We start from the raw sequence: 115,343 nt of genomic DNA on the forward strand, positions 1-115,343 counted from the left end.
CCGCCACCGCCACCAGGAACGCCGCCACCACCGCCGCCGCTGCCACCACCCGGTAATCCCTTCGCGAACGCCGCGGGAGCGTGTGAGCCAACGGACGAAGAGGGCGAGGTCGATGAATCGGCGCACGCAGCGAGCGTCGCAAGCAGCGTAGCCGTGGCGACGACGCGCAGCCGGCCGTTACCGGAAGTGAACGCGAGAAACACGATATGATCTCCAAGAACGGGTGAGTCGCGGGTAGGGTGACGCACGCCGCAATCGCATGTCGAGCGCCATTCCATCAGCATTCGAAGCGCGCGAGCTATGATGCGGCAGCGTCCCGATTTACGCGCTGCCTCACGCGAGCGCGGCAAATACGCGCGTACCGCGAATCACGACAACACTGTCTCGATTCAAAGCCGCGCGCGAAAAGTTCCTTACGACGCCGCCCGCCACGTAGCCGCACTCCGCGTCGTCCTGTACTTTGCGCGCCATGCATTTCCCGCCGACGCTCATCTGGGGCGTCTTCCTCCGACTCCTCGGCCTCGTCTATCTCCTCGCGTTCGCGTCGCTCTCCCTTGACGCCCCCGCGTCGATCGGCGCGCGCGGCGTGTTGCCAATCGCGCCGCTCCTGTCTCGCATCCGCCAGGATTTCCCGAGCTGGCGGCGCTTCGTCTGGTTTCCGACACTCCTCTGGCTCGGCGCCAGCGACCGGCGGCAACGTCTCCTCCTCGGCGCCGGTGTGCTGGCATCGCTCGCCGTGATGGCCGGCATCGAGTCGCGTGCCGCGCTCGTGGCGTGCTGGTTGGTGCTCTTGTCGTTCGACACCGCATACGACATGGCCTTTCCGTGGGAGTGCGCGCTCTTCGAAGCGGGCTTCCTCGCGCTGATGCTGCCCGCGCTCACACCGTTGCCGTCGTTAGAGATTGCACATGCGCCGCTTCCGGTCGTCGCGTGGGCGTGTCGCTTCCTCGTGGCGCGCATTCTCTTCGGCTTCGGCAAAACAAAATTCACTCGCGAGGCCTCGCGCGATCCGGTGTATCTCAAGAGCTACATGCTCGCGCAACCACTCCCGACGCCGGCCGGGTATTTCGCGTTCCACTTGCCGGCGTGGGTGCATCGCGCGGCGCTGGCGTACATGGCGCTGGGCGAGCTCGTGGCGCCCTTCCTCATCTTCGCGGGGCCACTGCCGCGATTGGCCGCCGCGGGGATCATCGCGAGCCTGATGGTGGGCATTCAGCTGACCGGCAATTACGGCTACTTCAACGTTCTCATAATCGTGCTCTGCGTGCCGCTGCTCGACGCGCACGCGTCGCTGTTCGATCGTCCGCTGCTCGATGTGCACCATCCGGCGGCAACGGGCGCGACGATCATCATCGCGTTCCTCGCCGTCGGTTGGGTGCTGTCACTCCTCGTCAACAACTGGGTCACGCGCAACTGGCTGAACTGGCCGGGCTGGCATGCCATTCCGTCGCGAGCGATCCGCTGGGTCGCGGCGTTCTATCGCGCGCTGTCGCCGTTCCGCGTCGTGCACGGCTACGGCATCTTTCCACCACGCATCGGGCCGCCGCTCCGCTGGCTGCCGGTGATCGAAGGCAGCGACGACGGCGAACAATGGGTGGTGCTCCGCACGCCCTACCAGCAGTGCGACGAATTGTCGCGGCCGAGGTTCTTCGCGCCACGCTTTCCGCGCATGGATCACGGCATCTTTTACGAGGGCGGCGGTCTCTCGCACAGCGGCTTCGTCGGACCGTTGATCTCGTCGGGTCATCGCTATCGATTCGATCGCGTGACGACGCTCGAGCGTCTGGCCACGCGACTGCTCGAGCCCAATTCGCCGGTCGCAACACGATTCGCCGAGCCGTCGCAATTGTCGGCGTTCGCCGGCGGCGCGCCTCGGTTCGTTCGCATTCGCGTTCGCAGCTTTACCGCGGCGGCGCCTGAAGATCGCGCGCGGGGACGTTGGTGGCAGTGCGAGGATGCGGGTGTGCTCGTTCCACCGATGAGCCTCGCGTCGCGTTCCGACACCTCGTATCCCACGCCGGAATTTTTCGCGTGGGACGAGATCTATTGGCGGCGCCGCGCGCCGGTGCTCGACGCGGCGCACGCGGGTATAGCGCCGGCGGATGACGGCGTCGACAAGTTCTGGAGCAATTTTTTTCCCGAGGTTCTGCCCGCGAGAGACGACTGGTCGTATCTCGCGACGACCGTGAAGCGGGTGCGCGCACGCTTCACCGCCGCCGAGCGCAACGCGCACGAGCGAACCTTCCGGTTGCTCATCGCCGCACTCGGCGCCCGGCTCGAGCCGCACTTTCTGGGAACGCGCGAACCACGATTGATCGTGCCCACGTGGTTCGACGTGGGGATGCTTGCGTCGGCGATCGTGGCGCACGGTCGCGACTCGTATGAAGAGGCCATGCGCGATCCCGCGTCGGTCGTTGTACGCGCGAACGACATGACGTTCGTGACTTTCGCGACGTTCGAGCAGGGAATGTTATTCGAGGGCATTTTCCGCTATGAGACGCTCGCCTGGCACGTTCGCGCCGCTCGCCGCAACAGGCGTGCATGGGGCGATGAGCCGTTGGCCGCGCCGACGGGCGGCGTACCTGGCAGCGTGTTGATGCTCACGCCTCTGGTCGAGCGGTTTCCGCTCGACGAGCCCGAGGCTGCGTACGCGCCGGTGAGGTTCGAGCAACGAGCGGATGGGGTGTGGGCGGAATACGCGGGGGAGATGAGTTTAGCGGCTTCGATAGTTTAGTTTTTCGCGCCAGACCCTTGGCGGCGGCCGGGTGAACGGCTTCTGTGGAAGCGTCGGCGATCGTCGACTGGTGCCGCGCTCTTCACTGAGAAGCGCTTTCACCCGGGCAACGTGTACGTCGGCTCCGTCGGCTCGCCGACGCTCGCGTCTCGCTCCCATCCTTCATTCTGTAGCACCGCCACCTCGATCACGACGGCATTGCCGACACCGTCGAGCTCCGGCATGCTCCTGAACTCCGACGGCCAGCACCGATGAACGATGTATCCGACAACGGGTTGACCAGCCTCGTTGTAAACCGTGATGCCGATTTCCTTCACGAAGCTGCCGGCCGGCGAGTCGCGCGTCGAATTGGAGTTCGAGTAATCCCACACCTTATTCAGCCACTGAATAAATGCCACGTCGTATGAAACGCCCCGTTCGAGCGTGACGGACGGTGCCGGCGCGTTTTTCTCGTCCGAAGAATTCGTCAGCCCGCTGACCCTGCTCACGCCGGCGACGGCACGGCCCTCGACGAACACGATGAACCGATAGTTCCGATAGGGAGCGAGGCGATCTGGAGTCATGCGCCGTATCGTAATGGGTCCGAGACGAGGCGCGTCAAACTCCCGTGAAGCCGGTTACTCGTCCCGGTTAGGCCGCCATGAGATGACGAGCCGCGCGCGCCGTGACTCCGAACGCGCCGCGTTGGACCTTGGTCCAAGGCTCTTGTCCAGCATCGGTTCCGGAACCTATTGTTTCCTCCCCGTCCAAGCGCCGCGAGCGCCGAGACGCGCGCCACACCGCTGCCGGTGCGCACTTCTCACTTCGACCGAGCGGTTGTTCCAGTACTAGTATTCAAGATGTCAAATGCATGTCCGACATCGCTGGAACAGCGCGGAGACGTTCCATGACATCCCCTTATCCAGTCTCGTCCCGCCCGTGGCGGCTCGGCATCGTCGATGACGACGACGCGGTCCTGCGCTCACTCTCGCGCATGCTCGTCGCCTGCGGATACGACGTCTCGACGTTCGAGTCCGCCGACGAGTTTCTCGCCGCGGTGAAGACCGACGTCCCCGACGCACTCCTCCTCGATCTCTGCATGCCGGGCACCGACGGGCTCTCGCTGATCGACCAACTGCACGATCGCGGCTACATGCTGCCGATGGTGTTTCTCTCGGGACACGCCGACGTGCCGACGTCCGTGCGCGCCATTCGCGCCGGCGCGGTCGATTTCCTCGAGAAGCCGTGCGACGAGGCCACGCTCCTCGCTTCACTCGAGCGGGCGCTCGACCTCGCGCGGAATCAGGCGAATGGAAGCGACCAGGTGGTGCAAACGCGCTGGCTGTCGCTCACGCCGCGCGAGCGGGAAGTCGTGCGCCACGTCGTGCAGGGTCAGCTCAACAAGCAGATCGCCGCCGCGCTCGGAACGACGGAGAAGACCGTCAAGGTGCATCGCGGGCGCGCCATGGCGAAGATGGCCGCCAAGTCGGTCGCCGAGCTGGTTCGCTTGGTCGACCGGCTCGATGGTCAGCCCGCGGAGCGATCGACCGCGCGCGCCTGGACATAACGGCGCACCACGCGTACGAGCGAGCGCGGATGCACCGGCTTCACGAGCATCTCGTCGCATCCTGCCGCCAGCGACATCTCGTGATCGGCGAGGCCTGACAACGCCGTCACGGCGATGATCGCGGGGCGCGGCGTCGTGTGGTCGGCGCGAATCGCCCGTGCGACTTCCCAGCCGGTGAGCTCGGGCATCACGATGTCGAGCATGATCGCGTCGGGCCGCTCGACTTGCGCGATGACGAGCGCCTCGCGCCCGGTGCGCGCCTCGACGACGCGAAAGCCCGCGTTCTCGAGGACGATGCGCGCGATGTAGCGGCTGTCGGCGTGATCGTCGGCCACGAGGATCAACGGCGCCTCGGGCGAAAGCGTCGCGATCTCGGTATCGATGCGATATGGGGCAAGCGGCATGGTGAGTTCCAGTGTCATGGACCAGTTCCGGTCGGCGTTGGGCACCAAGAAGCGGCGTCAGCCGGGCGGGGCCTAGTGGATCAAAGTCCTACAACATCGGTGAGCCGTTTCCGTCGGTCGACACGTGGCTCGTGTGCGTCGGCCGTCTCGTGGGCGCTTCGCGTCGGTCGGTCAGCCGGATGTGGCGCGGCAAGCGAAGCGTGAACACCGAGCCGCGCGCGACGTCGCTGGTCGCCGAGAGCTCGCCCTTCATCGCCGTGGCGAACTCGCGGCTGATGGTCAGGCCAAGGCCCGATCCGCCATAGGCATCGATCACGGGCGCGCCGACCTGCACGTAGGGCTCGAAGATCTTCTGCAGCTTTTCGCGTTCGATCCCGGGCCCCGTGTCCGTGACGTCGAAGCGCACGACGTCGCCTTCGGTGCAACAGCTCAGCGTCACTTTACCGGGCGGCTTCGTGAACTTGATCGCGTTGGCGGCGAGGTTCACGAGGATCTGTTTCAGCTTGTCCGCGTCGGCGCTCGCGAGCAACCCGGGCGCGTGTGGCTCGATGTGAACGGTGATGCCGTGCTGGGTCCCGAGCGGCTCGACCACGATCTGCACCGCGCGCAGGGCCTCGAGCGCGCTCACCGGCCCGATGTTGTACGCCACGCGGCCCGCCTCGAGGCGCGAGATGGTGATCACATCGTCGATGATGCGAACGAGGATGTGCTCACTCTCGGTGATACGCTCGAGCATGTGGCGCTGCTCCGGCGTGAGCGGATGCGACGTCTCGGCCCGCAACAGCTCGACGTAGCCCGTGATGGACTGGAGCGGTGTCCGCAGCTCATGGCTCATCTTCGCGAGAAATTGAATCTTCGCGTCGGTCGCCTGCGCCATGCGATCGCGCAGTCGCTCGGCACGTGTTTGTTCGGCCGCGTGCATGACGGCGACTCCGACGACGTCGGCGCAGAACCGCTCGAGCTCCATCATGCGCTGCCGCGACCGGACACGTTTCCGAAACAACAGTCCGAACGCGCCGAGCAAGCCGCCGTCGAGCCGGAAGAAGGGCAGCACGCCGATGGCGTTGAAGCCGAGCGAACGGGCCGCGTCGTTCAACGACTCGCCCTCGTCCCACGGGTGGCGCAGGCGAACGAACTGATGCTCGGCCAGTGCGCGGCCGAACGCGCCGACCCCCGGGCGCGGTGAGCCGAAGAGCTGGCACTTGGTGTCGTCGAGACCATGGCTGAGCACCGGGAAAAGCGCACCGACCGTGTCATCGTGTAGCATGAGAAAACCCATATCGGCTCGTGCAATGGCCAGCGCGAGCTCGAGGGCAGGCTTGAGCTCCGTCACGTCGATCGGCCAATCATGCTTCGTCGCAAGCATTCGGGCTGCCTCCTGTAGGGTGGCTGCGTGCATCCTACCGGAGAGCGCGAGTCGGCCAGCATTGCCCGATGGTCTATCGCAGGAGAGTCGTACGCTGTTCTACCAACGGCGGCTTCGAGTCCACCGGCGTGAACCCCGTGCCGATCGTGTTGGCGACGTTCGTTCCGTTCATCCCATTCGTCCCGTTCGTCGTGCGCGCGCGCTTGAGAACGCTCAGGATGATGTCGACGCTCGGAGGCCGAGTGCGCTCCGTACCGTCGAGCCGAATCATCGTCGTGGCTTCGTCCGCGAGCAGGCGATCCACCATGCGTACGAGCTCGGCCAGCGATCCAGCCGCGAGCTTGGACATGACGCGGCTGCGATGCACTTTCACGGTTTTTTCCGTCGTGCCGATGCGCGCCGCGACCATCTTGTTCGGCGAGCCGCACGCCACGAGGGCGCATACCTCCGCCTCGCGCCGCGTGAGTCGTCCCGCGCGCCGCCACAGGTCGATCAGCGCGCGATGTTCGTCGTCGGTGCGATGCGCGAGCTCGATCGCGCGAGTGACGGCGGCGAGCAGCGCCTCGGCCGTGAACGGCTTGGGAAGCAGGTCGGCCGCGTGCTGCTTCATCGCGCGCACGACGGTTTCGACGTCGCCCGTCGCCGTCATGAAGATGATCGGCGCGGTCACGCCGTGCGCGCGCATCTCCTGCGCCAACGTGATGCCATCGAGCTCCGGCATTCGAATGTCGGCGACGATGCATGCGGGCTCGATCTCCTCGGCGTCGTCGAGCGCGTCGGCGGGATTCTCGTACGTCTGTACGCGATAGCCGCTGGCGACGAGCAGTCGCGACAACGCGCGGCACACGCCGGCATCGTCGTCGATGACGACGATCAGCGACGGGTTCGATTCGAGTGTGAAGGACGAAGGAGACACCGGAGTAGGATCTAGTCGCCAGTATCGCTGGGGATCACGTCGAGGGGCCAGACGATGGTGGCCGTGACGCCGGCGAGCGGTGAGCCGCCGAGGGCGATCGATGTGCCGTGCGCATCGGTGACAGCGTGGGCCAACGCGAGCGCCCAGTCCGTGCCGGACGCGGACTGCCGCCACCCGCCAAAGTGCATGACGGTGAGCTCCACGCCGCGCGTGCCGGCCGTGCTCGCGGATACAGTGATCGGACCGTTGGGTCGATCGCCGGCCGTGGTGCACTCGATCGCGTTGATGAGCAGATTGAGCAGCGCCTGTCGAACGAGTGTTTCGTCGGCGCGGATCGGCGGCAGGTTCGGCGGCGCGACGACGTCGATGGCGATGTGACGCGCCGAGGCCTCGCTGGCGACCAGGCGCAGAACGTCGTGAACGAGCGGCACGAGATTGACGGACCCGAACGCCGGCTCGCGATGGCGCGCCAGATCCTCGAGCACCTGAAGAGCCGCGCGCATGCGGCCTTGTTCGGCGAGCGCGTCGCGCAATGCATCGACGATCTCGCCCGCGACGGCCGACGCGGCGACGCCGTCCGCCGCGATCAATCGCAGCGCGGCTGAGACATTCATCTCCATCGCCGTGAGCGGTTGCCGCAAATCGTGCGCGACGGCAGCGACGAGCTCACCGGCGACGATGAGTCGCGCGACGCGCTCGAGCTCCTGCTCGCCTTCCTCGGAGGTAAACGCATTCGGGCTTTGCACACTGGAGATCGTGCATCCGCACGAGTGGTCGCACGCATTGGCTCTTGGCCCAATGGTGGGTGTGCGCCGGCGCGGGCCATGATGACCAACGCGCCCGAATTCGGCGCTCCCACCACGGTCGAGGTCTCTGATGCGAGTCATCGAATACGGCCATGAGCGCAAGCGCTCGATCCCATTGACAGTCATCGACGGACGACCGGGCGCGGGAAAGAGCGCCGTCGTTCGCCATGCAATGCTGACCGCAAGCGGGCAGCGAGTCGTCGCCATCACGCGCGACTTGGGCGCGTTGCTCCCAGGCGCGTCCGACGTTCGCCGCGATGGACCGGTCGCCATGTGGCCGAACGGCTCGATGGCGATCGCGACGGACGATCCCACGGCAACGCTGGCGATGCTCGCGCGGCGCGAGGCGCCGCCCGATCACGTCATCGTCGAGGCGGCCGATTCCAATCCGCGCAAGCTGGGCGGGTACGGATACATGCCCGGCTATCGGCCCGACGGACTCGTCACCGTCGTCGACGCGAGCGCGGCGGCGAGCATCGACGGCGACCGCGCGGCGTCGGAGACCTGGACGACGAGTCTTCGCCTGGCGGATCTCGTCGTGCTCAACAAAACGGATCTGGCCGGAAAGGAAACGACGACGGGTGCGCAACGCATGATCGCGTCCTTCGCGCCGCAAGCGCGATTCGTCTGGGCCGCGGAAGGAAAAGTCGCGTTGCCGCTGCTGCTCGACGTCGCGGGAAGTACCGCGCTCGACGATCGCGCCGTCGTAGCCGAGTGGCATGCGGCGTACGTGCCGACGCGGAGTCGCGGAGGCCTGAGCCTGGTCGGCGAACATTGCCGCTGCTGGTACCTCCTTGGCGAACAGCCGGTCGACTCGAAGGAGTTTCGCCGCTGGGTCAACCGCATGCCGTCATTCGTGCTGCGGGCCGCCGGCGAAGTGTACCTGGAACAGGTCCCGGATTATCGCCATGAGTTTTCTCTAATTGGTATGCGGTGGCTGCTCAAACGCGGCGCGCCGTGGGGCCGCGATCTTCCGGCGACACGCGTGACGCTGGTCGGCATCGACGGCACACGCGGCGCCGCCGCGGAGTCGCCGCGGCGTACGCTGGTGCGCCGTCAGGCCGCCGTGCCCGGAGCAACCTTATGACGGCCCCCGCGATGAACGCGGCCGGGATCCGCGTGCTCATCGCGGAGGATCACGTCGATTCCGCGACGAGCATCGGCCGGCTGCTGCGCTTGTTCGGCTACGAGGTCGCGATTGCGACGAACGGTGAAGACGCCGTCCGCGTGGCCGGCTGGTTCGCGCCCGCCGCGGCGCTGATCGACCTGACGCTGCCGGTGCTCGACGGGTTCGGCGTCGCGAGAGCATTGCGCGAGAACGTCGCCACGCGCGACTGCCGTCTCGTCGCCATGACCGGCTGGACGGCGGACGAGTACGCCGCCCGCACGCGCGACGCCGGTTTTGATTCACATCTTGTAAAACCGATCGCGGTCGAGGCGCTGATCAACGCGCTGTCGCCGGCGGTGCCGTCGACGTCCGCCAATGGACCCGCACCCGCCCCGCGTTCGATCGCCGCGCAGCGCGCGCGTCGGACGAACCACGCCGAAGTTCGCTGACGTCCGCGCGCCTCGTTCGCTCTTGGGCCAATACAGCCGAATCGCGCGGACGGCGAGGTTGAGAGTGGCTTCCGCAGCAGGTGGAAAATGGGTAGAGGTTGGGGTGGGAGAATGGCCGCCATGCTCGTGGCGGCCGCATCATCACATGTTGCCGCGCAGACGACACAGGTGACACGGGCGGCGAAGTTCACCGAACTGCCGTGCACGGAGACGTACGGCAAGTTCGACGAGTCCACGCGAGCGATCGCGCGCTGTGGGACCGTCACGGTGCCGCAGGACCGCGCGGCACCAAACAACACGGCGTTGCAGGCGGTCGTATTGCCCGTCGTCGTGTACGCGTCGCCGACGGCGCACGGCACACCGCTCATCTTCCTGGCGGGCGGACCGGGCGAATCGGCGATCGACGCGGCGCAGCAGGCGTTGCTCGACACACCGCTGGGTCAAATGCTGCTCCGCGAACGACCGATCGTGGCGTTCGATCGCCGCGGCGTGACGACCGACAGTCATCGCGCCTCGCCCGATTTGAGCAGCGTCGAGTACCAGGCACGGTATCCGCGAAAGGAGGCGGTTGCCCCGCTGCGCGATACGGTCACGCGTCTCACCACGTTCCTCCGCAAGCGCGGCGTCGTCGCCAACAACTTCACGACGTTGGCGGCGATCGAGGACATCACTGACGTGATTCACGCGCTCGGCTACTCGCGCGTCGTGCTGCTCGGTGCGTCGTACGGAACGCGCGAGGCGCTGCACTTCGTGCGCCGACACCGCGACATGGTGGAGTCGATCGTGCTCGACGGCGTGGCGCCGCCGAACGCCGTGTCGCTCCTGGATTCGGCGACCATCGTCAACGCGGGGCGCGACGTGGTGTCACGACTCGTCGAAGACTGCAAGCAGGATGAATCTTGCGCCGCCGACTTCGCCGATTTGCCGAAGGCCGTCGCCTGGTTGGGCGCGGACACTCTTGGCGCGCTGCGGCGCACGGCGAACTTTCCGGACAACGGCGGCTGGCATACGCTTGGCGCGCGCGGCGCCGCGATACTCAGCGTGATTGGTATGGCGTCGACGTGGGAGGCGATCCGCGCGCAAGCGCCGGCCGTGCTCGTGGAGTTTGCCCGCTACGATACGCTGCGCTCGCCGCTCGCGGCGCGTGTGCTCGTCGCCGCGGCCGCGGATCCGACGCTCACCGGAGGTCATGGCGAGCGAGTTCCGCTCGTGCGGTACATCGCTTTCTGCGGCGACCGCCCGCAGGGCGAACCGTTCGTCGGCGATCGCACGGTCTGCGATGCGCTCGGCGTTCCCTTCTCGGGTCCCGAGGCGATTGCACGCGTCACGAGTGACGTGCCCGCGCTGCTCATCTCGTCGGGGTACGATGCGCAGACGCCGGTCCGCTTCGCCGATGATGCGGCGCGTTCGCTGGCGCACAGCTTTCAAGTGTTGTTTCCGATGGTCGGCCACGTGGCGATCGGCCGACCGATCGCGATGGCGTGCGCGGCGGTGGTGATCGAGTCGTTCCTGGGACAGCCCGATCGCGCGCCGGCGTCGACGTGCGTCTCGAGCATCCTCCCGGCGTTCGCGCCGAATCGGATCAGTAAGGAGCCGTGACGACGGAGGACGCGCACGATGGCGAGCAGAGGGCGGTCGCCCCGCTCGCCATCAAGCCGTCCTTGCGCAGGCGGTCGCGAATGTGGCGAATGACCGATGCGGTGAGGGCGCCGGCCGAGCTGGGATTCGTCGTCTCGCTGCGCGCGGCGAAGATCAGGCGGTCGTCGGCCAGTGAATAGATCTGCGTCTCGATCGTCACCACGCGATCGGCGACCACGTAGCCGGGATCGTACGGCGTCGCCCAGGCGTAATTCCAGTAGCCGCCAAACCCGTACGGCCGATCGTACCAGTACGTGCCGTCGACGTACGAGGGACGCACGCTGACGTCGGCGACGCGCATCATGATGGCGCCGTCGAAGCCGGCCGCGCGGAGCCGTGCCGCCGCTTCGTCGCGACCGATCGTGCTGTCGGCCGCCGGCATCACGGTGTACGACGGCACGACGTTGGCGAAGGACGCGGCGATCTTGTCTTCGACGGTGCGCCGCAGCGCTTCGTCGCGCGTCACGAAGACCGCGACGCCCCGACGGAAGCTCACTTGCGTGGCATGCGGGTCATGCCAGGTGGCGGCGAGCTCAGTCGAGTGGAAGCAGGCGGTGGACCCAAGCGCGGTCGCGGCGAGCGCGAGCGCGACGGCGGAAGTCGAACGCATACGCCATCCTCGATGATTAAAATTTGGATATTACAAAATGCGAATACCTGCTATGGCAGGCGGCCCATCGTCAGGGCGACGAAGAGCGTGTTTCCCTGCGTGGCCGAGTGCGACCCCGCTTCGACCAGATAGCGCAGCGTGACGGAGTTCGCATCGCTCAGGGCCGGGAAGGGGATCGTGATCTCGGGCCCCACGCCGAACATGCGATTCTTGCCGGCGAAGAGCGGCGACACGTTGAAGTTCTGGTCGTTCGTGAGCTTCCACATCGCGTAGTAGGCGACGCCCAGCTGGCCGAAGTGCCGGATGAGCGTATGGCCCGCGCCGCCCTCGACCGTGAGCACCTGTCCCGCGCGCTTGTCGGTGTCTTCGACGTGCGACTGCACCTGGTACGCGACCAACGCCGAGGCGCTGGATTGATGCGAGGAACCGAGGTAGACCGTGCTGCCGGCGGACATCTCGTACGACCACATGCCGAAGCCGGTGTTGTTGTTCGCGCCGTCGTGAAAGCGGCCGGTGGGCATGTAGACGCCGAAGCCGGCGACGACGTCCGCCGACGGAAACGTCCAGCCCAGCTTCATCGGCTGTATATAGATGTCGCTGAAACCCCAGCTGCGCACCGGCTTGGCGTCGGGCGTCGGGATCGTGAGGTCCGCCCACGGGATGATGATCGAGAAGCCGTACTGGCCGGCGGCCCACACGGCGGGCACGGTGAAGCCGAGTTGCAGCGAGAAGACGTTGACGGGCGGCTGCAGATGCGAGAACGCCGTTTCGTTGGCGGCGATCGTATTCTCGGGCTCGTAGCTCGAGTAGAGTGCGCTGGAATAGAATCCCGGTTTCGGCAGCGTACCGGACAGGATGCCGAAATCACCGCGGAACTGTGGAATGTTGGCTTGGGCGCGGGCGGCGCCGGCGGCCGCCAGGGTCGCGGCGACGAGACTCGCGCACCGGACCGCGCGTCGAACGTGAGGCATACGACACTCGAGGAATGGAGGCAATGAGAAATCTCTCAATAGAGATCTCTCATTGCCGTGTGACCGTGACGGGGCGCTACCGCTAGGCGCTACCGCTAGGCGCTACCGCTGGGCGCGGTTGACGAGCACCTTGACCAGGGCCCGGCGGTTCTGGGCGCGGCCTTCGGGCGTCTCGTTCGATGCCGCGGGATCGTCCTCGCCGAACCCGGTCGGATTCAACAGGCGGCGGAGCGGAATCCCCCGTTCCTTCACGAGATAGTGGACCACCGCTTCGGCGCGGCGTTCGCTCAACTCCAGGTTGCTCGAGGCGCGTCCGACGGCGTCGGCATAGCCCGTCACCTCGATCAGGTAGCCGTCCTGGGTCATCGCCTTCGCGGCGACCGCGTCGAGCGCCTGGCGGTCGTCGTCGGTCAGCGTCGAGCTCGCGGTCGCGAACGTCACCATCATACTGTCGCGCACGTCGTACTTGTCGATGTCGTCGAAGCGCACGCTGATCGCGGCGAGACTGTCGCGCGCCCGTGCCTCGAGCGCCGCGAGGCTGTCGGCGATGCGCGCCTTGGTGGCCTCGAGATTGCCGCCGACCTTGTCGATGCTGTCGGCATTGGCGCCGACGCGCATGCTGAGCGCCACCGTGCCTGCCGCGACCTGCTGGGCGACGCGCAGCGCGCTCGAGTGGAAGCTGATCTTGTCGGCCACGAGATTGCCGCGGTCGCCGCCGTTGCCCTTCACCTCGACGATGAGACCGGGCAGCAGGCTTGACACGTCGCGCGGCTGCTTTTCCGTCTTGAACAAACCCGACGGCGACGAGATGCGCGTGCCTTCCGTCAACGTGATCACGTCCACGTGACCGTCCTCGTCGCGAATCACCATATCGTCACCGCGGCGGCTGATGATCAGGCCCTTGACCTTCGCGCCCTGGCCTTCCGTGAAGTTGGCCGGTGCGGTCACCGTTGTTGCGGGCAACGGCTGCGGCGTCTGCGCGCTCAGGTGGGCCGCAAACGCGGCGAACAACACCACGAGCAGCACCGTAAACACGAACATCAGCGACGATCCGCGAAGCCGATCCCTTTTGTCCTCCGTCCACATAAGCTCACCTCGTCCTGCTGCGGGGATGCAGGCGCCGTCCGGCCGCCTGCGAGTTCATAGACAGAATGCCGTGAACGCCGGTTCCCGCGGCATTCGACCATGGTCCGATGGGGCTCGCGTCCGACGCCCGCGTACTCTGTCGCGAGCGGCCAAGCGCCGCTCTGCATCGAAGTGAGGCACCTCAGCAGTTCATCAGCAGTTCATCAACAGACGCAGTTCCTGGAGGACCGCATGATCGGGAAGGTTCACAACGTTCACGGACGGACATGGCGCGCGCTTGCACTCTGCGGCGCGCTGGTCGCACTTGGCGCGTGCGGCGACGATGACAACAACCTCGTCGTCGTCGGACCGGGCGGCACCCCGGACGGCGTCGTCACGACGCTCAAGGATTCCGCGTTTGACTTCACCGTCCTGCACACGTTCGCGATGCCGGACACCATCATGCATCTGGTGCCGGCGACCGGAACGCCGCTCGCCGTAACGGGGCAGTTCGATCGTGCCACGCTCGACAAGGTGCGCGCGTCGTTCCTGGCGCGCGGCTACACGCAGGTGACGCCGTCGTCCACCGTCATTCCGGATTTCATCGTCCTGGTCGGCGCGACCGCCACGACGAACTACAACGCGTGGGTCGGCTATCCGTTCTTCGCGGTGTGGGGATCGTCGCCCGTGTGGGTGTTCAATCCCTCGTTCGACAACTCGTGGACCATCGTGTATCCGTGGGCCGCGGTGGTCGGCGTGACGGCGTTCGATCGCGGCACGCTCCTCATCGATCTCATTCCGACGAAGACGGTGACGCCGGTGACGAAGTCGGTGCGGTCCGCGTGGTCCGGTGTGGCGACAGGAGAGCTCAACGGTTCGTTCGGCCAGGGCACGATCAACGCGGCGGTCGACGAGATGTTCCGGCAGTCGCCGTATCTCGTCTCCGGGCCGACGGTGAATCCGCTCAACCAGCGGTGACCGTTCGCGCAGCCTCGCGGCCGCCCGCTCGCTCTCGCTCCAGCTTCCCTCCAAGACAGCGACCGGTAGAGTGAGCGGCGTCCGCGAATCGCGACGGTATTCCAGTAGTTTTATAGGAGAACAATCATGGCATACAGGCGGATCTGGATGATCGCCGCCGGACTGACCGGCGCCGCGGCGCTGGGCGCCGCCGCGGTCACGGCGCGTGGCGATGCCGCGCGCACGCGCCATGCCGCGGGCACTCTCGCGCCGGGCGATTCCAGCCCGGTCGTCGACCCCGACGCGGTCGCGGCGCTCGACAAGATGGGCAACTACCTGCGCACGCTCAAGGCCGTGCAGATCAAAGCCGTCGTCACGGATGAAGAGGTCTCACTCGACGGCGAGAAGGTGCAGACGACGAACACCGTCGACCTGCTCGCGTCACGGCCGAATCGCATGCGCGTGGAGGTGGCGAGCGAACGTCAGCCGCGCGTGTTCTACTACGACGGCAAGACGTTCACGTTGTGGGCGCCGAAGCTCGACTTCTACGCGAAGACAGACGCGCCCGGCACCATCAACGAGCTGGCCGACCGGCTCTCGGACAAGTACAACATCGACCTGCCGCTCGTCGATCTCTTCCGCTGGGGCACGCCGGAGTCGGGATTCAAGGAGTTGACAGCGGCGACCGACATGGGACCCAGCTCCGTCGACGGCACGACGTGCGAGCAGTACGTGTTTCGGCAAGACGGTCTCGATTGGCAGCTCTGGATTCAGAGCGGCGACTATCCGCTGCCGCGCAAGCTCGTGTTGACGACGACCACGGACGACGCTCGGCCGCAGCATACGTCGGTGTGGACGTGGAATCTCGCGCCGTCGTTCAACGATCAGGAATTTGCCTTCACGCCGCCGGCCGGAGCCCACCGCATCGAGTTCCTCGATGCCGAGAAGCTTCGCGCGCTGGGGGCAACGGGAGGAGCGAAATGAGTTCACTCATTAAGAAACTATGGTGGGCAGCGTCGGTGGCGGCGGTGGTCGGGGTGGCGGTGTATGAGCCGGCGCTTGCCCAGCGGCGAGGTGGTGGCGGCGGCATGCGCGGTGGCGGCGGGATGCGCGGCGGCGGGATGCGCGGCGCATCGCGGCCGAGCGTGACGAGGTCCGGCGGCGGCATGTCGCGCCCGTCGGGCGGCATGTCGCGGCCGTCCGCCGGCAATCGTCCGAGCACGCCGAATATCGGCCGTCCGGGCGGAGTCGGTGGCGTCGGCGGAGTCGGCGGAGTCGGCGGCATCGGTGGCGCCGGAGGAGTCGGCGGTGTCAATCGACCGGGCGGTGTCGGTGGCGCCGGTGGGCGTGTCGGCTCCGCGGCCGGCGACATTGCGCGCGGCGGCAACAACATCGGCAACGGGAACGTGAAGCGCGGTGACATCAGCAACCGCCCGATCGACATCAGCGACGTCGACGTCAACAACAATTGGGGTTGGGGCGACGGCTATCACGGCTGCTGTTATCACCCGATCGCGGCCGGCGCGGCGGTCGTCGCCGGCGCGGCCATCACGGCGGCGGCGATCGGCTCGACCTGGTACGCGCTTCCGTCCGGCTGCGTGACCAGCGTCGTCAACGGCGTCACCTACAACAACTGCTCGGGAACGTGGTACGAACCGTACTTCGACGGTACGACGACGACGTATGTCGTCGTGAGTCCGCCGCAATAGCAATCCAGAGAGACGCGGGCAACGGGGCGACGCATCCCCCGTCAGGTCGACGGATCGATCGTTCGACACTGGCGGGGGATGCGTCTTGCCCTCAGAAGAGCAGCCCGACAACCTGCTTCAGGATCGTGGCCGCCGGCACCACGAGGAAGACGACCGGCAGGAAAGGAATCACGAGGCCGACCGCCAGCGACATCAGATCCCGGCGGCTCACCGGCACGACATGCACCTTGCGTGCATTTAAAGTGATTGAATAAAGATCCGTCATCGCGGAAAAATCCGTGACGCCGAATACCCGATCTTCGATGGGTCGACTCTCGTCGATCAGCCACTTCTGCTCGAACGCCGCCCCCATGCGGCGCGCGAACGAGCCGTACATCACGCTGCCGCGGCGGCCGGTCAGGACGAGCGCCGGCGTGAAGACCAGGAGCGGGGCAACGAAGAGCGCGATGATCACGACTACGTACCCGACGTCGAAATACGTTTGCGACATCGTCAACCGGCCCGCCTCGGCGATGACTTGCGCCGATCGCCCGGCCGCGATCGCGGAGAAGCCCAGTCCGACCGAAACAAACGCGCCGACCGACCGCCCGACGAACGCGATGCCGCCGTTCCCGTCGGGATGGGCCGCGACCAGATGAAGATCGCAGCGCGCGATGCGGCACAGGAGCATGCCCCACGCGGCGATGCGCCACATCCAATGAAACGCCAGCGCGAACAGCACCGGCAGGCTGACGAGGACGTGCCACCAGCCCGCCGGAGAAAACCCGAGCGCGGCTGAAGAGTTGACATGCCAATCGGCGAGACGCTCCATCGGGAAAGCCAATCCAACAGCAGCGCTCGCGATGTATGCAGCGATCACCGCAACGACCTTGCCGAATGTCGAGTCCATCGAGTATCGCGCGCGCGCGGCGGCGCGGTCGAACCGCTCGCGGTCGCCGACGATGCCGCTTCTCGAGAAAATGTCGATGATCCGCCACAACCGGGGCATGCACAGCTCGTTCGCGAGCACGAAGAGCGGCACGCACACGAGGCAGCGCACGGCGGCGGCAATCTGATCGCGCAGCAGCGCTGCTCCGGACGGCTCGCTGGGCGCGGCGATGCTCAGAATGACGATCGGGAGCCACGTCACGATCGCCGCCAGCACCGCGTACCGGGCCGCGCGACGTCTGCCGCGCGTCATGGAACAACCGCCGGTGTTACACGAATCGAACCAACGACGTACTCGCCGTCACCCCCGGACTTGCTCGGCGTGTTGGACTCGAACAGTAACACCGGCGGCATGGGCACACACTACGGCGCACGTGAGGCGCAGGTTATTGGACGTTCGTCCGATCAACGGTTCGCGTACGAAGCGGTATCGTCGGCGCCATGATTCAACGACTGGAACAGCCGGATTCGGCGCGCGTGCTGCGCGACGTCAGCGACGCCCTCCGCGATGCGCTTGTCCCCGAACGTATCGCCGAGCGAGCGGTGCATCAGCTCGAGCGCGGTGTGAGCGAGGGGCTTCGCGACGTGCTGCGCGCGCGGCTGGCGCGCGATCTCCGCGATGCGTTGCGCGACGCCGGGGGGCACGGCGCCAATGCCATCGTCGCGATGAACCTGCTGAACGTGCGTCTGAGCGATGCGATCGAGGATCGCGCACGCGACGTCCTCGGCGAGGGCGTTCCGCTGATTCTGCGCGAGCGGCTGCCCAATGCGCTTCACGCGGCGATCAACGTCGCCGGGCTCCCGAAACCGCTTGACGCAGACGCGATCGACGAGTTGGCCGAACGATTGTATGGCGCCGCCGAGAAAGCGGTGCGCCAGCGGCTGCGCGATGGGCTGCGGCATGTCATTCGCAGTCGCGTTGCCCAAGTCGCGCGTGAGCGGCTCGATGAGGATTTTCAGCTGAAAGCGTCCGAGCATGCGGCGGCAAGTGACGAAGCGGGCGAGCGAACCGCGGCGTTGCTCGGCGAAGCGGTGGAGCAGGCGCTGCACGATCGCGTGCTACGCGGCGTGATGGAGCGCTTTCGCTGCATCGTCGCCAACAGCTTGCACGAGGCGACAGGCGAGCGAAACGGCGATCGGTTGGCTGAATCGTTCCGACGCGCGGTGGAGAACGGCGACGCCGCGCAACCACGTGCGACGGCGCACGGCCGGCTCGGCGTCGCGGCCACGTTGGATCGCCTGGCGCAGACGATCGAGCGGCCGATCGCGGACGCGGTGCGAGAGCAGTTGATGGATGGCTTGCGCGAACGCATCGAGACGACGGTGCGGACCAACCTCGAGGACGTGTTGAGAGAGCGACTGAGCGGCGCCATTCGGGGCGCGATCGCGCATCAGGCGGCGCGCGACGTCATCGATGTCGAGCGGCTCGCCGACAGCATCCACTACGAGTTGGCCGAGATCGTGCGCGCGCGCATTTGCGATGGCATTCGCGCACGGACCGCCGAGGCGGTGCGCACACGACTCGCCGAAGCCATCAAGATGGGCGTCTCTCGGTCGCCCATCGCTTGACGGCCGCGGAGTGAATGGAGCGCCGTCTCAGTAATTCAACCGAAGAGTCAACCCAAGCGCGTTGACGTTGTGCGGCTCACCACGCGAATTGCTTTGTCGCGCCACGTACACGTCCGACGATATCGGGCCACGAACACGCAGCTCGGTGCCGACTCGACCGCCAAGCCGCGCGATCGTGTTGTAGCGAGAGTCGTAATACGCTTCCACGGTGCCGTACGGCGCCCACCACGGCCCCTTGGGCGCGAGCGACCAGCGCTGTACGTGAATGCGTTCGCGCAGGCGATACGAATATGCTCCATTCACGTATCGCAGCTCGATGCGGCTGCGGCTGACGAAGCGCGCGAACGGCGGCGAGTACGCGGCGAACGTCGCCTCGCCGACGACGCGCGACTCGCGGTAGCTCGCGTCGCGCGTGCTGAAGGTGTATCGGAATCCGCCGCGAAAATATCCGTCAGGCAGTCGCAGGTAATCCTGATACAGGCCGACAGTCGCTTCGCGTTTCGGGCCCTCTTGCTCCGTCGATGCGGACAGCTCGAGCATCGTACGCTGATGCACCGCGGGCTGCCAATAGACGTCAACTTCCGGCCAGAGCTCCGACGTCGACGTTTGTGCGCGGACCGCCGGCGTCATCCCGGCGGCCAACGCGAGCACGCCGGTGAGCAGCGCGGTCCGAGCGACGATCAAAGCAGAATGTCCACGCCGAGTGAGAAGATCGTCCCCGTCTGGCCGGCGAGGTAATAGCCGAAGAACGAGCTTGCCGGCGACTTGTTGATGTGCAGCACATGCGCATTCACGCGCCAGCTTCGCGTGCCCGACGGGTAGTAATTGAGACCGCCGCCCAGCTCCCACGGATGCCGCTTGAACTGGTCGAACACATATCCGCTGGTCGTGTACGCGGCCAGCGATTTCGGCAGCACCATGTACGACGCCTCGGCCATGAAGCCGTGGTCGTAGATCGATTTGAGAGGGAGCGGACCCGTCGCGATAAAATGGTCGAGTGTCCGGAAGTAGTACTCGCTCTGAAACGAGAAGCCGTGGAACTTCACGCCGGCGTCGAGCGCCAGCTCGTGGTAGTCGAGCGTCTGCACGGTGACGTCGTCGGCGAGTGCTCCTTCCTCGAATGGATTGACGCCGTCCGAGAGCTTGATCTGCGTTGCGTTGGGGGGCGATCCGAGCGGGGCGTAGCGGCTCTCTCGCGATTGGCACGCCGAGATGCCGAATTGAGTCGCGAAACGCGTATGGTTTTCAAAATCACCGAAGCCGTTGCGCGGACCGAACTCGCCTGTGGTCGGCTGCCAGCGGAGACTGCCACTGTACGCCATGTCGCGCGTGTCGTTCGACTGCGTCACGCCGAGCTGGCTGAGGTTGTTGTTGACGGAGAGCGAGTAGGTGAGCCGCGGCACGATCTCGCCGGTGATGAATGCGCCCGAAGAGAATCCGCCGCGAAAGAACTCCTCCGACATCTGCCGATCGGACCCCGCCCAGTACGGCCACGACCCCTGCATCGATCGCGCGGTCAACGTGGGAAGAATGCCGACACCGATGATGAATGCCTTCGATGCCAGATACTGTACGTTGCCAAAGATCAACGTCTGTTGCGTGGCGCCGAGCGACCAGCTCGTGATGTTGTAACGAAATTTCGGGTCCCAGAAAAAGCCGGTCAGCCAGATCATCGTGCGATGCCAGTTGATGTCGTTGCGTGGATCGACGTCGCGTACGCGACCGAGATGATCGGTGAACGTTTGCCCCGCGGGCATCTGGTTCAGGTATCGGAACAGTCCGTACATCGAGATGTTGAGCGTTCCGCGCGGCGTCTTGACGATGTCGAAGCCGGTGGCCGGCGTGAATTCGCCCGCCGTGGTATTCGGAAAGCGCAGCGACGAGTCGGCCGTCTGCGGGCGTGGGTCGGCATCCTGGGCGCGTGCGGCGGTCGCGGACAGCGCGACACACGCCGCGGCGCAAGCGGTACGACGCGCCGCAGCGCGCAGTGTTCGGACACCAGGCATCGCGAGCTCCAAAGGAGTTAACTGCGTGGAGAAGGTGATCGAGCTCGCATGATTCGTCGGCGTCGGACTTCGGGCCATCCGACTTTCGACCAATACCGCGATTCGCGCGCTCGGCGAGAACTTGGGCGCCGTGTTACTGAACCGTCCGTCTTTCGCCTCGGGCCTGTCCATGCGCTCAGTCGCCGCGTGCGCGTCATTCATGGCAGTCGTGTGCACCGTGCATTCCGCCGGCGCGCAAGCCGCCGCGAACCGTGTCACGTTGAACGACACGCACTTTCACCTGACGAACTACGTCCAGCGTGGTCCGACGCTTCAGCAATTTCTAAAGCTGATGGGCGACACCATCGGGCGGGTGGCGGTGTTCGGCATTCCGCTGCAGCAGGAGTGGATGCACTCGGTCACCGGAGACGACGCACCGACGTACTACCTGCACTCGGACGCACCGCTCTACTACTACTCGTTCGTCGACGCGGTGATCGCATCGGAGTATCTGTCGTTGAGCGCGGCCGATCGCGCGCGGTTCGACCCGATGATCACCGGCTTCAATCCCGGCGACATGTACGGCGTCGATCACATTCGCCGCGTGCTGCGAATGTATCCCGGGGTGTTCTCGGGCATCGGCGAGTTCACGATCCACAAGGAATTCGTTGGGGAGAAGACGCGCCCAGGCCCGGCGAGCCTGATGGATCCGGCGCTCGACAGCATTCTGTCATTCGCGGGTGAGGCCGGCCTCATCGCGCTCGTGCACAACGACATGGACGTGCCGTTTCCCGCGGATACCGCGAAGCCGGCGTATCTCGAGGAGATGAAGGCCGTGGTGCGCCGGCACCCGAACACCACGATCATCTGGGCGCACACGGGCGTGGGTCGCATCGTGCGGCCCGTCAGGAATCACGCCCTGGTGTTGGCCGCGATGCTGTCGGATCCGGCGTTCGAACATCTCTACTTCGACATCTCCTGGGACGTCGTGGCGAAGTATCTCGTCGCGTCCCCTGAAACGATTCGCATCGCGGCGGATCTCATCAATCGTTACCCCGATCGATTTCTCTTCGGCACCGACGCCGTCGCACCCACCGACGCGGCGTCCTACCTCACCACCGACACCCTGTATGGCCCACTGTGGGCGGCGCTGACCCCGGACGCTCGCGCCAAGGTCCGCGTCGGCAACTACGAGCGGCTGTTCGACGCGGCCCGGCGCTCCGTCCGCGCATGGGAAGCCGCGCATCCGTAATGAGGATAGTGATATGAGGAAACAGGAAAGGCGGCGGCTCGTCGTGAGTCGGCTGGCACGGACCGCGATCGTGGCGGGCGCGGTCGTGGCGCAGCTCGCGCTCGCGGCCCACTACGCCGGCTCCCAGACGCCGCCGGACTCGACGCCCAAGGTCACGCTCTACGGCTTCGGCCAGGCCGACTACATCGCCGACTTCAAGCGCAACGACCCGAACTGGTTCGACGTCAACCGGCCGTCCAGGCTGCCGTCCGGTCCGGACGACCTCGGAAGAAACGGCCACTCGTACCTGAGCGCCCGGCAAAGCCGGTTCGGCGCGAAGGCGACCATTCCAACGCGACGCGGCGACGTATTCGTAAACTTTGATTTCGACATGTTCGGGGTCGGCCGCGATGCCGGCCAGACGACCATCCGCCTGCGGCACGCCTACGGCGAGTGGCACGGCATCGGCGGCGGCCAGCTCGAGAGCGCGTTCATGGACCTCGACGTCTTCCCGAACATTCTCGACTACTGGGGGCCGAACGGCATGCTGTTCTTCCGGAACGTGCAGGTGTACTGGAAGCCGATCGACAACGACAAGATGCATCTCCGCATCGCCCTCGAGAATCCGGGCGCGAGCGCCGACGCCGGCAATTTCGCGAATCGCATCGAGCTGCAGAACGTCACACCCCGCTACCCGCTCCCCGATCTCTCGGCGGGCTTCAAGTACGGCGCCAACTGGGGCTACGTCCGCGTTGCCGGCATGCTGCGCGACATTCGTTGGGATCAGGTGCCTGTCGATACGTTCGACCTGAGCGGCCGGGTGACCGGCTGGGGCACCAATCTCAGCTCCAACATCAAGTTCCTGGGCCAGGACGTGATTCGCCTGCAGTTCACGTACGGCGCGGGCATTCAGAACTATTTCAACGACGCACCGTCGGACGTCGGTGCCAAGTTCAATACCGGCAATCTCCGCACGCCGCTCACCGGCGAAGCGCTGCCGATCTTCGGCGCCTCCACGTTCATCGATCACAACTGGAATCCGCGCGTGAGCACCTCGCTCGGGTGGTCGATGGTGAACATCGACAACAGCAACGCGCAGGCGGTGACCGCGTATCACAACGGTCAGTACGCCATCGTGAATCTGCTGTGGACCCCCGTCACCGGCGTCATGATGGGCGGCGAATACCAGTACGGCTGGCGCAAGAACGTCGCGGACGGATGGACGTTCGCCGATCACCGGTTGCAGTTCTCGTTCAAGTACAGTTTCTCGCAGGACCTCGGAGGCAAATGATGAGCAGCATTCGAAACAGCCGCGTGTCGCGCCTGGTGCGCCGCGTCGCCGTCGCCTCGATTCTCACCGGCTTGGGCGGTGTCGTCGTCGCGCCGCCCACGGCCGCGATCGCGCAAAGTACGCGGACGGTCGCGCAACAAGGGACGACGCCGAGCGCAGCGGACATTCAACGCGCGCTCAACGCCGCATACGAGAAGTACAAGACACTGCAGGAAGGAAAGAACGCCGACTATATCCCGGCGCTCGCGAAGGTCGATCCGAACCTGTTCGGCATTGCACTCGTCACGGCCGACGGGCAGGCGTACACCGTTGGCGATCTCAAGACCGAAGTCTCCATTCAGTCGATCTCGAAGGTGTTTACGCTGGCGCGCGTTCTCCAGGATTCGGGCGAAGCCGCGATCGTCAAGAACATCGGGGTCGATGCCACCGGTCAGCCGTTCAATTCGATCGTCGCGATCGAGCAGAAGAAGGGCTTCGAGCAGAACCCGTTCGTGAATCCTGGCGCGATCACCGCCACGAGCATGGTTGGCGGCGCCAACGCGAGCGAGATCTGGAGCCGTATCGCCGACACGTACAACGGTTTCGCCGGGCGGAATCTCCGCGTGCTCGAGGATGTGTACCAGTCTGAGGCCGCAACGAACCAGCGCAATCGCGCGATCGGCGCGTTGATGCTCGCGTACGGCCACATCTCGGCGAATGCCGATCAGGCGACCGACATCTATACGCGTCAGTGCTCGGTCGGCGTGAACGCGCGGGATCTGGCGATCATGGCCGCGACGATCGCGAACAACGGCGTCAATCCGCTCACGAAGATGCGCGTTCTGGACACGCAACACATTCCCGGTCTGCTCGCCGTCATGGCGACGGCCGGTCTGTACGACGACTCCGGCCAGTGGCTCTTCAAGACCGGCTTGCCGGCGAAGAGCGGCGTCGGCGGCGGATTGATCGCGGTCTCACCAGGCAACTGGGGCATCGCGGTGATCTCACCGCCGCTCGATGAGGCGGGGAACAGCGTTCGGGCCCAGCGCGCGATCGCCGACATCTCGGCGGCGCTCGGCGGGAATCCGTACGCGGTGTCGAGGACTGGGGTGGCCGCTGGGCAGCTGGGGCCACCGAAGTGACCACGCGGACGAACGTCCGACGAACGTGGACAGGCACGGAGACGGCGTGAACTGCGGTTGACTGCTGTTGAGTATTTCTTAAGAACACCTTCGGGATGCTTCGCGAATCGGAGGCATCCCGAGGGTGTTCTAAAAAAAGAGTCCCTGAACTTCAAACGCCATTCATCCGCCGTCTCCGTGCCTGTCCGTGAACGTCCGGATGTTGTCCGTGCCAAAAATGACCACGGACAAACGGCGGACAACAGCGGACAGGCACGGAGACGGCGTGAGCCACAGTCAACGGCTATCCAAGAACTATAATAACACCCTCGGGATGCCTCGCGAATCGGAGCATCCTGAAGGTGTTCCAAGAAACGCCCATCGACATCCGTTCACTGCGGTTGACGCCGTCTCCGTGCCGATCCGTGAGCTCAGAAGTGTTCCGTGGTCTGCTCGCTCCGCCCGGTCAGTGGTCAGTGCTCGGACATTCCAATGCTGAACGTCACGAACCCAAACCGCCGCGAACCGCCTCCCAGATAGCTGCCGGCGGCGGTGGCGCCGGTGTACCGCGCGCTGAACACGAGGTCGACGTCGTCGAAGATGGGCGTCGTGACGCCGATGTCCGGAGCGAGAACGAAATGCATGCCATTCCGCGCGAACGACGAATTCACTCCAAGCTGATAGTTCTGCTGCACGTATTCACCGCCGGCGCCAAGGCCAAGCCAACCGCCGCGTCCAAGCAGATGGTGCGGATTCCAGCGGCCGGTGCCCATCACCGTCACGACCAACAACTCGCGATTCTGAAAACCCGTCGCCGCTCCGGAGGGAAAGGTCGTCGTTCCATGCGTCGCATCGAAAAAGTCGTTGACGGTGATCGCCGCGCCGGCCGCCGTATATGGGCGCACGAGCCACTGACCTTCCCACCCGGCGCCGAACCAACTCACGTTCGGCACGAACCGGTGCGTGTCACCGACCGGAAAGGCGATCGCGTACGTGCCGATGCTCGTGAATGACGGACCCTCGGACGATGTCTGGGGATTCTGCGCCGCGGCGCGAGACCCGAGAATCGCGGAAACCGCGGCAGCTATCGCCGGCGCACGCCAGGATGGTTTCATATCACGGAACCCTCAAGTACGGAGATTGTTGAAAGGCCTGGTCGACGCCCCGCACCACGCGGTCCGCGGTGCCGTTGGTCGAGGTGACGATGCCGTCGAGCGTCGCCGCCCAGAGCAGCGGAATGCTCTTCGAGTCGGTGCGTTGCTCGCGCAGGTCGAGCATTGTGATCAGCACCGTCCCCGCCTGGTACGCATAGGGAAGGGCGGCGCCCGGAACGCCCCACACCCACGAGGCGTCGACGGTGGGGCCCCAATACGGCAAGTACCCCCACGCGCCGAACCAGTCGAAGTACGCGACCCCCGTTTCGGTGCGCTGCGACGCGGCGACGAGCACCACCACGTCCGGCCGAGCCCCGGAGTCGTTCGAGACGTCACGCCAGCCGAGCGATACGAAGTGGCGGCGAACGTCGGCGATGACCTGGTGGTCGAACGAATGGTCGATCGCCGTGGAGTTCACCGGCACGTCGACGATCGTGTCCGGCACGGCGAACGTGCGCGCGCTCCCGAGCGCCTGGCCGCTGTCCACGAGCGTGAGCACGACGCCGCCGAGATCCGTGGCCAGCGGGTTGGTCGGCTCGCACGCGGTCGCACCGACTGCGGCCGCCAAGGTTGCCGCGCACGCAATGCACCGCGCGTGGTATAAGCTCCGTAAGCCGCATGAGTTGGCTGGCATGGATCCGCCGAGTTGAGCACACTCGAACGATCTCCATCTGTGTGCCGTATCGAGCAGTAGACGTTGGACGCATGACTAAGACGCGAGCCCGTGGGCGGCCGGAGTCTAGCGATTGTCCGCTCGCGGTTTACACTCAGGTATGCAGCACGATGCCGAAGGCCCCCACGACCTCCGGCGGCCGACTGAGTACGATTCGCCTCAGTCGCGCTCTCGCCGCGTGCAGCGATGGAGCCGCGACTGTTGATCGCGTCGATTCTCGTCGTCGTGCTGGTCCAGGCCCTCGTCATCACCGGCTTGGCTCGCCAGCGCTGGCTCCGCCGACACACCGAGCGTTCAACCGAAGTTCTGCTGGCCGAGCTTCGCGCCAGCTCCGAGCGCATTCATCACCTCGCCGCTCGACTGATCACGGCGCAGGAGACGGAGCGCGCCCGCATTGGCCGCGAACTCCACGACGACATCAATCAGAAGATCGCCGCACTCGCCATCGGCCTGACTCACGTGTGGAACCGAATGCCGCGGGAGTCGCCTGAGCTCGTGCACGAAATCGCGGCGCTCCAGGACCGGGCGGCGAGCCTCGCCCTCGACGTGCGGCAACTGTCCCACCAGTTGCACTCCGGTGTGCTCCAGCACGCCGGACTCGGGGCCGCCATTCGGTCGTTGTGCGGAGATGCCCGACGGAATTACAACCTCGTCATCGAGCTCGAGACGGAAGGCAACTTCGAGTCACTGCCCGGCGACGTTGCGCTCTGCATCTATAGAGTGGCCCAGGAATGCCTGAGGAACACTGCGCGGCACGCACGTGCGACCGAGGTGAACGTCTCCATCGCCCGGCGAGGACCGGCCGTGGAGATGTCGATCGCCGACAATGGCATCGGATTCGACACGAGCACCATCGGGGCCGGCGACGGGCTGGGGCTGCTCAGTCTCGATGAGCGCGTTCGCTTCTTGCGGGGTACCTTTCACGTGGCGTCGCAGCCAAGGGGCGGAACACGGATTGAGGTCAGCGTTCCGTCGTCTCAGCCCAGTTTAACCCCTCCGTTCCCGGCTAATGGCGCGACCGACCGTTCTCCTGGCTGACGATCACCCCATCGTCACCGAAGGTCTGGCGAGCATCCTCAAAGACGACTTTGACGTCCTGGCGGTTGTCGCCGACGGCATGGATCTTCTCGCCGCCGCGCGAACGCTTCGGCCGGATATCATCGTCACCGACCTCAGTATGCCGCGCCTGAGCGGGCTCGAGGCCGCGCGCCAGCTGCGCGCCGAACACATCCCAAGCCAGATCATCGTACTCACGATGCACGATGATCCCGAGATTGCCGCCGAAGCGTTTCGCGCCGGCGTCGCGGGCTACCTACTCAAGAGCTCGGCCGGCGCCGAGTTGATTCTGGCGATTCAACAAATTGTAAAAGGCCAATCATATGTAAGCCCGCTGCTCAGCCGCGACGTGATGACCGAGCTCGCGGCCCCGCGCCGGCGCTCCGACGAGACGCGTTCGCGCGGAGTGACACCGCGGCAGCGCGACGTGTTGCGCCTCATCGCACGCGGCAAGCGCATGAAGGAGATCGCCGTGACGCTCGGCGTCTCCGTTCGCACCGTCGAATCGCACAAGTACGAGATGATGGAGTCCCTCGGCGTTTCCTCGACCGCGGAGCTCATCCAATACGCGTTTCGTACCGGACTCGCGGCGGACACGACACCGGCAAAGCCCGCGATCGACCGCCATCAGTAGTTTTACGGGGAGTTGGACTCCGGTAAGATTCGGTGACGCCGAATCGTACGGTCGCGTATCGTGGCGAATGCGAAGTCATCAGCATCAGCACCAGCATCTCGCCGAACGTCCCCGGAGTCCGGAGTCGCGTGGGTTCTCTCCGCCGCGTACGCCGACGTCGACCTTCGTTCCCGCGACGTATCGATCCCCGGTCGGCGCCCTGCCGATCGCCGATCTGCTCGCGACGATCGCGCACGAGCTCCGAAATCCGCTGACGGTGGTTCGCGGCGAAACCGCCGTCATCCGTCGTCACCGCGACGACCCGAACGACGTCACCGAAGCCTGCGCGGTCATCGATCGGCAGGTGAATCAGATCGCTGTGTTTCTGCGCGATCTCGCGACGTTCGTGGCGCCGCCGCTCGAGCTCCACGATGTGTGGGAAGTCATCGACGCGAGCGACCTGCTGGCGTCCGCGCTGCAAGCGCTCGCCAAGTTCGCCGACACCCGCGCGACCACCTTCACCGTCGAGCCCGTGCGCGACCAGGTACTCGTCGTCGGGAATACGACGGCGCTCACGAGCGCACTTACGAGTATTCTAACGACCGCCGTCAAGTTCAGCGGCACCCACGGCACGGTGGCGGCACGCGTCGTCGCCGACGAGCATTGGGTCGAGCTCCGCGTACGTTTCGACGATAACGAGATGACGCACGACCAGCGCGGAACAGCCTTCGAGCCGTTCGTTCGCGCGCGGCGCGACGGTGTGGATTGGGCGGGCGTGAGCATGGCGCTCGCGCGGCGCACCGTCGAAGCGCACGGCGGCGCCGCCATCATGCACGGCGGCGATACGTCGACCGTCGCCGAATTCAGCGTCTGCCTGCCGCGCTACAGAGGATAGTCTTTGGGCCAATAGGCGACGCGTGCCGCGCGGGGCAACTCTTCCGCATGCTACTCGGCCGATCTCTCCTCATCCTCGCGGCGGTCTCCAGCGTCGCGCTCGCGCAAGATCCGACGCCCGGGACCGATTTACCCACGGACGCCAAGGCAATGTCGCCGACCAAGATGAACGGCGTCTTGTTCATTCCGGTGCTCGGCGCCGGTCCGACGTTCGGGCTCGGCGGCGGTGGAGCGGCGGCGATGGTGTTCCGCATGGACTCGGGCTCGCCGCGCTCGGCGATCGGTGTCGGCGGATTGCTCGCCGAGCGCTCGAGTTGGATGGTGAGTCTCGGCGGCCGCGCGTATTTTCAGCGCGGCGATTGGAACACCTCGTTTGGCATCGCGCAGTACAACGTCGACTACCGGTTTTTTGGCATCGGCAACGACGCGGGCAACCGCGATCATTCGGTGATTCTGCGGCAGGACGGCAACGCCGACGTCATCGAAGGGCTACATCGCGTTGTCGGTCCGCTCTTCGCGGGTCTTCGCTATCGCATCGACGGCGTGGATGCCAGTCTCGCTCCGTCGGATCGCCTGGGTCCATTCAACGCGCTGATGCCCGGCGATTCCACGGTCTGGACGTCCGCTCTCGGCGCGGCGAGCTCGTGGGACACGCGCGACGACGATGTCTCGCCGCGTAGCGGCACATTCGCTCAAGGCGCCCTGATGTACGCGCGCACGTGGCTCGGCGGCGATCGCGCGTTCAATTCGTACGACGTGTGGATCAACCATTACATTCCCGTCAAGAAGCACGACGTGCTCGCGGTTCGGGCCACCGCGTGCGGCGCCGGCGACGCGGCACCGCTCTGGCAACTCTGTCTGTTCGGTGCTCAAAACGACTTGCGTGGCTACGTTGCCGGGCGGTATCGCGATCACGCGATGTTCGCCGTTCAGGCGGAGTATCGCGCGCGATTGATCGGCCGCTGGGGCGGCACCGTATTCGGCGGCACGGGTGAAGTCGCGCCGTCGATCGGAGACGTTGCGGCAGATCATCTGCTCGTGTCAGGCGGCCTCGGACTGCGGTATCTCCTTTCGCAAACACATCGGCTGAACGTCGGAACCGACTATGCGTTCGCGAACAGGACGTCGGGCGCGTTCTACTTCCGATTTGGCGAAGCGTTCTGATCGTGACGAGACGGCGCAGGGCACTACGCCGGCGTCGCACGAGAGCGCAGTGTGTACCGGCCGGTTTTCTTGCCGCCGATCTTTTCGATGATCCCCGCGTCGAGCAGCGGCCGAAGCTGATCCATCGCGCCCTGCTTGGATAGCTCGAGCGCCGCCCAGATCTCGGACGGCGCCATGCTGCCGTGGTCGCGCAGGAGCTCGAGCAGCCGCTCCTGCTTTGGCCGAAGCACCAGGCGCGCCGGTCCCGCCGCGTTGAGCGCCTGCACGCGCAGCCACACGCGCTCGAGCGTGTGCCGGCGCCCCTCGGCCGAATACTCGAGCCACGTCGTGAGGTCGTCGCCTTCGCGGCGGACGGCTTCGAGCGCGGCGTAGTAGCCGGGCCGATTCTCCCAGTAATACTCGTCGACCGAGAAGATGTGATGTGTGTCGAATCCGCGGCGATACAGCTCCCAGAGCGCGAGCGCGCGGCCCGTGCGTCCGTTGCCGTCGGCGAACGGATGGATCGCCTCGAACTGATAGTGCAGGATGGCGGAGCTGAGCACCGGCGACAGGTTTCTGGATGTGATATTCCACCATTCTAAAAGCTCGAACATGAGGCCGGACACCGCCTTGGGCGCGGGCGGCGTGAAGCGGCCGACCCGAACGCCGATCGTGCGATAGCGCCCGGCCTCACCCTGATCCATCACCCCTCTGGCGAGGATGCGATGCAGCCGGAAGACATCCTCGTGCCGAAGGGTCTTCTTGCGCGCGTGCTTCTCGACGTACCGCAGGCCGGCGAAATAGTTCATGACTTCGCGATCGGACCGCGGGTCGGAGGCCGTGAGCTCGCCGCCCGCGTCGAGCGTGCGGACCTGATCGAGCGAGAGCGGGTTGCCTTCGATCGCCGTGGACGCGTGGGCGTTCCGCGTGCGGGTGTCTTTCTGCAGGGCCGGGATCCACGCCAGCTCCACCGCCGCGCCTTGAATGCGGGTCCGCAGCGTGGCGATCGTCTCGACGAGGGACAGGAGCCGCGCAGTGATGGTGAATTGCGGCACATAGCTCATCTTATAAGTAAAGAGTAAGTCAAGACATTAGTCAAGCGGTCAAGATAATAAGTCAGCGATAAGTCCAGTCATGAGTCAAGGCCGTCAGCTCGTGCCCACGGTGCCGTCCGCCTTGACGCGGCGCGCCGCCCGCGGCATCTTCTCCCCGGAGTTACTCCGGGGAGAAGACCGTGGCGAAGGCACCTGACGACCTGCTGCGCGGCACGCTCGATGGACTGATCCTCAAAACGCTGTCGTGGGGTCCGCGTCACGGCTTTGGCATCGCGCGGTGGATCAAGGAGACGTCGTGCGACGCGCTCGCCGTCGAAGACCGCGCGCTGTATCTCGCGCTGCATCGCCTGGAGGACAAAGGCTGGGTCGAGAGCGACTGGGGATTGTCCGAGAACAATCGCCGCGCACGGTTCTATCAGCTCACGGCGCTTGGCCGCAAACACCTTCGCGCCGAATCGTCGCGGCTGGCGCGGTACGCGGAAGGGATGTCGCTGGTGTTGCACGCGACGTCGTGGGGTGAGCGCTGATGTCGAGCGAGCCTCGCATACCGGGCCTGCGTCGCGTGCTGCGCATTCCCGGCGCGCTGCGCCGCGGGCGCGGCACCGGCATCGAGCGCGACATCGATGACGAGATATCGTTCCACGTCGAGAGCCGCATGCGGGAGTTGGTCGAGCGCGGCGAATCGGAAGGCAACGCGCGGAGACACGCCGAGGCCGAATTTGGCGACCTGCGTGCGTCGCGACGCGAGCTCGCGCGGGTCGATCGCCGCCGGCGTCGTCGCGAACGCGCGCGGCAGGTGCTCGCCGCGGTCGCGCAGGATGTTCGCTACGCCATGCGTTCGCTGCGGCGATCGCGCGCGTATACCATCACCGCGGTATCGACACTCGCGATCGGCATCGGCGCCGCGGTCGCCATCTTCGCGCTCGTGAACGGCGTGTTGCTTCGGCCGCTGCCGTTCGGTCATCCGGATCGCTTGGTCGGCGCCTGGCACGATATGCCTGCGTTCGGGTTGTCGCATCAACCACAAACCGGGTCCACCTACTTTCTCTACCAGCGACTCACGCATACCATCGACGGCATTGGCATCTACCGCGAAGCGGACGTGAACGTCGACGAACCCGATGGCACCGGCGAACCGCAGCGACTTCCGAGCGCATCGATTACCGCGACGCTCATGCCGGTGCTTCAGGTCGCGCCGGTCGTCGGTCGCGCGTTCACCGCCGATGACGATCGACCCAGGTCATCGCCGACAGTGATCATCAGCAATGGCATGTGGCACGCGCGCTTCGGCGCGAACCGATCGATCCTCGGCCGCAAACTCGACGTCAACGGTATCGCGCGCGAGATCGTCGGCGTCATGCCGGCGAGTTTTCGCTTTCCGTCGGCGGCGACGCAGTTGTGGATTCCGCTGCAGCTCGACCCGGCGAATTTGCCCGGAACGGCGTTCGCATATCCGGGTGTCGCGCGACTCAAGCCCGGTGTCACCGTCGCGGACGCGCAACGCGATTTCGCGAGCGTCCTGCCGCGCTGGCCCGAGATGTTTCCGAATTTCGTGCCGGGAGTTGCGACGGCCACGATCGTCGCGCAGACGCATCCCTCGCCGACGATCGAGCCCCTCAGGACCGACATCGTCGGTGAAGTCGCGCACACGCTATGGATGGTTGCCGCAGCGGCACTGCTCGTGCTGCTCGTCGCCTGCGCGAACGTCGCGAACCTCACGCTCGTCCGTGCCGAGTCGCATCAGCGCGAGCTTGCGGTGCGACAGGCGCTCGGCGCGGGACGAGCGCGATTGCGGTTGCACTTCGTGACGGAATGCGCCGTGCTCGCGGTCGCGGCGTCGCTCGTCGGACTCGGCGCGGCAACGGTGGTGATCCGGTCGCTGGTCAGCGCGGCGCCGACGGCCATTCCGCGCATTGCCGAAGTGTCGATCGACGCCCGCACCGTGGCATTCACGCTGGCGCTCGCGGTGTTGGTGACACTCGCGTCCAGCGTGCTTCCCTCGTTGCGCATCGGTCGCGAAGCGCTGGCGTTGCGAGAAGGCGGCCGCGGTGGAACGGCGGGGCGCACGCAACAGCGCGTGCGCAGCGGATTGGTCGCGGCGCAGATTGCAATGGCGCTCGTCGTGCTCGCGGGATCGGGATTGTTGTTGCGCACGTTCCAGCGGCTGCACGCGGTGCGGCCCGGCTTCGATGCACGGCGCGTGTCGACATTCTGGATTGCGCTGCCGGTCGGACGGTACAAGGGCGACACCGCGATCGTGCAGTTTTATTCGCGGCTCGTCGATCGAGTGGCCGCGCTTCCCGGCGTGGAGGCGGCCGGCCTCACATCCCGGCTGCCCTTGGTCGCGAAGGGTATCGATCCGAACCCGATCTATCCCGAAGACGATCCATCGTCGACGAAAAAGTTGCCGCCGCTGCAACTGATGACCGCGGTGAACGCCGACTACTTTCGCGCGATGCGCATTCCGTTGATCGCGGGCCGCGGCTTCGAGCGCATGGCCAGCCAACGCGATGATGAAGCGATCGTCTCGCGAAACACCGCGCGATCGTTCTGGCACGATTCGACCGGCGTCGCCGCGTTGGGCAAGCGCTTCAGCCCACTGCCTGGAGCGCGTGAGTATACCGTGATTGGCGTCGTCGACGACATCCGAGACACGTCGCTCGCCGCCGCGCCGTCGCAGGTCGCGTACTTCCCGGAGACGTACGAACCCGGCAACGTGAGCTCACAGACCAAGCGCACGATGGCGCTGGTCGTGCGCATGAAGAACGAGTCGATGTCGATCGCGCCGGACGTGCGGGCCGCGATTCGCGACATCGATCCGACCATTCCGATCTTCGATGCCAGGTCGATGCCCGCGGTCGTCGCCGCGGCAACGGGGCAGCTCACGTTCATCATCCTCATCCTTGGCGCCGCCGCCGTGGTAACGCTGCTGCTCGGCGCGGTCGGACTCTACGGCGTCCTCGCGTATGTCGTCACGCTGCGCACGCGTGAGATCGGCATTCGCATCGCGCTCGGTGCGTCGCCAGGCGGAATGGCCGCGGGAATGATGCGCTATGGAATTGTGTTGAGCCTCTGCGGAACCGTCGCGGGGTTGGCGTTGTTCGCGGTGGTCGCGCGCTATCTTCGCTCGCTGCTCTTCGGCGTCGCGACGATGGACCCGCCGACGCTCGTCGCCTCGGTGCTCGGGCTGCTTGCGATCGCCGCGCTGGCGAGTTGGGTGCCCGCCCGCCGCGCATCGAGCGTCGATCCGGTGACGGCGTTGCGGGCACAGTGAGCGCCTGCTCGGCGGGCGTCGTTCGACAGTTCAACATGTCTCGCCACGCGAGACTCGGGTGATCCTTATCAGCCGGGGGTGAAGCGCTGCCCCTCTCGGGCGCGCGCTTCATAGCGTTGAATCGTGGCAACGTTGCGCCGCTCGATCGGCGTCAGCATCGACAGATCGAACTTCGGATTTGCGTGGTACCACTCCTGGCTCGCGAAGTACGATTGCAGCAGTGGATCCTTGAACGTGCGACCATGGCGCGCGAACACTTCGTTGCGCAAACGCCGTGCGACTTCGGGGAACAAGCCCTGAAGTTGGTTCTCGTCAATCTCCGTGGTCGACAACGCTTCGTGGCGCTTCGCCTCGGCCGCCTGAATCAGCTTGACGTTGTCTTTCTCCGTTTGCGACAGCTCGGCGATCGTGAAATCGGCGCGGGGTTTGTACCAGGGCGCGGCCTTGAAGTATTCCCGCAGCCATGGCGTCTCGAAGCGGCGGCCATGCCGCGCGTAGAACTCGTTTCGCATCAAGCGAAGGTTGTACAGCGGCTGTCCGCGGAGCAGAGAGTCGGTGAGCGGCGTCGTCCGGAACAGATACATCATTCCCGGCGCGACGCCGTATCCGAGGTCGCGTACCATGGCGAGCGTGATCGTATCCAGGTTCGCGCGTTCGACGGCGGAGAGCTGCTTGGCGTCGTAATCGGCGCGGGCGTGATACCAATACCGCTTGTCGAAATATTTCTGCAACGCCGATGGAACGTCGTTGCCTTCTTCGTCGAGCTCGACGCCAAAAGACGCACCGTGCGTCGCGCTGATCTCCGATTGCAGAACTTCCCAGTCAGGCGCCGTGTGGTGCCCGAGCATCTTGACCGTAATGGGCTTGTCGGCGAGATAGCGAACGTCGCCCGTCTCGATCTGCGAATGCTTCGTCATCTCGGCGCGGCGGATGACGTCGATGTTCGCCTTCTCCACGCTCGAGAGGCTCGCGTTCGAAAACTTCGGATTCGGCCGATACCACGCCTGCGTTTTCAAATACGCCTGAACGTCGGGTTCGTCCGTGAACGGCCGGCCATGACGCCCGAAGACGATGCCGCGCACCGACCGCAGTTGAGGCAAGGACAGCTTCGCGAGTTGCGCCGAATCGACGTGTTGGTGCGCGAAGTCGAACTTCTCCCACTTGGCGAGCGCTTGGGCCGACGCGCTCGAAGCGCTCGAGGCGATCGCGCCGGCCACGCCGAGCGCGGTCGCGAGAAAAACGGCTCTCTTCATGGCAATCTTAATACGCCAGGGTACGGCGGAGCGCAATCGAGGCCCTCGCCGCGAGAACACTCAAGTTTCCAAACGCACCTGCCGATAGTCCAATCGATAGTGGTCGGCCGCCGCAGGCCCCCAAACTGCGGCTGTGTCTTGCCGCGACGTTTCCCCGGCCCGACTCGATGCGTAGCCCCGCCTTGCGAACGCGCGGCAACGAATACCACGAAGACTCCGACGAATGGCTCATCGACGCGGCCCGCCGCGCCGGCCATTCGATCCCGAAAGGCGAGCGTCCGCCGCGCGTCAGCGCCTGGCGCATGCTCATCGGCGCCGGCGTCGACGACGATGAAATCCTGCGCCTCGCGTGCGCCGCGTCCGGCAAGGATCCCGCTGATTTCTCGCGCATCTCTCCCGCGCTGAGCGCGCTGCTCGCGCACGAAGTCGCGCACGAGCATCGCGTCGCGCCGGTCGGCGTGTACAAGGGCGTGCTCGCGATCGCGACGTCCAACCCGAGCAGCATTGCGCTCGAGCGCGAGCTCGCGTTCGCCTGCCGGCAACGCGTCGCGCTGCAGGCGGCCAGTCCAAACGCGATTTTGCGCGCCCAGGCGGTCGTGTACGGCGGCGCGAACTATGGACGAACTCTCGATCTGGATTCGCGTCCGATCGCCGGAGTCGCGTCCAGCGCCCCGGCGGTTCAACCGCGGCCACAACCCGTGGCGCGATTGTCCGTCGGCGTTTCGGTGCAGTGCGATTCCGACCACACAGCGCCCGCGCCGCAGCCGAGTTGCGCTGCGCAAAGCGGTGCTGAAAACAAGAACGCGCCGGAAACGCTCATCTCGCGACTGTTGGCCACTGCCGTAACCGAGCATGCCTCCGAGGCGCACCTGCAGCCGACGCCCGACGACGGCCTGGTGATTCGCCTTCGCGTCGACGGAAAGCTCAACGACCGCTTCCGGCTCGCCGCGGTGCACACGAAGGCATTGCTCGCGGCACTCAAGCGCATGGCGTCGCTCGACGACGCCGAAACGAGACGCCCGCAAAATGGCCGCGCGTCGGTGACGTTGGAGCAGGGCCCGGTCGAGCTGCGGATTGCGACCGAGCCGGTCGGCATGTCGCACGAGAAAGTCGTTGTATCGCTGGTCACGCCGCAGTCAGCGCTGTCGGTTGCCGATCTCGGATACACCGCGCACGAGCGGCATCAGCTCGAGCAGCTGCTTGCCGAGCCGTCGGGACTCGTGTTCATCGCGGGGACGCCGGAAACCGGACGCACGACGACGGCCTACGCGCTGATGAGAGAACTTCAATCGCGCGGCCGGCGGATCGCCACGATCGAGGAGCAGGTCGGTCGCCGGTTGGACGGCATCGAACAGATGCAGGTGGCCGACTCGCCGCATCCGACGCTGGCGTCCGCCGTGCGCGGCACGCTCGGACTGCACGCGGACGTCACGCTGATCGAAGCGCTTGCCGACGCCGCGACGATGGAAACGATCGTCGCGGGCGCGAGCGAGGGGCGGCTCGTCGTGACGACGATCGAAGTGCCGGGCATGACGGGCGTTATCGAACGCTTGCACGAATTCGAGATCGATCATGCGCTGATCGCGTCGGTGCTCAAGGGTGTCGTTACACAGCGGCTCGTGCGGCGGCTGTGCACCGCGTGCGCCGCGCCGCAGGAGCTCGGCGAATTGCCGGAGTCGCAGCAGGAACTACTGCTTGGACTTCCGACAAGCCGTCTCCGCCGCGCCGTGGGATGTCCACAATGCCGCGGCACCGGATACTCGGGCCGCATGGCGGTTGCCGAAGTCGTGATCATGACGCCGGCGATGCGTGCGGCGATCGTCCGCGGTGCCGAACCGGCCGAGCTGGCGCACATCGCGCGTGAAGGCGGCATCCGAACGCTGTGGGACTCGGGACTCGCTCAGGTGCTGGACGGCATCACCACACTCGGCGAGCTGCTCGACAACGTGCCGGCCCCGCAACACTCGGCGGGTGCCGACTTGCAACAGCGAGACATCGACGCGCTGCTTTCGCAGTTGCTCGGTTCGCCCATGGAGGCGCCTGCCAAGCCGGCGGAAGCAGCGGAAGCGGCGAAGGCGCCCGCGGCTGTTGCACCGCCATCACCCGTAGCACCCGTAGCACCAAAGCCCGCGGTTACAGCGGCGCCACCATCAGCGGAACCCATTCGCGTGCTGCTCGTGGATGACGACGCGAATCAACGCCGCGCCGTTGCTTCGACGCTGCGCGAGGATGGCCTGAGCGTGATCGAGGCGGCGGACGGCGAGGCGGCATTGTCGTACGCACGTCGTCTCAAGCCGCACGTGATCGTCACCGAGGTCACGTTGCCCAAGCTCGACGCGGTCGGGATGTTGCAGACGCTCGCCGCGGGCGGATCATGCGCCGCGGTGCTCGTCTACTCGGCGCAGAACGACGCGGTGCTGGAGGGATGGCTCAAGGAGTGCGGCGCGCGCGACGTCATTCCGCGAACCGTTCCCGCCGCCGCCGTCGCGCAGCGAATTCGGAGCCTTGCCGCGGCATCATAGATTTGGGGTGAGATCCTTCCGCCCGGAGCTCCGCGATGGACCTGACCCAGACATTCATCGATCGCTCGCGCTACTACCTCGGCACCGAGTACCGCACGAAGCTCCGCGCGGCGGTGGAGTCCCTGCCGCCGGACGCGCTGTGGTGGCGCGCGAACGATCAATCGAACAGCGTCGGCAACCTGCTCATGCATCTCGCCGGGAATGTGCGGCAATGGATCGTTGGCGGAGTCGGCGGCCGGAATGTCGAGCGCGATCGTGCCGGCGAATTCGGCGCGCGTGAAGGCGGCAACGCCGCGTCGCTGCTGAATCGGCTCGACGACGTCCTGGCCGAAGCGGACGCGGTGCTCGCGGGGCTCACGGCGGCGGACCTCGCCGGCACCCGCGTGATTCAGGCCCGCGAGCTCACGGTGATCGAGGTCGTGTACCACGTCGTCGAGCATTTCGCGCTGCACTTGGGCCAGATCATTCTGATCGCCAAGCTGCACACGCCCGGCGCGGTTCATTTCTACGAAGATGCGGGCGGCCTGGCGCGGCCCTTGTGGCCGGAGCTGGTGAGGAAAGTGTCATCCTGAGGGCCGTCAGCCCCTTGTCATCCTTCGCTTCGCTCAGGATGACACTCGCGAACTCTACGGCTTCTTCGAATTCCCGATGTTCGAGATCGTGTCGTAGACGTCTTCGGGCAGCTGCTTCGCGACGGCCGAGGTGACGAGCTGGCCGATCGATGCCGCGCTGAGCACCGGGATCATCGCCGCGCTCGCGATGCTGGCGCCCCAGCCGTGTTCCGTGGGATAGAGCGCGGTTGCCCACGCTCGTTGATAGAGCTCGCCGATCGTCTCGCCGGCTTTGTCGAGATTCTCCACCGCCTCGGCCTTCTTCATGAGCGCTCCGCGTCGGGACCTTCGAAATATGCTGTATTACGGCACCGGCGGAACAGCGGGGGATACGCTTTCCGTACTAGCTGGTCCGCGATCCTGCGGGCAGATTGGCGAACTCGCCCGCCCGATCGACCCCACCTTTCCACCGCAGACATCTCCGATGCGAATGTTGATCGTCGTCGCCTCGCTCGTCGCGGCGTCTTCGCTCGCCGCCCAGAATCCGCCGGCGCAGCCGCCCGCACAACCGCCAGGGCAGCAAGCCCCGGCGACCGGCGCGCCCCCGCAGGGCGGAGCGGGAAATCAAGCGCGCCGGCCGCGTCCCTATGCACAGGTCATCACGGACCGAGCGCACACCGACCGAGGCGGCATCACGGTGCATCGCGTCGACGACCGGTACTACTTCGAGGTGCCCGACTCGCTGCTCAATCGGGACATTCTGTTTCTCACGCGCGTCGCGGCGGTGCCCGCGGGCACGGGCGGCTTCGAGTTCGCCGGCAGCGAAATGGCGGATCGCGTCGTGCGCTGGGAAAAGGTGAATGCGGATCGCCTGCAGCTGCATACGGTCGACTACTCCGTCGTTGCCGACGACACGCTGCCGATCGCGCAGAGCGTTCGCAACAACAATTTCTCGCCGATCATCGCGGCGTTTCCCATCGCCGCGTTCACCCGCGACAGCGCGAGCTACGTCATCGACGTCACGGACTTCTTCACGGGCGACGTGCCCGCGATCAGCGGTTTGAGCGACGCGCAGCGGCGGCAGTATCAAGTGCGCCGGCTCGATCCGGCGCGCACATATGTCAGCAGCGTGAAGGCGTTCCCGATCAACATCGAAGTGCGCCAGGTTCAAACGTTCGACGCCGGGGCCGCTCCGTCCGATCGCTCGGCCGGCACCATCTCCGTCGAAGTGCGGCAGTCGATGCTGCTGCTTCCCAAGGTGCCAATGCGCCCGCGCTACGCCGACGATCGCGTGGGGTACTTCACCGTCGATCGCATCAACTACGGGCTCGACGAGCAGAAGGCGGCGCAGCAGACGTTCATCACGCGGTGGCGTCTCGAGCCGAAGGACCCCGCGGCGTATGCGCGCGGCGAGTTGGTCGAGCCGGTCAAGCCCATCGTGTACTACATCGATCCGGCAACTCCGGCCAAGTGGCGCCCCTACGTCAAGGAAGGCGTCGAGCAGTGGCAACGCGTGTTCGAGAAGGCGGGTTTCAAGAACGCGATCATCGCCAAGCTCCCGCCAACCAAGCAGGAAGACCCGGACTGGGATCCGGACGACGCGCGCTATTCGATGGTGCGCTGGGCGGCGAGTCTCGTGCGCAACGCGATCGGTCCCAGCACGCCCGATCCGCGCAGCGGCGAGATCATCAACAGCGAGATCAACTGGTATCACAACCATATGCGCTCGTACCGCAACCGGCTGATGATCGAAACCGGCGCCGCGAATCCGATGGCCCGCACGCTCGAGATCCCTGAAGAGTTGATGGGAGAGACGATGCGCCAGGTCATCGCCCACGAGATCGGGCACGCCCTGGGCCTCGAGCACAACATGGTGGCGTCGAGCATGTTCCCGGTGGACTCGCTGCGCTCGCCGTCGTTCACGAGCAAGTACGGCGTGAGCGCGACGATCATGGACTACGCGCGGCAGAACTACGTCGCGCAGCCGGGCGATGGTCTCAAGCCCAAGGATTTCATTCGTCGCGTCGGACCGTTCGACGACTTCGCGATCAACTGGGGCTATCGCGTCATCCCCAACTCCTCCGCGGAATCGGAGCGCGCGACGCTCAACGACTGGATCCTGCATCAGAGCGGACCGTTTCCGTATCACTACGTGCCGCAGCAGTACGGCAGCGTCGATCCGCGCGCGCAGACGGAAGACGTCGGGAACGATCCCATGAAGGCGACGAGCTACGCCCTCATGAACATGAAGAAGGTCGTGCCGCAGCTCGTCGCGTGGACCACCCGCCCGGGCGACGACTACGCCGACCTCAACGAATTGTACGGCGAGACGCTGGGCATGTGGTCGCTGTACATGGGCCACGTCGCGACCGAGATCGGCGGCGTGACGGTCGACCTCAAGAGCGGCGACCAGGGCGCCAATGTGTATCGGGTAGTGCCGAAGGCGAAGCAGAAGGAGGCATTGGCATTCTTGAATACCAATGTATTTAACACGCCGGCGTGGCTGGCGCCGGCGGACATCACGTCGCGCATCGGACCGTCGCCGCTCGAGACACGCCAGGCCGCCGTGCTCACGTCGCTCCTCTCGACGCCGCGCCTCGGCCGGCTCGCCGAGTCCGAGCGGATGGACCCGGCGAATGCGTACGCGCTCGCGGACTATCTCGCCGATCTCAAGGCCGACGTCTTCGCGGGCTCGGCGGCCGACGCCAACCGCCGAACGTTACAGCGCGTGTACGTCGAACGACTGGCGGCGATCGTCAACCCGCCCGCACCGCCGACACCTGGCCCGGGTGTCATTCAGCAGGGTGCACCCACACCACCGCCGCCGTTCCTCGGCGCCCCGAATATCCCGCGGAGCGACCTCCCGGCGATGGCTCGCATGCAATTGCGCCAGATCCGCGACGACGCACACGAGCGTGCGTCGAGAACGACGGGCGCCGCCAAGGCACACTGGGAAGACATCGCGGCGCGCACGGACGACGCGCTCGATCCGCGCAAACGCTGAGGGCGGTCTACAAGAACTACGAAACGACGCGGTTGCGCCCCGATCGCTTTGCCACGTACAGCAGCGCATCCGCGTCGGCGATCGCCGCGGATGCGCTGGCCGTATGGTCGCCCGCCGCGATGCCGATGCTGATCGTCACCGCGAGCCCCGGCGCGATCGACGACCAGTCGTGGCTCGCCACGGCTTCGCGAATGTTCTCGCAGACGGTGAGCGCGCCCGACAGCGGTGTTTCGACGAGCAGAATCACGAACTCTTCGCCGCCGTAGCGCGCCGTCACGTCGACCTTGCGTGTATGCTCGCGCACGATCCGCGCGACGGCCTGAAGCACGGCGTCGCCGGTGGCATGCGAGTGGTTGTCGTTGATCGCCTTGAAGTGATCGACGTCGGCCAGCGCCACGGACAACGGGTGCTTGAACCGCCGTGCGCGCTCCCACTCGAGCGGCAGACGCTCGTCGAGATCGCGCCGATTGCGAAGCCCCGTCAGCGCATCCTCGCGGCTCACGCGCTCCAGTTCCGCCGCCTGCGCCTCGAGCTGCGCCAGAAGGCGCGACTTCTCTTCGTTCGCGGCGTCGAGCGTGGCGTTTCGCTCGCGCAGGAAGTTGGTCTCGCGCTCCTTCTCTCGCACTTCCGCCTGCAGCATCACGCTGAGCACGCGACGCTCGGCTTGGGCGCCATGCAACTCTTCGCGCAGCGCATGAAACGTCTTGTAGTGACAAAGCGCCGCTTCGGGCGCGCCGAGATCTTCGTAGACGGACACCAGCGCCCGGTGCGCCTCGGAGAGCAGCTGATGCGCTCCGCACGACGTCGCCCGCGCGAGCGCGAGACTCAACGCGCTCAGCGCCGCTTCATGCTCGCCGAGCCGCGCCAACGATTCGCCGATTCGCAAATGCGCCTCGGCTTCGTGAACCGACGCGCGTTGCGCCTCGCTGATCACGAGCACGCGGCGGAAGATGCCCAGGGCGTTCTCCGCGTCGCCTTTGTCGTAATGCAGGCGCCCCATGTTCTCGAGCACCGAGATCTCGGCTTCGCTATCCGACATGCCGCGCGCGAGATGCAATGCCGCCTCGTAGTGCTCGAGCGCCGAGTCGCGATTGCCGAGCCGTGCGTGCGCCCAGCCGACATTGTTGTGCGCCAGCAGGGCGTTCACCGATTCGCCCGTGCGCAGATAGTGCATCAGCGCCCGCTCGTGATACGCCAGCGACTCGGTGAACTGGCCGAGCGACCCCAGCGCGGAGCCGATGTTCAGCGTCGCAACCGACGCGCCGCTCGCGTCGCCCAGCCCTTCGAAGAGATCGATCGCCGCGCGATACTGCTCGAGCGCGGACGCGATGTCGCCTGCGACCGAATGCACGGTGCCGAGCGAGTTGCGCGTCGCCGCTTCGCCGGCGCGATCGCCGACGGCGCATTGCAGCTCGAGCGCTTCGACGTGATAACGCGCCGCCGCGGGAATGTCGCCGCGCCGAATGTGGACGCCGCCGATCGCCATGAGGGTCGCCGCGTATTCGGTGCGCTCTCCGAGCTCGTTGAAGATCGCCGCGGCGCGCGTCGCGTCCTCGAGCGCGCGGTCGAGCCGGAGCTGGCGCGTCGAATATGTCGTCGCCACGCGCAATGCGCGCGCCTCGCCCAGGCGATATCCCGCCGATCGCGCGAGTGCCAACGCCTCTTCGGCCAGCGCGAGGCCTTCGCCCGCCAGGCGAAATCGCAGCGTGTCGGCGCGCGACGTCAACGCGTCCACACGTTCCACGAGGTCGGGCGCAATCTCGACGGCGGCGATCACAGGCGGGGCTCCATGCGGCGGGAAGGGGCCATTCGGTTCCAGTATCGGCATGGCACGACGGCGCTTGAAGCGATTAGCGTTGAAGTGTGACTACTCCGTCGAGAACCGGCGCCGCGGTGCCCGGTGACCAGCGCGTTCCGGCTCTCGTCCGTCCGGCCGGCTGGCAGAGCACCGCCTTGCCGCGCAAAGCTCCGGTGTGGAAGGCGGCGGTCAACGTCGTGCTCGCGGTCGCGACGATCGTGCTCATCATCGCGGTCCTGTTGCGGGTCATTCCGATGATCGAGCATCGGCCGGCGCGCCATGTGCCCGTGTTGACGATCGTCGCGCAGTTTCTCCTGCTGATGTTGTTGTTCCCGCCCGTCGTGCTCGCGCACGAGTTGGGACACGCGATCGCCGGGACGCTTGCGGGGTGGCGGTTGCAAAGCCTGTTCGTGGGACCGTGGCGATTCATTCGTGAAGGCCGTCGCGCGCGGCTCGTGTTGCATCGATCGTTTTTCTACTACGGCGGTGCGGCCGTGGTGGTGCCGCGCGAGTGGGGAACCGACGAGCGCGTGCGCCGCTCGTTTCGCGGCATGGTCGCCGGCGGGCCGCTCGCGAGCTTCCTGACCGGGATCGCGTGCATCGCGCTCTTACGCGCGCTTTCGCCCGACTCCGGCGTGCCGAAAGGCGGCGCGCGGTTCTACCTGTTCGTTGCCGGCGTCATGTCGTTTGGCATTGGAATCGGCACGCTCCTCCCCATTCGGCAAACCAGAGCGATTCGCAACGACGGCCTGCAACTGTTGTTGACGCGCCCGCGCCGTCCGCTCGATCCAGGCATTCGCCTGGGCGCACTCGTGCTCATGCTCACGGAGCGCCGCCCGCGCGACTGGACGCCCGAAATGCTCGCGGTGCTCGCCGCCAGCGCGCCCGCCCAGCGTGAAGGATTCGAGTATTATCATGCGCTCGACGTGGGCGATGTGTCACGCGCCCGAGCCACGCTCCAGGCGACGCTCGACCGCGTCAGCGGCGTCGACGGCGTGCCCGGTGCGCGCGCCCGGCAGGAGGCCGCGTTGGAGGCGGCGATTTTCGAGACGGCGTGGCGTGGCGACGCGCCAGCCGGTCGCGAGTGGCTATCGATCGGGCGTGACGCACAGGCCTGGGATCCGCATGCCTTCGCGCTGGCACAGGCGGCGATTCACGCCGCGGCCGGCGACGCGACAACTGCCGCGCACATGCTCGCGCGCGGTGAGCGCGAGGCGCTGCAGCGAATCATCGCACGCGTAGACTTGCTGCGCGCTCCGCTCATCGAGCGCATACGCGCGATGAGTGCACCCGCTCTCTCGTGAAACTGATGTAGTAAGATCGTACTCGATCCCGGATCGAGATTTGCATCGGCACTGGCCGATGAACGCTCATGCTTCGGGATACATGATGGCGACACGGCGTCATGCTGTTGATATCGCCGCGCCCTTCAATGCACGGTTCAAGACGCGTTTGGAGCGCGCGGTCACGCAGGCGATCGTCAACCCGTCACGCGCGCTACCCACGCTCCGCCGCGCCGTGATGGCCGCAACACGCGAGCTGCGCGAGCTCGACTACGACGAGTCGCAAATTCACGCGCTGTTTGCCCGCCTCGTCGAAGACGTCGCGCGCGACCGCTCGCTCGACGCCACGTCCATCGTCTCCGGGCGTCCGCGCTGGCAGGAGCTGTCGATCAAGGTCATCGCCTGGACGGACGCGACGGTCGTCGATTAGAAATTTCTAATCATCAGGGTTTTTTCGTGGCCTTCTTCAGGGTGTCTTTGGCGCTGTCCGGCAATGGCGCGACGCCCGCCGTTCCGGTGCTGCCGGTTGTCCCGCCTCCAGCCGCGCCGGCAGCCCCCGCGGCCCCCGCGGCCCCGGCGGCCGAGCTCGGTGCCGCGCCGACGCTCATCCCTGTCGTATCCGCCTTGTTCTTGCCCCCGTTCGTGCACGCGCCAATCGCCACGACCGCGGCAGCCATGACGCCTCCCAAAAAGAGCCTTTTCATCACTGGGTTCCTCGAGTGTTCGCGTAGATGCGCTGCCGCGGCGTGCAAAGAGCATGCTGTTCGATTCTGAAACGATTTGCACCATGTGCGACCTCGACAACGCCGCCTCGCTCCTCACACATTTGTAGTCGATCGTGACGGCACCTCCCAGCACAGCGCCGAACTGGTTGACCGCCATCGGGTTTTTCGCGATGGCGGCGCTGCTGGCATGGTTGGCCGTTTACCTGAGCCGATCGCGACGCGAGGCGCGCCGCGCCGCCAGCTTGTTCGAGTCGCAGATGCGCGACATGGCGGCACAGCAGGCGCAGCTCGAGGTGATGGCGACCGATCTGGAAGAGTCGAACGTCGCGCTGGCCGCCGCGAGCCGCGAGGCCGCCGTGTCGCGCGACGCCGCCGTCGCGAGCGAAGAACGATTGCACTTGCTCGACCAGGCGAGTGCCGCGCTCGCGTCGTCGCTCGACTACGAGACTACCGTCGCCGCCGTAGCGCACCTTGCCGTGCCGCACTTCGCGGATTGGTGCTCGGTCGAGCTGCTCGTCGACGGCACCCTGCGGCAGATCGCGCTCGCCCACGCCGATCCCGAACGCGTCAAATGGGCGAAAGCGCTCGCCAGCAAATACCCCGTCGACGTCGACGCGCCGACGGGCGCACCGCAGGTCATTCGCACCGGCCAGCCGAGCCTCGTTCGCGACGTCACCGAAGAGATGCTCGTGGCCGGCGCGCGCGACGAGGAACACCTCCGCATTCTGCGCGAAGTCGGCCTCTACTCGGTGATGATCGTTCCCATGGCCGCCCGCGGGACCACGCTTGGCGCGATGACGCTGGTCAGCTCCCGGCCCACGCGGCGATTCACCGACCAGGACCTCACCGTCGCACTCGAGTTGGCGCGCCGCGCCGCGATGGCGATCGACAACGCACGACTGTACCGCGCCGCCCTCGTCGCCAACGAAGCGAAGGCCAACTTCCTCGCGACGATGAGCCACGAGCTCCGAACACCGCTCACCGCGATCATCGGCTATCAGGAATTGCTCGCCGAAGGAATTCCTGGAAAGGTGAACGACGTCCAGCGCCAACAGCTTGGACGCATCAAGGTCAGCGCGTCACACCTGCTGTCGCTGATCGACGAAATCCTGCTCTACGCCCGCGTCGAAGCGGGGAAGGAGTCCGTACGCATCGAGCCCGTTGTCGCGAAGGGCGTGATCGACGATGCGATCGCCTTCATAACTCCCACGGCGACCGCACGAGGCCTCACGATCGAAGCCGAGGGTGTCGATCCCGCGCTATTGCTCAGCACCGACGGCGGCAAGCTGCGTCAGATGCTGCTCAATCTCCTCGCGAACGCGGTGAAGTTCACCGTGCGTGGCGGTGTTACGGTGCGCGCCTTCGCGCAGGGGCCGTCCGTTGTCTTCGAGGTGCGCGATACCGGTATCGGTATCAAGCACGAAGACCTGGGTCGCATCTTCGACCCGTTCTGGCAGGTGAATCAGCACACTACGCGAGAAGTGGGCGGCAGTGGACTTGGCTTGAGTGTCACGCAACGACTCGCGCATTTGCTCGGCGGCGCGCTGTCGGTCGACAGCGTGCCGCTTTCGGGAAGCACGTTTCGGATCACGCTGCCGCGCAACGGACAGCCATTGGCCTGAGGCGAGTCGGCGCGGCGAATCAGGATCGTTCGCGCTCGAAGGCTTCCACTTTGCGCAGCCGCCGAACGTGCCGCTCGGCGCCAGAGAACTTCGCGCCCAGGAAGGTCGTGACCAACTCGGCGGCGAGCGAGGGGCCGACGACGCGCGCGCCCAGCGCGAGCACGTTCATCGCATCGTCCTCCACACCCTGATGCGCCGAGAACGTGTCGTGGCACAACGCCGCGCGAATGCCGGTGAACTTGTTCGCCGCGACCGATGCGCCCACGCCGCTGCCGCAGATCAACACGCCGCGTTGCGCCTGCCCTTCGAGAATCGCGCGCGCGACCGCGCCCGCGAAATCGGGATAGTCGTCCGCCGGATCGATCGAGTGCGCGCCGCAATCGACGACCTCGTTGCCGCCGGCGCGAATGGCGTCTATCACGGCTTGCTTGAGCGTGAACCCCGCGTGGTCGGTGCCGATCGCAATCTTCATCGTAGTCCGCTCGCTCCGCGGCTGGAGGACACGTAGCCGTACACCAGCCGCGACACATCGGCGATCAGCGCTCGCGCAACTGTTTGATCGGGGATGTCGCGTGTGAGCACCACGAGCACGTACGGCTTGGCGTTCGGTGGATACACGAGGGCGGCGTCGTGCAGCACGCCGGTGATCCACCCGGTCTTGTGCGCGACTTTCACGCCGCTGGGAAGGCCGGCGGGAATCTCGTCGTTGAATTCCTGCTGCAGGAGAATCGCGCGCATGCTGTCGCAGCTCGCGCGCGATGCGGCGCGTCCCGTCTCGATGGCCTCGAGCAGCACCGCGAGATCGCGCGCCGTCGTCGTGTTGTTGAGTCCAGCACGAAACGCCTTGTCGTCTTCCACGCCGCGCAGAACCTTGATGTTGCGAGCGCCAAGCTGGTGGGCTGTCGCGTTCGCGTTCTTCGCGCCGACCAGCTCGATGAGGGCGTTCGTCGCCAGGTTGCTGGACCGCGTGATCATGCGGTCGATCAACTCGCGCAGAGGGACCTGTTGGCCGACGCGCAGGTACGCCGAGCTGTCGGAGTCGTCCGCCGGGTTGAGCGAGAAAGGTGACGCGTCAACTATCGAGGAAAATTCGTTGGCGAGCGGGACCGGCCGGTCCAGCGACAGCGTTCCGGCATCCACCCGCCGGAACAGCTCGATCATGACCGGGACCTTCATGGTGCTCGCCGCATGGAAGCTGTCGTCGGCGTTCAAATAGAGCGTGTCGCCCGTACCAAGATCACGAAATGCAACACCTACCGTTGCATCCTTAACCTCGGCGATCCGCCGACCGATGCTCCTTTTCAAGGAATCCAGGCGAACGGCAGCCGCCCGGCTGGGTCCTTGAGCCCGGCCGACGGCCAGTGGGGCCATGAATGCCAGAGCGAGAACTACGGATTTTGCGGCCATTTGCGAAATAATGGACCCCGGTGACCCACGTTACAAGCAATTGCTGGTTGCGTTCTTCATAATTCACTCGTTTCTGCAGCGGGGCGATGAAGCTCCTGGTATTGGTCTCGGGTAGAGGCACACCATGTCGCTTTCATTAAAACAGCAGCGCCCCGCGGGCGCACCGACGTTAATCGCGCTCAACGCACGGCGCGAGCGCCTGCGCTTTGCGGACTTCAGCTTCTCGCGCACCCCCTCCGGCCAGTGCTCGGCGGAAGTGTCGCTCGAGTGGGATAGCAACATGTACGTGGGTCGCGCGATCGGGCAATCGAGCCCGCTCGGCGATTTCCGTGTTGCGGCCGAGGCGTGCTTGCGTGCGCTCGAGGACTTCGCCAAGGGCGCCATGCACTTCGAGCTGCTCGGCATCAAGCACGTGCGCGCGTTCGATTCCAACCTGCTCATCGTTTCGGTTTCGCTGCGCGAAGAGCAGCAGCTCACGCGATTGGTCGGCTGCTACCTCGCTGAGACCGATACGCGGCGCGGCGCGGCAATGGCCGTCCTCAACGCGACGAACCGGGTGCTCGGCAACCACATCATGGCGCGGTAGCGATGGCCGACGGGCCCTCATCGAACGCCCGTCGAAGCATCGAGTGCCCTGATACATTCTGACTCGTCAAGCAAGCGCCGCCTCGTTGGCGGCGTTTGTCGTTTCTGGAGGGGAGCACGAGTGACGCGTCGCACACTTTCGATTTCCGCTGCTCTGGTCGCTGCCGCAAGTTGCGCGCGTCCGAGCTCGACCATACAGCCCGCACCCAGCGCACAGCCGGCGAACGCGTCTGTCGTTCAGCAGGCGACGCCAGTCGCGGCTCCGACACCGAGCGTGACCGCGCCCGCGACTGCGCCCGCGCCGGACAGCGTCACGGTGAGCACGACGGATGTCGCGCGCCGAGCGACGGAGGTGTTTGGCGGCGATAGTGTGCCTGCCGCGAGTGCACCCGTCGACTCCGCGATGGGGCCGTCGTGGGACATCTCGGTGCGTGAGTACGAGTCGACCGACCGCGTCGAGCATTACGTGCGCGTGTTCAGTGGCCAGGCCAAGGAGCGCATCGAAGCACGCCTCGAGCGCGGCACGCGTTACGAGCCGATGATTCGCGCCAAGATGCGCGAAGGCGGCTTGCCCGAAGACATGTATTATCTCGCGCTCATCGAGAGCGGTTTCGATCCGAACGCGTACTCGCGCGCCGCGGCGGTGGGGATGTGGCAGTTCATGACGTCCACGGGCCGCGACATGGGTCTGCGCGTGGATTGGTGGATCGACGAGCGCCGCGATCCCGTGAAGTCGACCACGGCCGCGGTGCGGTTCATCAAAGGACTCCGCGATCAATTCGGCTCGTTGTACCTCGCGGCGGCGGCGTACAACGGCGGCCCCGGACGCGTCGCGCGCGGGTTGAGCCGCTACGCGGACGACCTCGAGGGCACGTCGGGCGAAGATCTCTTCTTCGCCTTGGCGGAAAAGGATTATCTGCGCAACGAGACGCGCGAGTACGTGCCGCAGTTGATCGCCGCGGCGTTGATCGCGAAGGAGCCGGCGCGGTACGGCATGAAGTTCGGCACGCTGCCGCCGTTCGCGTACGATTCGACGCGCGTCGGCAGCGGCACGCCGCTCGCGGCGATCGCGCAGGCGTCGAACGCGACCGTCGAAGCGATTCGCGAGCTGAATCCACAGGTATTGCGTGGCGTGACGCCGCCGCGCGACTCGACGTGGATTCGCCTGCCCCAGGGTGCGGCCGACAGCTTCGCCGTTCGCTTCGCCGATCTTCCAAAGAGCACCCGGGTCGGTCTCTTCACGCTCGAGTCCAGGAAGGGCCAGACGCTCGACGTCATCGCCGAGAAGAACGGCGTCTCCGCGCGGGCGTTAGAGCTTTATAATCCGTCGCTCAAGCGGCTGAAGAGCGGACGCCTCGTACCTGGCCAGAGTGTGCTCGTGCCGACCCCCGCGGTCGCGTCGGCGGCGTCCTCGGTGCCCGATCCGTCGATCGAACGTTTCGGCGGCGCAAGCTCGAAGACCATCGCGGTTCACGTCGTGAAGTCGGGCGAGACGCTCAGCGGGATCGCAAAAAAGTACAAGACCACGACCGCGATGTTGATGAAGCGCAACGGGCTGCGGAAGCCGTTGATTTTCCCGGGCCAGTCACTCGTGGTGACCGGCGCGGCGTCGAGAGGTAGAGTGGCCGCGAAGACGAATAAGAAAAGTGTGAAGTCGGCGACCGCCTCCAGGAAAGCCGCCTCGGCGAAGAAAAGCGCACCGGCGAAGAAAGCCGTGGCCGCGACGAAGAAGCGGCACGCGAAGAAGGCAGCCCGCTAGCCGGTCGGCACCAACGACGGAGCACCGGGTATTGGGTGCTCGATGCTCCCGAACAAGTTGCGTGAGTATCTCGGTGATTGGGCCGACCGAAAATCTATTCGCTGAAAGCCGAAGGACCCCTGCATACCAAGGAGAAGATTTCCTCGGCGCGCAGGGGTCCTTCGCTCACTTCGTTCGCTCAGGATGACAGTTATTGAGCTTCGTACGCTCAGAATGACAGGGAGTTACGTTCGCTCCACGCCGACCTGAGTCTAGTTCTGCAACAATCCCTTTCCCTTGTAATCCTTCATCACCCAACGGTCGTACCCGTTCCCGGGATTTACCCCGGCGTGCACGTCACGCGTTACGGCGTCTTCCCCTCGATTGTAGGCCAGCAGGGCGAGACGAACGTTGCCATGGTACAGATCGATCAGGTTTCTCAGATAGCGCATCCCAATCCGGAGATTGGTCTCGCCATGAAAGAGCTGATCGCGGCTGACGTTCTTTTCATACAACTTCGCCGTACTGGGCATGAGCTGCGTCAGACCGACCGCGCCCACCTTGCTGATCGCATGCTCGTTGAATTCGCTCTCCAACCGCACCAGGCGGAAGGCCAGCTCGGGATCGATTCCTTCCCGCAACGACGCATCGAACACCTTTCCTGCCATTCCTGCCGGGATTCCGTACTTGGTCGAGTACTGAATGATCTTGTCGGCCCGCTCAAATTGGGCGCGGACGAGATTCAGCTCTCCCTGAGTCGACTCCAGCTCCGAGCGCAGCTTCCGAGATGTCGTACCCGACCCCAGCGAAAAGAGCCCGCCATGGTCCTCGGCCGCCACGGGTTCGGCGTTCGCCGGAGTGGACTTGCGGCTCGCGATGACAATGGTCGTCACCGTGATCGAACAGGCAAGAAAGAGGGCTTGCTTCAGCCTTCTGATCCGCCTCGCCGCGTCTCCCCGGTGGACGTACGTCCCACGTAGGTCGCGCATAAGTTTTTTGTCGGCAACAGGTTAACTACGTGCTTGGCAGAACAGCCTGCCTAGCACACCTGCACATTAGGGGGCAGGCACCATGCCATCAACTCTTGAATATTCGCCGCCAGTTCCACCTGACTTCTGGGCCAACGATATATCGGCGATCTCCATGCCCTTATCCAACGCCTTCGCCATGTCGTACACAGTCAATAAAGCGACAGACACCGCCGTGAGTGCCTCCATTTCCACGCCTGTCCGACCATTTGTGCGCACCGTCACCTCGGCGCGAACACCAGGGAGCGATTGATCGGGCGTCAGCTGCACCTGAACGTCGGTCAACCCCAGCGGGTGGCAGAGCGGTATCAAATCCGACGTCTTTTTTGCCGCCATCACCCCAGCCACGCGCGCCACACCCAGCACGTCGCCCTTCTTGACCTCGGCCTTCACGATGGCCCCGAGCGTCGCCGCCCGCATGCGAATGAGGCCGGTCGCGCGGGCCACTCGCTGGGTCTCGGGCTTGCCCGAAACGTCGACCATCCGCGCTTCGCCGGAGTCGGCGACGTGAGACAATTTTTTATCTGACATGGCCTCGTTTTGCCTCTGTCGTCCTGAGCGAAGCGGAGGACCTGCTCTGCTTGGATATCATCCCACCAATGGGGCGATCTGCCGCAGCAGCGACGCCGTGATGAGCTGCGGATTCACGTTGCCATAGGCGCGCTCCTTCGCGTGCTCCACCGCGTCCATGGCCTGAGCCGCACCGCTCGCCGCGCGCGTGTCACCGTTCGTCGCGGCCGCGCGTGCGCGATCGTGCAGCAGCACCGTCAGCGCCTCGAGCGTGTCGGTGAACTTGCCGCGCGCTCCGGCACCTCCCTGCGCGAGCGAGACGCGCATCCGCCGCCCCCGGTCGGGCGCCGATGCGGCTTCGAGCAACCGCTCGGCATTGGTGAGTGCCGTCTTCCACGCCCCATAGCCGACCACTCGCCCAGGCGCGCCGCCGGCGAGCCGCACCAGCTCGTCCGTTCGACCGCTGCCCGAATCGATCTGTGACGCCACCGTCGAATCGCCGAGGAATGCTTCGACCTCGCGGTCGCTGAGCGGCGCGACGCGCACGGCGACGACACGCGAGCGAATCGTCGGCAGCAGCGCGCCCGGCTCGCTCGAGGTGAGAATGATCGTGGTGTCCGCCGGCGGCTCCTCGAGCAGCTTGAGAAACGCGTTCGCGGCCTGATCCGATCCTTCCTGCACGACCATGTGCTCCGCGTCTCCGATGACGATGACTTTGCGCTTTGCCATCGCCGGCGACATTGACGCCGTTTGCACCAGCGCGCGGATCGTCGCGACGAAAATGCCCTGATCGCCCGCCGACCGTTCGTACACGCCACCGTTCTGCATTCGCTCGGCGATTCCTTCGGCGATGTCCCCGCGAATGTCGTCGAGATCCGGATCGCTGTTGCCCTTGAGCCGCTCGCGCGGAAAGAACCAGTGGAGGTCGGGATGCTGGAGCTCCGCCGTCATGCGGCACGTCTTGCACTCGCCGCAGGGCGCGTCGGGTCGATTAGAGTTCTCGCACAGAAGCAGCCGGCCGAGCCAGAGGGCGACTTGCTGTTTGCCGACGCCGCGCGCGCCTTGGAGCAAGAGGCTCGACGGCAGCGCGCCGCGGTGGACGGTGTCGCGCAGGCGCGCCTTGAGCGCGGCGTGGCCGTACAGAGGGAGCAGGGGCACGACGTTGAACTTAGTGTCCGGAGGTGGCGGTGCAAAAAAAATCAAAACGACCACGTCTGGCCGGATCTGACGAGATCTGTTTGCTCCGCGAGGCCATCCGAGTCCTTCGGGCGGAGCAACCGATCTTGTCAGATTTGATCAGATCTGGTCGTTCTCCGTTTTGTTGCCGCCGAGGAGGTGCGTGTACAGGGAGAGATTCTCTGCGTCGAACATGCACGCCACGATCCGCGCGAACTCGTCTTCGTGCGCCCGCATCACCCGCACCGCAATCGCCGCGGCCGCAGGCTTTGGATACCCGTACACCCCCGTCGAGATCGCCGGAAACGCGATCGACCGCACATCGCCCGCCTCACGCGCCCGCGCGAACGACGACTCGTACGCCTTCGCGAGCAGCTCCGGTTCGCCGCGGCTCCCACCATGCCACACGGGGCCGACCGCGTGAATCACATACCTCGCGGGCAGATGATATCCTTTCGTCAGCACCGCGCCGCCGGTCGGGCAGCCGTCGTACCGCGAAAGCTCTCGCATCAGATCCGGCCCCGCCGCCCGATGGATCGCGCCGTCAACGCCACCACCGCCGGCGAGCGCGCTGTTCGCCGCGTTGACGATCGCATCGACCGCGAGCTTGGTGATGTCGCCCCGAATAATCTCGATCATGCGCGTGCCCGTTGGGTTGCCGATCGCGTGCAAAGCGAATACGGTCATGCGTCCGCCAACTCACAGAATATGCATCGGCATGCGCTTCCGTCATTGTTCTCGCCGCTCATCGCCCTCTCGTTCATGACCGCGGTGACCTGCTCCGCCAACGCGCAACGTGCTCGTGCGCGCGACTTGGGCGTCAAACCCGGCGTGTTTGCACCAGGCAAACTCAATGCAATCACCGACGTCGATGGCGTGCGCGTCGGTCAGACGACGGTGATCATCGGCGACTCGGTACGCACCGGCGTCACGGCGATTCTTCCGCACGGCGGCAACCTGTATCAGGACCGCGTGCCGGCCGCGCTCCACGTCGGCAACGGCTTCGGCAAGATCACCGGCGTCACGCAGCTCCGCGAGCTCGGCGAGCTCGAGACGCCGATTCTGCTCACCTGCACGCTGTGCGTCTGGAAGGCGGCCGACGCCATGGTCGGTTATCTCCTCGAGCAGCCCGGCATGAACACCGTTCGGTCGATCAATCCGGTGGTGGCCGAGACGAATGATGGAACGCTGAATGAGATTCGCGCGCGGCCGATCACGCCCGACAACGTTCGCAGCGCGATCACATCGGCGTCGAGCGGACCGGTTGCGGAAGGCGCCGTGGGAGCGGGAACCGGGACGATCGCGTTCGGATGGAAAGGCGGCATCGGCACGTCGTCGCGCGTGCTGCCGCAATCGCTCGGCGGCTTTACCGTCGGCGTGCTCGTGCAAACCAACTTCGGCGGCATTCTCCAGATCCTCGGCGCCCCGGTGGGGAAGGAGCTCGGGCAGTACGCGTTTCAGCACGAGGCGCAGTCGCCGGGCGATCGCGGCGATGGATCGTGCGTGATGGTCGTCGCGACCGATGCGCCGCTGTCGGATCGCAACCTCGAGCGTCTGGCCGCGCGCGCGATCATGGGCCTGTCGCGCACGGGCTCGTCGGCCGCGAACGGATCCGGCGATTACGTGCTCGCGTTCTCGACGAGCACCAAGGTACGTCGCGCGTTCAACGCGCAGCGGTTGCAGACCGAGGAATTGGCGAACGAGCAGATGTCCGGATTGTTCCAGGCGACCGTGGAAGCGACGGAAGAGGCGATCTACAACTCGCTCTTCATGGCGACGACGACCACCGCGAACGGCCACACGATCCAGGCGCTGCCGCTCGACCAGGTGCGCGCGATATTAGAGAAGTATCATGTCGCGGATCGATGATCCGCTGAAGCGGGCCGGGCTGTTTGTCGCGAAGTGTCCGGCGTTCCGACGATGCGTTCGACTTGGCCACTGCGCCGGCTCGCCGTCGGCATGCTTCCTGACATTGATCGGGGTGACCTACACGCGAGGCATCCATGGGCGGCAAGCGACCTGACCAGCACAATATCGATCCCGGCGAAGCGGGGTCGACCAATTATCAGTGGCGCGGCGAAGGCCGCAGCCAGGAAGAGCACATCATGAATGAAGACAAACGGCACCTCGCCGCGAACCGGGATGAACAGCCGATGATCCCCGAGGAGCAGGTGAATCCGGCGCTGCGCGAGCTGCGCGAACGGAAGGCGGGGAATCGCGGGGAAGGAACGAGCGGCAACACGGATGAGCGTGGGAACATGAGCGCGGACGCGCGCGTCGACGAGCAATCGGAAGAGAGCTTTCCCGCGAGCGATCCGCCGCAACAGCCGTAACGGCCGTTAAGCTAACTTTACACTGTAAAGTACTTGCTATGATTGGCTCGGGGCGTTATCCTGAGCCCATTATGGCATCAGTCACTCCACTCCGTCCCCGCCGTTCCACAGGCGCATCCGGCCCGCCCGAAATGCAGGCGCGCGCCATGGACAACCTGCGGTTCATCCGCGGCATCATGGAAAGCGCGGCCACCTTCACCGCCGTCTCCGGGTGGGGGCAGGTCGCCATCGGCCTGACTGCCATGGGCGCGGCCGCGGTTGCGTCGCGGCAAACGCTGCCGTGGGCCTGGGTTGCCACCTGGCTGGCCGAGGCGGGCATCGCGATGGGCATCTCGATCGCGTCGATGACGATCAAGGCGCACCTCGCCAACCAGCCGCTCCTCACCGGGCCTGTTAGAAAACTCATATTGAGCTTCGCGCCGGCGATGTGCGTCGGTGTCGTCCTTACCGCGCTGTTCGTCGACCGTGGGATGTTCTCGCTCCTGCCCAGCATGTGGCTCATGCTCTACGGCGCCGCGGTCGTCAGCGCCGGAACGTACTCGGTGCGCAGCGTACCGGTGATGGGCGCCGCGTTCATGTTCGCGGGCCTCGTCGCGCTCTTCATGCCGCCGGCCGCGCGCAGCATGGTGATGTTCTCCGGGTTCGGTCTTCTGCACATCCTGTTCGGGCTCTGGATTGCGCGGAGGCACGGTGGCTAAGCCGCAACGCGGACGGCGTGCCGACGCGCACGACAAGGACGCCGTCGCCGCGCCGCTGCGCACGGTGCGCGGCAAGGCCGCGGCCGAAGGACCGCTCGCGCTCGACCGCCTCATTCACGAACGCCTGCGCCTCGGAATCCTGAGCGCGCTCGCCGTGAACGAGTCGCTCAGCTTCAACGATCTCAAAAAGCTGATGCAGACGACGGACGGCAACTTGAGCGTGCACGCGCGCAAGCTCGAGGAAGCCGGCTACATCGCGTGCGCCAAGTCCTTCGAAGGGCGCATGCCCAAAACCGAATACACGATTACCGCCCCCGGGCGGCGAGCGCTCGAACGCTATCTCGATCACATGGAAGCGCTCATCAAGTTGACGCGCGGCTGAATGCGTTTCACTCCGTGTCCTCCGGAACCGTCGCCTCACCCGCACCCATTCTCGCCACTCTGACATGAAGCGAACGACTGTCGGGCCCTCTCCGTCGGCCTATGCAGGAATACACGTCGGTATCATCATGGACGGCAACGGCCGCTGGGCGAACGCGCGCGGCATGCCACGCACCGCAGGGCATCGGGCCGGTGTTCGCACCGCCCGCAAGATCGTCGAGGCCGCGACGCGATCGGGCGTCGGCACGCTGACGCTCTACGCCTTCTCGGCGGATAACTGGAGCCGCCCCACGCCCGAAGTCGGCGCGCTCATGCGCCTGCTCCGCCGCTCGCTGCAGATCGAATCGAAGCGCTGCCTCGAGAATGGCGTGCGCCTGACCATCGTCGGACGGCGCGATCGTTTGCCCGCATCCCTCGTCATGGCGATTCAGGAAGCCGAAGCGGTCACCGCACACGGACGCAATTTGCACCTGCGCGTGGCGATCGATTACTCGGCACGCGAATCGATCATGCAGGCCGCGACGCTCGCCAATGGCGAGCCGTTGAACCACGAACGGTTCGCCGCGCTGCTGGCGCAGGCGAATCACGATCCGTTTCCGATTCGCAACGTCGATCTCCTGGTGCGCACCGGCGGCGAACAGCGGTTGAGCGATTTCCTGCTGTGGGAATGCGCGTACGCGGAGTTCTACTTCACGCGCTGCATGTGGCCGGAGTTCAGCGAGAAAGAATTCTTGTTGGCACTGAGCGAGTTCGATGCTCGCGAGCGTCGCTTCGGCCGAGTCCCCGCGGCGGCGTCGTAGGCCGGGCGCCAGGCCGCGTTTCGTATAGAGGGTACCGCTAGAGGGTACCGCGGCCGCGCGGCCCGGACGCTCCGGCGCGGCGCGACGACGCGCGCCGCTTGTCATCCTGAGTCGCGCAGCGACGAAAGGATCTCATCCGTGTCCTGATCGCGGGATCATCCACCCGGACGAGATCCTTCGCTCCGCTCAGGATGACACGGCCAGCCCAATGAGCGAAGGGTCGGGGATGTCTGGAGGCGAGGCGTGGCAATAGTGCCCGGCCGTATCGGCACTATTGCACTCGCTCGCCGGAAGACATCCCGACCCTGAGCGCTTTGGCGCGAGACGCCGGAAGACATCCAGCCCTGAGCACCCAAAGCGTCCACGCGCGTTCTCGGAACGGCGCACACCAATTGCGGCCACACACCTCGCGTGCGCATATAGAGGCCCGTGACCCAATCCCCGCTCATCGGCCGCTCCGCCGAACTGCAGACGCTATCATCCGCGCTCGGCGACGCCGATACGGCGCGCGGGACGACCGTCTTCATCGTTGGCGAGAGTGGCATCGGCAAGACGCACCTCGTTACTGCCTTCGCCGAGCAGGCGGCGCCGCGGGGATTCAGCGTCGTGGTCGGGCGCGCCTACCCGGTCGAGACCGGCGTTCCCTATGCCGTCTTTTCCGACGCCTTTCTTCCGCTGTTGCGCGAGATCGAACCGTCGGTGCTCACGCTGCTCACGCGCGGCGGCACCGCCGAGCTCGCGCTCCTCTTTCCCGCGCTCGACGTGGCGTCACGCGCATCGAACGCCGGCCGCGGCGATCCGGCCGAGCTCAAGGCGCGCCTGCTCTGGAACTTCGCGCAATTCCTCTCGCGGCTCGCCGCGCGGCGGCCGCTGCTCATCGTATTAGAGAACTTGCAATGGGCCGACAGCGCGTCGCTCGAGATGCTGCACTTTCTCGCCCGGCAAATCGCGCGCGACCGCATTCTCATCCTCGGCACGCACAACGATCCCGAGCATCGCGGCAGCCAGCCGCTCCGCGTCGCGGAGCAGTCGCTGCGTGGTCTCGGAAACGCGCAGCGCATCCGTCTCGCGCCGCTGAGCGTGGACGCGATCACGGAGCTGCTCGAGCGAACGTTCGGGGCCGCAGCCGAGCAAACCCGACCCTTCGCCGAGCGCCTGCATCGCTGGACCGGCGGCAATCCGTTCTTCATCGACGAAACGATCAAGGCGCTGGTCGATGCCGGCCACCTGGCGCGCACGAATGACACGTGGACGGGTTGGGACATCGAAGACCTTCACGTGCCGTCGACGATCCGCGACGCCGTGCTGGCGCGCGTCGCCGATCTCTCTCCCGAGGCGCGCGCCGTCGCCGATCTCGCCGCGGTGTTCGGGGCGCGCGTCACCCACGACGAGCTGGAATCCGTCGCCGGCCTGGCGCACGAGCCTCTCATCGCCGCGATCGACGCGCTGCGCGCCGCGGACGTGCTCGCCGAGCGAGAAGTCGGAACGGAGATCGTGTATGATTTTTCACATCCGTTAATTCAAGAAACGTTATACGCGGAGCTCGGCCTGGCGCGCACGCGCGCGCTCCACGGCACCATCGCCGAATCGCTCGAGGCGCTGTACGGCGCGTCGGCGATCGATCACGCCGGCGAATTGGCGTTTCATTACGCGCGCGGCGATACCCGGCGCCTCGCCGGCAAGGCGGTGGAGTACCTGCGCGCCGCCGGTCGCGACGCCTCGGCGAAATACGCGAACCAGGAAGCGGCCGACTACCTCGGCACGGCGCTCTCGTTGTCGGACGACGACAGCGCCGACGCGCGCCACGACCTCGCCATGGAGCTGGCGCGGGTTCGGCAACGGCTCGGCGACTACGCCGGTGCGCTGGCGCTCTGGCAACGCGCGCTCGACGCGGCGCGGTCGACCAATGACGTCGCGCGCATCGCGTCGATCGAGCGCAGCATTGGCCTGGCGCGCTACTGGGGCGGCGCGTTCGATCACGCGCTCGAACATTACGATGCCGCGATCGCGGCCGCGCGCACGGCGGCGGATCGCACGCTCGAGGCGCGCGTCATGGTCGCGAAAGCGAGCTGTCTGCAGGGGCTCGGACGCAGCTCGGACGCGCGCGCCGAAATCCACTCCGCGCTCGCGATCGCCGAATCGATTGGCGATGAGAGTTTGCTGGCGCGGGTCCATCGGGCGATGGTGCTGTCGTACTTGTGGACGGGCCCCGCGGACAAGGCGCGCGAGTATGGGCGGCGTGCGATCGAGCTGGCCGAATCATCAGGGCAACGCAGCGTTGCATGGTCCGCTCACTGGGCGCTCGCCGTGCTCGGCGGGCTCACCGGAAAATCCGAGGACGCGCGGCGGCACCTGGCCGAGGCGCATCGCGTCGCCGACGAGTTGCGGTCACCTCTCTTCCGTGTGTGGACGTCGGAAGTCGAAATCGAGTACGCGGCGGGCGTGGGCGAATGGGATCACGCCGTGGCGCTCGCCGAGCGCACGATCGAGATGGCGCGCTCGCTGGGGCAGCGCACGCTCTTGCCGCGCACACTCGTGTGGTTGGGCCTGTTGTACCTCGGGCGCGGCGACATCGAGCGCGGAAAGGGGTGCGTCGATGAAGCGTGGTCGCTGGCGAACGCGGGCGATGCTTCGGCCATTCGCGACGTCTTCTCGCTCGTACCCGCGCACATCGGGCGCGCGGCATATCTGCTCGCGATGAAGCAGTATCCCGACGCGATCGCCGTCGGCGAGAAGGGGCTGCGCATCGCCGATCGGTCGCGGAACGTCGTGTGGGCGATTCATCGTTTGATGCCGGTGATCGCCGAAGCGTCGCTCTGGGCGGCCGACATGGAGCGCGCACGCGAGCTCGCTGACCGCATGCGCCGCGATTCGACCGCGCTCGGCCAGCGCCTCGGTCTGGCGTGGGCCGACGCATGTGACGCGCTGGTCGAGATGTTGAACGGCGACACCTCGCGCGCCGTCGCGCTGTTGCGCGGCGCGGCGGAAGCACTCGAGGCAATTCCCTTCGTGCCCGACGCCGCGCGCGTGCGGCGTCAGTTGGCGGTTGCCCTCGCGGCGACCGGGGATCGCGAGGGCGCCATGCGCGAGCTGCGCCGCGCGCACGAAGTTTTCGCGCATCTCGGCGCCGAACCGGAGCTCGACGCCACGCGCGAGCAGATGCGCGAGCTGGGTGCGCGTCCCCCAACGCGCACGAACACGCAGGGTGTCGGCGGGCTCACCGGCCGCGAGCTCGAGATCGTGCGGCTGGTCGCCGCGCGCCGATCCAACAAGGAGATCGGTGCCGCGCTCGGCATCTCGGCGCGTACGGCGAGCACGCATCTCTCGAACATCTTCGCGAAGCTCGGCGTCGAGTCGCGCGGCGAGCTTGCGGATCGCGCGCGCGAAGCGGGACTCCTCGAGGCAAGCGGCTGATCAGTTCTTCAGCAGCCGCGCGTTTCCGGAGCCGGTCTCGATGCGAATGCGCGCGTTGCCGTTGCCGATGCGGCCTCTGACATGATTGCGCTCGAAGCGCGTCGACGAGACGGGGAAGTCCGTTTCGAGTCCGCCGCTGCCGGACTCGATGTCGACGTCGCCGCCCTGCGTGCCCGGTAACCGAACCGTCACGCCGCCCGAGCCGGATTCGGCGGATACGTTGTCGACCGTCGAGTCGAACTGGAGTTCGACCCCGCCGCTTCCCGCATCCACGGCTGCGGTGCGCGACTTGATGTGATCCAGATGCAGCCCGCCCGATCCGACGTCGGTCTTGAGTGTTCTCACATCGATGTCGCCGCCGGCAATTGAGCCCGATCCCGTATCCATGAGCAGCGCATCGCCATGGATGTGGCTGACCATCACGCCGCCCGAACCCGTATCGAGCGTGACATCTCCGTCGGCATCGGTGACGGAGACTTCACCGGAGCCGGTGTCGAGACTCAACTTGCCGCGCGTGTGTTGCGCCGTCACGCGCGCGCCGGCAACGCTCACGCGCACATCGCCGTCGACGTTCGCGACGTTGGCGTCGCCGACGCCCCAGTGCACGACGATGCGCTGTCCGCGCGGTATCGTCACCACGACATCGGCGTATGCTTCGAGTCCCTGGCCCGAGCCGCTGATCTGCACCTGATCGCGCCGGCTGAACCATCCACCGCCTTCATTGTCGTCGAAGGTGCCGTCGCTGTTGACGCGCAACTGCGTGTGTCCGCGCGAGCGCATCGCAGGATAGACGATGCGATCCGATGGATACACGATGCGCAGCGAGTTGTACCCATGCACGTCGCCGGTTGCGATCTTGAGCTGCGCGGCATCGCGCCCGTGACGCGTGATGGTGACGCCGACACGGGGCGCGGTGCCAGGCTCGAGGCGGAGTGTGCCGGCGAGGTTGTAGATCGAAACGCGGTCGCCGGTCAAGGTGCGCTGTTCCGTTTGCGCGGAGAGCGTGACCGCGGCGGCGGCGACGAGGAGGAGCGGACGAATGAAGAGGCGCATGCCGGGGAGGGGGAGGGACATGCGGATAGACACAGGGAGGCCGGGGAAGGTTTGAACGACAACGACCTCAGTGAATATGCGTAATCGCCCAGGTCCAATACACCGCATCCTCCGGCGACATGTTGCCGCGCGGCGCGAGGCGCGCATCCTGATAGCCGTACCGCCCGATGTCGAGCAGATACTGGCCACGCGACGTCAGCGTGCCGCGGCACACGCGGTCTTCGCTCGGCGGACTATTCATCTCGGTCTGCAATCGCGTCAGCAGCTCGTTCATGATGCGCGGCGGCAAGCGGTGGCGCTCCGAGGGATAAATGAACGCGAACAGCGTGAGATACGAGAGCAGCAATTGCCAATGCGGGTCAAAGCGCTGCATCACACGATCCCAATCCAGCGTTTCCGCGCACGAGCGAATGACGTGCGCGACGTCGGCGCCGTCATATCGCTCACGTTCCATCACGAACGCCTTCTGCCAGAGCAGCTCCTCGACCGGCGCGATCTTCACCGGCATGCCGAGGACGTCGGCTTCGATCGCGTTGTTGAACCAGTGGTCGTCGACGCGGCACACACCGTTGCCCGAGCTGAAGACAAGATCGACGACGTCATTGCCTTGCTTGGCCTTCGCGAGCCAATGCGGAAACGTGATCTCCGTGTGATAGCCCGCCTCGCGCAGCGCCTCGAGTCCCGCTTCGAGATCGTCGTGGCGGATGAACAGATCGAAGTCCTTGGTCTCGCGCACGATGCCCGTGTAGTTGAGCAGCGCATGCGAGCCGCCGACGAGAAAAGGCACCTGCGCATCGCTCAGCACGTGCAGCGTTCGGCGGTAAAACGCGTTGGTGTCTTTTCCCGGATGATCGAAGGTCGATTGGTAGGCCATGCGAGCCGGACAGTGCAAGATTTGCAGCACTGGCCCAAATCCTTCAGTACGGCCCGGTATGCCCAATACCGGCGATACCGTGCGCCTCGCGGCGCTCAGCGACATCCACTACACCAAGAGCTCGGCCGGCGCGATGGCGCCGCTCTTCGCGCAGATCGCCGAAACCGCGGACGTGCTCGTGCTCGGCGGCGACCTCACCGACTATGGGTTGGCCGAGGAAGCGCGCGTGCTCGCGAAGGATTTGGCGCCGGTGAAAATCCCGGTTGTCGGCGTGCTCGGCAATCACGACTTCGAGGCGGGGCAGGAAGGCGACATCGTGCGCATCCTCACCGACGTCGGCGTGCACATGCTCGACGGCGATACGTGGGAATTCCGCGGAGTCGGCTTCGCCGGTGTGCGCGGCTTCTGCGGCGGCTTCGGCCGCGGCGCGCTCGGGCCGTGGGGCGAGAAAATCATCAAGGACTTCGTGCACGAAGCGGTGCAGGAGGCGCTCAAACTCGAGGCCGCCTTGGCGAGGCTGGGCACGGATCAACGCATCGTGCTCATGCATTACGCCCCGATTCGTGAGACGGTCGAAGGCGAGCCGCCCGAGATCTTCGCGTTCCTGGGCTCGAGTCGTTTCGAGGATCCGCTCACGCGCTTCGAGGTGACCGCGGTCTTTCACGGTCATGCACACAAGGGCGCGCCGGAGGGAAAGACGTCGTCCGGAATTCCCGTGTTCAACGTCGCACACGCGGTGTTGAAGGCGAACTATCCGGATCGGCCGCCGTTCAGATTGTTCGAGGTGCCCACCTCCGGTCCGAAGGACCACACCGTGACGCCGATCGGCGATCGCCGGCAGTGGGGTCGCCGGTCGGGCGATCGCTCGGCGGAATCGCAGAGTGCATCGGGGCCGGCGAATCCTTCGTCGTGAGCGTCGGCGCGCGTTGGTAATCAACGCGCGTTCAGCAGCTCCGACGTCAGTTGATCGAACAGGGCGCCGAACGAAACGCCCGGCGGTTCGTAGTCGATCTCGATGCGCGCTTCAGTCGCGGTGTCGGCCGTCTCGTGCACGTTCACGGATCCGGCGTGAGAGACCTTCGAGTCGCGCTTGGTCTTCCAGGCAATGACTTCGTTCTTCTTGTCGTTGACGATCTCGACGTCGGGTAGATCGCTGACCCACTGGCGCGCGACAGCATAGACGTCGGCGCTCGGCCGATTCACCGTGACGATGTGTTTGGCTTTGACCGCCCGACGCGCATCGACCGTTGCCGCGGCGCTGACGAGCTCGCCCGGAGCGCGTGCTGGAATTCTCGAGTCCATTCAGTATCCTCCGGGCACGGAGCAGAGCAAGAGGTGTGCACTCTAACTCCTCCCCGAACGGGCCACGGACGAGCGACGGACCAACCCTTTACCACGGACGAACATCCGACGACGGCGGACCGGCACGGAGACGGCGTGCAAACGGTACCCAACGGCGTTTCAAGTCGAATGCTTTCTTTTGAACACCCTCGGGATGCTTCGCGAATCTCTGCGTCCTGAGGTGTTCTAAAAAGTCATTCAACAGCAGTTGACTGCAGTTGACGCCGTCTCCGTGCCTGTCCGCAGTGGTCCGCCGTTTGTCCGTGGTAATGCTTGTGCCGGTACGCCAGTAGGCTCTGTACTCACCGGGCGACAAACGCGTCCATCTTCTCCAGCGCGACACCCATGTCCTGGCGTCCGTACCCAAGACGGAAGTGATTTCCCGAATACCCAAACTGTGACGCCGGCAAAAGCAGTACGCCTTCCCGCTCGACGAGCCGCGCGCTGAATTCATCGACGTTGCCGCCGAGATACTCGGGAAAGCACACGCTGCCGGCGCGCGGCCGTACCCAGCGAAAGCGGCCGCCGCCACGAGAGAAAAATTTATCCAGCAGAGACAAATTTTTGTCTATGATCCCGCGCGCCCGCGCGATTACACGATCCTGCGCGCGTAGCGCAATGAGCGACAACACTTCGCTCGGGGCGCTGCTGCAAATCGTCGTGTAATCCTTGAGTGACGCAACGCGTTTTCTGAGTGACGCATCACGCGTCGTAATCCACCCAATTCGTAGTCCGGCGAGCGCGAACGACTTCGACATCACGCCGAGGCTGATCGCGCGTTCCGAGCAATCGGCGGCCGCGGGCAGCCGTGGCGCGCTGTGCTCGAGCAAGCGATACACCTCGTCCGAAAAGAGATGCGCCCCGTGCAGCTCGGCGATCGCAACGACGCGCGCCAGCTGATCGGCGCCGACCTGCGCACCTGTTGGACTGTGCGGGAAGTTGATGACGATGACTTTGGTATTCGGCTGCATCGACGCGGCGATTGCATCCACGTCCAGCGACCAGTCGCGCGGCGAGAGCGGCACCATCGTGACGGAGGCGCCGATCGACTTCGCGACTTCGTACAGCGATTGATACGCCGGCCACACGACGACCGCGTGGTCACCGGCCCCGAGCAGCGCGTGCATCGTCAGAAACACGCCTTCCTCGGCGCCCGCGAACGTGAGCACGTCGTCGGCGCTCGCCGTGTCGTACAATCGCGCGATCTCTTCGCGCAGCGCGGGCAGGCCAAGCGATTCGGTGTACCCGAGACTCAGATGCTCCCAGCGTTGCCGCGCGTCGTCGTCGGCCAGCTCCAACAATTCGGAGAGACTGTACGGCTCGACGTCCGACGCGCACAACACGTGGCGCACCGCGAACTCCCAACGCGCGAAGTAGCGCTCGAGCGTAAAGTCCGCGATGCGCACGACTCGCTAATTCTACTAATTCGCCGTGATCACACCGCAGGCGACGCGGCCGCCCGAGTTGCCCGCGGGATCGGTCTTGTAGTCGTCGCGGCCGGCATGCACCACGACGGCCGAACCGTCGGCATCGAGCAAGGCGTTCTGTCCTTTCAGCGTGACGTTCGGCAGCAGCGCCTCGAAGTGCAGCGAGCTCGAGGCGGGCGTGTCGAGATTCGGCAGATCGCCGAGATGCGGCCCATGCTGATTCAGGTATCCGTGCTGCCGTTGGCCGGGATTGAAATGGCCGCCCGCGGTTGTGAATGGCGGTTCACATTTTCCAATCGCGTGAATGTGAATGCCGTGCGAGCCCAGTCCCAGGTCGTTCACCGTTCCGTCGACGACGACGCCGGCATAGCTGTCGGCGAACGTCACGCGTCCAACCTGCTTGCCGCTGGCGTCGTGCAGTATCGCGGTGGCCGACGAGAATGTCTCGGGCACGACGACCTGCATTGGCGCGGCCGCGGGGTTGGCCGACGAGGGATTGACCGCGGGCGAGCCGGATGTCTTGCAGGCGACGAGCGTTACAACTGCAGCGAGCGAAGCGAGAGAGGTCTTGATCATGATGGAGTTCCGGTGAGTTCTGCGTATGCGGCGCGCACGCGATCCAACGCTTCCTCGGGTGTGCGGCCGGTGGCTGACAGATGGCCCATCTTGCGTCCGGGACGCGCCCCGCGTTTGCCGTAGAGATGAAGCCGCACGCCAGGATGCGCCAGCACCGCGTCGAAGCGCGGTGATCCAGATTCCCACAGATCGCCAAACAAATTGTAGATCGCGCCCGGCCGCAGCACCGACGTGTCGCCAAGCGGGAGATCGCACGCGGCGCGCACGAGTTGCTCGAACTGGCTCGTCGAACACGCGACTTCGGTTTCATGAAACGAATTGTGCGGACGCGGCGCGAGCTCGTTCACGAGCAGCTGACCATCGGCGAGCAGGAACATTTCGACGGCGAGAATTCCCTCGAGCTGAAATCCATCCGCGATCGTGCGCGCGATCGACTCCGCCTCGGCGACGACGGCGGGGGGCAGCGGCGCCGGAAGCACCGACCACGAGAGAATCTGATTCTCGTGATAGTTGAGTGCCGGCGGATAAAACTTGATCTCACCGCTCGGGCGACGGCAGACCATGATCGACAGCTCGAGATCGAGCGGCAACGCCTGCTCGGCCACCGAGTGCCGCTCACCGAGCGAGAGCCATGCTTCGGCGATGCCGTCGAGGCTCGTCACGCGTGCCTGGCTCCGACCGTCGTAGCCGCCGTGGCACGCTTTCACGAACAACGGCCCGAGTGATTGGTACGTCTCGACGAGATCCGCGGTGGTGCGCACTTCGCGATACGGCCCGATCGGCACGCCGATCTCGGTGAGCCACGCTTTCTGCTTCGCGCGATCCTGGATGATTTCGAGAATTCTCGCGCCGGGACGCAGCGGCGCGTGACGCTGCGTGGCAGCCAGCGCGTCGCGTCCGATCTGCTCGATCTCGAGCGTGACGACGTCACACTGACGCGCGAGATCCTCAGCGGCGTCCGCATCGTCGAACTTCGCGGCGACGACGCGATCGGCCACGGCGCTGGCCGCGCAGTTCGCGTCGGGATCGAGAATGTGCACGTTGTAGCCGAGCGTGCGCGCCGCCATCGCCGTCATGCGGCCAAGCTGGCCGCCGCCGAGAATGCCGATGGTTGCGCCGGGAAGGATCGGTGCCATCAGCTCCGCGCGACGTTGGTGTTCGCGAGCACGTCGTCCGTGCGCCGCTTGCGCCACTCTGAGAGGCGCGAGCGAAGCTCGCGCCGTTGAATGGACACGATCGACGTCGCGAGCAGCGCGGCGTTGATCGCACCCGGCTCGCCAATCGCGAGCGTGCCGACGGGAACTCCCTTCGGCATCTGCACGATCGACAGCAGCGAATCGAGTCCGTTGAGCATCGTCGCGGGAATCGGCACGCCGAGGACCGGCACGGAGGTCTTGGCGGCGACCATGCCGGGCAAATGCGCCGCGCCGCCGGCCGCCGCGATGATGACTTCGATACCGCGCGCCTCGGCGGTCGATGCGTACTCGAACATCCAGTCCGGTGTGCGATGCGCCGAGACGATGCGTGCTTCGTGCGGCACTCCGAGCTCGGCGAGAAGGTCGATCGCCGGCTGCATGTATTTCAAGTCCGATGCGCTGCCCATGATCACGCCGACGATGGCCTTCGAAGCGCCGCTGTCGGTTGGGTGACCGGTGGGTGAGGTAGTCTGGTTCGGCATTTGGGGGAGTGCGGTCGGGAGGAAATATACGCGGGCAGTTGCGCCCACGCTCGTTCACCATTTGCTGAAGAGGTGTGCATGCGGTCGTGTTTTGTCAGACACGCGGGTCGTTGTACGTTCGTCGCCGTACCGATGCTGCTCGGCGCGCTGTCAACGGCGCGCGGCCAGCTCGTGACGCCCAAGACGGTACCGATCCACCAGGACGAGCAGTTCTCGATCATCCCGTCGGCGCGCGCGGGCATGGCCGGCGTATCGATCGCGCTCGACGACACGCTGGCCGACCCATTCGTGAATCCCGCGAAGGCGACGAACGTGAAGGTGGGAACGATCTTCACGAATCCGTTCTCGCACGGCATCAGCGCGGGCCGCGGCGGGGGACACACGCTGCCGCTTGGCGGACTCGGAGCCATGGGCAATTGGTCGGGCGGGGTCGTGTTCGCGTTGCAAGAGCTGGATCATGGTCCGGGGAACGCGATCAGCGATCGCACGGCGTCGAATCAATACGCCACGGTCGTGCTCGCGCGGCGACTGCCGGGCGACGTCTCAGTTGGCGCGTCGGCGTACGTGGCCGGACTGAACGCGCTCGACGGCGTCGATCTGTTGTACGCGGGCAGCGATCGCATCGTGCAATCCGGAACGCTCACGGACTTCCGGCTAGGGTTGACGAAGATGTGGGGCGCGCGGCGATTGGAGGTGTTGCTGCTGAACAACAACACCAACATGAGTGAAGACGTGCACTACACGACGTTCACGTTCACGCCGACGAGCTCGACGACGACGCAGCGGACGGATCACAACGCGGATCATACGAAGATCTGGGGCCTGCACACGCAGTACGTGCAGCCGGTTGGCGAGGAGGGATGGCGCGTGGGTTGGCTCGCGACGGTCAACCGGTTGTCGCATCCCGAAATCCCGAATTATCAGATTCAGAACATTCCGCGCGATCCCGGAACGACGTACGGGTTCAACGCCGGCATCGGCGCCGCTCGGATGTTCGGCCACACGACGTTCGGCGCGGACGTGATCGAGGAGCCGATGGTCAGCAACACGTGGGGCACGGCGGCGCGCGATACCGCGATCGTCGGTGGCGGTACGCTGCTCGCCGGCGCGCGAACGGTCGATAACCACTTCACGTTCACGAATGCGAAGATGCGCATCGGCATCGGCCACGACATTCTGATCCACGACGACACGGCCTCGGTGTTCACGTGGCAGCTCGGCCTCGGCGTGTATGCGATCAACTATCGACTGCATCAGGTGAATCACGTGCAGGCGAACGATCGCTTCGACGACGAAGGGTGGACGGAGTGGACGCCAAGTCTCGGGCTGCGCTGGAGAACGAAGGAGATGACGGTGCAGTACACCTACCGGCGCACGTGTGGGCCGAGCGATTGCACGGACTTTTCGTTTTTTGCGAGCGGGGACAAGGTCACGGTGCCCGCGGCGTCGACCGGCGGGGTGATCGCGGCGCCGAGCTCACCGCTCACGATCGAGACCGGGGTATCGCACGTCCATCAGATCATGGTGGCGATACCGATCCGGTAGAGCAACTGCGAAGGGCGAACCGAACGGGCGAACCGAAACAACGAACTGAACGAGCGAACCGAAACAGCGAACGGAAACGGCGATCTTTCCAATCGCTGTTTCGGTTCGCTGTTTCGGTTCGCTCTCTCGGTTCGCTCTCTCGGTTCGCCGTTTCCATTCGCCGGTCTATCGCCTTCAGCTATCTCTTGTCAACCACCACCTGCCCGCCCTTCATGACCCATTTCACTCCATTAATGAGTACACTCATATCCCTCAACGGATCTCCGTCGACCGCGACGATGTCGGCGTAGTACCCCGGTTGAAGCCGGCCGAGCGACTTCTCCATTCCGAGAATCTCGGCGCCGTTGACCGTCGCCACCCCGAGCGCCTGCGCCGGTGTGAGTCCGGCTTCGACGAGCCAGTGGAGCTCGTGCGTATTTTGCCCGAACATCTCGTGCACCGCGTCCGAACCCATTCCGAGCTTGACGCCGGCTTTGATCGCGCGACGAGCCGTCTCGATGTTGAGCAGCCGGAAAGAGTCGAGTCCCGCGACCTGCCGCGGCGTATAGCGATACTCCTTCGCGTACTCGGCGTAGTAGCGATTGTGGTCGATCGTCGGCACGTAGTAGATGCCGCGCCGCGCCATCTCGGCCAGCGTGGCGTCATCGAGACTCACCGAATGCTCGAGCGTGTTGGTGCCCGCGCGCACCGCATCGCGGCCGCCCTCCGGGCCGTAGGAGTGAATCGCGATGCGCTTGCCGTACTGATGCGCGGCATCCACGGCGGCTTTGATCTCGTCGGCGGAGAAGGTTTCGTTGCCCGACACGTCGGCGCCGGTGCCCGTTGACGCATACATCTTGATGTAGTCGACGCCCGCATCCACCTGCTGCTTCACGGCGTCGGGGATTTGCGAGATGTTGAACACGCGGCCGCGTGCGGTCTTCGTCGTGTCCGTGTTCGGTCGATACGGTGGGCGCGCGCGCTGTAGCCCGTACCCCGCGGCGAAGATGCGCGGCCCCACGAAGACGCCCTTGTTCACCGAGTCGCGCAGCGCGAGATCCGCATAGTTCGACGCGCCGAGGTCGCGGACGGTCGTCACGCCGGTTTCGAGCGTGTGAATCAAGTTCTGGCGCTGCAGCTTGAACGTCAGCTCGAGCGGACGTTGCGGCTGGCGCCACGGATCGCCGCCCGCGTCGGGATCGTACGCGTAGGTGATGTGCGTGTGCACGTCGATCATGCCTGGAACCGCGGTGTAGCGCGTCAGGTCGATGACCTGGGCATTCGCGGGGATGGCGTCGCGCGGACCGGCGATTCGTGTGATCTTGTCGCCGTCGACAATGATGACACCGTTTCGTGTGACGAGACCGTTGCCGTCGACGACGTTCTTGAACTCGAGGACTTTCGTTTGCGCCTGAACCGACGTGGCCAGCGCGAGGAGGATGAGGCTATGGAGTCGCATGCTTGTAACAATGGCATGTCATCCCGAGCGACGCGAGGGATCTTCCGTGTTGGTCTGAGAGCCCGCCCACTCTACCGTGACGCCAGATTCCTCGCTGCGCTCGGAATGACGGTCGCGGCGAGTTGCCACTCCGCGCCGCTCCTTCACCCGAATGTCGAATACTGGCGGCAGCGCGCCCCCGACCTCTACGACGCAACCGTCTCGACGACGAAGGGGGACTTCGTGCTCGAGATTCACCGCGACTGGGCGCCGCACGGCGCCGATCGATTCTATCAACTCGCGCGCGCTCGGTACTTCGATGACTCGCGCTTCTCGCGGGTGGTGCCGAACTTCATCGTCCAGTTCGGCATCGCCGGCGATCCGCGCGTGAATGCCGTCTGGGCGACTCGCACGTTCGCGGACGATTCCGTGAAGCAGAGCAACGTGCGCGGCACGATCGGGTTCGCAATGACCGGCCCGAACGCGCGCACGACGCAGCTCTACATCAGCCTCGTCGACAACTCACGCCTCGACGCGCAGGGCTTTTCGCCGATCGGCCGCGTGGTGCGCGGCATGGACGTCGTGGATCGACTGTACTCAGGGTACGGCGAGACGTCGGGCGGCGGCGTGAGAGCGGGGAAGCAGGGACCGTTGGTCGCGGGCGGCAACGCGTACGTCGATCGAACATATCCACTGCTCGATCATCTCATTCGTGTGACGATAAACGACGTCAGCGATCCACGCTGACGCCGCCCACGAGCGTCGCCCACGGATGCCACTTCGGGCCAAGCGCGTAGGCGCGTGAATCGCTCTGCGCGCGGTACCCGAGTGTGAACTCCTCGTAGCGCAGCTCGATACCGGCGTTGCCCGACAACACGAAAGGCTCATGGCCCACGTGAACACTTCGCTTGAACGTGTTGCCGTCGAGAAAGAGATTGCGCGCGACGGCTTGTCCACTCGCGCCGGCGCTGAGTGTCAGCGCGAATCGATTCGCCTCGACCAGCCACGGATGCGGCAGATGCACGCCAACCCGCGTATCGAGCCCGAGCTCGGCGTTCGTGATCACGTTGCCGACGGACGCGGCGACTCGCGGAAGTATGTCGGCACCGAATGCGTCGCTCTCGATGAGCGAGACGCGGCGTCGTTCCTCGACGCGCGCAACAATGCCGGGCTCGAATCCCAGCTGCCGCGACCAATCCGTGGGGCGGTTGAACGCGGGCCCCGCCCGATGTGCCAACGCCTGCATGTAGCGCGCGAGCGACGGAGCGCCCGTGACGCCGGCCGTGAGCGTGAATTCATCGCTTCGGTGCTCGTCGAGCGCACGCGCGGTCTGCGACAGGAACAACCAGCCCGCGTTGGGACGCGAACCGGGAGCGGCATGGGCGCTGTCGACACTCACCGACGGCGTATAGATGTCCTGTCCGAGCTCCATGCGCGCCGAACGACAACTCCGCGCGCCGACCACGCATGATTCGCGGCCGCCAAGAAACGCGCGCGCCCAGATCGGCGCATCGCCACCGTCGTAGTCGATGTGCACGCCGCTCGTGTACTCGTCGTCCGGACGATTCCACGGCAGCATCCAGAAATCGAACGCGTCGTTGTCGATGCGCAGCGTCAGCGAATGCCGCTCGGTCGCCGATGCCGGCGAGAGTGGCGCCGATTGCGAAATGGCCGCCCCAATCGGGACGGCCATAGAGCAAAGAATTATCGCTACCCGCGGAATTCCGAGCGAAGGTGCGAAGCGCCGTAGTGAGGAACCATGTTCAAAACTCACTACTGATATTGGATGTACAGGGGCTTCGGAAGCAAGCGGAGCACCTCGAGCGGCGTCAGCAAGGCGTCGCCTTTCCGGACGTCGTTGTGGTAGAAGAGCTTGAATCCCGTGAATTCGACCGGGTGCGCGACGATGTAGTCGCGGTACGAATCGAACTTGAGCCACGGCGGACCCCAGCCGTCCATGTCCATCACCACCTGCACGTGCGGCGTGGGCTTGATGCTCTCGGCATCGGGCACCATGTCGGAGCGGAAGCGATGCACGATCAGGATCTTCGGCGGCAGATTGTGTTCGGTGACCAGCTTGTCGAGCGTTTGAATCGCATAGTTCACGTCGCTCGCCATCATCTGTCCGACCTTCGCGCTCGGCCGAACGCCTTCGCGCTTGTAGTGCATGTAGAACTCGGGATCGACGCCCAGATGGACGTCCGGCCGCTCGAGATACTTGAGGAGCAGCGGCAACTCGGTTTGCAGCGTGCTGTGCCCCGCTTGGATATCGACGAACAGCAGCCCTTTGCGGCTCTTCGCCCAGTTGTACGCCTTCTCGATCGTCTGCGGGTTCTCGCGCCGGCGCCAGCCGCCGTCCGCGCCCGGATCACCCGATGCGACGACGGTCACGAGGTGAATCGCGGGAATGACCGGCGTCGTCGGATCGGCCTTGCGCCACTCGGCAACGGTCTTGTCGAGCATCGACAACATCTGATCCTCGGGATACTCGCCGAGCACGCCCATCTTCTTCGAGTGCGGGTTGCCGTAGTAGGCGACGATGCGGTTTTCCGGCAGCAGCGAGCCGGCGAGACGCGTCGGGCCTTTCGGCCACGTGTCGACCTTCTTCGCCCCGGCGCGAATAGCCGAGCGATACTCGGCCTCATCGGCTTTGGTGCGACCGGGGTTCAAGTTCATGCTGTTCGTATCGCCCTTGAGGAACGCGGTGAGCGATACAGGCCCGGCGATCGCGGACGCGCGCGATGCGGCGGCGGAGTCGCTGCTGACGACGTCGCCGCCGGCGGTGCCGTTCGAGCCGTTGCCGGCGGGCGAACTGCTCGCGTGCGCGCTGGTGCTGTCGGGCGTGGCCGCTTTGGCGCTCGGCTTCCCGCTGCATGCGGCGAGCGCGACGGCGCCGGCTGCGGCGAAGGAGAGCATCAATTCACTGCGATACGTCATGTTCTCGAGGTCTCTGCGCGGGGTGTGCGGGGTGTGATGTGGTACACCAACGAAGACAAATGGGCACCGTACGTGCCAGCGCGACGGCGTGTTCAGCGTTACGGCGGCGTAGCGGGCGCAACGGCAACTCTGGTGACGCGAAGCAGCGCCCCCATCGTCGTTCCCTGCAGCAACAACGAGAGGACCACGACGCCGACGCTCATCGCCACGATGAGGTCGCGCCGCGGGACGCTCGCCGGCAGCGACAGCGCCAACACCATCGACAGCGCACCGCGCAGTCCGCCCCACAGCAAAATGTGCGACCAGCCCCTCGGCCACGCTCGCGTCGTGCGCTGGCTCAGCGCATCGACGAGATAAACGACGCCGGCCCGCGCCACGGTCATCGCCACGTACGCGATCGCGATCTCTCTCCAGAATCTCGCGAGATCGCCAAGCGGCACCGCGAACCCGATCAACAGGAACACCACCGAGTTCAGCGCGAAGGCGATGTATTCCCAGAACGACGATACCGCGACGCGCGTCGTTTCCGACATCGCCACGGGGCGCGTGTAGCTGCCGCAAAGCAGGCCGGCGGCCACCGTGGCGATCACGCCGGAGACGTGGAAGCGCTCGCCGACGACGAAGGAGCCGTAGGCCGCGATCATCGTCAGCGTGATCTCGATCATGGGATCGTCGATGCGGCGAATGGCCTGCGTGATGATCCAGGCGATGGCGACACCGACGACCACTCCGCCTCCCGCGACGAGCATGAAGCTCGCCCCGAGCCGCGGGACGCTGGCCGGGGCTCCAGTGACGACACCGAGAATGAGCGCGAGCAGGACGATCGACGTGCCGTCGTTGACGAGGCTCTCGCCTTCGATCAGCACCGCCAGCTCGACGGGGACGCGCATCTGGCGGAACAGCGCCGTCACCGCGACGGGATCGGTCGCGGCGACGATCGCGCCGAACACGAACGCCAGCGTCATCGAGAATCCAACCGTCAACCCGAGCGTCGAGAGCGCGACCTCGGTGAGCGCGCCCGTGATCGCGATCGTGGCGATGACGCCGGGGACCGCGAGGAGCAGGATCCCGATGAGGTGCCGGCGGAAGGCAATCCAGTTCAGCGCGTAGGACGCCTCGAACAGCAATCCCGGCAGGAAGATGGTGAACAGCAGCTCGCGTGTGAGATGCGGCGGTTCCACCACGTGCAGCGCGCCGAGCGCGATGCCGGCGACGACGAGCGAGACGGTGTAGGGGAAGCCGAAGCGTCGCGCGACGATCGCGACGACCATCGCGACGGACAGGAGAACGATGAACACGCTGTCGACGGTCATCTCGGCGGAGTGTCGCGCGGAATGCAAACTCCCCGGCGGGAGGGCGGTGGTGGGACAGCGAACGGATATGTTCGCCCTTAAAGCAAAAAACAGTTATTTTTCGGCGAGTAAAGTAAAAAATAACTTGCTTTTGTGCGATTTAAAGCAAAATATTATATGCTTTTTTCGTACTTAAAGCAAATGGTCAATTGCTTAAATTCTATGTAAAGCAAGTGTTTCTTTGCTCAAAATCTGCTGAGAAGGACACGAAAAACAGGTCTCCGCCATCCCAATATGGGTACTCGAGCAATGTCACGGAAGCCAAAGCGCGGTCGCCCAAGCCAGCCGCCGGTTGAGTTCGCAACGTTGCAGCTTCGACAGCTCGACCGGCATTTCAGCGAACTGAGTCGCTTGGCGTTGAGAGCCCTTGCCGCCCCTCCTGGGGGGTGGATCAAGGCAATTCGAACCGCACTAGGGATGAGCCAGGAGCAGCTCGCGCGCCGACTCGACGTGACGCGCCAGAGCGTTGCCTCACTCGAGCGCGGCGAAAGCAGCGGCAAAGTGACGTTACGCGCCCTGCGAAACGCAGCCGAGGCTCTCAATTGCGAACTCGTTGTCGCACTGGTACCGAGGCAGCCGCTCGAACACGCCGTCAATGATCGGGCTCGTGCGAAGGCCCTGGCTGAGAGAGACAGGCTCATCCACACGATGCGACTCGAGGCGCAGGACGAATCCGTCGGAGACGCGTTAAGCCTCGACGCGGATACTGCGAAATGGCTGACCGAGCGCCGCTCAGAGCTTTGGGATTAGGCCGGATTGACTGAGCCTGCAGACGAAGTCGTCGAGGGAGCCACTCCGCTTGATGAAGATGAGCAAGAAGGGCTGCGAGTCGCTGCCAAGACACGCGGGGACTTGAACCAGCTCGAGGCTGTGAACATTCAAGCTGCCACGGAGTGGGCCGCAAAAAAGCGAAATTTCGATCCCTTCTCCGTGAACGACCTGCGTGACCTGCACCGCCGCATGTTCGGATCCGTTTGGGACTGGGCAGGGACGTTCCGACAAACGATGAAGAACCCGTCTCCTTTACCTGCCCACGCGGTTCAGAACGCGATGCACGACTTTGCGGCGAACTTCAAGGCTCAGTATGAGTCTGCCAATCGGTCGCCTGAAGACTTGGATCGTATCGCGGCGCGCTATCACCACGAGCTGGTTCGAATTCACCCGTGGCCCAACGGAAACGGTCGCCACGCAAGACTTGCGACGGACCTGCTGCTGCGACGAATGGGGCGTCCGCCATTTACGTGGGGAAATAGCGATCTCCTTAAAGTCACCGCCGCTCGATCGGCCTATCTCGCTGCGCTCCGCGCGGCGGATGGATACGACCTGACGCTGCTTTATGATTTTGTGCGCTCCTAAGCCGCTCCGAGGGTGAACGGGTTGGATTGTCGTTCTTTCCGTCTAGCTTCGCTCATGGGGCCGTTGGACCACCTCGCGAAAAAGAAAAGGGCCCGGCGATTGACTCGCCGGACCCTTTTGTACTCCCCGAGTAGGACTCGAACCTACGACCACTCGATTAACAGTCGAGCGCTCTACCAACTGAGCTATCGGGGATCAGACAAGGAAAAGTAGCGAGGCGAAGGACCAAGTCAACTGCGTCCAACCGCAAGGAGCATCGTTACTTATGCTCTGTCATCCTGAGCGAAGCGGAGCGCAGCGAAGGATGACAGCTTGCGCCTACACCGCCGCCGGCACTCGCTGCTCGGCCGCCACCTTCTTCGGCCGCGTCTGTTCATACTCCGTGAAGCCGGGCAGAACCGTGCGCAGCCACTGGCCCGTGTACGACTGCTTCACCTTCGCGATCTCCTCCGGCCGCCCCGACGCCACCACCTCGCCACCACGATCGCCCGCCTCCGGACCCAGATCGATCACCCAGTCCGCGAGCTTGATCACGTCCATGTTGTGCTCGATCAGAATGAGCGTGTGGCCCGCGTCGACCAGCCGGTCGAACACCTGTGACAGTTTTCGAATGTCGTCCAGGTGCAGGCCGGTCGTCGGTTCGTCCATGATGTACACTTTCTTGCCGCTCTTCTTCGCGCCGAACACCAGCTCGCGCGCCACCTTGAGCCGCTGTGCCTCGCCGCCCGAGAGCGTCGTCGCGGCCTGACCCAGTCGCAGGTAGCCCAGGCCGACTTGCTGCAGCTGCCAGAGCGCCTGGCCGAGCTTCTCTTCGCGCGGGAAGAAGCGGATCGCTTCGTCGATGGTGAGGTCGAGCACCTCGAAGACGTTCTTGCCGTGCACGCGCACGTCGAGCACCTGTGGCTTGAATCGCTTGCCGCCGCAATCGTCGCACGGCACGAACACGTCGGCCATGAACACCATCTCGACCTCGAGATAGCCCGCCCCCTCGCACGTCTCGCAGCGTCCGCCCGCGACGTTGAAGCTGAACGTGCCGGCCGTGTAGCCGCGTTCGCGCGCCAGCGGTGCGTCGGCGAAGATACGCCGGATCTCGTCGTACGCCTTCACGTACGTCACGGGATTCGACCGCGGCGATTTGCCGATCGGACTCTGGTCGATGACCACGACGTCGTCCAGCGCCTCGACGCCGGTGATCGTATCGAACGCGCCGACGACCTCGCCCAGGTGCTGCTTGGCCGAATGTTCGCCGTGCAGGCGCGTCTCGAGCGCCCGTGCCAGCACGTCGTGTATGAGAGTACTCTTTCCAGAACCGGAAACTCCGGTCACTGCGGTGATGGCGCCGAGGGGGATCTTGATGTCCACGCCCTTGAGGTTGTGCTCGCGGGCCCCCGTCAGCGTCAGCCACCTTGGGCCCAGCCGCCGCCGCTCGGCGGGGACGGGAATCTCGCGCCGACCCGTCATGTACGCGCCGGTGAGCGGACTCTCCGCGATCCGTGAGATCGGACCGTTGAACACGAGCTGGCCGCCCTTGTCGCCGCTCGCCGGTCCGAGCTCCACCATGTGATCGGCGGCGCGAATGGCGTCGGGGTCGTGCTCGACCACGAGCACGGTGTTGCCCGTATCACGCAGACGATGCAACAGCCGCAGCAGCCGGTCCATGTCGCGCGAGTGCAGGCCGATCGACGGCTCGTCGAGCACGTAGAGCGTGTCGACGAGTTGCGAGCCCAGCGAGTTGGCGAGGCCGATGCGCTGCGCTTCGCCGCCGGAGAGCGTGCGCGTCGCGCGATTCATCGTCAGGTAATTGAGGCCGACGTCGCACAGGAACTGCACGCGGTCGCGCGCTTCCTTCAGAATGTGGCCGGCCACCTGGCGCTCGAACTCCGTCATCTCGAACGTGTCGAGCCACGCGAGCAGCTGGTCCACCGGCAGCTCGCTCACCTCGGCGATGGTCCGGCCGCCGAGGCGCACCTGCAGCGATTCGGGCTGGAGCTTGGTGCCGTGGCAATCCGGGCACTCCTGCGCGGTCTGGTACTGCCGTAAGAAAACTCTAATATACTGCTTGTACTTTTTCTCCTCGAGATCGACGAGGAAGGGAAAGATGCCCTTGTAGCCGCGGACCTTGGCGCGGAGCAGCTTTTCGCGGGCCGCCTTGGAGAGCTTCTCCCACGGCGTGTCCATCGAGATGCCTTCCTTCTTCGCATACTCGGCGAGCGCGCGGCGCTTGTTCTCGTAGCGCGGCATGGTCCACGGCGCGATCGCGCCCTCGCGCAATGAACGCGCGGGGTAGGGCACGATGAGCGTTTCATCATACTCGAGCGTGGCGCCGAAGCCGTTGCAGCGCTTGCAGGCGCCGCGGGGGCTGTTGAAGGAGAAGAGCTGCGGCGTCGGCGACGGCGCGCGCGTGCCGTCGTTGGGGCATTCGAAGCGTTCGGTGAATCTGAGAACGGGCGTCTGGGCGTATGGGCGTGTGGGCGTGTGGGCGGGAACCGACACCGGCTCGGTGAAGACGATCGTGCAGTCGCCGTCGCCTTCGCGAAATGCGGTACCCACGGCTTCCGGAAGTCGGCTCCTGGCTTCGTCGCTCACCGCGAGACGGTCGACGACCACCAGCAACTGCTTCGCGAACGTGACGTCGATATTCTCGCTCATGAGATCATCGAGATGCTTCACGGCGCCGTCGACGACGACGCGGACGAAGCCCTGGGCGCGCAAGTTCTCCACGACGACTTCGTGCGTCACCTCGTGCGACAGCGCGAGCGGATACGTGACGTAGAAGCGCGTCCCCGCGGGCAGCGCGAGGATCGTGTCCGTCACCGATTGGACCGTATCCGGCTTCATCTCGCGGCCGCAGAGCGGGCAGAACGTGCGGCCCACCCGCGCCCACAGCAGGCGCAGGTAGTCGTAGATCTCGGTCGCGGTGCCGACGGTCGACCGGGACGTCTTCGTTGGATTCTTCTGCTCGATGGCGACGGCGGGAGAGAGGCCGTCGATCGAGTCGACGTCCGGCTTCTCCATGCGCTCCAGGAACTGGCGCGCGTACGCCGACAGCGATTCGACGTAACGCCGCTGCCCCTCGGCATAGATGGTGTCGAACGCGAGGGAGGATTTCCCGGAACCCGACGGTCCGGTGATCACCGTGAACGCGCGGCGCGGAATCTGGAGGTCGAACCCTTTCAGGTTGTGCTGCCGTGCGCCGCGGACGACGATGAAATCCTTCATTCGTCGAAATTTAGCGGAATGCGGGGGACCGAAGAAAGGGCGAAGCGACGGTCATCCTCGCGAGCGAGTGGAGCGAGCGAATCGAGGATCTGCTTGTGTGAACGCTGTTCCGAAGAGCAGATCCTCGACTCGCCTTCGGCTCGCGAGGATGACAGGGGTGCTACTTCCGTCGCCTCGCCAACCTGCCAATCACCAGCAGTATGATCGCCCCAAACGTCGCGATCCCGATGTCTCGGAGATCGAGCGTTCCTGCATCGACCGTCCCCCAGCCCAGCTTCGTCCCGATCCACCCGCCGAGCAGTGCGCCAACGATCCCCAGGAAGATCGTGAAGATGCAGCCCGCGGGATCGCGCCCCGGCATGAGGAACTTGGCCAGCGAGCCGGCGATCAGGCCGAGAAGAATCCAAGAGAGCCAGAGAGGCATGTGCGCTGGGCGATGAGCGATGGGCGCTGGGCGTCACTTAGCGGAGAGTGGTCAGCACCGACTCACCAACTCTAACGACGAAGCGGGAGCCGCGGATTCACCGCAACTCCCGCCCATCGCCCAACGCCCATCGCCCAGCGCTAGATCGTTGTCGTCCCGCGCGTCCGAGTGACCGCACGATAGATCCACAACAGCACCAACGATCCCACGATCGCGAGCAGAATGCTCCACAGCGAGAAACCGTTCAGTCCGGCACCGGTGATTGCGTTGCCGATGATGCCGCCGAGGAATGCGCCGACGATCCCGATCAGAATCGTCACGATGATGCCACCCGGATCCTTCCCCGGCATGATCGCCTTGGCGATCGCGCCCGCGATCAGGCCGAGCACGATCCACGCGATGAAACCCATAGCTGATCCTCCGATAAGGGGGTCGACACCACCTAGAGCAACGGACATACCAGACGCGGCAGACGCGGGCGGAAAGCCCGCCCAACACGTCGGTTAGCTTTGGACCAATGCACGAAGAAGACGTCGTCGGCAAAGCGTACGACTCGCGCCTCATGCGCCGGCTGGGCGCCTACGTGCGGCCATACGGATGGCTCGTCGTGGCGGCGCTTGCGTGCCTGATGATCGACGGACTCACACAGCTCGTCGGCCCGTTGATGACGCAGCGCGTCATTGACGTCGCGCTGCCCGCGCACGACGTCCACATCGTCGTCCAGGCCGCGCTGTTCTTCGCGGCATCGCTCGTCGTGGCGTTCTGCTGCCAGTACGGCGAGACGATGCTCACCAGCCTCCTGGGCCAGCGCGTGATGCGCGATCTGCGTCGCGACATCTTCGCCCACGTCCAGCGTCTGCCCGTGCCGTTCTTCGATCGGAATCCGGTCGGCCGTCTCGTCACGCGCGTGACGTCCGACGTCGAATCGCTCAATGAGCTCTTCACCTCGGGAGTCGTCGCCGGACTCGGCGACCTGTTCACGCTGCTCGCGATCAGCGTGATGATGCTCGTGACCGATTGGCGGCTGTCGCTCGCATCGTTCGCCGTCATCCCGTTCGTGTACTGGGTGTCGCACGTGTTTCGGATGAAGGTGCGCGAATCGTATCGCGACATTCGAGCGAAGCTCGCGCGCATCAACGCGTATTTGCAGGAGCGCATTACGGGCATGCGCATCGTGCAGCTGTTCGGGCGCGAGCGCGACGAAGCGGCGCGCTTCGACGAATTGAATCGCGGCCATCTCGACGCGAACCTCGAGTCGATCACGTATTACGCGTTGTATTTCCCGGCGATCGAAATCCTGACGTCGATCGCGCTGGCGCTGCTGATCGTCACGGGCGCGCACCGTGTCGAGATCCATTCGCTGACCGTGGGCACCGTCGCCGCGTTCTTGCAACTCGTTCGTCGCTTCTTCCAGCCGCTGCAGGATCTGTCGGACAAGTTCAATACGCTGCAGCAGGCGATGGCGGCGAGCGAGAGAGTCTTCGTACTTCTCGATACACCTGGCGTCGAGGCGTCGGGGCGTCGGGGCGTCGGACCTGCCGTCACGAACGCCCCGACGCCTCGGCGCCTCGACGCCCCGACGCCCGGCGTCAGCGTCCAATTCGACAACGTCTGGTTCGCATACGATACGGGCCATGTCGCACGCAATGACGGCCAGTTTGCGTCGCCGGAGTGGGTCCTCAAGGGTGTGAGCTTTAACGTCGAGGCCGGTCGGTCGCTGGCGCTCGTGGGTCACACCGGCGCTGGCAAGACGACGATCATCAACCTCTTGCTCCGTTTCTATGAACCGCAGCGCGGCCGCATTCTCGTGGACGGCGTGGACGCACGAGAGATCCCGCTCGAGCGGTTGCGCGCGCTCATTGGCTACGTCCAACAGGACATCTTTCTGTTTGCCGGCGACGTGCTGAGCAACATTAGACTTTCTAATCCGCTGACCGACGAACAGGTCGCGGAAGCAGCGTCGCGCGTCGGCGCCGATCGCATCGTTCGACGGCTGCCGCATGGCTACGCGCAGGTGCTGGGCGAGCGCGGCGCGTCGATCAGCGTGGGCGAACGCCAACTGTTGTCGTTCGCGCGCGCGGTGGCGGCGGATCCCGCGCTGCTCGTCCTCGACGAGGCCACGAGCGCCGTCGACAGCGAGATCGAGGCGGAAATTCAGAGTGCACTCGCGGCGCTGATGCAAGGGCGCACGACGATCGCGGTCGCCCACCGATTGAGTACAATTGTCGATTCCGACGAGATCCTCGTGCTGCATCACGGTGTCGTGCGCGAGCGTGGGACGCATCGTGAATTGATGGCGAAGCGCGGACTCTACGACCGATTGTATCGCTTGCAGGCCGGCGCGGTGCGCGACGCGTTGCGCGATGTATCATCCGCTGCATCATCCGCTGCATCATCCGCATCGTCAGCGGGCTCATGACGCTTGCCAGTCCAAGGCCCGATGGGGTAGTTTCTGCCGGAGTACCTCCTGTTCCCGACGCCGGCCGCGGAATGGTTGCCTGCGCCGCGTTCCTCCTGCTCGGACCGTAGCGCTGAGCGCACACATGCCGGTCATCAAGGTCAACGATCAGCAGTATTCGCTGCGGCCGGGTCCCAACAGGGTCGGCGCAGGCATGGACGCCGACGTCCGGGTTGACGAAAACCCGGACCTCGGCGTTCAGGCGATCGTTGACGTTGCCATCGACAGCCAGGCGGTAATTCGTCGCGCGGGGACGAGTGCGGCGGTGCGCGTGAACGGCGTGCCGCTCGTCGATCCAACGCCGCTCATTCACGGCGACAAAGTCGAGATCGGAGGACGCGAGCTCTTCTTCGCCGACGACACCAAGGCCGGTGCCACGCAGTACGTGTCGGCGAACGACGTCGCGGCGTTGGCGCAGAAGCGCAGCGGTCCCGCGCGCGCGACGGCGGCAACGGGTGGTCGTCTCGTGTCGCTCGTCGACGGAAAGGAATACGCGGTCCCGTCCGGCGGTTTGATCATCGGCCGTGATGCGGCATCGGGCGTCGTCGTGGCGCAGAACGAAGTGTCGCGCAAGCACGCCGAAGTCGTGGCGGTCGATACGGGCTACGAGGTGCGCGACTTCAGCGCGAACGGCGTCTTCGTGAACGGCAACCGCGTCGATCAGGCGTTCGTGCTCTCGCGCGCCGATGTGATTCGCGTGGGCAGCGAGGAATTCCGCTTCTACGCCGACGTGCCGGCATCCGCTCCAAAAGCCGCACCGGCACCCGCCCCCGAACCGCCGCCCGCCGCGACGCCGGAAGTGGTGTCGGCAGTACCGGAGGCACCGCCGGCCAAATCCACCGCGCCGGTTCTCGCTGTGCTCGAGATCACGAACGAAGGACCGACCAAGGGAACGGAATACGAGATTCGCGTTCCGCTCGCGCATGTCGGCCGCGGCGCGCACAACGACGTGGTGATCGCGGACGACAGCGTCTCGGACACCCACGCCAAGCTGCAACGGCGAGACGACGGCTGGTATCTCGTGGACGTTGGCTCGACGAACGGCACCTACGTCGGCGGCCAGCGCATTGCGGCCGAGCGGCGGTTGGATGGCGCACCTGATATAAGATTTGGCGGTGTGAAGGCGGTATTTCGGGCCAAGGACTCTGGGGCCGATACCAACAAGGGGACTCGCGCCATCGCGAGCGTCGACCGTTCCGTGCTGCGGGAGACCGCGGCTCGTCCGGCCGCGCCGCAGCAGACGGTGGCAGTTGCAACACCGGAACCACGCAAGGGGTTGCCGGGATGGATCTGGGGTGTCGTCGTACTCGCCATCGGGGCGGCTGCCGCTTTCTTCCTGCTGAATCGCTAAATGGTCCGTCTGCTTCACGCCGCTCGCACCGACGTCGGGATGATCCGGTCGGGAAACGAAGACAATTTCGCCGTCAACGCGTCGCGCGACCGTGGGCTGTTCATCGTCGCCGACGGGATGGGCGGTCACGCCGCCGGCGAAGTCGCGAGTGAGATGGCGGTGCAGACCGTCGAGCGCGAGCTGCAGGGTGTGGTGCGGGATCTCGAGGACAAGTCGGCGGCGGCGAAGTTGACCGACGCGCTGCGGAAGGCCAATCGCACCATTCACGATCGCACGCTCACGGAAGTCGACAAGCAGGGGATGGGCACCACGGCGTCGGTGCTGATGCTCTCGCCGACGAAGTATCTCATCGGCCAGGTCGGCGACTCACGCGTGTATCTCCTGCGCGACGGCGCGTTGTCGCAGCTCACGAAGGATCACTCGTACGTGCAGGAGCAGGTCGACGCGGGATTCCTGACGCCGGAACAGGCGCGGTATCATCCCTACAGCAACGTGATCACGCGCTGCGTCGGCGCGAGCCCGGACGTCGAGCCGGACGTCTATCAGGGCGAAGTGAAGGTGGGCGACATTTACCTCGTCGCGAGCGACGGTCTCACGGGCATGGTGGACGACCGGCGGCTGCAGATGCTCCTGATGTCGCGCGCGGAGCCCGAGCGGAAGGTGTATTCGCTGATTCAGGAAGCGAACGGGCGCGGCGGACTGGACAACATCACGGCGATCGTGGTGCAGGTGATGGCGGACGAAGCGTAGGCAGGCGCGGGCGGGCCCTTCCGCTCTCCGTGACAGCACTGCATCTCTAGTGGGCGTAGTAAGGTGAGTCCCCACTCTCTCCTCCCTCCAGGCGTACCCTATGCGCTACACCGCATCCGTCGCCCTCCTGGCGCTCGCGGCATTGCCACTTGCCGCCCCACTCGCCGCCCAGGAGCACGCGAACAAGGCCAATTGGCAGCTTGCCGAAAAATTCTCGCCGCAGAATCTGCGGTCACGCGTCTACACGACCGCGGTGAATCCGCGCTGGCTCGGGCAGAGCGATTCGCTCTGTTATGACTGGAAGGATCACACCGGCAATACGTTCTTCCTCGTCGTGCCGACGACGAAGACGAAGAAGCCGCTGTTCGATCACGGCAAGCTCGCGGCGCAGCTGTCGGAAGAGAGCCATCACGCGCACGATCCACAGAGTCTTCCGTTCAACTCGCTGACGTTCGCGAAGGATCGGAAGACGTTCACGTTCGTCGCGGACAGCTCGCGCTGGGAATGGACCGTCGCGACGGAAACGCTCAAGCGCCTCGGTCCGGCAGGGCCGCAGGGTGGCGCGGGACGCGGCGGACGTGGCGGGCGCGGCCAACAAGTGGTGACCGCCGATTCCGTTCCGGGCACGGGCGCCGACTCGCTCAGCACGTGCGGCGGCGCGGGTGGCGGACGCGGCGCCGGCGGCGGTGGCGGCGGCGGGCAGTTCGGCGGCGGCCGCGGCGGCGACTTCCACAACTATTCGCCCGACAGCTCGATGTTCGCGTTCGCGCGCGATCACAACCTGTTCATCGTCAACGCGAAGACGAAGGACACCGTGCAGCTCACGCGCGACGGCGCGAAGTACTACAGCTTCGGCGCGCGCGATACGCTGCAGGAGCGGCAGCAGCAGGAGCTGACGCAGCAGGGCCAGAATCAGAATCTGATCGACGACATCGGCGACCAGCAGGGCGGCGGCGGACGCGGCGGCGTGAATCGCGACCCGCGTGTGCGTGCCCAGGTCGTGTGGGCGCCCGACTCGAAGTCGTTCGCGGTGACGCGCATGGATCAGCGCGGCGTGAAGGAGCTCTACCTCGTCAACAACACTCACAGCCCGCGCCCCGAGCTGATGGAGTACACCTACGCCATGCCCGGCGAGGAGAACGTCGGTCAGGAAGAGCTCTTCGTGTGGCGGAGCGGCGACACGAAGCTCGCGCCCGTCAACATCAAGAAGTGGAAGGACCAGCGGCTGTTCGACATCCACTGGAACGGCAAGGGCTCGGATCATCTGCGGCTGGTGCGCCGCGACCGCACGCAGCGGCACTTCGAGCTGCTCGACATCACGCTGCCGACGCAGGCGATTTCGCAAATTCTCAAGGAAGACGTCACCGACAACTCGAGCGAGCGGCAGAACGTTCGCTACATCACCGCCGGCGGCGACTTCCTGTGGTGGTCGGAGCGCTCGGGCTGGGGACACTACTACCTCTACGACAACGGCGGGCATCTCAAGAACGCCGTGACGAGCGGGGCGTGGCGCGCCGAGCGGATCGTGGACATCGATTCGGTGAAGCGCGTGGCGTACATCGCCGGCGTGGGCCGCGAAGCGGGCGAGAATCCGTATTACACGCACACGTATCGCGTGAATCTCGACGGCAGCATGCTGACGCTCGTCGATGCGGGCAACGGCACGCACACGACCGCGCTCTCGCCGAACAAGAAGTGGCTCGTCGACAGCTATTCGCGCATCGACCTGGTGCCGAAATCCGTGCTGCGCGACGCGTCGGGCAAGCCGGTGATGGACCTGCAGGAGATGGACATCTCGCGCATCAAGGAGCTTGGCTTCCGGATGCCCGAGACGTTCGTCACGAAGGCGGCGGACGGCGTCACCGACATCTACGGCAACATGTGGAAGCCGGTCGATTTTGATTCGACGAAAAAATATCCGATCATCGCGAACGTGTACCCGGGCCCGCAAACGGAGTCCGTGACGTACCCGTTCAGCGCGAGCAACGTGCCGCAGCAGTTGGCGCAGCTGGGCTTCATCGTGATTCAGATCGGCAACCGCGGGGGCAGCCCGCAGCGCTCGCAGGAATATCAGGGCTTCGGCTATTACAACCTTCGCGACTACGCGCTGGCCGACAAGAAGGCGGGTATCGAGCAGCTGGCGGCGCGCCACGGCTACATCGATCTCAATCGCGTCGGCATCTACGGCCACTCGGGCGGCGGCTTCCTCACCGCGGCCGCCATGCTCCTGCCGCCCTACAACGAGTTCTTCAAGGTCGGCGTGAGCGAATCAGGAAATCATGATAACAATATTTATAATCAGAACTGGAGCGAGCAGTATCACGGGCTGAAGATCATCGCCAAGAACGCGCCGCGCGGCGGCCGGAACATCGTGCAGTCGGGCGCCGCGGCGGGTGGTCCGCGGAACGACGGCAACGGCAATCCCGCGGTGCGCGACGGCGCCGGGATGTCGGCGGTGGCGGCGTTGATGGACGGCTCGATCGCGGCCGACGACACGACGAACACGTTCCAGATTCACGTGCCGACGACGGTGGATCTCGCGGCCAATCTCAAGGGCAACCTGCTCCTCGAGACGGGCGACATGGACAACAACGTGCATCCGGCGAACACGATTCGGCTGGTGCAGGCGCTCATCAAGGCGGACAAGCGCTTCGACTTCATGATGCTGCCCGGGAAGCCGCATTCGTACGGCGACATGACGCCCTATACCAATAGGCTCATGTTCGAGTACTTCGCGGAGCATCTGCTCGGAGATTATTACCGGCAGGATGCGGCATATAAAAACAAGTAAGAGCGAGGGCTAACGGCGCCAGCCCGAACGGCGCCAGCCCGAACGGCGCCAGCCCGAAGATCGCCAGCCCGAGCTACGCAAATTCGAACGCCGCAGCGTCGCTCGAATTTGCGTAGTTCGGGTTGGCGCTTTATGGGTTGGCGCTTCATGGGTTGGCGCTTCATGAGCTGGCGCTTTATGGGCTGGCGCCGTTCGGTTTCGCGCCCGTTCGCTCTACCCGAGCAATGCTTTCCCTTCCGCGATCCGTCCCGCAACCTCCTCTCTATTCATGTTCGCGAGCGTGATAACCGCCGTTGGCTTCACCGCCACCCTCGGCGTCGTGAACACCCTCAACCACCGCGCCGAGCGATAGAACTCGTCCGATAGCTTGGGAAGGTTGACCGCACCTTCCCATCCTTCCGCCGTCAGCCGCCGCACTTCGCCATACGGCCGCTGCACGAGCAGATCGAGTCCCAGCATCTGCGTCTTCACCGGATAGTCGAGCAGCACGTCACCCGGCTGTAATCCGCACTCGCGCGCGATCGCATTCTCGACGGCCACGGTGAGCGCACGGTCGTCCGCGATCCATTCGCCGCCGCCCGGCGCGAGATCCGCGGCGGGACACTCGAACGCGCGCTTGTAGAGCTTTCGCTCGCGCAGCGCCCGCAACATCGGACTCGGCGCGCGTTGCGCGAGGTCGTGCAGAAGGCCCTCGTCCGTAAAGCCGGCGAGCGTCCGCGCGGCGAGCGTTCCCGCATCGAGCGCGTCGCCCACGAGCCGCTTGTACATCGCCGTCGCGCTGCGCACCGCGTGGTGCCAGTACACGTTGCGATACATCTGATACTTCGCGAAGAGCAGGCTCTCGAGCGCGGAGAGTCCCTTCTCGATCATGCCGACGCGCGGCGCGTTCGTATCCGGATCGCGCACGACCGCGAGCGCGTTGATCAGCCGATCGACGTCGATCTCGCCGTAGCTCACGCCGCACATGAAGGCGTCGCGGCGCAGATAGTCGAGCTTGTCGAGATCGATCGAGCCGGAGATCAGTCCCTGAAGCGGCGCATCACTCTCGCCGCGAATGAGCGCGATGATGCGCTCCGGTGCGTCGCGGCCCAGCTCGCGGCGCAGGATTTCGGCGACCTCGCCGTCGACGATGAGTGGACGCGCGACTTCCTCGTGATGCAGCGCGCCGATCTCCTCGAGCGCATGTGAGAACGGGTAGTGGCCAATGTCGTGCAGCAGCGCCGCGATACGCGTGAGCTGACAGTGCTCGGGACCAACCGCGTCGAAGTCGCTCTGCTCCTCGAAGAGGCCGAGCGTGCGCCGCGCCAGATGGTACGTGCCGAGCGCGTGCTCGAATCGCGAGTGCGTGGCGCCCGGATAGACGAGGAAGGCCAGGCCCAGCTGGCGGACGTAGCGCAGGCGTTGAAAGGCCGGTGTATCGATCAGCTCCGACGCCAGCGGATCGAGCCGGATGTTGTTCCAGAGCGGGTCCCGGATGATTTCCACGGCCATGGGGCGTATGATACTCGGGACCGGAAACCCGCGCGTCACCTGGCCGTAGGGAGTCGCATGCAGACATCGTCGTCGCCAGCCGCACCATCGGCATCCGCGCCGCAAACGCCGTCCGCTCCGCCGGCGCCGGCTTCGTCAACCCCGCAAGCTCGAGCGAAGCCAGGCCAGGCCGGCACGATCGACACGCCGTCGCTTCGCGCACAGCTCGGCGATCTGAACGTGCAGCTGGCGGCGCTCAAGGCGGAATGGCGCGGCCTTCAGAATCAGCTGAACACCATGCGCCTCGACAATCCGGCGCGGGCCGGTGTGCAGCAGAAGGCGGCGGACATTGGCGTGCAGATCGCGAAGGTGCAGGGCGACATCGCGCGGCTGCAAGCGCAGATCGATCAGCGTGAAGGCGGTCCAGGTACGCTCGTTCCGCCGCCGGTGCCGCGCGGCCGCGGGTTCGACCCGGATCTCGCGGCGGGGTTGATGTTCGCGTTCATCTTCGCCGTGCTCATGCCGATTTCGATCGCGATGGCTCGGCGCCTGTGGCGCGGCCGCCCGCCGGCGGCGCCGATGACGGATCCGTCGATCGCGCCGCGGCTCGACCGGATAGAGCAAGCGGTGGACGCCGTCGCGATCGAGATCGAGCGCGTGTCCGAGGGACAGCGCTTCGTGACCAAGATTCTGGCGGAGCGGCCGGCGAACGACGGCTCATCGATTCGCGCGTTGGGTGCCGGGCCGGCGGAGCCGATTCAGACGCCCGAACGCGAGGCGATGCGGCAGCAGCGGAATAGTTGAACGCCGCTGTCATCCTGAGCGTACGAAGGACCCCAATCCTCGGCGGAAAGGGGTCCTTCGTCGCTTCGCTCCTCAGGATGACAATGAGGTGATTACCGCGGTCCCGCGTTCCTCACGGGCTCAGACACGAACTTCTCATACTTCGCGAAGTTCTCCTTGAACATGCCGGCGAGCTTCTTCGCCTGCTCGTCGTACGCGTTCTTGTCCGTCCACGTGTCGCGCGGATCGAGCACGTCGAGCGGCACATCCGGGATCGTCTTCGGCACTTGCAGGCCGAACAACGGATCGGTGTGGAGCGGCACGGACTTGAGATCGCCCCGGAGAAGGGCGGCGACCATCGCGCGCGTGTGCGACAGCTTCATGCGCTTGCCGATGCCGAATGCGCCGCCGGTCCAGCCGGTGTTGACGAGCCACACGTCGGAGCCGTGCTGGTCGATCAACTTGCCAAGCATGTCGGCGTACTTCGTCGGATGCCACACGAGAAACACGGCTCCGAAGCACGATGAGAAGGTGGCCTGCGGTTCTTTGACACCACGCTCGGTGCCCGCCACCTTCGCCGTGTACCCCGAGAGGAAGTAGTACATCGCCTGTTCGCGGGTGAGCTTGGCGATCGGCGGCAACACGCCGAACGCGTCGGCGGTGAGGAATACGATGTTCTTCGGATGTCCGCCGCGACCTGACGGCACGAAGTTCGGGATGTAGTGCAGCGGATACGACGCGCGGGTATTCTCGGTGATCGACTGATCCTCGAACTTCACTTTGCGCGTGAGCTCGTCCAGCACGACGTTCTCGAGAATCGTGCCGAACATCTGCGTCGTGTTGTAGATGTCGGGCTCGCCCTCGGGCGAGAGGTTGATCACCTTCGCGTAGCAGCCGCCCTCGTAGTTGAACACGCCGTCGGGCGACCACCCATGCTCGTCGTCGCCGATGAGCGCGCGCTCGGGATTGGCGGAGAGCGTCGTCTTGCCGGTGCCGGAGAGGCCGAAGAAGAGCGCGGTGTCGCCTTCCTTGCCGATGTTCGCCGAGCAGTGCATGGAGAGCACGCCCTGCTTCGGCATGTAATAGTTCATCACGGTGAACATCGCCTTCTTGAGCTCACCGGCGTAGCGCGTCCCGCCGATCATGATCATGCGCTTGGCGAGATTGAGCACGATGAACGTGCCGGAGCGGGTTCCGTGCTTCGCCGGATCGGCCTGGAACTCCGGGGCGTGCAGCACCGTGAAGTTCGGCTCGAACGTCGGCAGCTCGGTGGGCTCGGGGCGGATGAACATGTTGCGCACGAACGCCATCTGCCAGGCATTCGGCGAGACGTAGCGCACCGACAGGCGATACTTGGGATCGGCGCCGCAATAGAGATCCTGAATGAACAGCTCGCCCTGGCCGTCGAGGTAGGCGCGCACGTCGGCGAGCAGCGTCTCGAACTGCTGCTCGCTGAACGGCTGGTTCACCTTGCCCCAGTCGACGTCCTGCTCCGATGATGGATCTTTAACGAGGAATTTGTCATTGGGCGACCGGCCGGTGTGCGGCGCGGTCACGCTGCAGAACGGACCCATGTCGGCGAACCGGCCCTCGCCGCGCCGGGCCGCCTGCTCGATCAACACCGGTGCCTGGAGATTCCAGTGCACCTCGCCGCGCGGCTTGAGCCCCTGCGCGGCCAAGCCAATCTTTCCCTGCAAACCGGCGTCGTCCTGCGGCGTCGTTTGAGTGGCCATGTCTAACCCCTATAACCTCGAGAAAACCGTCGGTGTGGGCCCGCTGCCATTCGGGCGGGCCGCTGATTCGATGGGAGAAGTGCGTTCCTGCGCGTCCACCACCGCGACCGCGGCCATGTGGACGATGTCCTGCACGTCGGCACCGCGCTCCAGCACGTGCACCGGGCGGCTCATGCCGACGAGAATCGGCCCGATGGCCGTCGCGCCGCCCAGGTGATGCAACAACTTGTACGCAATGTTTCCCGCGCTCAGGTTCGGGAAGATCAGCACGTTCGCCTGCTCCTTGAGCGCGCTGAACGGGTAATCCCGCTGAATGATCTCGGGATCGAACGCGGTGTCCGCCTGCATCTCGCCGTCGACCGTCAGCGAGGGATCGCGCTGCCGCAGCAACTGAACGGCGCGCGCCATCTTTTCGGCTTCGGGATGACGAACCGACCCGAAATTGGAGAAAGACAACATCGCGATCCGCGGTTCCAGCCCCATCGTCCGCGCGATGCGCGACGCCGAAAACGCGATCTGCGCCACTTGCTCGGCCGTGGGATCGATGTTCACGGTCGTGTCCGCGCAGAACACGAGCTGCTTCTCGAATACCAGCATGTACATGCCGCTAACGAGACCCGCTTTCGGATGCGCGCCAATCACTTCGAGCGCGGGACGGATCGTCTCGGGGTAGTGCAGGTTGACGCCCGACACGAGTGCGTCGGCATCGCCGCGCGCCACCATGCATGAACCGAAATAATTGCCGTTGAACAATCGGCGGCGCGCTTCGTCGAGGCTCATGCCTTTGCGCTGCCGGCGCGAATACATGAATTGCGCGTACGCCTCACGCTTGGGCGACGACGACGGATCCTCGATCGCGATCTCGTCGAGTGGAACGTTCATCGCGTGCGCTTCGGTCTCGATCGTTTCGCGATCACCAAGGAGAATGGGGAACGCGATGCCTTCCTCGATGCAGATGCGCGCCGCACGAATGACTTTCGGCTCTTCGCCTTCGGGGAAGACGACGCGCTTCGGGTTGCCGACGGCGCGATTCATCAGCCCGCGCATGACGCCGCGCGCACCGCCCAGCCGCACCTCGAGCCGTTCACGATAGTCGTCGAGATCGATGAAGTCGTTCGCCGCGCCCGAGGCGACCGCCGCCCACGCGACCGCCGGCGCAACCCACAGCAGCACGCGCGGATCGAACGGGAAGGGAATGAGATACTCGGCGCCGAAGCACACGTCCTGAAGACCGTACAGCGCCGCGACCGAGTTCGGCACGTTCTCCTTGGCGAGCAACGCGAGTGCACGCGTCGCCGCCATCTTCATCTCTTCATTGATTTCGGTCGCGCGGACATCCAACGCGCCGCGGAAAATGAACGGGAAGCCGAGGACGTTGTTGACCTGATTGGGATAGTCGCTGCGTCCCGTCGCGATGATCGCGTCGTCCCGCACCGCGCGTACTTCTTCCGGCAGAATTTCCGGAACGGGATTCGCCAGCGCGAAGATGATCGGATGCTCGGCCATCGCCTTGATCATCTTGCCCGTGACGGCGCCGGCAACCGAGAGGCCGACGAACACGTCGGCGCCGACGAGCGCGTCCTCGATCGTGCGCGCGTCCGTTTCATTTTGAAAGCGCGCCTTGTACGGGTCCATGTCATCGTTGCGACCCTTGAAGATGACGCCCTTCCGGTCGCACATGATGATGTTCTCGCGCTGCACGCCCAGGCGGATGTAGTGCTCCGCCGTCGAGATGGCGGCGGCGCCGGCGCCGGAGAACACGACGCGAACGTCCTCGATCTTCTTGCCGACGATCTCGACGGCGTTGATCAGCGCCGCGCCGGAGATGATCGCGGTGCCATGCTGATCGTCATGGAAGACGGGAACCTTCATCGTCTTCCTGAGCGTCTCTTCGATGTAGAAGCAGTCGGGCGCCTTGATGTCCTCGAGGTTGATGCCGCCAACCGTGGGCTCGAGGAGTTGACAAAATTTTATCACGTCGTCGGGATTCTCGGAGCCTACCTCGAGATCGAACACGTCGAGGTCGGCGAACTGCTTGAAGAGATTCCCTTTGCCTTCCATCACCGGCTTGCCGGCCACCGCGCCGATGTTGCCGAGCCCGAGCACGGCGGTGCCGTTGGTGACGACCGCGACGAGGTTGCCCTTGGCGGTGTACGTATACGCGAGATCGGGATCCTTCTTGATCTCGAGGCACGGCTCGGCGACTCCGGGGGAGTACGCGAGCGAGAGGTCCCGCTGGTTGGTGAGCGGCTTCGTTGGAACGACGGCGATCTTCCCCGGCCGTCCGTTCGCGTGATAATCGAGGGCGTCCTGGCGTTTGGTCACAGACCTGAAAAATAGCCGGTTCTGCGGCCTAAGTCAGTGCGCCAACGATGGCTAGAAGTTGACCTCTATGCTGGAGTAGATCACATAGCCGTTGCCCGCGACCGCGTACGGCAACGACAGCCGTCTCACTCCGTGAACGCGCGGGCTGGATTTTCGACGCACGCCTTCACGGGCCGAGGCTCGCTCGGCGCGTTGGTACCGTTCCAGCACTCGCCGTAGAGCGAGCAGTAGCAGACGAACGTTTCGAGGCGATTGTTATTCAGCGCGGTGCGCCACACGCGTACGTCGGCCGAATCCGGCAGGGAGAGCAGATCCATTTCGGCGCCGACCGGAGCGACGAGGCCGCGGGCGAATGTGGTTTGCTTGTGGTCGCGCCACGTGAGCGTGATGTGCATCGAATCGGCGGCTTCCTTCCAGGAGCGCACGGGATGGCCATTCACGTGCACTTCGAACGAGCGAATGATCGCCGGACCGAGGCCCAGGTTCTGGACGATGCGCGCGTAGCCGTGTTCTCCGGAGTTTCCGAGAATCAAGTAGGGCCACACGGCGGCGTGGGCTTGATCGCGCGCGAGTTTTGTCTGATAGATCGCGGTGACCAGCGCGGCAATCGCGATCAATGACGCGGAGGCCGAGATCACGCCGGTCGTCACGCGCTCCAAACGCAGCGTTCGCAGAATGCTGCGTCGCTCGGTGGCTTCGGCTTCTTCTTCTGATGGATTCATCGGCGTAGGTTTGTGGCTGTGACCAATCCATTGGGCGACGCCGTCGATCGTGCGCGGACGCGGCGCATCATCATCATCGCGGTGATCACCGTCATCGTCGAGGGTGCGCTATTCGCGATCGCGCGGATTGCGCCGGCGCTGGCGGGGCTCATTCGGCCGGTCTATCTGGTGGTACTGGCGTGTACGGCGATCACGGGGTGGCATGCGCTGCGCCGGCGTCCCGGGCACGATCGCCGGCATTCCGACCGGCGCAATCATGCAGGGCTAGCCGCTCCGACCAACGACCCAACCGATCACCGCGCCCCCGACTGAGCCGATCACGATGAGCGGTGCGTAGGCTTTCGTGATGATGGCGTCGGACGCGCTCACGAGAAAACCGACGGCCGCGCCGATCGCCCACGGCGGAACGCCAACGGCCACGAGCTGCGGCGCGCCGATCATCGCTCCGATGAGAAACCCGATCGTCATGCGGTTGAGAAAGGCGCCGGTGAGCGCGGCGGTTTTGTCGGGGAACTGCATGGGCAGCATCGCCGCCGCCGCGAGGGCGCCGAAGACGCCGCCGCTCACGGCGCCCGCAAGAAGTCTGGACATGGCGCAATAGTACAGGCCGGTTGGGGAGCGTCAAGCCGTCGTGATCCCGAGCGGAGGCGCGGAGCGCCGAAGTCGAGGGACACCGTCCGGGCGGAGGAGTTCTCCCCGAGTGAAGGGGGTCCCTCGACTCGCTCCGCTCGCTCGGGATGACACGCGATCACTCGCTACACCTCGAGGTGATCGCCCTCGCGCGCCGAGATCAGGTACAGCACCGGCATTAAGAATACGCTAATGAGTAATCTGGAAAAAAGCCCGCCGACGATCACGAGCGCGAACGGCTTCTGCGTATCCGAGCCGACGCCGGTCGACAGCGCGGCCGTCAACAGGCCCAGCGCGGCGACGAGCGCGGTCATCATGATCGGCCGCAAGCGCAGCAGCGCGGCCGTGCGGGTCGCATCGGGAATGGTGAATCCCCCCAGTCGCAGCTCGTTCGCGTACGAGATGTAGACCACGGCGGTTTGTACCGACACACCGAAGAGCGCCAGGAAACCAATCATCGACGACACCGAGAACGGCGTGTCGGTGATCCACATCGCGACCAGGCCGCCGAGTGGCGCCGAGAGCAGCACGCCGACGACGGTGATGAGCGGAAACTTGAAGTTGTGGTACAGCACGAAGAGAATCGCGAAGATCGCGATGATCGTGAGCGGCAACACCACGTTCATCTGCGCGCGCGAGGCCGTGTACTGCTCGAACTCGCCACCCCACCGCGTCGTGTAGCCGATCGGCAGCTTCATCTGCTTCGCCACCGCCGCTTGCGCTTCAGCCACGGCGCTCGACAGATCGCGCCCTTCGACCGCGTACTGCACGCCGATGTACCGCGAGTTGTCCTGGCGGTAGATGAACGCCGCGCCGTTCGCCACCTGAATGTCGGCGACTTCGCGCAACGGTACCTCGCTGCCGTCCGGCGTCGAGATCAGGATGTTGCCGATCTCCTCCGGCGTCGCGCGATACTGCGGCTGCAATCGCACCACGAGATCGAAGGTGCGCTCGCCCTGCACGACTTCCGTCGTCGCCGCGCCGCCCACCGCGGCCTCGATCAATCCGTTGAGCGCGTCCGACGTCAGGCCGTACCGCGCCATGCGCTCTCGATTGGCGCTGATCGTCAAGCTGGGCTGCCCAAGCTCCTGCACCAGCACCACGTGATTGATGCCCGGCACTTTCTCGATGATCGCCTTGAGCTGCTTGCCCTTCTCCTCGAGCACGTTCAGGTCGGTGCCGAAGATCTTCACGTCGAGCGACGACTTGAGGCCCGTCAGCGCTTCGTCGACGGCATCTTCGGCCGGCTGCGTGTAGTTGAAGATGATGCCGGGGAAGCTCGAGAGCTTTTTCTGAATGGCGTCGATCAGGTCCTGCTTCGAGTGAAACGAGCTCCGCCACTCGCCATACGGGCGCAAGCCGACGTAAAACTCGGCGTTGAAGAAACCGGTCGGGTCGGTGCCGGCGTCGTCGCGTCCGTGCTCGGACGCGACGGTCGTCACTTCGGGAAAGCTCCGCAACACTTGCCGGATCTGCGGGACGATGGCCGACGACGCCTCGAACGAGATGGTGTACGGCATCGTCGCGCGCACCCAGATCGCGCCTTCGTCGAGATGCGGCATGAACTCGCCGCCGCGCGACATGGCGATGAACGCCGAGAACGCGAAGATGACGAGCGATGCGACGATGGTCGCGCGGCTGTGCGTCAGACACCAGTCGAGGCCTGACGCATAGCGGTCGCGAATCCACTCGAATGCGTGATTCGTCCGTTCCTTCACTCCCTTGCGCATTACCCACGCGCACAGCGCGGGGACGACGGTGAGCGTGAGAAAGAGCGCGCCAAGCAATGCGTAGATCGTCGTGTCGGCCATGGGGCGAAACAGCTTGCCCGATGGACCGGTGAGCGCGTAGATGGGCAGGAATCCGGCGACGATCACGGCGATCGCGTACACGATCGGACGATTGACCTCGGACGCCGCCTCGAAGATGACTTCGCGAACGCTGTACTCGGTCCCATGGCGGCGCGCGAGCTGTCGATAGATGTTCTCGACCATCACCACCGCGCCGTCGACCAGAATGCCGAAGTCGATCGCGCCGATCGACAGCAGGTTCGCCGGAATGTTTCGAAGGTCGAGACACATGAACGCGATCAGGAGCGACAGCGGAATCGTCACCGCGACGATCAGCCCCGACCGGATGTCGAACAGAAAGAAGATCAGCACCACGATGACGAGTGCGATGCCGCGGAACAAATTGTCGGCGACGGTATGCGTCGTGAGCGCGATCAGGTCGCTGCGGTCGTAATAGGGAACGACCTTCACGTCTTTCGGCAGCACGTGATCGTTCAGCTCGCGCGTCTTCGCCTCGACGCGCTTGAGCACCACCTGCGCCTGCTCGCCCGTGCGCATGAGGATGATGCCTTCGACCGCGTCGTTCTGATCGTTGTACCCGAACTGCCCGAGCCTCGGCGCATGTCCGATCTCGACGGTGGCGACGTCCTTCACCAGCACCGGCACGTGATTCTTCACCGCGATGACGAGATTGCCGATGTCCTCGAGCGTCACCACGCGGCCGAGACCGCGCACGTAGAAGAACTGTCCGCCCTCGGAGTAGAACCCGCCGCCGCCGTTGCTGTTGTTGGTATTCAGGGCGGACTGCATGTCGTCGATCGAGAGGCCGGCGCCGGCGAGCTTGGTGGGATCGACGAGCACTTGGTACTGCATCGTCTCGCCGCCGAGCGACGCGACGTCGGCGACGCCGGGCACGCTGCGGAATGCCTTGTCCAGCACCCAGTCCTGCAGCACGTGCAGGTCCATCGGCGAGCGATCGCTGCTCTGCACGACGTAGCGATACACGAGGCCCGAAGGCGAGAACGGGGCTTCCATGTCGCCGGACACGCCGTCCGGCAGGCTCGCACCGCCGAGTCGCTCGAAGACTTGCTCGCGCGCGAAGTAGAGATCGGTGCCTTCATCGAACGTCACACGAATGCTCGACAATCCGTACAGCGACACCGAGCGCATGACGACGAGATTCGGGAGGCCGTTCAGCTCCGTCTCGATCGGGACGGTGATCAACCGTTCGACTTCTTCCGCCGCGTGACCTTCCCACTGCGTCGTGATCTCCACCGCGGGCGGCGAGACGTCGGGATACGCGTCGACGGGCAAACGATTCAGCGAAAAAATGCCGCCGACGATGAGCGCGATGGCGACGACCGCGATGACGAGCGGTGCCTTGACCGATGCTTCGACGAGTCGCTGGATCGGACCGCGACTGCCTTCGACGACGCCGGTTGGTACAGGCTCGCGCGGCGGCCTGGGTTCGGAGGTATTCTGGCCGGTCACTGGCTCTCCGCGAACTCGAGGAAGAGCGCGCCCTCAGCCACGACCTTGTCGCCCGGCGCAATGCCGGCCGTAATCTCGTACTGGTCGCCGATGCGCGAACCGAGCGTAATCCGTCGCCGCGCGAACGAGTTGCCGGTCGCGGCAAGGAACACGTAGGGCAAGTTCTGATCGTCGCGCATGACGGACGACACGGGAATCAGAATTCCTGTCCGTTCACGCGCCGCCTTGATCTGCACGCGCACGAACATGTCGCGCCGCAGCACCTGGTTGTTGTTCGGCGCCACGACGCGCACCTGCACCGCCTTGGTATTCGGATCGGCGAGCGATGCGATGTAGTCGACACGCCCCGGAATCGGCGCGCGCCCGACATCGGTGATGACGTCGGCGACTTCGCCCGTCGAGACATCCGGCAGGTCATTCGCGTAGACGTTCGCCAGGACCCACATCGAGCTCAAATCAGCGATGGTGAAGCAGGGCGTGCTTCCAGCCTGCAGCAGCTGGCCGTCGGCGATGAGCTTCTCGACGATCGTCCCGTCGATCGGCGAACGAACGATCGCGGCGATCGACGTCGTCTTGCCGTCGCGCACGGACTGAATTTGCGACTCGTCGACGCCGAGTGCGCGCATGGCTTCGACGGCGGCTTCGACGTCGGCCTCCGCGGAGGCCAAATCAGTTTGCGCCTGCTCCAGATCCCCACGCGCGAGCGCGTCATTCTTGAACAGGGCCGAGTCGCGCTCCGCGATTCGCTTCGCGTTGCGCCACCCTGTCTGCGCCTTGCGATAGTCCGCGACGGCCGACGCGAAGTCGGGCGACGACACGTACGCGAGCGGATCGCCCTTGTGAACGACCATGCCGGTATTGCCGACGACGCGCGTCGCCGGACCCGACACCGGTGACAGCACTTGCGTCGAGCGATCGCCGTTGAACGCAACGTTGCCCGTTGCCTCGATCACCGGCCGGAACGACGTCTGCGCGACCGGCACGAGATGGATGCGTTGGCGCTGGTCTTCGGTGACGGCGATGTTGACCGGCTTCGGCGAGGCAGTATCCGCCGGCTTCGGTGCGCTCTTCGAGCACGCAGCGGCGAGCGAGAGCACGACGCTCGCGAGAGCCGCGCGGCGTGAATGAGTCATCGTCATGGAACGCGGGCTCCGGCAGTGGGGATGAGCCCGAGCGCGCGATCGAGATCGGCGCGGGCGGTATTGGCGGCGGCGAGTGCATCGGCGAGCTGCGATTCGGCCTGCAGCAATGCCTGGCGCGCGGTGAGGACTTCGAGTGCGGACGAGCCGCCGAGCGAATAGCTCGTGGCGGCGACTTGATACGCCTGGCGCGCGGCGGGCACGAGCTCGTCGCGGATGAATTCGACTTGCCGCATTGCCGTACTGGCGTTGGCGTATGCGGCGCGGACATCCTGCGTGACCTGGGCGCGCGCGTCGCGGTATGTCGCCTCGAGCTCGCGCTCGAAGTGCTGCGACTGCGCGATGTCGCCTTTCGAGTGCTGCCAATAAAACGTCGGCAGCGGAAGAGAGATTCCGGTCGTGAACAGCGCCGGAGAACCTGGCTGTACGTAGTCGCGCTGCACCGCGAACGTCAGATCGGGCAGCCAGAATTCCTTCGTCAGACTGGTCGTCGCGTGCGCGCCGAGTTGCTGTTGGCGAAGCATCTCGAGCTCGGGGCGATTTTGCAGCGCGATCTGCTCGATGCTCGCCGAGTCAGGGAGCGCGGGCGGCATGTCGAGCGAGTCGGTCGGCGCGATTGGGGCGCCGATGATGCGTCCGAGCGTCCGATTGAGCGATGCCTGTGCGTTGGCGATGTCGCGCTCGTTGGCGATCAGATCGTTCCCGGCCTGCGCGACGGCGACCTGCGCCTGGATGACGTCGAGCTTCGCGGCGGTGCCGGCGTCATACCGAATCTGCGTTCGCTTGAGGAAGTCGTTCGCCAGATCGCGTGCTTCGACGAGAATTCCGCGATGCTTGAGCCCAACGACCAGCGAGTCGTACGTCGACGAGGCTTGCAGCGCGATGGTCTGCTGTTGCAGCCGGTAATTCGATTCGCTGTTGCGAATGTCCGCCAGGCCAATCCGGTTGTTCAACCGGAACTTGTCAGGGAAGGGAATCGAGAGACCGATGCCGACTGGTCGTGCGCCGGCGCTGCCGAACGTGAATGGGCCCGCGGCCTGATCGAACGCGGCGCTGAGCGAGGGATCAGGTATCGCGGTCGCGGTGACGCGACGAGCCCGCGCTTGCGCGGTCTGCTCTCGTGCCACATCGAGCTGTGCGTTGCGAGTGAGCGCCTCGGCCACTGCTTGGCGGCGAGAGAGGCGAAGCGAATCGGTAGGAGCACTGCTACTGGCCTGCGCGAGCGCGGCGCCGCTCAACGGCGCGAGCGCACACAATCCGAACAATAGACGCATGTTGTCCCTGAAGGGTGAAACTGAGAAATGCCGATGACGGCAGAGAGCTCAGATCACCGAGGGAGGTGCGCGCGGATTGGCTTGGCGGGGGCAGGCGGAAGATGCGCCGAACGCGACGACGTCGACGACGGCGGTGGCGCGAATGGCCGCGCAAACCACGGGAACATCCGGCTTGGCGGTCGTTCCGTGAATGGAGCGCGCCTGACACGCGGGGCAGGTCGCCTCGTCGTGGACGTAGTGCGCGCGCGTGCCCGTGCCTGTCGCCTCGACATGCGACGCCATACGCGAATCGCGCCCCTCGGCGAGAGGCGCGAACGCGACAACGAGCTGCACCGACATCGCAACGAGCGCGAGGAGGCGGTGCAGCCAGTGGCGTGTGGTCAAAGGCGATCTAAGTGGCGACATGCGTCTTTAATGCTACGGATGACACTGTCAAATCGCTAGCTTGGCCAGCCGGTCATAGGTCGCGATGGTTCATTCGATGGCCGAGCACGTCCTGGAGCTTGACGCCGTCGTCTCCTAGGGCAGTGTTACTTCCATGAAGAGACACCTGTTCCCAAGCGCCGCGTGCGCGCTCGTCGTTGCCGCCGGCACCATCCCCATGGCCGGCCACGTGCACGACCCGGTCAGCGAAGTCGACGCGCAGTATCCGCGGTCCGAAGCGCTGTACCTCGATTTGCACCGGCATCCGGAGCTCTCGTTTCACGAAACGGAAACGGCGGCGAAGTTGGCCGCGGCGTTGCGCGAGGCCGGGTTCGATGTAACAACCGGCGTCGGACGCACCGGCATCGTCGGCGTGCTGAAGAATGGCGCCGGCCCAACCGTGTTGCTCCGAACGGAGCTCGATGCGCTTCCGGTCACGGAGAATACCGGTCTGCCATATGCGAGCACCGTCCGCACGAAAGACGATGCCGGGAACGACGTCGGTGTGATGCACGCCTGCGGGCACGACGCGCACATGGCCGCATGGATCGGAACGGCGCGGATCATGGCGGCGACGCGCAACCAGTGGCGGGGCACGCTCGTCGTCATCGGACAGCCGGCCGAAGAAACAGTGGCCGGCGCGCGCGCGATGATCGCCGATGGATTGCTCACACGCTTTCCGCATCCCGATTACGCCATCGCGGTTCATGACGATGCACGCTTGCCGGCGGCGTTGATCGGCTATCACGCCGGGCCAATTCTCACCAACGCCGACGCGGTGACGATCAAGATTTTCGGCCGCGGCGGTCACGGCGCGCGGCCGGACGCGACGATCGATCCGGTCGTCATCGCGGCGCGGACGGTGTTGTCGCTGCAAACGATCGTGTCGCGCGAGATCTCGCCGTTCGATCCCGCCGTCGTGACCGTCGGATCGATTCACGGCGGCACGAAGAACAACATCATTCCCGACGACGTCACCCTGCAGCTCACGGTGCGCTCGTACACCGACCCGGTGCGGAAGCATCTGCTCGCGAGCATCGAGCGCATCACCAAGGCCGAAGCGATGGCCGCGGGCGCGCCACGCGAGCCCTCGATCACGTACGGGCCGCCGACCAACGCGCTGGTGAACGACAGCGCGCTCACGCGGCGCGTGGCCGCGGCGCTCGAGAAACAGCTCGGTACCACGCGCGTGAAAGACGCGCCGCCGGAAATGGCGAGTGAAGATTTCGCGGAATTCCAGGGTGCGGGGATTCCGACGCTGATGCTCCGCGTTGGCGCGGTGGAGCAGAGCAAATACGACGCGGCCATGCGGTCGGGAGCCCAGCTGCCGTCGCTCCACTCGGCACAGTTCGCTCCGGATCGCGAGCCGACGATCAAGTCGGCGATGCTGGCCGAGCTCGTGGCGCTTCGGGAGTTGATGCCGGTGAAATAGTCGTGATGGAACCGCATAGATTGCTCGGGTCCCCTCGACCCGAGCCGATCGATGCGCCAACGGAATCTGTTCGTCGTTCTCGTGCTCGCCGCACTGACGGCTGTTCGTGCGCCCGCGCAGCTATCTGCGCAGCAGCCGTCCAATCCGAATCTGGAGCGGATGAGCAACGACACGTACACGCGGTCGCACGACTACGACCTCGTGCACCAGCGCATCAGCGTGCGCGACTTCGACTGGGATTCGCTGTCGTTCGCGGGACGGGTAGCGACGACGCTCGTCGCGCGGCGCGCCGCGATGGACTCCGTGATCCTGGACATGGGCGCGCGCCTGCGCGTGCGGACGATCACCGCATCCTCCGGCGGCGCGCTACGCGGCGATCGGCATGGCGATACGCTCGTCCTGCACCTGGCGCGCCCCGCCGCATTCGGTGATACGCTGCGCTTCACGATCGATTACGACGGGCGCATCGATAACGGGCGCGGCCTCACGTTCATCGATCGGCGCCCGACCTCGCCTCGCCAGCTCTGGAGCCAGGGCGAGGACATGGACAATCATTTCTGGTTTCCCACGTACGACTTTCCGAATGACAAGGCCACGTGGGAGCTGGACGCCACCGTGCCGCGCGGATTCATGGCTATCTCGAACGGCGCGCTGGTTGGCGATACGCCGGAGCCGAACGGTTCACATACGCTGCACTGGAGCCAATCGCGTCCGAGCGCGACGTATCTCGTCTCGTTGATCGTGGAGCCGCTGGTGAAGGTGCACGACGCGTGGCACAACGTGCCCGTCGACTACTACGTGTACCCGAAAGACAGCGCGCTGGCGTGGCGGCTCTTCCACGAGACGCCGGACATGATCGACGTCTACTCGACGCTCACCGGCATTCCGTATCCGTGGCAGAAGTACGCGCAGACGACGGTCGCCGACTTCTTCGGCGGCATGGAAAACGTGAGTGCCACGACGCTCGTCGACTGGCTGCCCGACGCGCGCGCGTACCAGGATCGCCCGTGGTATCAGTATATCCTCATACCGCACGAGCTGGCGCACCAATGGTTCGGCGACTACGTCACGACGGAGAATTGGGCGAACACGTGGCTCAATGAAGGATTCGCCGAGTTCATGCCGGGCCAGTATTGGGGTCGGAAACGCGGCGCGCATGCCGAGCAGGACTACTATGCGGATGAGTATCACCAGTTTTTGAACATCGAGCGGGCGCGGCCCATGCCGCTGGCATCGATGGGATCGAACAACATTTATCCCAAAGGCGCGCTCGTGCTCGAGATGCTCGAGCACTATCTCGGCGACGATCGGTTCTGGGCCGGCGTGCATCGCTATCTCGTCAATCATGCGTACGCCGTGGCGACGACCGACGACCTTCGCCAGGCATTTCTCGACGCGACCGGCGAAAATCTCGACTGGTTCTGGCGCGAGTGGATGTACAGCGCGGGCTATCCGGCGTTCACCGTCACGTCGAGCTATGACGCATCAGCGCACCGCGTGACGCTCGTCGCGCGGCAGACGCAGCGTGACTCGCTCCAAGCCGACAGCACCGGCATGCGCTACGTCATTCCCGAGACGTTCACGATGCCCATCGACGTCCGCGTGGGAACGGCAAGCGGCGACGTCGTGAAGCACGCCTGGATTCGCCAGCGCGAAGACACGATCGTGGTGGACAACATACGCTCCGAGCCGACCATGATCGTGTTCGACGATGGCAATCGCATGCTCAAGTCGCTGACCTTCGAGCAGCCGACGGCGCAGCTTGCGACGCAATTGCAACATGACGCCCATCTGTGGGATCGTGAGTGGGTATTGAGCGAGCTCGTGAAGCGGCCTACGGATGCCGCCGCGGCGCGTGCGGTCGCCGATGCGTTGACGAACGCGGATTATCCCTACACGCGTGCCGTCGCGGCGACCGGGATGGACGCGTTTCCGGCCGACGTCGCAATTCCCGCATTCACGCGCGCCCTCCGCGACACGTCGGCACAGGTGCGCGCCGCGGCCGCCGGCGCACTCGGCGGCATGAAGGATCCACGAGCGCTGGCGCTGGCGCGCGCCGCCTGGGATCACGACTCGAGCTACGCGGTGCGCGCGGCGGCGGTGAACGCGATCGCGCAGCTCGACCCGAGTGCGCGGCGAGATATCGCGCGCCAAGCACTCGCCACGCGCTCGTACCAGGATGTGATTCAGCAGGCCGGGCTTGGGGTCGTCGCGCGCAGCAACGATACGACGCTCATCGACGACGTCGAGCGCATCGCTGGTGAACAATCATTGCCGTCTCGCGTCATCGAGATTTTTGCGGCGCGCGGCAATCAGCACGCGATGGACTTGGTGGTGAAGAATCTCAACGACGATCGCGGATGGGTGCGCGACTGGATGCTGACCGCGCTGCGCTCCCTCGATGGGACGAGGCGGCGCTCATTCCTCGAGGGCATCCTGCCAAGGATCACCCGATCGGATTCACGAGCCGCGATACAACGCGCGCTGGCCGCGGCGCCACCGGGCTCGTGATCGATCGATGAGGCGCTAGCGCTTCGACTTCGTCTGATCGAGCGCCGCGCGCAGACCCCGTGCGAGCTTCACCGCGTCGTCATTCGCCCAGAAGTGCATGAAGTACAGCTTGGGCTCTTCGTCGATGAGATGGCTATGGAGCGCCACGGGCTGAATTCCCGCGGCCTGCAGTGCGCGGATCACGGCATTGACCTCGTTACCGCGCATGACGAAATCACCGCTGATCGCCGCCTTCCCGCCGCCGGTCGGCTGGAAATTGATCGACGTGGCGAGGCCCATTGACGACGGTATCTCCATGCCCATCTCGCTGATGGTCTCGGTGCGCGGAACGCCGACCTGGTACACCACGCCGTTCAGGCGCCCTGCAACGCCCAGCGCTCGTGCAATGCCGGCTGTGTCGAGATCCGCGGCACTCGGCGCGGCCGCCGGACCTGGAGTGCCGAGCGGCGTCGCACTTTTCGCCAACGCGGCGCGAATGGTCGCGGCGATCTTCGCGGCGTCGCCATGCGCCATGATGTGCATGTACATCACATGCGGCGACTCGCCCAGCAAGTGATTGTGCAGCGCCGATTGTTCGACGCCGCCGGCCTGCAGTGCGGACATGACGGCACCGACTTCGGATTCGAGCAACACGAGATCGCCCATGGCGATTGACTGGCCGTCACTCGCTCGTTTGAACGCGACCCAGCCGCCGAGCGCAAGCGCCGGCTTGAGCGTCACGCCGCCGACGGTCACCGTGAGATCGGAGCGCGGAAAATTGAATCGCGCCACGTCGCCGGGCTGCATGACGGCGGAACGGCCCATGGCGGACTCGACCGCGCTCCAGGCCGACTGCTGCGCGTTCGCGGTCGAACACATGAACGCGAGAAGGACGAAGAATGCCGACGTGCTGCGGTGCATGGAGTCTCCTGGAAGTATTACGCGCGGCTGACGTAGCTCCGCAGCCGCTCGAGCATCTTCGCGTCGGTCGCGGTCGGATCGGTGCCTTTCGGTGTCTCGATGATCTTAGGAACCCGCGCAAGTCGCTCGTCGTTCATGACGTTGCGAAAGCCGCGTTCGCCGATCGAGCCTTCGCCGATCAGCTCGTGGCGGTCGCGCTTCGAATTGAACGGGGTCTTCGAATCGTTCAAGTGCATGACCTTCAGGCGATCGAGGCCGAGCGTGTCGTCGAAGCGACGCATGACGTCGTCGTAGGCGTCGACGATGTCGTAGCCGGCGGAGTACGCGTGGCAGGTGTCGACGCACACGCCCATGCGCCCGCGCAATGCGCTGGGGACGCCGTCGATGAGCGCGGCGAGATCCTCGAACGTCGAGCCGATCGCCGTGCCGCTGCCCGACGTGATCTCCATGCAGAGAATCGTGTGGCCTGGCACGCGGGACAGCGCTTCCGCGATGCCGTCGGCGTTGCGGCGAATGCCACTCTCGCGGTCGTCGATATAGTTGCCCGGGTGCGACACGAGATACGTCAGCCCGAGCGCCTCGCACCGCTCGAACTCGGCCACGAAGGACTCCACGGATTGCCGCCGCAACTTCTCGTCGGGGCTCGCGAGATTGATCAAATACGAATCGTGGGCGACAGTGTCGCGCACGCGCGTGTCGCCGAGCGCAGCGCGAAACGCGCGGCATTCGTCGTCGGCGCAGATCCGCTCGGCCCAGCGATTGGCCATCTTCGTGAAGATCTGCATGGCCGAGGCGCCGATGGCGCGTGCGCGCCGCGGCGCTTCGTGGGTGCCTCCGGCAATCGAGACATGCGCGCCGAGCAGCACGTCGTCGTCCCACGCCGGCGCGACCCAGTTCGGATCGTTGGCGCTGTCCGTCTTGGGATTGAACGCCGGCTTCTTCATCTGCTTCTTCGCCGCGGGGTGCAGCTTGACCGCGGACGATTTTTTTGCCGCCGATTTTCTTGCGGGCGTCTTTTTCACCGCCGCTTTTCTTGCGGGCGCTTTCTTCGCGGGCGTCTTCTTGGCGCTTCGCTTTTTCGCGGCCACAGATTTTTTCTTGGCGCCGCGCGCGCCGGCCTTCTTAGTCGAACTCCGACGACTTGCCATGGAATGATTTCCCGCAGCGCGGGCAGTGGAGGGGGCCGTCTTCCTTCAGCGCATAGCTGAAGTCACGCCCGCAGCTGCACTCGGCTTCGAGTGTGTCGTGGCCGCAGCCGATGCAGTATTGGTCGTCTGCGTCGTATTGGCGAAAGCGTCCGCAGACGGTGCAGCGCTTGGTGACCTGCGTGGGCATTGCTGAAAGATACGACGCACTCTCCCGCACCGCCCACCGCCCACCGCCCATCGCCCATCGCTCAGCGCTGATCCCTCAACCACGTCGCCGGGTCCACCGACTCCGGCCGGCCGTCGCGGCCCGCATGACGAATCTCGAAATGGAGGTGTGCCGGCAGCTCGGGATCCGAAACCCCGACGTAGCCAAGCGTCTGCCCCTTCGCGATCGTCTGCTGCTCCCGGACCTCGGCGCGTGACAGCGAGCCGTAGATCGAGTAGTCGCCGCCGCCGTGATCGACGATCACCGTGAGCCCGTAGGTTCCAAGCGGCTTGACGCTCACGACCTTGCCCGCGGCGACGGAATGTACGGGCGCGTCCGCGTTCGCCTTGATGCCGACGCCGTTCCAGCGAATCGTCGTGTTGCTCGCCGTCTGGGCCTTGCCGAACGTGTAGAGCAGTTGGCCTTCGACGGGCCAATCCAGCTTGCCGTAATCGTTGGTCTTGATGGTGCTGGCGCTGCGCGGAGCGCTCGGCCGCGCGCTTTCGGTGCGCCGGCGCTCGGCGTCGATGCTGGCGATGGTATTCGTCAACTGCGCCTCGGTGGCCTTGAGGCGAGCGAGACGATCCTGGACTTGCTTCGCCTGCTGCCGCGTGCGCGAGAGGTTGCCTTCGCGCTCGCGCTCGAGGCCGCGCAGGCGCTCCTCTTCCTTGGCCTTGTCGCTGCGATTCTCCTCGAGCGCATTCTGCAAGACGACCAGCCGGTCGTGGTCTCGCTGGACTTCATCGCGCAACTCTTGCACGCGTCCGACGAGCGCCCGGTCGTGCAGGGCCAGCGTATGCAGATACTTATAACGCGCCACCAGCTCGCCGAACGAGCGCGCCGACAGCAGCGCCTCGGTGGAGTGCATCGGTCCGCGCTTATAGATGTCGACGAGCCGGCGGTGCAGGGCGGTACGCTTGGCGGCGAGCTCACCTTCGGCTTCAGCCACCTTCGACGTCGCGATCTCGACGTCCGCGCTGATGCTCGCGAGCTGCGCGTCCAGCGTCTTCACGATGCGCGCCGTGGCGTCCGCGCGCTGGTCGAGGTTGGAGACTTCCTCGTTCAGATCGTGAACGGAATTCGCCAGCTCGCTCGCGCGGCGTTCGAGATCCTCGCGCTCGCGGCGGATGCGCTCCAGCGTGTCGCGCTGCGCGCGAATGCGCGTGGCGGGATCCTGGGCGTGCAAGGCCAACGGCGTCGCGAAGAGGGCAACGACGAAGGCGATCGTCATCCCGAGCGAAGGCGCGTAGCGCCGGAGTCGAGGGACCCCCTTCTCAGCGGACCGCTGCCTATGACTCCTCCGTCGGGCCGGGGGTCCCTCGACTCGCTCCGCTGGCTCGGGATGACAACACGCTGCGCTGGTCACGCGTCGCGTCATACCCGCCGCAGATGGCGGCCGACGGACACCGCGCTGCCGAGCAGTCCCATCAGCGCGCCGAAGAGAATGCCAAGCGTGGCCAGGCGCTGATCGAAGAACGCCGTCTGGAAATGGAGGTATTGCTCGAGCACGCGCATCGCGAAGTACGTGAGCACGAGCGCCATCGTGCCGCCCAGAATGCCCGTGATCGACCCTTCGATGAGGAACGGCCGGCGAATGAACCCGTCGGTCGCTCCGACGAGCCGCATGATCGAGATCTCGCGGCTGCGCGACAGGACGGCCATGCGAATCGTCGCGCCGATGATGATCACGGCGACGGCCGCGAAGGCGAGACCGAGCGCCATGCCGGCGATGCCCGCGATGTTCCGGATGCGGTAGAGCTGCGTGATCCACTCTTCGCCGAACCGGATGTCATCAACAAACTCATATGAGCGAATTCTATCAGCCACCTTGCGGACGGTCGCCGGATCGCGAAAGCCCGGCTTGAGCTTCACGTCGAGCGAGGCGGGCAGAAACTCGCCCTCGAACACGTCCTTGAATTCGCCGAGCTCCTTGCGGGCGCGCTCGAGCGCCTGGTCCTGCGTGACGATCTCGACCTTCGCGACTTCGGGATAGCGTGCGATCGAATCCGACACGAGTGTGATCCGCTCGACCGGCGTACCGTCGGCGACGAAGGCGCGAATCTCGACGCGCTCCTCCACCTGGCGCAGCGCGTTGCGGATGTTGAGCGCGACGAGGCCGAACAGGCCGAACGCGAAGAGCGAGAAGGCGATCGTCGTGACGCTGAGCGCGCTCAACAGCGGCGCGCGACGAAAGGCGGTGAGTGCCGTCTTGAACGAGTGCATCATTTGCCTCCGGCCGTCGCGGCGGGCACGCCCGACGCGGGCGTCACGCCCGGAATCGCCGGTACGACGGCTTCGGCCGAATCAAACACGATCGCGCCATGGTTGAGCTCGATGCACCGGAAATCCGAGCTGCGGACGAGCTCCAGATTGTGCGTCGCCATCAGCACGGCGGTGCCTGAGGAGTTGATCTCGCGCAGCAGCTGGAAGATGCCGCGCGTCGCACGCTCGTCCAGATTGCCCGTCGGCTCGTCGGCGATGAGCACGAATGGATCGTTCACCAGCGCGCGCGCGAACGCGACGCGCTGCTGCTCCCCGCCTGACAGCTCCTTGGGGAACGCGGTCGCTTTCGAAGCGAGCCCAACCTGCGTCAGTACGCGGGCGACTTTGTCCGGGATTTTCGATCGCGGCGCGCCGGTCACCTCGAGCGCGAAGGCGACGTTCTGCTCCGCCGTGCGATCCTCGAGCAACCGGAAATCCTGAAACACGATGCCAAGGCGCCGCCGCAGCTGCGCGACTTCGCGGCGCTTGATCTCCGTCGAGGAGTAGCCGCTGATGCGTACTTCGCCGGCCGTCGGACGCTCATCCATGTAGATGAGCTTGAGGATCGTGCTCTTGCCGGCGCCGCTCGGGCCCGTCAAAAAGACGAACTCGCCCTTGTTGACGCGAAAGCTGACGTCGCGCAGCGCGGGCGCTCCGCCGGCGGCGCGCGGATAGGTGTGCGTGACTTTGTCGAAGCGAATCACTGGAACGTTGAGCTCGGGGAACATCGCGAGTGCCGCCGTCGCGGCAGCTGTCTCACCTGTTCTCTGGACGGCTCAACGCGTTACAGAGTCACTGCCTACACTCGCGAACACTCAATTCTGCGGCGAAGCGAGCACGACGTCCGCCCCGCTCTCGCCCCAGTTCCAGCCCGGCTGCGACGTGATCGTATCGAGAATCGCTTTCAGCAGCCCGATCAACATGGGGCCAAGCAGGATGCCGACGAGGCCGAACGTGTAGACGCCCGTGATGAGCGCCACGAGCATCCAGTAGAAATTCAGCACCTTCGACCGTTCAGCGGCGATCTTCGGCCGCAGGAACGTCGAGATGTACACCGTATTGACGAAGAAGCCGATCACCACCATCGCGATGCCGCGCCCGGGCGAGTCGGCGAAGATCGCGAGCCACGCCGCGACCGGCAGGTACACGCTCCACGAGCCGACGATCGGGAAGAACCCGATGATGAACGACAATATGGCCAGCACGCCGGCGAGCGGAACGCCGAAGATCAGGCACATCACCAGGATGATCACCGACTTCACGGTCTGCGTGAGGAACGTCGAGTAGATCGCGCCGTACAACACGCCGCGCAGATTGTTCTCGAGCGCCGTCGAGAGCTCGCCGTACCGCGGCGGAATTCGCTGCCGCAGATAGTCACCGATCTCCTCGGCGTCGCCCATCACGTAGTAGACGGTGAAGACGAAGATCGTCGCGGCGATCGAGATGCTCACGATCGCCGACCGCAGCGAGCCCAGGATGTTGGTGCCGTAGTTGGACGCGACGATGACGTAATGCTTGACCGCCGCGCCCGTGTTGGCGTTCTGAAGAAACGGCAGCCGATGGAGCGACGCGTCGATCTTGGTCGCGATCTCGTCCTGGTGCGTGTCGATGTAGCCCGCGACGTCCGCGATCTCTTCGTAGCTATACGCGGTGAGCGCCGCGATGGGAACGATCAGCATGAGCAGCGTGATCGTCGCGGACACGACCTTGTTGGGAATTCGTCGCAGCAGCCGGCCGTAGATGGGCCGCATGTACATCGCGACGATGATCCCGAGGATCGCGGCGATGATGACGGTCTTCACCATCCACAGGAAGAGCACGACGATGATCACGAACAGGATCGTCGTGACCATCATCCGGCGAAGCTCGGGCAGCGTGAGCTCGGCCAGCGTGGGTGCGGTGCGGCGTTCGACCCGTCGGCGCTCGGGCGCGACGGACAATGGTTCGGCCATAAGGGCCCGTGAAGGGCGCGAGGAGGACTAGGTCAGAGCTTGTTCGATGTCTCCGATCAGGTCGTTTGCACTTTCGATGCCTATGCTCAGCCGTAGAAATCCGTCTGGAATGCCCGCCGCGGCCCGTCCTTCCGGCGTCAGATGCGCATGCGACGTGAACCTGGGCTCCGAAACAATTGAATCGACTCCGCCCAGGCTCGGCGCGTGTCGAATGAGCTGGAGCTTGTTCAGGAATCGTTCGGCTGCCTTGGCGCCGCCTTCGAGCTCGATCGCCAGCATGCCGCCGAAGCCGTCCATGAGCTCGCGCGCGACCGCGTGATCGGGATGCGACGGCAATCCTGAATAGTGCACGCGCCGAATGTCCGTCCGATCGCTGCACCACACGGCCACGCGCATGGCGTTCTCGTTCTGACGGCGGACGCGCACGTCGAGGGTCTTGAGGCCTCGCTCGAGCAGCCACGCGGCGAAGGGATCGGGCGCCTGGCCCCACAGCATCATCTTGCCCTTCACTTCGTCGCAGTATGACGCGGTGCCGCACACGACGCCGGCGAGAATGTCGTGGTGGCCATTGAGATATTTCGTGGCCGAGTGAATGACGACGTCCGCGCCATGTTCGAGCGGCCGCAGGTTGATCGGACTGGCGAACGTCGAGTCGACGACGAGCGCGATCCCCGCGTCCTTCGTGATGTAGCTGACCGGCCGCAGATCGAGCACGCGGCACGTGGGGTTCACCGGTGTCTCGAGGAAGATCGCGCGCGTCTGCTTCCGCAGATGATTGCGCCAGACGCGCGTCTCCGTCGGATCGACCAGCGAAACGTCGATGCCGAGCGCGGCGAACTCGCGGCTCAAGAGCGCGCTGACGCCGCCGTAAATCCACGCGCTCGCGATGATGTGATCGCCGGGGCGGAGCAGCGCGAGCAGCGCGCACGCGGCGGCGCCCATGCCGCTGCCAAGAAGCACCGCGGCCTCGCTGCCCTCGAGCGCGGCGATGCGCGCCTGCACGACTTCGGCGTTGGGATTGTTGCCGTAGCGCGGATAGCGCAGCCCTTCGCCGCTGCCGATTTCCTGAACGAAGTTGACGGATTGATACAACGGCGCGACGACCGGCGTGTCCGCGGCGTGTTCGTCGATGCCGCCGTGAATCGCGATCGTGGCGCGGTCGAGTGGAGTGGTCATGAGGGTCCGTTAGGCGAGTGCGGTGCCGCGTCGTCCACGCGTGTCGAGATCGGGTTTGACCACACGAACGGTTTCCGACGGCGCGACGCCGACGATGTCTCGCACGATGACGTCGCCCAGGCGCACGTCGCCCGTAATGCGAACGACGGCGAGCTCGCCGCGGCGCGGACCGTACACCCACGCGAGCTCGCCGTCGTCGAGGAGGCGTGCGCGGGCGTCGCGCTCGTTCATCATCACCACGGGGCCGCGGTCGTCGTCGCCTTTCCGCGTGGCGATGAACGATGCGATGCGCAGCGGACGGTTCAACAGTTCACTGTCCAATGCTCGACCCCGCGCTGGAGAGGCTATCCCCGCAGATTTCCGACGACGACATACTGTCCGTCGGCCTTCATCATCACTCGCCGCCGGCAGAGCGATTCGAGCGCCTCTTCGGCGATCGCGATGCCTTCGTCCATGCGCAAGGCGATTTCCATCGCGTCGGCGCGACCCAGTTCGTACGCGGCTTCCCACGCGCGGCGTTCGTCATCGCGCAGGACGCCCATGAGGCGCACGCGACCGTCATCCTCGACCGCGGCCGCGAGATCGTGGCGCTCGAGCACCGCCTCGATCGCGTCGCAGTGATCCTCCGTGACGCCGCGGAACAGGAAGTACGCGTCGCACGGCGGATCGTCCGACAGGTAGCGCATCAAGAGCTTCGCCACGACTTCGTCGGCGCACGAGAAGTCGATCATCGACACGCGCGAAAAATCGATCACGGTCAGCGCGCGCTCGGACGAGTCGCTCAGCAGCAGCTCGATCTGATTGCGCACTGCGGCGCCCGTCGGGCGCGTGACGAGATTCGAGTACAGATCGCAGGCGAGCGTCTGCCGCAGCACGCTGCTGACGTCGATGTGATTCAACACCGGCTCACGCTCGCCACGTCATTGTTCCTTGCTGCGGCGCTTCGCACCTTGCCTCGGAATTCTTCATCCATAGTCACGCCCCGGAAACGCCTTCTGGAATGATGACCTGCACCTGGCTGCCTTGGAAAGGCGGCAACTGCTCGGCGAGCGGTACATCGTCGTCCCAACTCGGGACGATCGAGATACGTGCCGTGCCGCTTCGGACCGACAATTTTCCGTTCCAACGTCCAACGTAGTTGCGTGCGCCCGCGAGCCCTTGTCCGCGGCCGCGGTCGCGAAACCGGCTGACGCCGCGAATCACCGCCTCTTCGAGCGCCGCGGCGTCGTCCCACCGCGAGCTCGGCATGTGTCCCGGCGTAGTCTCGAGCGATTTACGGAAGCCGAGCCCGGCGTCGCACACCGCAATCACGACGACGCGCCGCCCGAGACGCTTCGTCCATCGATAGCTCTGCACCGCCACCCAACCGCCCTGTCCGGCGTGCTCGATGATGTTCTGGCAGACCTCGGACAATGTCATCGCGAAGCCGATGATCGCCTTCGATTCGAGCTTGAGCTCGTTCTTGATGATCTTCTGCGCGCGCTCCTGCACGCGGCCGACGACGTCGTGCACGTCGTCGCTCTTGGTGATCGGCGTGATGTCGAGGAGCGAGTTCGACTCACCGCTGTCGCGCCGCTTTGGGTAGCTGCCATGCAGATCGTACAACGACTCGGCGTGCTGGAAAAACGCGGCGCGCGCCCAGTACGACGCGGTCTCTTCCAGTTCCGGCACGGCCAGCGCGGGACGTTCGGTGCGCGTCTGCGCGAGCGTCAACAGCGCGGTGAGACCATACGGCGACGACCAGCGCGCATGCCGCGCGTCCACGAGAATCTTGGTGTCGGCCGGAAGAGGAGCCACCTGCTCCAGCACCTGTTCGAAGGAGTGGTCGTCGAGCGAGGGCGGAACGGTGATGACGTGAGTCACGTGAGGCTGATCTTTCCTCTGAGATGGTTCGCGAGGCCCGTGGCACCCCGGTGCCCGACGTTGCGCGCCGCGGCGCGATGCGCGGCGAGGATGGCGGCGTTCAAGTTATCACCGGCGAGCAGCCTGGAGAAATAGGTTGCACCCCAGACATCTCCACATCCTGTCGGGTCGCCGTGATTTGTGATGTGTTCCGCCGGAATGAGAGAGGTTTTGATGGGCGTATGGGCGTACGGGCGTGTGGGCGTATGGGCGTGACGGAGATCAGAGATCGAATCAAAATCAGACGGCGCGAAATAGACGGCGCCCTTCTTTCCGAGCGTCACGACCAGGGACTTCACGCCTTCGTGCAACGCGGTCGCGGCCAGCGCCATCGGATCGGGCGCGAGCATCGACATCTCGTCCTCGTTCACCTGGAGAAAATCGAACGAGGCACACCACTCGCGCACGTTCGGAATGGGGCGCAGCGTTCGCAATCCATCCGGCTGCACGGCCC

At 65.3% G+C, this 115,343-nt stretch carries 105 protein-coding genes and 1 tRNA gene (1 of these 106 running past the window's edge); 45 read left to right on the plus strand and 61 right to left on the minus strand.

Annotated elements, in window-relative coordinates:
* A partial coding sequence (locus tag VN706_04015) for a hypothetical protein (protein HXT14768.1) occupies window positions 1-203 on the minus strand: 203 nt, incomplete at its 3' end.
* 266 nt (window positions 204-469) lie between these two features.
* Here VN706_04015 and VN706_04020 point away from each other — a divergent pair.
* The gene (locus tag VN706_04020; GenBank protein HXT14769.1) at window positions 470-2,734 is read left to right on the plus strand and encodes a lipase maturation factor family protein; all 2,265 of its coding nucleotides are present in this window, start codon (window positions 470-472) and stop codon (window positions 2,732-2,734) included.
* Window positions 2,735-2,832: 98 nt separating this feature from the next.
* Here the strand turns inward: VN706_04020 and VN706_04025 are convergent, their stop codons facing one another.
* A complete protein-coding gene (locus VN706_04025) occupies window positions 2,833-3,297 on the minus strand; it encodes a phage tail protein (protein ID HXT14770.1) in 465 nt (154 codons plus the stop codon).
* A 323-nt stretch (window positions 3,298-3,620) separates the two neighbouring features.
* Here VN706_04025 and VN706_04030 point away from each other — a divergent pair, with 323 nt between their 5' ends.
* Complete coding sequence (locus VN706_04030) at window positions 3,621-4,280, plus strand: response regulator (protein HXT14771.1); 660 nt, start codon at window positions 3,621-3,623, stop codon at window positions 4,278-4,280.
* Here the strand turns inward: VN706_04030 and VN706_04035 are convergent.
* From VN706_04035 to VN706_04050, 4 genes are all read right to left on the minus strand, one after another.
* Window positions 4,241-4,702 carry a response regulator gene (locus VN706_04035; GenBank protein HXT14772.1) on the minus strand — a complete coding sequence of 154 codons (462 nt, stop codon included), beginning with the start codon at window positions 4,700-4,702 and terminating at the stop codon, window positions 4,241-4,243. The two genes, VN706_04030 and VN706_04035, sit on opposite strands and share 40 nt — an antisense overlap.
* 70 nt (window positions 4,703-4,772) lie before the next feature.
* Entirely contained in the window at window positions 4,773-6,050 is a 1,278-nt protein-coding gene (locus VN706_04040) for a HAMP domain-containing sensor histidine kinase (protein HXT14773.1), read from the minus strand.
* 73 nt (window positions 6,051-6,123) lie between these two features.
* Entirely contained in the window at window positions 6,124-6,966 is an 843-nt protein-coding gene (locus VN706_04045) for a response regulator (protein ID HXT14774.1), read from the minus strand.
* Window positions 6,967-6,977: 11 nt separating this feature from the next.
* Window positions 6,978-7,712 carry a histidine kinase dimerization/phospho-acceptor domain-containing protein gene (locus tag VN706_04050; GenBank protein HXT14775.1) on the minus strand — a complete coding sequence of 245 codons (735 nt, stop codon included), beginning with the start codon at window positions 7,710-7,712 and terminating at the stop codon, window positions 6,978-6,980.
* A gap of 130 nt (window positions 7,713-7,842) precedes the next feature.
* On the opposite strand from VN706_04050, the gene VN706_04055 reads away from it, so the two are divergent.
* The 3 genes from VN706_04055 to VN706_04065 all read left to right on the plus strand — a co-directional run bounded on the left by VN706_04055 (window position 7,843) and on the right by VN706_04065 (window position 10,928).
* Complete coding sequence (locus tag VN706_04055; protein HXT14776.1) at window positions 7,843-8,859, plus strand: GTP-binding protein; 1,017 nt, start codon at window positions 7,843-7,845, stop codon at window positions 8,857-8,859.
* Window positions 8,856-9,329 (plus strand): response regulator, encoded by a 474-nt coding sequence (locus VN706_04060; GenBank protein ID HXT14777.1) that lies wholly within the window; start codon window positions 8,856-8,858, stop codon window positions 9,327-9,329. Before VN706_04055 ends, VN706_04060 begins: the two co-directional genes overlap by 4 nt.
* Window positions 9,330-9,440: 111 nt before the next feature.
* Complete coding sequence (locus VN706_04065) at window positions 9,441-10,928, plus strand: alpha/beta fold hydrolase (protein ID HXT14778.1); 1,488 nt, start codon at window positions 9,441-9,443, stop codon at window positions 10,926-10,928.
* Here the strand turns inward: VN706_04065 and VN706_04070 are convergent.
* From VN706_04070 to VN706_04080, 3 genes are all read right to left on the minus strand, one after another.
* Complete coding sequence (locus tag VN706_04070) at window positions 10,912-11,577, minus strand: hypothetical protein (GenBank protein ID HXT14779.1); 666 nt, start codon at window positions 11,575-11,577, stop codon at window positions 10,912-10,914. The genes VN706_04065 and VN706_04070 overlap by 17 nt on opposite strands.
* A gap of 50 nt (window positions 11,578-11,627) precedes the next feature.
* Window positions 11,628-12,548, minus strand: coding sequence for a transporter (locus VN706_04075; GenBank protein ID HXT14780.1), 921 nt, complete (start codon window positions 12,546-12,548; stop codon window positions 11,628-11,630).
* 102 nt (window positions 12,549-12,650) lie between these two features.
* Window positions 12,651-13,634: an OmpA family protein gene (locus VN706_04080; protein ID HXT14781.1), complete on the minus strand. Its 984-nt coding sequence runs from the start codon at window positions 13,632-13,634 to the stop codon at window positions 12,651-12,653.
* Window positions 13,635-13,865: 231 nt separating this feature from the next.
* Between VN706_04080 and VN706_04085 the strand changes: the two genes are divergently transcribed.
* From VN706_04085 to VN706_04095, 3 genes are all read left to right on the plus strand, one after another.
* The gene (locus VN706_04085; GenBank protein HXT14782.1) at window positions 13,866-14,591 is read left to right on the plus strand and encodes a DUF4136 domain-containing protein; all 726 of its coding nucleotides are present in this window, start codon (window positions 13,866-13,868) and stop codon (window positions 14,589-14,591) included.
* A gap of 126 nt (window positions 14,592-14,717) precedes the next feature.
* Window positions 14,718-15,554, plus strand: coding sequence for a DUF2092 domain-containing protein (locus tag VN706_04090; protein ID HXT14783.1), 837 nt, complete (start codon window positions 14,718-14,720; stop codon window positions 15,552-15,554).
* Window positions 15,551-16,279 (plus strand): hypothetical protein, encoded by a 729-nt coding sequence (locus VN706_04095; protein ID HXT14784.1) that lies wholly within the window; start codon window positions 15,551-15,553, stop codon window positions 16,277-16,279. Before VN706_04090 ends, VN706_04095 begins: the two co-directional genes overlap by 4 nt.
* A gap of 91 nt (window positions 16,280-16,370) precedes the next feature.
* On the opposite strand, the gene VN706_04100 is transcribed toward VN706_04095, so the two are convergent.
* Entirely contained in the window at window positions 16,371-17,459 is a 1,089-nt protein-coding gene (locus VN706_04100; GenBank protein ID HXT14785.1) for a hypothetical protein, read from the minus strand.
* Window positions 17,460-17,647: 188 nt separating this feature from the next.
* Here VN706_04100 and VN706_04105 point away from each other — a divergent pair, with 188 nt between their 5' ends.
* On the plus strand, window positions 17,648-18,775 hold the full coding sequence (locus VN706_04105; GenBank protein HXT14786.1) for a hypothetical protein: 1,128 nt from the start codon (window positions 17,648-17,650) through the stop codon (window positions 18,773-18,775).
* A 27-nt stretch (window positions 18,776-18,802) separates the two neighbouring features.
* Here VN706_04105 and VN706_04110 read toward each other — a convergent pair whose 3' ends face one another.
* Window positions 18,803-19,459, minus strand: a complete 657-nt coding sequence (locus VN706_04110) for a hypothetical protein (protein ID HXT14787.1) — start codon at window positions 19,457-19,459, stop codon at window positions 18,803-18,805.
* Window positions 19,456-20,781: a hypothetical protein gene (locus tag VN706_04115; protein HXT14788.1), complete on the minus strand. Its 1,326-nt coding sequence runs from the start codon at window positions 20,779-20,781 to the stop codon at window positions 19,456-19,458. Before VN706_04115 ends, VN706_04110 begins: the two co-directional genes overlap by 4 nt.
* 169 nt (window positions 20,782-20,950) lie before the next feature.
* Between VN706_04115 and VN706_04120 the strand changes: the two genes are divergently transcribed.
* Genes VN706_04120 through glsA form a run of 3 tightly spaced genes read left to right on the plus strand, consistent with a single transcriptional unit; the run spans window position 20,951 to window position 24,403 of the window.
* Window positions 20,951-22,012, plus strand: a complete 1,062-nt coding sequence (locus tag VN706_04120; protein HXT14789.1) for an amidohydrolase family protein — start codon at window positions 20,951-20,953, stop codon at window positions 22,010-22,012.
* Between the two features lie 13 nt (window positions 22,013-22,025).
* Window positions 22,026-23,282, plus strand: a complete 1,257-nt coding sequence (locus tag VN706_04125; GenBank protein HXT14790.1) for a DcaP family trimeric outer membrane transporter — start codon at window positions 22,026-22,028, stop codon at window positions 23,280-23,282.
* Window positions 23,282-24,403 carry a glutaminase A gene (glsA, locus tag VN706_04130; protein HXT14791.1) on the plus strand — a complete coding sequence of 374 codons (1,122 nt, stop codon included), beginning with the start codon at window positions 23,282-23,284 and terminating at the stop codon, window positions 24,401-24,403. Before VN706_04125 ends, glsA begins: the two co-directional genes overlap by 1 nt.
* Before the next feature lie 452 nt (window positions 24,404-24,855).
* Here glsA and VN706_04135 read toward each other — a convergent pair whose 3' ends face one another.
* Both VN706_04135 and VN706_04140 read right to left on the minus strand, forming a co-directional pair.
* Window positions 24,856-25,497: a hypothetical protein gene (locus VN706_04135; protein HXT14792.1), complete on the minus strand. Its 642-nt coding sequence runs from the start codon at window positions 25,495-25,497 to the stop codon at window positions 24,856-24,858.
* A gap of 1 nt (window position 25,498) precedes the next feature.
* Complete coding sequence (locus VN706_04140; GenBank protein ID HXT14793.1) at window positions 25,499-26,104, minus strand: DUF4136 domain-containing protein; 606 nt, start codon at window positions 26,102-26,104, stop codon at window positions 25,499-25,501.
* Between the two features lie 291 nt (window positions 26,105-26,395).
* Here VN706_04140 and VN706_04145 point away from each other — a divergent pair, with 291 nt between their 5' ends.
* From VN706_04145 to VN706_04160, 4 genes are all read left to right on the plus strand, one after another.
* A complete protein-coding gene (locus tag VN706_04145; GenBank protein HXT14794.1) occupies window positions 26,396-27,247 on the plus strand; it encodes a sensor histidine kinase in 852 nt (283 codons plus the stop codon).
* On the plus strand, window positions 27,219-27,899 hold the full coding sequence (locus VN706_04150) for a response regulator transcription factor (protein ID HXT14795.1): 681 nt from the start codon (window positions 27,219-27,221) through the stop codon (window positions 27,897-27,899). The genes VN706_04145 and VN706_04150 overlap by 29 nt, the downstream gene beginning before the upstream one ends.
* A gap of 67 nt (window positions 27,900-27,966) precedes the next feature.
* Window positions 27,967-28,773: a HAMP domain-containing sensor histidine kinase gene (locus VN706_04155; protein HXT14796.1), complete on the plus strand. Its 807-nt coding sequence runs from the start codon at window positions 27,967-27,969 to the stop codon at window positions 28,771-28,773.
* A 47-nt stretch (window positions 28,774-28,820) separates the two neighbouring features.
* Window positions 28,821-29,936, plus strand: a complete 1,116-nt coding sequence (locus tag VN706_04160) for a BamA/TamA family outer membrane protein (protein ID HXT14797.1) — start codon at window positions 28,821-28,823, stop codon at window positions 29,934-29,936.
* 23 nt (window positions 29,937-29,959) lie between these two features.
* Here VN706_04160 and VN706_04165 read toward each other — a convergent pair whose 3' ends face one another.
* Window positions 29,960-30,979, minus strand: a complete 1,020-nt coding sequence (locus VN706_04165) for a Fic family protein (protein HXT14798.1) — start codon at window positions 30,977-30,979, stop codon at window positions 29,960-29,962.
* A gap of 170 nt (window positions 30,980-31,149) precedes the next feature.
* Between VN706_04165 and VN706_04170 the strand changes: the two genes are divergently transcribed.
* Both VN706_04170 and VN706_04175 read left to right on the plus strand, forming a co-directional pair.
* Complete coding sequence (locus VN706_04170) at window positions 31,150-31,497, plus strand: PadR family transcriptional regulator (protein ID HXT14799.1); 348 nt, start codon at window positions 31,150-31,152, stop codon at window positions 31,495-31,497.
* Window positions 31,497-34,244 (plus strand): ABC transporter permease, encoded by a 2,748-nt coding sequence (locus VN706_04175; protein ID HXT14800.1) that lies wholly within the window; start codon window positions 31,497-31,499, stop codon window positions 34,242-34,244. The genes VN706_04170 and VN706_04175 overlap by 1 nt, the downstream gene beginning before the upstream one ends.
* 68 nt (window positions 34,245-34,312) lie before the next feature.
* Here the strand turns inward: VN706_04175 and VN706_04180 are convergent, their stop codons facing one another.
* Complete coding sequence (locus VN706_04180; GenBank protein HXT14801.1) at window positions 34,313-35,497, minus strand: YARHG domain-containing protein; 1,185 nt, start codon at window positions 35,495-35,497, stop codon at window positions 34,313-34,315.
* 167 nt (window positions 35,498-35,664) lie between these two features.
* Between VN706_04180 and VN706_04185 the strand changes: the two genes are divergently transcribed.
* A complete protein-coding gene (locus tag VN706_04185) occupies window positions 35,665-38,019 on the plus strand; it encodes an ATPase, T2SS/T4P/T4SS family (protein ID HXT14802.1) in 2,355 nt (784 codons plus the stop codon).
* Between the two features lie 35 nt (window positions 38,020-38,054).
* Complete coding sequence (locus VN706_04190) at window positions 38,055-38,591, plus strand: DinB family protein (protein HXT14803.1); 537 nt, start codon at window positions 38,055-38,057, stop codon at window positions 38,589-38,591.
* Window positions 38,592-38,645: 54 nt separating this feature from the next.
* On the opposite strand, the gene VN706_04195 is transcribed toward VN706_04190, so the two are convergent.
* Window positions 38,646-38,897 carry a hypothetical protein gene (locus tag VN706_04195; protein HXT14804.1) on the minus strand — a complete coding sequence of 84 codons (252 nt, stop codon included), beginning with the start codon at window positions 38,895-38,897 and terminating at the stop codon, window positions 38,646-38,648.
* Window positions 38,898-39,054: 157 nt separating this feature from the next.
* Here VN706_04195 and VN706_04200 point away from each other — a divergent pair, with 157 nt between their 5' ends.
* Complete coding sequence (locus VN706_04200; GenBank protein ID HXT14805.1) at window positions 39,055-41,574, plus strand: zinc-dependent metalloprotease; 2,520 nt, start codon at window positions 39,055-39,057, stop codon at window positions 41,572-41,574.
* Window positions 41,575-41,590: 16 nt separating this feature from the next.
* On the opposite strand, the gene VN706_04205 is transcribed toward VN706_04200, so the two are convergent.
* Window positions 41,591-43,351, minus strand: coding sequence for a diguanylate cyclase (locus VN706_04205; GenBank protein HXT14806.1), 1,761 nt, complete (start codon window positions 43,349-43,351; stop codon window positions 41,591-41,593).
* Window positions 43,352-43,527: 176 nt separating this feature from the next.
* Between VN706_04205 and VN706_04210 the strand changes: the two genes are divergently transcribed.
* Window positions 43,528-44,676, plus strand: coding sequence for a M50 family metallopeptidase (locus VN706_04210; GenBank protein ID HXT14807.1), 1,149 nt, complete (start codon window positions 43,528-43,530; stop codon window positions 44,674-44,676).
* Window positions 44,677-44,734: 58 nt separating this feature from the next.
* Window positions 44,735-45,085, plus strand: coding sequence for a hypothetical protein (locus VN706_04215; protein ID HXT14808.1), 351 nt, complete (start codon window positions 44,735-44,737; stop codon window positions 45,083-45,085).
* 13 nt (window positions 45,086-45,098) lie between these two features.
* Here the strand turns inward: VN706_04215 and VN706_04220 are convergent, their stop codons facing one another.
* Window positions 45,099-45,332 (minus strand): hypothetical protein, encoded by a 234-nt coding sequence (locus VN706_04220; GenBank protein ID HXT14809.1) that lies wholly within the window; start codon window positions 45,330-45,332, stop codon window positions 45,099-45,101.
* A 161-nt stretch (window positions 45,333-45,493) separates the two neighbouring features.
* Between VN706_04220 and VN706_04225 the strand changes: the two genes are divergently transcribed.
* Window positions 45,494-47,002 carry a GAF domain-containing sensor histidine kinase gene (locus tag VN706_04225; GenBank protein ID HXT14810.1) on the plus strand — a complete coding sequence of 503 codons (1,509 nt, stop codon included), beginning with the start codon at window positions 45,494-45,496 and terminating at the stop codon, window positions 47,000-47,002.
* A gap of 19 nt (window positions 47,003-47,021) precedes the next feature.
* Here VN706_04225 and rpiB read toward each other — a convergent pair whose 3' ends face one another.
* Window positions 47,022-47,474 carry a ribose 5-phosphate isomerase B gene (rpiB, locus tag VN706_04230; GenBank protein HXT14811.1) on the minus strand — a complete coding sequence of 151 codons (453 nt, stop codon included), beginning with the start codon at window positions 47,472-47,474 and terminating at the stop codon, window positions 47,022-47,024.
* Complete coding sequence (locus tag VN706_04235) at window positions 47,471-48,373, minus strand: serine hydrolase (protein ID HXT14812.1); 903 nt, start codon at window positions 48,371-48,373, stop codon at window positions 47,471-47,473. The genes rpiB and VN706_04235 overlap by 4 nt, the downstream gene beginning before the upstream one ends.
* A 160-nt stretch (window positions 48,374-48,533) precedes the next feature.
* Between VN706_04235 and VN706_04240 the strand changes: the two genes are divergently transcribed.
* Both VN706_04240 and VN706_04245 read left to right on the plus strand, forming a co-directional pair.
* Window positions 48,534-48,995 (plus strand): hypothetical protein, encoded by a 462-nt coding sequence (locus VN706_04240; protein HXT14813.1) that lies wholly within the window; start codon window positions 48,534-48,536, stop codon window positions 48,993-48,995.
* A gap of 273 nt (window positions 48,996-49,268) precedes the next feature.
* Window positions 49,269-50,753 (plus strand): transglycosylase SLT domain-containing protein, encoded by a 1,485-nt coding sequence (locus VN706_04245; GenBank protein ID HXT14814.1) that lies wholly within the window; start codon window positions 49,269-49,271, stop codon window positions 50,751-50,753.
* 251 nt (window positions 50,754-51,004) lie between these two features.
* Here VN706_04245 and VN706_04250 read toward each other — a convergent pair whose 3' ends face one another.
* The 4 genes from VN706_04250 to VN706_04265 form a co-directional block, all read right to left on the minus strand.
* Window positions 51,005-51,625 (minus strand): lytic transglycosylase domain-containing protein, encoded by a 621-nt coding sequence (locus VN706_04250; protein ID HXT14815.1) that lies wholly within the window; start codon window positions 51,623-51,625, stop codon window positions 51,005-51,007.
* Between the two features lie 162 nt (window positions 51,626-51,787).
* Window positions 51,788-52,291, minus strand: coding sequence for a cyclic pyranopterin monophosphate synthase MoaC (moaC, locus tag VN706_04255; protein HXT14816.1), 504 nt, complete (start codon window positions 52,289-52,291; stop codon window positions 51,788-51,790).
* A gap of 57 nt (window positions 52,292-52,348) precedes the next feature.
* The gene (locus VN706_04260; GenBank protein HXT14817.1) at window positions 52,349-53,428 is read right to left on the minus strand and encodes a hypothetical protein; all 1,080 of its coding nucleotides are present in this window, start codon (window positions 53,426-53,428) and stop codon (window positions 52,349-52,351) included.
* A 138-nt stretch (window positions 53,429-53,566) separates the two neighbouring features.
* Entirely contained in the window at window positions 53,567-54,133 is a 567-nt protein-coding gene (locus tag VN706_04265) for an O-acetyl-ADP-ribose deacetylase (GenBank protein ID HXT14818.1), read from the minus strand.
* A 21-nt stretch (window positions 54,134-54,154) separates the two neighbouring features.
* On the opposite strand from VN706_04265, the gene VN706_04270 reads away from it, so the two are divergent.
* The 6 genes from VN706_04270 to VN706_04295 all read left to right on the plus strand — a co-directional run bounded on the left by VN706_04270 (window position 54,155) and on the right by VN706_04295 (window position 61,072).
* Complete coding sequence (locus tag VN706_04270; protein ID HXT14819.1) at window positions 54,155-55,315, plus strand: P1 family peptidase; 1,161 nt, start codon at window positions 54,155-54,157, stop codon at window positions 55,313-55,315.
* 134 nt (window positions 55,316-55,449) lie between these two features.
* A complete protein-coding gene (locus VN706_04275) occupies window positions 55,450-55,779 on the plus strand; it encodes a hypothetical protein (protein ID HXT14820.1) in 330 nt (109 codons plus the stop codon).
* A 131-nt stretch (window positions 55,780-55,910) separates the two neighbouring features.
* Window positions 55,911-56,477 carry a hypothetical protein gene (locus VN706_04280; protein HXT14821.1) on the plus strand — a complete coding sequence of 189 codons (567 nt, stop codon included), beginning with the start codon at window positions 55,911-55,913 and terminating at the stop codon, window positions 56,475-56,477.
* Window positions 56,470-56,859 (plus strand): transcriptional regulator, encoded by a 390-nt coding sequence (locus VN706_04285; GenBank protein HXT14822.1) that lies wholly within the window; start codon window positions 56,470-56,472, stop codon window positions 56,857-56,859. Before VN706_04280 ends, VN706_04285 begins: the two co-directional genes overlap by 8 nt.
* Window positions 56,860-56,923: 64 nt before the next feature.
* The gene (gene uppS / locus VN706_04290) at window positions 56,924-57,658 is read left to right on the plus strand and encodes a polyprenyl diphosphate synthase (protein HXT14823.1); all 735 of its coding nucleotides are present in this window, start codon (window positions 56,924-56,926) and stop codon (window positions 57,656-57,658) included.
* Between the two features lie 429 nt (window positions 57,659-58,087).
* Window positions 58,088-61,072: an AAA family ATPase gene (locus tag VN706_04295; protein ID HXT14824.1), complete on the plus strand. Its 2,985-nt coding sequence runs from the start codon at window positions 58,088-58,090 to the stop codon at window positions 61,070-61,072.
* Here VN706_04295 and VN706_04300 read toward each other — a convergent pair whose 3' ends face one another.
* Both VN706_04300 and VN706_04305 read right to left on the minus strand, forming a co-directional pair.
* Window positions 61,073-62,146, minus strand: coding sequence for a DUF4097 family beta strand repeat-containing protein (locus VN706_04300; protein HXT14825.1), 1,074 nt, complete (start codon window positions 62,144-62,146; stop codon window positions 61,073-61,075).
* A 46-nt stretch (window positions 62,147-62,192) separates the two neighbouring features.
* The gene (locus VN706_04305) at window positions 62,193-62,999 is read right to left on the minus strand and encodes a nucleotidyltransferase (protein ID HXT14826.1); all 807 of its coding nucleotides are present in this window, start codon (window positions 62,997-62,999) and stop codon (window positions 62,193-62,195) included.
* 58 nt (window positions 63,000-63,057) lie between these two features.
* Here VN706_04305 and VN706_04310 point away from each other — a divergent pair, with 58 nt between their 5' ends.
* On the plus strand, window positions 63,058-63,912 hold the full coding sequence (locus tag VN706_04310) for a metallophosphoesterase (protein ID HXT14827.1): 855 nt from the start codon (window positions 63,058-63,060) through the stop codon (window positions 63,910-63,912).
* 20 nt (window positions 63,913-63,932) lie between these two features.
* Here VN706_04310 and VN706_04315 read toward each other — a convergent pair whose 3' ends face one another.
* From VN706_04315 to purE, 5 genes are all read right to left on the minus strand, one after another.
* Window positions 63,933-64,301 carry a hypothetical protein gene (locus VN706_04315; GenBank protein HXT14828.1) on the minus strand — a complete coding sequence of 123 codons (369 nt, stop codon included), beginning with the start codon at window positions 64,299-64,301 and terminating at the stop codon, window positions 63,933-63,935.
* 341 nt (window positions 64,302-64,642) lie between these two features.
* Window positions 64,643-65,746: an aminotransferase class I/II-fold pyridoxal phosphate-dependent enzyme gene (locus VN706_04320; protein ID HXT14829.1), complete on the minus strand. Its 1,104-nt coding sequence runs from the start codon at window positions 65,744-65,746 to the stop codon at window positions 64,643-64,645.
* A 15-nt stretch (window positions 65,747-65,761) separates the two neighbouring features.
* Complete coding sequence (locus tag VN706_04325; protein ID HXT14830.1) at window positions 65,762-66,343, minus strand: superoxide dismutase family protein; 582 nt, start codon at window positions 66,341-66,343, stop codon at window positions 65,762-65,764.
* Window positions 66,340-67,479 carry a 5-(carboxyamino)imidazole ribonucleotide synthase gene (purK, locus tag VN706_04330; protein HXT14831.1) on the minus strand — a complete coding sequence of 380 codons (1,140 nt, stop codon included), beginning with the start codon at window positions 67,477-67,479 and terminating at the stop codon, window positions 66,340-66,342. The genes VN706_04325 and purK overlap by 4 nt, the downstream gene beginning before the upstream one ends.
* Complete coding sequence (purE, locus tag VN706_04335) at window positions 67,479-68,021, minus strand: 5-(carboxyamino)imidazole ribonucleotide mutase (protein ID HXT14832.1); 543 nt, start codon at window positions 68,019-68,021, stop codon at window positions 67,479-67,481. Before purE ends, purK begins: the two co-directional genes overlap by 1 nt.
* A 78-nt stretch (window positions 68,022-68,099) precedes the next feature.
* Here purE and VN706_04340 point away from each other — a divergent pair, with 78 nt between their 5' ends.
* Window positions 68,100-69,566 carry a hypothetical protein gene (locus tag VN706_04340; protein ID HXT14833.1) on the plus strand — a complete coding sequence of 489 codons (1,467 nt, stop codon included), beginning with the start codon at window positions 68,100-68,102 and terminating at the stop codon, window positions 69,564-69,566.
* Between the two features lie 178 nt (window positions 69,567-69,744).
* Here the strand turns inward: VN706_04340 and VN706_04345 are convergent, their stop codons facing one another.
* Window positions 69,745-71,004, minus strand: a complete 1,260-nt coding sequence (locus tag VN706_04345) for an amidohydrolase family protein (GenBank protein ID HXT14834.1) — start codon at window positions 71,002-71,004, stop codon at window positions 69,745-69,747.
* A 105-nt stretch (window positions 71,005-71,109) separates the two neighbouring features.
* Here VN706_04345 and VN706_04350 point away from each other — a divergent pair, with 105 nt between their 5' ends.
* The gene (locus VN706_04350) at window positions 71,110-71,730 is read left to right on the plus strand and encodes a peptidylprolyl isomerase (GenBank protein ID HXT14835.1); all 621 of its coding nucleotides are present in this window, start codon (window positions 71,110-71,112) and stop codon (window positions 71,728-71,730) included.
* Here the strand turns inward: VN706_04350 and VN706_04355 are convergent.
* The 3 genes from VN706_04355 to VN706_04365 form a co-directional block, all read right to left on the minus strand.
* The gene (locus tag VN706_04355) at window positions 71,714-72,676 is read right to left on the minus strand and encodes a lipid A deacylase LpxR family protein (GenBank protein ID HXT14836.1); all 963 of its coding nucleotides are present in this window, start codon (window positions 72,674-72,676) and stop codon (window positions 71,714-71,716) included. The two genes, VN706_04350 and VN706_04355, sit on opposite strands and share 17 nt — an antisense overlap.
* A gap of 80 nt (window positions 72,677-72,756) precedes the next feature.
* Window positions 72,757-73,899: a hypothetical protein gene (locus tag VN706_04360; GenBank protein HXT14837.1), complete on the minus strand. Its 1,143-nt coding sequence runs from the start codon at window positions 73,897-73,899 to the stop codon at window positions 72,757-72,759.
* A gap of 119 nt (window positions 73,900-74,018) precedes the next feature.
* Window positions 74,019-75,233 carry a cation:proton antiporter gene (locus VN706_04365; GenBank protein HXT14838.1) on the minus strand — a complete coding sequence of 405 codons (1,215 nt, stop codon included), beginning with the start codon at window positions 75,231-75,233 and terminating at the stop codon, window positions 74,019-74,021.
* Between the two features lie 288 nt (window positions 75,234-75,521).
* Here VN706_04365 and VN706_04370 point away from each other — a divergent pair, with 288 nt between their 5' ends.
* Both VN706_04370 and VN706_04375 read left to right on the plus strand, forming a co-directional pair.
* Window positions 75,522-76,022 carry a mobile mystery protein A gene (locus tag VN706_04370; protein HXT14839.1) on the plus strand — a complete coding sequence of 167 codons (501 nt, stop codon included), beginning with the start codon at window positions 75,522-75,524 and terminating at the stop codon, window positions 76,020-76,022.
* A gap of 6 nt (window positions 76,023-76,028) precedes the next feature.
* Window positions 76,029-76,628: a mobile mystery protein B gene (locus tag VN706_04375; GenBank protein HXT14840.1), complete on the plus strand. Its 600-nt coding sequence runs from the start codon at window positions 76,029-76,031 to the stop codon at window positions 76,626-76,628.
* A gap of 122 nt (window positions 76,629-76,750) precedes the next feature.
* Here the strand turns inward: VN706_04375 and VN706_04380 are convergent.
* The 4 genes from VN706_04380 to VN706_04395 form a co-directional block, all read right to left on the minus strand.
* Window positions 76,751-76,823: transfer RNA gene (locus tag VN706_04380), tRNA-Asn, on the minus strand.
* A gap of 123 nt (window positions 76,824-76,946) precedes the next feature.
* Complete coding sequence (uvrA, locus tag VN706_04385; protein ID HXT14841.1) at window positions 76,947-79,847, minus strand: excinuclease ABC subunit UvrA; 2,901 nt, start codon at window positions 79,845-79,847, stop codon at window positions 76,947-76,949.
* A 160-nt stretch (window positions 79,848-80,007) separates the two neighbouring features.
* Window positions 80,008-80,271: a GlsB/YeaQ/YmgE family stress response membrane protein gene (locus VN706_04390; GenBank protein ID HXT14842.1), complete on the minus strand. Its 264-nt coding sequence runs from the start codon at window positions 80,269-80,271 to the stop codon at window positions 80,008-80,010.
* Between the two features lie 140 nt (window positions 80,272-80,411).
* Window positions 80,412-80,681, minus strand: coding sequence for a GlsB/YeaQ/YmgE family stress response membrane protein (locus VN706_04395; protein ID HXT14843.1), 270 nt, complete (start codon window positions 80,679-80,681; stop codon window positions 80,412-80,414).
* Window positions 80,682-80,788: 107 nt separating this feature from the next.
* Between VN706_04395 and VN706_04400 the strand changes: the two genes are divergently transcribed.
* The 4 genes from VN706_04400 to VN706_04415 all read left to right on the plus strand — a co-directional run bounded on the left by VN706_04400 (window position 80,789) and on the right by VN706_04415 (window position 87,621).
* Complete coding sequence (locus VN706_04400; GenBank protein ID HXT14844.1) at window positions 80,789-82,690, plus strand: ABC transporter ATP-binding protein; 1,902 nt, start codon at window positions 80,789-80,791, stop codon at window positions 82,688-82,690.
* Window positions 82,691-82,814: 124 nt separating this feature from the next.
* Window positions 82,815-84,080: an FHA domain-containing protein gene (locus VN706_04405; GenBank protein ID HXT14845.1), complete on the plus strand. Its 1,266-nt coding sequence runs from the start codon at window positions 82,815-82,817 to the stop codon at window positions 84,078-84,080.
* Window positions 84,081-84,830 carry a Stp1/IreP family PP2C-type Ser/Thr phosphatase gene (locus tag VN706_04410; protein HXT14846.1) on the plus strand — a complete coding sequence of 250 codons (750 nt, stop codon included), beginning with the start codon at window positions 84,081-84,083 and terminating at the stop codon, window positions 84,828-84,830. It begins immediately after the preceding gene.
* Window positions 84,831-84,930: 100 nt separating this feature from the next.
* Window positions 84,931-87,621: a DPP IV N-terminal domain-containing protein gene (locus VN706_04415; GenBank protein HXT14847.1), complete on the plus strand. Its 2,691-nt coding sequence runs from the start codon at window positions 84,931-84,933 to the stop codon at window positions 87,619-87,621.
* Window positions 87,622-87,834: 213 nt separating this feature from the next.
* Here the strand turns inward: VN706_04415 and VN706_04420 are convergent, their stop codons facing one another.
* Window positions 87,835-89,112, minus strand: coding sequence for an HD domain-containing protein (locus VN706_04420; protein ID HXT14848.1), 1,278 nt, complete (start codon window positions 89,110-89,112; stop codon window positions 87,835-87,837).
* 57 nt (window positions 89,113-89,169) lie between these two features.
* Between VN706_04420 and VN706_04425 the strand changes: the two genes are divergently transcribed.
* On the plus strand, window positions 89,170-89,895 hold the full coding sequence (locus VN706_04425; GenBank protein HXT14849.1) for a hypothetical protein: 726 nt from the start codon (window positions 89,170-89,172) through the stop codon (window positions 89,893-89,895).
* Between the two features lie 92 nt (window positions 89,896-89,987).
* Here the strand turns inward: VN706_04425 and pckA are convergent, their stop codons facing one another.
* The 3 genes from pckA to VN706_04440 all read right to left on the minus strand — a co-directional run bounded on the left by pckA (window position 89,988) and on the right by VN706_04440 (window position 94,654).
* Window positions 89,988-91,607 carry a phosphoenolpyruvate carboxykinase (ATP) gene (gene pckA, locus VN706_04430; protein ID HXT14850.1) on the minus strand — a complete coding sequence of 540 codons (1,620 nt, stop codon included), beginning with the start codon at window positions 91,605-91,607 and terminating at the stop codon, window positions 89,988-89,990.
* Window positions 91,608-91,616: 9 nt separating this feature from the next.
* The gene (locus VN706_04435; protein ID HXT14851.1) at window positions 91,617-93,932 is read right to left on the minus strand and encodes an NADP-dependent malic enzyme; all 2,316 of its coding nucleotides are present in this window, start codon (window positions 93,930-93,932) and stop codon (window positions 91,617-91,619) included.
* Between the two features lie 125 nt (window positions 93,933-94,057).
* On the minus strand, window positions 94,058-94,654 hold the full coding sequence (locus VN706_04440; protein HXT14852.1) for a hypothetical protein: 597 nt from the start codon (window positions 94,652-94,654) through the stop codon (window positions 94,058-94,060).
* Between the two features lie 18 nt (window positions 94,655-94,672).
* Here VN706_04440 and VN706_04445 point away from each other — a divergent pair, with 18 nt between their 5' ends.
* On the plus strand, window positions 94,673-94,966 hold the full coding sequence (locus VN706_04445; protein ID HXT14853.1) for a hypothetical protein: 294 nt from the start codon (window positions 94,673-94,675) through the stop codon (window positions 94,964-94,966).
* On the opposite strand, the gene VN706_04450 is transcribed toward VN706_04445, so the two are convergent.
* The 5 genes from VN706_04450 to VN706_04470 all read right to left on the minus strand — a co-directional run bounded on the left by VN706_04450 (window position 94,919) and on the right by VN706_04470 (window position 101,362).
* Complete coding sequence (locus VN706_04450) at window positions 94,919-95,245, minus strand: hypothetical protein (protein ID HXT14854.1); 327 nt, start codon at window positions 95,243-95,245, stop codon at window positions 94,919-94,921. The genes VN706_04445 and VN706_04450 overlap by 48 nt on opposite strands.
* A 164-nt stretch (window positions 95,246-95,409) precedes the next feature.
* Entirely contained in the window at window positions 95,410-98,565 is a 3,156-nt protein-coding gene (locus tag VN706_04455; protein HXT14855.1) for an efflux RND transporter permease subunit, read from the minus strand.
* A complete protein-coding gene (locus tag VN706_04460) occupies window positions 98,562-99,704 on the minus strand; it encodes an efflux RND transporter periplasmic adaptor subunit (protein ID HXT14856.1) in 1,143 nt (380 codons plus the stop codon). Before VN706_04460 ends, VN706_04455 begins: the two co-directional genes overlap by 4 nt.
* Window positions 99,701-100,978 carry a TolC family protein gene (locus VN706_04465; protein ID HXT14857.1) on the minus strand — a complete coding sequence of 426 codons (1,278 nt, stop codon included), beginning with the start codon at window positions 100,976-100,978 and terminating at the stop codon, window positions 99,701-99,703. The genes VN706_04460 and VN706_04465 overlap by 4 nt, the downstream gene beginning before the upstream one ends.
* Before the next feature lie 48 nt (window positions 100,979-101,026).
* Window positions 101,027-101,362: a hypothetical protein gene (locus VN706_04470; GenBank protein HXT14858.1), complete on the minus strand. Its 336-nt coding sequence runs from the start codon at window positions 101,360-101,362 to the stop codon at window positions 101,027-101,029.
* A gap of 154 nt (window positions 101,363-101,516) precedes the next feature.
* Here VN706_04470 and VN706_04475 point away from each other — a divergent pair, with 154 nt between their 5' ends.
* Entirely contained in the window at window positions 101,517-102,833 is a 1,317-nt protein-coding gene (locus tag VN706_04475) for an amidohydrolase (GenBank protein HXT14859.1), read from the plus strand.
* 51 nt (window positions 102,834-102,884) lie between these two features.
* A complete protein-coding gene (locus VN706_04480; GenBank protein ID HXT14860.1) occupies window positions 102,885-105,344 on the plus strand; it encodes a M1 family aminopeptidase in 2,460 nt (819 codons plus the stop codon).
* A 15-nt stretch (window positions 105,345-105,359) separates the two neighbouring features.
* On the opposite strand, the gene VN706_04485 is transcribed toward VN706_04480, so the two are convergent.
* The 12 genes from VN706_04485 to VN706_04540 form a co-directional block, all read right to left on the minus strand.
* Window positions 105,360-106,244: a DUF1259 domain-containing protein gene (locus VN706_04485; protein ID HXT14861.1), complete on the minus strand. Its 885-nt coding sequence runs from the start codon at window positions 106,242-106,244 to the stop codon at window positions 105,360-105,362.
* Window positions 106,245-106,261: 17 nt separating this feature from the next.
* Entirely contained in the window at window positions 106,262-107,332 is a 1,071-nt protein-coding gene (locus VN706_04490) for a deoxyribonuclease IV (GenBank protein ID HXT14862.1), read from the minus strand.
* Between the two features lie 34 nt (window positions 107,333-107,366).
* Complete coding sequence (locus tag VN706_04495; GenBank protein HXT14863.1) at window positions 107,367-107,579, minus strand: hypothetical protein; 213 nt, start codon at window positions 107,577-107,579, stop codon at window positions 107,367-107,369.
* 61 nt (window positions 107,580-107,640) lie between these two features.
* A complete protein-coding gene (locus VN706_04500) occupies window positions 107,641-108,828 on the minus strand; it encodes a peptidoglycan DD-metalloendopeptidase family protein (GenBank protein ID HXT14864.1) in 1,188 nt (395 codons plus the stop codon).
* A gap of 143 nt (window positions 108,829-108,971) precedes the next feature.
* On the minus strand, window positions 108,972-109,823 hold the full coding sequence (locus VN706_04505) for a permease-like cell division protein FtsX (GenBank protein ID HXT14865.1): 852 nt from the start codon (window positions 109,821-109,823) through the stop codon (window positions 108,972-108,974).
* The gene (gene ftsE, locus VN706_04510) at window positions 109,820-110,587 is read right to left on the minus strand and encodes a cell division ATP-binding protein FtsE (GenBank protein HXT14866.1); all 768 of its coding nucleotides are present in this window, start codon (window positions 110,585-110,587) and stop codon (window positions 109,820-109,822) included. The genes VN706_04505 and ftsE overlap by 4 nt, the downstream gene beginning before the upstream one ends.
* Window positions 110,588-110,674: 87 nt before the next feature.
* Complete coding sequence (locus VN706_04515) at window positions 110,675-111,811, minus strand: AI-2E family transporter (GenBank protein HXT14867.1); 1,137 nt, start codon at window positions 111,809-111,811, stop codon at window positions 110,675-110,677.
* 27 nt (window positions 111,812-111,838) lie between these two features.
* Window positions 111,839-112,987: an aminotransferase class I/II-fold pyridoxal phosphate-dependent enzyme gene (locus VN706_04520; GenBank protein ID HXT14868.1), complete on the minus strand. Its 1,149-nt coding sequence runs from the start codon at window positions 112,985-112,987 to the stop codon at window positions 111,839-111,841.
* Window positions 112,988-112,996: 9 nt separating this feature from the next.
* On the minus strand, window positions 112,997-113,293 hold the full coding sequence (locus VN706_04525) for a molybdopterin dinucleotide binding domain-containing protein (GenBank protein HXT14869.1): 297 nt from the start codon (window positions 113,291-113,293) through the stop codon (window positions 112,997-112,999).
* Window positions 113,294-113,331: 38 nt separating this feature from the next.
* Window positions 113,332-113,889, minus strand: a complete 558-nt coding sequence (locus VN706_04530) for a hypothetical protein (protein HXT14870.1) — start codon at window positions 113,887-113,889, stop codon at window positions 113,332-113,334.
* Between the two features lie 73 nt (window positions 113,890-113,962).
* Window positions 113,963-114,850: an ATP-binding protein gene (locus VN706_04535; GenBank protein ID HXT14871.1), complete on the minus strand. Its 888-nt coding sequence runs from the start codon at window positions 114,848-114,850 to the stop codon at window positions 113,963-113,965.
* Window positions 114,847-115,343, minus strand: the 3' portion of a protein-coding gene (locus VN706_04540; GenBank protein HXT14872.1) for a carbohydrate kinase family protein. 481 nt of this gene lie beyond the right edge of the window; only the last 497 of its 978 coding nucleotides appear in the window; its start codon lies beyond the right edge, outside the window; its stop codon occupies window positions 114,847-114,849. Before VN706_04540 ends, VN706_04535 begins: the two co-directional genes overlap by 4 nt.

This window comes from Gemmatimonadaceae bacterium, assembly GCA_035606695.1.
Classification (GTDB): Bacteria; Gemmatimonadota; Gemmatimonadetes; order Gemmatimonadales; family Gemmatimonadaceae; genus JAQBQB01.

Coding starts and splice junctions, on each gene's coding strand:
- VN706_04020 (HXT14769.1), top strand. CDS start 470: ATGCATTTCCCGCCGACGCTCATCTGGGGCGTCTTCCTCCGACTCCTC.
- VN706_04025 (HXT14770.1), bottom strand. CDS start 3,297: ATGACTCCAGATCGCCTCGCTCCCTATCGGAACTATCGGTTCATCGTG.
- VN706_04030 (HXT14771.1), top strand. CDS start 3,621: ATGACATCCCCTTATCCAGTCTCGTCCCGCCCGTGGCGGCTCGGCATC.
- VN706_04035 (HXT14772.1), bottom strand. CDS start 4,702: ATGACACTGGAACTCACCATGCCGCTTGCCCCATATCGCATCGATACC.
- VN706_04040 (HXT14773.1), bottom strand. CDS start 6,050: ATGCTTGCGACGAAGCATGATTGGCCGATCGACGTGACGGAGCTCAAG.
- VN706_04055 (HXT14776.1), top strand. CDS start 7,843: ATGCGAGTCATCGAATACGGCCATGAGCGCAAGCGCTCGATCCCATTG.
- VN706_04060 (HXT14777.1), top strand. CDS start 8,856: ATGACGGCCCCCGCGATGAACGCGGCCGGGATCCGCGTGCTCATCGCG.
- VN706_04065 (HXT14778.1), top strand. CDS start 9,441: ATGGCCGCCATGCTCGTGGCGGCCGCATCATCACATGTTGCCGCGCAG.
- VN706_04070 (HXT14779.1), bottom strand. CDS start 11,577: ATGCGTTCGACTTCCGCCGTCGCGCTCGCGCTCGCCGCGACCGCGCTT.
- VN706_04075 (HXT14780.1), bottom strand. CDS start 12,548: ATGCCTCACGTTCGACGCGCGGTCCGGTGCGCGAGTCTCGTCGCCGCG.
- VN706_04080 (HXT14781.1), bottom strand. CDS start 13,634: ATGTGGACGGAGGACAAAAGGGATCGGCTTCGCGGATCGTCGCTGATG.
- VN706_04085 (HXT14782.1), top strand. CDS start 13,866: ATGATCGGGAAGGTTCACAACGTTCACGGACGGACATGGCGCGCGCTT.
- VN706_04090 (HXT14783.1), top strand. CDS start 14,718: ATGGCATACAGGCGGATCTGGATGATCGCCGCCGGACTGACCGGCGCC.
- VN706_04095 (HXT14784.1), top strand. CDS start 15,551: ATGAGTTCACTCATTAAGAAACTATGGTGGGCAGCGTCGGTGGCGGCG.
- VN706_04100 (HXT14785.1), bottom strand. CDS start 17,459: ATGACGCGCGGCAGACGTCGCGCGGCCCGGTACGCGGTGCTGGCGGCG.
- VN706_04105 (HXT14786.1), top strand. CDS start 17,648: ATGATTCAACGACTGGAACAGCCGGATTCGGCGCGCGTGCTGCGCGAC.
- VN706_04115 (HXT14788.1), bottom strand. CDS start 20,781: ATGCCTGGTGTCCGAACACTGCGCGCTGCGGCGCGTCGTACCGCTTGC.
- VN706_04120 (HXT14789.1), top strand. CDS start 20,951: ATGCGCTCAGTCGCCGCGTGCGCGTCATTCATGGCAGTCGTGTGCACC.
- VN706_04125 (HXT14790.1), top strand. CDS start 22,026: ATGAGGAAACAGGAAAGGCGGCGGCTCGTCGTGAGTCGGCTGGCACGG.
- glsA (HXT14791.1), top strand. CDS start 23,282: ATGAGCAGCATTCGAAACAGCCGCGTGTCGCGCCTGGTGCGCCGCGTC.
- VN706_04135 (HXT14792.1), bottom strand. CDS start 25,497: ATGAAACCATCCTGGCGTGCGCCGGCGATAGCTGCCGCGGTTTCCGCG.
- VN706_04145 (HXT14794.1), top strand. CDS start 26,396: ATGGAGCCGCGACTGTTGATCGCGTCGATTCTCGTCGTCGTGCTGGTC.
- VN706_04150 (HXT14795.1), top strand. CDS start 27,219: ATGGCGCGACCGACCGTTCTCCTGGCTGACGATCACCCCATCGTCACC.
- VN706_04155 (HXT14796.1), top strand. CDS start 27,967: ATGCGAAGTCATCAGCATCAGCACCAGCATCTCGCCGAACGTCCCCGG.
- VN706_04160 (HXT14797.1), top strand. CDS start 28,821: ATGCTACTCGGCCGATCTCTCCTCATCCTCGCGGCGGTCTCCAGCGTC.
- VN706_04165 (HXT14798.1), bottom strand. CDS start 30,979: ATGAGCTATGTGCCGCAATTCACCATCACTGCGCGGCTCCTGTCCCTC.
- VN706_04175 (HXT14800.1), top strand. CDS start 31,497: ATGTCGAGCGAGCCTCGCATACCGGGCCTGCGTCGCGTGCTGCGCATT.
- VN706_04180 (HXT14801.1), bottom strand. CDS start 35,497: ATGAAGAGAGCCGTTTTTCTCGCGACCGCGCTCGGCGTGGCCGGCGCG.
- VN706_04185 (HXT14802.1), top strand. CDS start 35,665: ATGCGTAGCCCCGCCTTGCGAACGCGCGGCAACGAATACCACGAAGAC.
- VN706_04190 (HXT14803.1), top strand. CDS start 38,055: ATGGACCTGACCCAGACATTCATCGATCGCTCGCGCTACTACCTCGGC.
- VN706_04195 (HXT14804.1), bottom strand. CDS start 38,897: ATGAAGAAGGCCGAGGCGGTGGAGAATCTCGACAAAGCCGGCGAGACG.
- VN706_04200 (HXT14805.1), top strand. CDS start 39,055: ATGCGAATGTTGATCGTCGTCGCCTCGCTCGTCGCGGCGTCTTCGCTC.
- VN706_04215 (HXT14808.1), top strand. CDS start 44,735: ATGAACGCTCATGCTTCGGGATACATGATGGCGACACGGCGTCATGCT.
- VN706_04220 (HXT14809.1), bottom strand. CDS start 45,332: ATGGCTGCCGCGGTCGTGGCGATTGGCGCGTGCACGAACGGGGGCAAG.
- rpiB (HXT14811.1), bottom strand. CDS start 47,474: ATGAAGATTGCGATCGGCACCGACCACGCGGGGTTCACGCTCAAGCAA.
- VN706_04235 (HXT14812.1), bottom strand. CDS start 48,373: ATGGCCCCACTGGCCGTCGGCCGGGCTCAAGGACCCAGCCGGGCGGCT.
- VN706_04240 (HXT14813.1), top strand. CDS start 48,534: ATGTCGCTTTCATTAAAACAGCAGCGCCCCGCGGGCGCACCGACGTTA.
- moaC (HXT14816.1), bottom strand. CDS start 52,291: ATGTCAGATAAAAAATTGTCTCACGTCGCCGACTCCGGCGAAGCGCGG.
- VN706_04265 (HXT14818.1), bottom strand. CDS start 54,133: ATGACCGTATTCGCTTTGCACGCGATCGGCAACCCAACGGGCACGCGC.
- VN706_04270 (HXT14819.1), top strand. CDS start 54,155: ATGCATCGGCATGCGCTTCCGTCATTGTTCTCGCCGCTCATCGCCCTC.
- VN706_04275 (HXT14820.1), top strand. CDS start 55,450: ATGGGCGGCAAGCGACCTGACCAGCACAATATCGATCCCGGCGAAGCG.
- VN706_04280 (HXT14821.1), top strand. CDS start 55,911: ATGCAGGCGCGCGCCATGGACAACCTGCGGTTCATCCGCGGCATCATG.
- uppS (HXT14823.1), top strand. CDS start 56,924: ATGAAGCGAACGACTGTCGGGCCCTCTCCGTCGGCCTATGCAGGAATA.
- VN706_04300 (HXT14825.1), bottom strand. CDS start 62,146: ATGTCCCTCCCCCTCCCCGGCATGCGCCTCTTCATTCGTCCGCTCCTC.
- VN706_04305 (HXT14826.1), bottom strand. CDS start 62,999: ATGGCCTACCAATCGACCTTCGATCATCCGGGAAAAGACACCAACGCG.
- VN706_04310 (HXT14827.1), top strand. CDS start 63,058: ATGCCCAATACCGGCGATACCGTGCGCCTCGCGGCGCTCAGCGACATC.
- VN706_04315 (HXT14828.1), bottom strand. CDS start 64,301: ATGGACTCGAGAATTCCAGCACGCGCTCCGGGCGAGCTCGTCAGCGCC.
- VN706_04325 (HXT14830.1), bottom strand. CDS start 66,343: ATGATCAAGACCTCTCTCGCTTCGCTCGCTGCAGTTGTAACGCTCGTC.
- purK (HXT14831.1), bottom strand. CDS start 67,479: ATGGCACCGATCCTTCCCGGCGCAACCATCGGCATTCTCGGCGGCGGC.
- purE (HXT14832.1), bottom strand. CDS start 68,021: ATGCCGAACCAGACTACCTCACCCACCGGTCACCCAACCGACAGCGGC.
- VN706_04340 (HXT14833.1), top strand. CDS start 68,100: ATGCGGTCGTGTTTTGTCAGACACGCGGGTCGTTGTACGTTCGTCGCC.
- VN706_04345 (HXT14834.1), bottom strand. CDS start 71,004: ATGCGACTCCATAGCCTCATCCTCCTCGCGCTGGCCACGTCGGTTCAG.
- VN706_04350 (HXT14835.1), top strand. CDS start 71,110: ATGACGGTCGCGGCGAGTTGCCACTCCGCGCCGCTCCTTCACCCGAAT.
- VN706_04355 (HXT14836.1), bottom strand. CDS start 72,676: ATGGCCGTCCCGATTGGGGCGGCCATTTCGCAATCGGCGCCACTCTCG.
- VN706_04360 (HXT14837.1), bottom strand. CDS start 73,899: ATGCTCTCCTTCGCCGCAGCCGGCGCCGTCGCGCTCGCCGCATGCAGC.
- VN706_04365 (HXT14838.1), bottom strand. CDS start 75,233: ATGACCGTCGACAGCGTGTTCATCGTTCTCCTGTCCGTCGCGATGGTC.
- VN706_04370 (HXT14839.1), top strand. CDS start 75,522: ATGTCACGGAAGCCAAAGCGCGGTCGCCCAAGCCAGCCGCCGGTTGAG.
- uvrA (HXT14841.1), bottom strand. CDS start 79,847: ATGAAGGATTTCATCGTCGTCCGCGGCGCACGGCAGCACAACCTGAAA.
- VN706_04390 (HXT14842.1), bottom strand. CDS start 80,271: ATGCCTCTCTGGCTCTCTTGGATTCTTCTCGGCCTGATCGCCGGCTCG.
- VN706_04395 (HXT14843.1), bottom strand. CDS start 80,681: ATGGGTTTCATCGCGTGGATCGTGCTCGGCCTGATCGCGGGCGCGATC.
- VN706_04400 (HXT14844.1), top strand. CDS start 80,789: ATGCACGAAGAAGACGTCGTCGGCAAAGCGTACGACTCGCGCCTCATG.
- VN706_04405 (HXT14845.1), top strand. CDS start 82,815: ATGCCGGTCATCAAGGTCAACGATCAGCAGTATTCGCTGCGGCCGGGT.
- VN706_04410 (HXT14846.1), top strand. CDS start 84,081: ATGGTCCGTCTGCTTCACGCCGCTCGCACCGACGTCGGGATGATCCGG.
- VN706_04415 (HXT14847.1), top strand. CDS start 84,931: ATGCGCTACACCGCATCCGTCGCCCTCCTGGCGCTCGCGGCATTGCCA.
- VN706_04420 (HXT14848.1), bottom strand. CDS start 89,112: ATGGCCGTGGAAATCATCCGGGACCCGCTCTGGAACAACATCCGGCTC.
- VN706_04425 (HXT14849.1), top strand. CDS start 89,170: ATGCAGACATCGTCGTCGCCAGCCGCACCATCGGCATCCGCGCCGCAA.
- pckA (HXT14850.1), bottom strand. CDS start 91,607: ATGGCCACTCAAACGACGCCGCAGGACGACGCCGGTTTGCAGGGAAAG.
- VN706_04440 (HXT14852.1), bottom strand. CDS start 94,654: ATGAATCCATCAGAAGAAGAAGCCGAAGCCACCGAGCGACGCAGCATT.
- VN706_04450 (HXT14854.1), bottom strand. CDS start 95,245: ATGTCCAGACTTCTTGCGGGCGCCGTGAGCGGCGGCGTCTTCGGCGCC.
- VN706_04460 (HXT14856.1), bottom strand. CDS start 99,704: ATGACGATGACTCATTCACGCCGCGCGGCTCTCGCGAGCGTCGTGCTC.
- VN706_04465 (HXT14857.1), bottom strand. CDS start 100,978: ATGCGTCTATTGTTCGGATTGTGTGCGCTCGCGCCGTTGAGCGGCGCC.
- VN706_04475 (HXT14859.1), top strand. CDS start 101,517: ATGAAGAGACACCTGTTCCCAAGCGCCGCGTGCGCGCTCGTCGTTGCC.
- VN706_04480 (HXT14860.1), top strand. CDS start 102,885: ATGCGCCAACGGAATCTGTTCGTCGTTCTCGTGCTCGCCGCACTGACG.
- VN706_04485 (HXT14861.1), bottom strand. CDS start 106,244: ATGCACCGCAGCACGTCGGCATTCTTCGTCCTTCTCGCGTTCATGTGT.
- VN706_04495 (HXT14863.1), bottom strand. CDS start 107,579: ATGCCCACGCAGGTCACCAAGCGCTGCACCGTCTGCGGACGCTTTCGC.
- VN706_04500 (HXT14864.1), bottom strand. CDS start 108,828: ATGACGATCGCCTTCGTCGTTGCCCTCTTCGCGACGCCGTTGGCCTTG.
- VN706_04505 (HXT14865.1), bottom strand. CDS start 109,823: ATGATGCACTCGTTCAAGACGGCACTCACCGCCTTTCGTCGCGCGCCG.
- ftsE (HXT14866.1), bottom strand. CDS start 110,587: ATGTTCCCCGAGCTCAACGTTCCAGTGATTCGCTTCGACAAAGTCACG.
- VN706_04515 (HXT14867.1), bottom strand. CDS start 111,811: ATGGCCGAACCATTGTCCGTCGCGCCCGAGCGCCGACGGGTCGAACGC.
- VN706_04520 (HXT14868.1), bottom strand. CDS start 112,987: ATGACCACTCCACTCGACCGCGCCACGATCGCGATTCACGGCGGCATC.